Annotated in this window: 100 protein-coding genes and 4 tRNA genes; 82 read left to right on the top strand and 22 right to left on the bottom strand. The window is 59.8% G+C overall.

What is annotated here, in order from left to right; translation table 11 throughout:
• Positions 1-329: 329 nt before the first annotated feature.
• Positions 330-848, bottom strand: coding sequence for a DUF2062 domain-containing protein (locus KGA82_RS27110; RefSeq protein WP_008031552.1), 519 nt, complete (start codon positions 846-848; stop codon positions 330-332).
• A 135-nt stretch (positions 849-983) separates the two neighbouring features.
• On the opposite strand from KGA82_RS27110, the gene KGA82_RS27105 reads away from it, so the two are divergent.
• The 12 genes from KGA82_RS27105 (at position 984) to KGA82_RS27050 (ending at position 12,444) form a co-directional block, all read left to right on the top strand.
• Complete coding sequence (locus KGA82_RS27105; protein WP_223453164.1) at positions 984-3,206, top strand: DNA internalization-related competence protein ComEC/Rec2; 2,223 nt, start codon at positions 984-986, stop codon at positions 3,204-3,206.
• Positions 3,207-3,304: 98 nt separating this feature from the next.
• A complete protein-coding gene (locus KGA82_RS27100) occupies positions 3,305-3,943 on the top strand; it encodes a MotA/TolQ/ExbB proton channel family protein (protein WP_008045105.1) in 639 nt (212 codons plus the stop codon).
• Positions 3,940-4,371, top strand: a complete 432-nt coding sequence (locus KGA82_RS27095; RefSeq protein ID WP_008031559.1) for an ExbD/TolR family protein — start codon at positions 3,940-3,942, stop codon at positions 4,369-4,371. Before KGA82_RS27100 ends, KGA82_RS27095 begins: the two co-directional genes overlap by 4 nt.
• Positions 4,371-5,381: a tetraacyldisaccharide 4'-kinase gene (lpxK, locus tag KGA82_RS27090; protein WP_008031560.1), complete on the top strand. Its 1,011-nt coding sequence runs from the start codon at positions 4,371-4,373 to the stop codon at positions 5,379-5,381. The genes KGA82_RS27095 and lpxK overlap by 1 nt, the downstream gene beginning before the upstream one ends.
• Positions 5,382-5,405: 24 nt before the next feature.
• Entirely contained in the window at positions 5,406-5,591 is a 186-nt protein-coding gene (locus KGA82_RS27085; protein WP_007945752.1) for a Trm112 family protein, read from the top strand.
• Positions 5,588-6,352, top strand: a complete 765-nt coding sequence (gene kdsB, locus KGA82_RS27080) for a 3-deoxy-manno-octulosonate cytidylyltransferase (protein ID WP_192420260.1) — start codon at positions 5,588-5,590, stop codon at positions 6,350-6,352. The genes KGA82_RS27085 and kdsB overlap by 4 nt, the downstream gene beginning before the upstream one ends.
• A complete protein-coding gene (locus tag KGA82_RS27075) occupies positions 6,352-6,822 on the top strand; it encodes a low molecular weight protein-tyrosine-phosphatase (RefSeq protein ID WP_223453163.1) in 471 nt (156 codons plus the stop codon). The genes kdsB and KGA82_RS27075 overlap by 1 nt, the downstream gene beginning before the upstream one ends.
• Positions 6,819-7,838, top strand: a complete 1,020-nt coding sequence (gene murB, locus KGA82_RS27070; protein WP_192420256.1) for a UDP-N-acetylmuramate dehydrogenase — start codon at positions 6,819-6,821, stop codon at positions 7,836-7,838. The genes KGA82_RS27075 and murB overlap by 4 nt, the downstream gene beginning before the upstream one ends.
• Before the next feature lie 247 nt (positions 7,839-8,085).
• Positions 8,086-8,556, top strand: coding sequence for a (2Fe-2S)-binding protein (locus KGA82_RS27065; protein WP_223453162.1), 471 nt, complete (start codon positions 8,086-8,088; stop codon positions 8,554-8,556).
• Positions 8,553-10,874, top strand: coding sequence for a xanthine dehydrogenase family protein molybdopterin-binding subunit (locus KGA82_RS27060; RefSeq protein WP_223453161.1), 2,322 nt, complete (start codon positions 8,553-8,555; stop codon positions 10,872-10,874). The genes KGA82_RS27065 and KGA82_RS27060 overlap by 4 nt, the downstream gene beginning before the upstream one ends.
• Entirely contained in the window at positions 10,874-11,857 is a 984-nt protein-coding gene (locus KGA82_RS27055) for an XdhC family protein (protein WP_223453160.1), read from the top strand. Before KGA82_RS27060 ends, KGA82_RS27055 begins: the two co-directional genes overlap by 1 nt.
• Entirely contained in the window at positions 11,854-12,444 is a 591-nt protein-coding gene (locus tag KGA82_RS27050) for an NTP transferase domain-containing protein (protein ID WP_223453159.1), read from the top strand. The genes KGA82_RS27055 and KGA82_RS27050 overlap by 4 nt, the downstream gene beginning before the upstream one ends.
• Positions 12,445-12,623: 179 nt before the next feature.
• Here KGA82_RS27050 and rne read toward each other — a convergent pair whose 3' ends face one another.
• Entirely contained in the window at positions 12,624-15,839 is a 3,216-nt protein-coding gene (rne, locus tag KGA82_RS27045; protein ID WP_223453158.1) for a ribonuclease E, read from the bottom strand.
• 701 nt (positions 15,840-16,540) lie between these two features.
• On the opposite strand from rne, the gene rluC reads away from it, so the two are divergent.
• From rluC to sppA, 3 genes are read left to right on the top strand one after another with little or no spacing between them, the layout of a single operon-like run.
• The gene (rluC, locus tag KGA82_RS27040) at positions 16,541-17,503 is read left to right on the top strand and encodes a 23S rRNA pseudouridine(955/2504/2580) synthase RluC (protein WP_008031576.1); all 963 of its coding nucleotides are present in this window, start codon (positions 16,541-16,543) and stop codon (positions 17,501-17,503) included.
• Positions 17,490-18,152: an HAD-IA family hydrolase gene (locus tag KGA82_RS27035; RefSeq protein ID WP_008040896.1), complete on the top strand. Its 663-nt coding sequence runs from the start codon at positions 17,490-17,492 to the stop codon at positions 18,150-18,152. Before rluC ends, KGA82_RS27035 begins: the two co-directional genes overlap by 14 nt.
• Before the next feature lie 25 nt (positions 18,153-18,177).
• Positions 18,178-19,167, top strand: coding sequence for a signal peptide peptidase SppA (gene sppA, locus KGA82_RS27030; protein WP_008031583.1), 990 nt, complete (start codon positions 18,178-18,180; stop codon positions 19,165-19,167).
• A gap of 119 nt (positions 19,168-19,286) precedes the next feature.
• Here the strand turns inward: sppA and KGA82_RS27025 are convergent, their stop codons facing one another.
• Positions 19,287-19,865, bottom strand: coding sequence for a Maf family protein (locus KGA82_RS27025; RefSeq protein ID WP_223453157.1), 579 nt, complete (start codon positions 19,863-19,865; stop codon positions 19,287-19,289).
• A gap of 105 nt (positions 19,866-19,970) precedes the next feature.
• Here KGA82_RS27025 and KGA82_RS27020 point away from each other — a divergent pair, with 105 nt between their 5' ends.
• The 27 genes from KGA82_RS27020 to KGA82_RS26890 all read left to right on the top strand — a co-directional run bounded on the left by KGA82_RS27020 (position 19,971) and on the right by KGA82_RS26890 (position 44,830).
• Positions 19,971-20,498, top strand: a complete 528-nt coding sequence (locus KGA82_RS27020; protein ID WP_008031588.1) for a YceD family protein — start codon at positions 19,971-19,973, stop codon at positions 20,496-20,498.
• Between the two features lie 13 nt (positions 20,499-20,511).
• Positions 20,512-20,694: a 50S ribosomal protein L32 gene (rpmF, locus tag KGA82_RS27015; RefSeq protein ID WP_003179396.1), complete on the top strand. Its 183-nt coding sequence runs from the start codon at positions 20,512-20,514 to the stop codon at positions 20,692-20,694.
• A 4-nt stretch (positions 20,695-20,698) separates the two neighbouring features.
• Positions 20,699-21,709, top strand: a complete 1,011-nt coding sequence (gene plsX / locus KGA82_RS27010) for a phosphate acyltransferase PlsX (protein ID WP_081500214.1) — start codon at positions 20,699-20,701, stop codon at positions 21,707-21,709.
• 125 nt (positions 21,710-21,834) lie between these two features.
• Entirely contained in the window at positions 21,835-22,773 is a 939-nt protein-coding gene (gene fabD, locus KGA82_RS27005) for an ACP S-malonyltransferase (RefSeq protein ID WP_192227907.1), read from the top strand.
• A 16-nt stretch (positions 22,774-22,789) separates the two neighbouring features.
• Positions 22,790-23,533, top strand: a complete 744-nt coding sequence (gene fabG / locus KGA82_RS27000; protein WP_047526979.1) for a 3-oxoacyl-ACP reductase FabG — start codon at positions 22,790-22,792, stop codon at positions 23,531-23,533.
• A gap of 191 nt (positions 23,534-23,724) precedes the next feature.
• Positions 23,725-23,961, top strand: a complete 237-nt coding sequence (gene acpP, locus KGA82_RS26995; RefSeq protein ID WP_003175607.1) for an acyl carrier protein — start codon at positions 23,725-23,727, stop codon at positions 23,959-23,961.
• 108 nt (positions 23,962-24,069) lie between these two features.
• Positions 24,070-25,314: a beta-ketoacyl-ACP synthase II gene (fabF, locus tag KGA82_RS26990; RefSeq protein WP_008031595.1), complete on the top strand. Its 1,245-nt coding sequence runs from the start codon at positions 24,070-24,072 to the stop codon at positions 25,312-25,314.
• A complete protein-coding gene (pabC, locus tag KGA82_RS26985; protein ID WP_223453156.1) occupies positions 25,314-26,129 on the top strand; it encodes an aminodeoxychorismate lyase in 816 nt (271 codons plus the stop codon). The genes fabF and pabC overlap by 1 nt, the downstream gene beginning before the upstream one ends.
• 3 nt (positions 26,130-26,132) lie before the next feature.
• Positions 26,133-27,353 (top strand): endolytic transglycosylase MltG, encoded by a 1,221-nt coding sequence (gene mltG, locus KGA82_RS26980; protein WP_008040887.1) that lies wholly within the window; start codon positions 26,133-26,135, stop codon positions 27,351-27,353.
• Between the two features lie 19 nt (positions 27,354-27,372).
• The gene (gene tmk, locus KGA82_RS26975) at positions 27,373-28,005 is read left to right on the top strand and encodes a dTMP kinase (protein ID WP_008040886.1); all 633 of its coding nucleotides are present in this window, start codon (positions 27,373-27,375) and stop codon (positions 28,003-28,005) included.
• Positions 27,998-28,984, top strand: coding sequence for a DNA polymerase III subunit delta' (locus KGA82_RS26970; protein ID WP_008031605.1), 987 nt, complete (start codon positions 27,998-28,000; stop codon positions 28,982-28,984). The genes tmk and KGA82_RS26970 overlap by 8 nt, the downstream gene beginning before the upstream one ends.
• Positions 28,985-29,026: 42 nt before the next feature.
• Positions 29,027-29,383, top strand: a complete 357-nt coding sequence (locus KGA82_RS26965; protein ID WP_223453155.1) for a PilZ domain-containing protein — start codon at positions 29,027-29,029, stop codon at positions 29,381-29,383.
• A 15-nt stretch (positions 29,384-29,398) separates the two neighbouring features.
• On the top strand, positions 29,399-30,184 hold the full coding sequence (locus KGA82_RS26960; protein ID WP_008040884.1) for a TatD family hydrolase: 786 nt from the start codon (positions 29,399-29,401) through the stop codon (positions 30,182-30,184).
• A 342-nt stretch (positions 30,185-30,526) separates the two neighbouring features.
• Positions 30,527-31,165, top strand: coding sequence for a TetR/AcrR family transcriptional regulator (locus KGA82_RS26955; protein WP_008031613.1), 639 nt, complete (start codon positions 30,527-30,529; stop codon positions 31,163-31,165).
• 138 nt (positions 31,166-31,303) lie between these two features.
• The gene (locus KGA82_RS26950; protein ID WP_008031614.1) at positions 31,304-32,272 is read left to right on the top strand and encodes a GTP 3',8-cyclase MoaA; all 969 of its coding nucleotides are present in this window, start codon (positions 31,304-31,306) and stop codon (positions 32,270-32,272) included.
• A gap of 169 nt (positions 32,273-32,441) precedes the next feature.
• Complete coding sequence (locus KGA82_RS26945; RefSeq protein WP_223453154.1) at positions 32,442-33,050, top strand: DUF4823 domain-containing protein; 609 nt, start codon at positions 32,442-32,444, stop codon at positions 33,048-33,050.
• 16 nt (positions 33,051-33,066) lie between these two features.
• Entirely contained in the window at positions 33,067-33,627 is a 561-nt protein-coding gene (locus KGA82_RS26940; protein WP_223453153.1) for a DUF1285 domain-containing protein, read from the top strand.
• A gap of 200 nt (positions 33,628-33,827) precedes the next feature.
• Positions 33,828-34,544: a FadR/GntR family transcriptional regulator gene (locus KGA82_RS26935; protein ID WP_008031621.1), complete on the top strand. Its 717-nt coding sequence runs from the start codon at positions 33,828-33,830 to the stop codon at positions 34,542-34,544.
• A gap of 137 nt (positions 34,545-34,681) precedes the next feature.
• A complete protein-coding gene (locus KGA82_RS26930) occupies positions 34,682-35,557 on the top strand; it encodes an SMP-30/gluconolactonase/LRE family protein (protein WP_223453152.1) in 876 nt (291 codons plus the stop codon).
• Between the two features lie 199 nt (positions 35,558-35,756).
• A complete protein-coding gene (locus tag KGA82_RS26925; protein WP_008031626.1) occupies positions 35,757-36,575 on the top strand; it encodes an SDR family oxidoreductase in 819 nt (272 codons plus the stop codon).
• 125 nt (positions 36,576-36,700) lie between these two features.
• Entirely contained in the window at positions 36,701-37,705 is a 1,005-nt protein-coding gene (locus KGA82_RS26920) for a substrate-binding domain-containing protein (protein WP_008031628.1), read from the top strand.
• A 65-nt stretch (positions 37,706-37,770) separates the two neighbouring features.
• Positions 37,771-39,315, top strand: a complete 1,545-nt coding sequence (gene araG, locus KGA82_RS26915; RefSeq protein WP_223453151.1) for an L-arabinose ABC transporter ATP-binding protein AraG — start codon at positions 37,771-37,773, stop codon at positions 39,313-39,315.
• A gap of 12 nt (positions 39,316-39,327) precedes the next feature.
• Entirely contained in the window at positions 39,328-40,296 is a 969-nt protein-coding gene (araH, locus tag KGA82_RS26910; protein WP_032828927.1) for an L-arabinose ABC transporter permease AraH, read from the top strand.
• Positions 40,297-40,511: 215 nt separating this feature from the next.
• On the top strand, positions 40,512-41,225 hold the full coding sequence (locus KGA82_RS26905; protein ID WP_032828923.1) for a GntR family transcriptional regulator: 714 nt from the start codon (positions 40,512-40,514) through the stop codon (positions 41,223-41,225).
• Positions 41,222-42,220, top strand: a complete 999-nt coding sequence (locus tag KGA82_RS26900; protein WP_223453150.1) for an ADP-ribosylglycohydrolase family protein — start codon at positions 41,222-41,224, stop codon at positions 42,218-42,220. Before KGA82_RS26905 ends, KGA82_RS26900 begins: the two co-directional genes overlap by 4 nt.
• A 221-nt stretch (positions 42,221-42,441) precedes the next feature.
• Positions 42,442-43,908 carry a purine-cytosine permease family protein gene (locus KGA82_RS26895; protein ID WP_008031640.1) on the top strand — a complete coding sequence of 489 codons (1,467 nt, stop codon included), beginning with the start codon at positions 42,442-42,444 and terminating at the stop codon, positions 43,906-43,908.
• Positions 43,901-44,830 carry a PfkB family carbohydrate kinase gene (locus tag KGA82_RS26890; protein WP_223453149.1) on the top strand — a complete coding sequence of 310 codons (930 nt, stop codon included), beginning with the start codon at positions 43,901-43,903 and terminating at the stop codon, positions 44,828-44,830. Before KGA82_RS26895 ends, KGA82_RS26890 begins: the two co-directional genes overlap by 8 nt.
• Before the next feature lie 215 nt (positions 44,831-45,045).
• On the opposite strand, the gene KGA82_RS26885 is transcribed toward KGA82_RS26890, so the two are convergent.
• Positions 45,046-46,248, bottom strand: coding sequence for an MFS transporter (locus tag KGA82_RS26885; protein WP_223453148.1), 1,203 nt, complete (start codon positions 46,246-46,248; stop codon positions 45,046-45,048).
• A gap of 112 nt (positions 46,249-46,360) precedes the next feature.
• Positions 46,361-47,014: an HD domain-containing protein gene (locus KGA82_RS26880; RefSeq protein WP_223453147.1), complete on the bottom strand. Its 654-nt coding sequence runs from the start codon at positions 47,012-47,014 to the stop codon at positions 46,361-46,363.
• 133 nt (positions 47,015-47,147) lie between these two features.
• On the opposite strand from KGA82_RS26880, the gene KGA82_RS26875 reads away from it, so the two are divergent.
• The 6 genes from KGA82_RS26875 (at position 47,148) to KGA82_RS26850 (ending at position 53,021) form a co-directional block, all read left to right on the top strand.
• On the top strand, positions 47,148-47,630 hold the full coding sequence (locus KGA82_RS26875; protein WP_008034765.1) for a GNAT family N-acetyltransferase: 483 nt from the start codon (positions 47,148-47,150) through the stop codon (positions 47,628-47,630).
• A 191-nt stretch (positions 47,631-47,821) separates the two neighbouring features.
• The gene (locus KGA82_RS26870) at positions 47,822-48,814 is read left to right on the top strand and encodes a 2-dehydro-3-deoxygalactonokinase (RefSeq protein WP_008040869.1); all 993 of its coding nucleotides are present in this window, start codon (positions 47,822-47,824) and stop codon (positions 48,812-48,814) included.
• Positions 48,815-48,833: 19 nt separating this feature from the next.
• Complete coding sequence (locus KGA82_RS26865; protein ID WP_008032870.1) at positions 48,834-49,454, top strand: 2-dehydro-3-deoxy-6-phosphogalactonate aldolase; 621 nt, start codon at positions 48,834-48,836, stop codon at positions 49,452-49,454.
• A gap of 47 nt (positions 49,455-49,501) precedes the next feature.
• Positions 49,502-50,650, top strand: coding sequence for a galactonate dehydratase (dgoD, locus tag KGA82_RS26860; protein ID WP_223453146.1), 1,149 nt, complete (start codon positions 49,502-49,504; stop codon positions 50,648-50,650).
• Positions 50,651-50,846: 196 nt separating this feature from the next.
• On the top strand, positions 50,847-52,157 hold the full coding sequence (locus tag KGA82_RS26855) for an MFS transporter (protein WP_008032871.1): 1,311 nt from the start codon (positions 50,847-50,849) through the stop codon (positions 52,155-52,157).
• A gap of 60 nt (positions 52,158-52,217) precedes the next feature.
• Positions 52,218-53,021, top strand: a complete 804-nt coding sequence (locus KGA82_RS26850) for an IclR family transcriptional regulator (protein ID WP_008032872.1) — start codon at positions 52,218-52,220, stop codon at positions 53,019-53,021.
• 15 nt (positions 53,022-53,036) lie between these two features.
• On the opposite strand, the gene KGA82_RS26845 is transcribed toward KGA82_RS26850, so the two are convergent.
• Positions 53,037-54,089, bottom strand: a complete 1,053-nt coding sequence (locus KGA82_RS26845) for an NAD(P)-dependent alcohol dehydrogenase (protein ID WP_008032874.1) — start codon at positions 54,087-54,089, stop codon at positions 53,037-53,039.
• Between the two features lie 191 nt (positions 54,090-54,280).
• On the opposite strand from KGA82_RS26845, the gene KGA82_RS26840 reads away from it, so the two are divergent.
• Complete coding sequence (locus KGA82_RS26840; protein WP_207286294.1) at positions 54,281-55,171, top strand: AraC family transcriptional regulator; 891 nt, start codon at positions 54,281-54,283, stop codon at positions 55,169-55,171.
• Positions 55,172-55,259: 88 nt separating this feature from the next.
• Here KGA82_RS26840 and KGA82_RS26835 read toward each other — a convergent pair whose 3' ends face one another.
• On the bottom strand, positions 55,260-56,924 hold the full coding sequence (locus tag KGA82_RS26835) for an electron transfer flavoprotein-ubiquinone oxidoreductase (RefSeq protein ID WP_032829072.1): 1,665 nt from the start codon (positions 56,922-56,924) through the stop codon (positions 55,260-55,262).
• A gap of 547 nt (positions 56,925-57,471) precedes the next feature.
• On the opposite strand from KGA82_RS26835, the gene KGA82_RS26830 reads away from it, so the two are divergent.
• From KGA82_RS26830 to KGA82_RS26785, 10 genes are all read left to right on the top strand, one after another.
• Complete coding sequence (locus tag KGA82_RS26830; RefSeq protein WP_007942046.1) at positions 57,472-58,221, top strand: electron transfer flavoprotein subunit beta/FixA family protein; 750 nt, start codon at positions 57,472-57,474, stop codon at positions 58,219-58,221.
• Positions 58,222-59,151, top strand: a complete 930-nt coding sequence (locus KGA82_RS26825; RefSeq protein WP_223453145.1) for an electron transfer flavoprotein subunit alpha/FixB family protein — start codon at positions 58,222-58,224, stop codon at positions 59,149-59,151.
• A 115-nt stretch (positions 59,152-59,266) separates the two neighbouring features.
• Positions 59,267-60,103 (top strand): substrate-binding periplasmic protein, encoded by an 837-nt coding sequence (locus tag KGA82_RS26820; RefSeq protein ID WP_223415218.1) that lies wholly within the window; start codon positions 59,267-59,269, stop codon positions 60,101-60,103.
• Between the two features lie 9 nt (positions 60,104-60,112).
• Positions 60,113-60,469, top strand: coding sequence for a DUF4398 domain-containing protein (locus KGA82_RS26815; protein WP_008040864.1), 357 nt, complete (start codon positions 60,113-60,115; stop codon positions 60,467-60,469).
• Positions 60,466-61,278, top strand: a complete 813-nt coding sequence (locus KGA82_RS26810) for an OmpA family protein (protein ID WP_008040863.1) — start codon at positions 60,466-60,468, stop codon at positions 61,276-61,278. Before KGA82_RS26815 ends, KGA82_RS26810 begins: the two co-directional genes overlap by 4 nt.
• A 314-nt stretch (positions 61,279-61,592) precedes the next feature.
• A complete protein-coding gene (locus tag KGA82_RS26805; RefSeq protein WP_008040862.1) occupies positions 61,593-63,032 on the top strand; it encodes a PLP-dependent aminotransferase family protein in 1,440 nt (479 codons plus the stop codon).
• A gap of 95 nt (positions 63,033-63,127) precedes the next feature.
• A complete protein-coding gene (locus KGA82_RS26800; protein WP_008040861.1) occupies positions 63,128-63,601 on the top strand; it encodes a hypothetical protein in 474 nt (157 codons plus the stop codon).
• Between the two features lie 165 nt (positions 63,602-63,766).
• Positions 63,767-64,021 (top strand): YkgJ family cysteine cluster protein, encoded by a 255-nt coding sequence (locus tag KGA82_RS26795; protein ID WP_008032889.1) that lies wholly within the window; start codon positions 63,767-63,769, stop codon positions 64,019-64,021.
• Positions 64,022-64,061: 40 nt separating this feature from the next.
• Entirely contained in the window at positions 64,062-64,667 is a 606-nt protein-coding gene (locus KGA82_RS26790) for an START domain-containing protein (RefSeq protein WP_008040859.1), read from the top strand.
• 1,143 nt (positions 64,668-65,810) lie between these two features.
• Positions 65,811-67,904 carry an LTA synthase family protein gene (locus KGA82_RS26785; protein ID WP_223416131.1) on the top strand — a complete coding sequence of 698 codons (2,094 nt, stop codon included), beginning with the start codon at positions 65,811-65,813 and terminating at the stop codon, positions 67,902-67,904.
• Positions 67,905-67,963: 59 nt separating this feature from the next.
• On the opposite strand, the gene KGA82_RS26780 is transcribed toward KGA82_RS26785, so the two are convergent.
• Positions 67,964-68,122 carry a DUF3309 family protein gene (locus tag KGA82_RS26780; protein ID WP_174602692.1) on the bottom strand — a complete coding sequence of 53 codons (159 nt, stop codon included), beginning with the start codon at positions 68,120-68,122 and terminating at the stop codon, positions 67,964-67,966.
• Between the two features lie 278 nt (positions 68,123-68,400).
• On the opposite strand from KGA82_RS26780, the gene KGA82_RS26775 reads away from it, so the two are divergent.
• The 3 genes from KGA82_RS26775 to csrA all read left to right on the top strand — a co-directional run bounded on the left by KGA82_RS26775 (position 68,401) and on the right by csrA (position 69,941).
• Positions 68,401-69,216 carry an SDR family oxidoreductase gene (locus tag KGA82_RS26775; RefSeq protein ID WP_008034550.1) on the top strand — a complete coding sequence of 272 codons (816 nt, stop codon included), beginning with the start codon at positions 68,401-68,403 and terminating at the stop codon, positions 69,214-69,216.
• A gap of 64 nt (positions 69,217-69,280) precedes the next feature.
• A complete protein-coding gene (locus tag KGA82_RS26770) occupies positions 69,281-69,613 on the top strand; it encodes a YnfA family protein (protein ID WP_008034549.1) in 333 nt (110 codons plus the stop codon).
• A 142-nt stretch (positions 69,614-69,755) separates the two neighbouring features.
• Positions 69,756-69,941: a carbon storage regulator CsrA gene (gene csrA / locus KGA82_RS26765; protein ID WP_008034548.1), complete on the top strand. Its 186-nt coding sequence runs from the start codon at positions 69,756-69,758 to the stop codon at positions 69,939-69,941.
• Positions 69,942-69,946: 5 nt separating this feature from the next.
• Here csrA and KGA82_RS26760 read toward each other — a convergent pair whose 3' ends face one another.
• The 4 genes from KGA82_RS26760 to KGA82_RS26745 all read right to left on the bottom strand — a co-directional run bounded on the left by KGA82_RS26760 (position 69,947) and on the right by KGA82_RS26745 (position 75,257).
• Complete coding sequence (locus KGA82_RS26760; RefSeq protein WP_003199186.1) at positions 69,947-70,174, bottom strand: YheU family protein; 228 nt, start codon at positions 70,172-70,174, stop codon at positions 69,947-69,949.
• A 209-nt stretch (positions 70,175-70,383) separates the two neighbouring features.
• On the bottom strand, positions 70,384-71,574 hold the full coding sequence (locus KGA82_RS26755; protein WP_223453144.1) for an osmoprotectant NAGGN system M42 family peptidase: 1,191 nt from the start codon (positions 71,572-71,574) through the stop codon (positions 70,384-70,386).
• 158 nt (positions 71,575-71,732) lie between these two features.
• Positions 71,733-73,481: an N-acetylglutaminylglutamine synthetase gene (gene ngg / locus KGA82_RS26750; protein WP_223453143.1), complete on the bottom strand. Its 1,749-nt coding sequence runs from the start codon at positions 73,479-73,481 to the stop codon at positions 71,733-71,735.
• Positions 73,482-73,484: 3 nt separating this feature from the next.
• A complete protein-coding gene (locus KGA82_RS26745) occupies positions 73,485-75,257 on the bottom strand; it encodes an N-acetylglutaminylglutamine amidotransferase (RefSeq protein ID WP_223453142.1) in 1,773 nt (590 codons plus the stop codon).
• Between the two features lie 297 nt (positions 75,258-75,554).
• Here KGA82_RS26745 and KGA82_RS26740 point away from each other — a divergent pair, with 297 nt between their 5' ends.
• The gene (locus KGA82_RS26740) at positions 75,555-80,345 is read left to right on the top strand and encodes an NEL-type E3 ubiquitin ligase domain-containing protein (protein ID WP_223453141.1); all 4,791 of its coding nucleotides are present in this window, start codon (positions 75,555-75,557) and stop codon (positions 80,343-80,345) included.
• A gap of 6 nt (positions 80,346-80,351) precedes the next feature.
• On the opposite strand, the gene mnmC is transcribed toward KGA82_RS26740, so the two are convergent.
• Complete coding sequence (gene mnmC, locus KGA82_RS26735) at positions 80,352-82,331, bottom strand: bifunctional tRNA (5-methylaminomethyl-2-thiouridine)(34)-methyltransferase MnmD/FAD-dependent 5-carboxymethylaminomethyl-2-thiouridine(34) oxidoreductase MnmC (protein ID WP_223453140.1); 1,980 nt, start codon at positions 82,329-82,331, stop codon at positions 80,352-80,354.
• A 160-nt stretch (positions 82,332-82,491) separates the two neighbouring features.
• On the opposite strand from mnmC, the gene pap reads away from it, so the two are divergent.
• Positions 82,492-84,015: a polyphosphate:AMP phosphotransferase gene (pap, locus tag KGA82_RS26730; protein WP_223453139.1), complete on the top strand. Its 1,524-nt coding sequence runs from the start codon at positions 82,492-82,494 to the stop codon at positions 84,013-84,015.
• 101 nt (positions 84,016-84,116) lie between these two features.
• Complete coding sequence (locus KGA82_RS26725; RefSeq protein WP_223453138.1) at positions 84,117-85,301, top strand: thiolase family protein; 1,185 nt, start codon at positions 84,117-84,119, stop codon at positions 85,299-85,301.
• Between the two features lie 126 nt (positions 85,302-85,427).
• On the opposite strand, the gene KGA82_RS26720 is transcribed toward KGA82_RS26725, so the two are convergent.
• Positions 85,428-85,622, bottom strand: coding sequence for a DUF6316 family protein (locus KGA82_RS26720; protein ID WP_223453165.1), 195 nt, complete (start codon positions 85,620-85,622; stop codon positions 85,428-85,430).
• 210 nt (positions 85,623-85,832) lie between these two features.
• On the opposite strand from KGA82_RS26720, the gene KGA82_RS26715 reads away from it, so the two are divergent.
• Positions 85,833-86,792 (top strand): DMT family transporter, encoded by a 960-nt coding sequence (locus KGA82_RS26715; RefSeq protein WP_008035685.1) that lies wholly within the window; start codon positions 85,833-85,835, stop codon positions 86,790-86,792.
• A gap of 130 nt (positions 86,793-86,922) precedes the next feature.
• Here KGA82_RS26715 and KGA82_RS26710 read toward each other — a convergent pair whose 3' ends face one another.
• A complete protein-coding gene (locus tag KGA82_RS26710) occupies positions 86,923-88,317 on the bottom strand; it encodes a class II fumarate hydratase (protein ID WP_032829261.1) in 1,395 nt (464 codons plus the stop codon).
• Between the two features lie 192 nt (positions 88,318-88,509).
• On the opposite strand from KGA82_RS26710, the gene KGA82_RS26705 reads away from it, so the two are divergent.
• From KGA82_RS26705 to KGA82_RS26685, 5 genes are all read left to right on the top strand, one after another.
• Complete coding sequence (locus KGA82_RS26705; protein ID WP_008035681.1) at positions 88,510-89,040, top strand: DUF2059 domain-containing protein; 531 nt, start codon at positions 88,510-88,512, stop codon at positions 89,038-89,040.
• Between the two features lie 12 nt (positions 89,041-89,052).
• Positions 89,053-89,349, top strand: coding sequence for a BolA family protein (locus tag KGA82_RS26700; RefSeq protein ID WP_008035680.1), 297 nt, complete (start codon positions 89,053-89,055; stop codon positions 89,347-89,349).
• Between the two features lie 266 nt (positions 89,350-89,615).
• Positions 89,616-90,557 (top strand): rhodanese-related sulfurtransferase, encoded by a 942-nt coding sequence (locus tag KGA82_RS26695; RefSeq protein ID WP_017340054.1) that lies wholly within the window; start codon positions 89,616-89,618, stop codon positions 90,555-90,557.
• A gap of 3 nt (positions 90,558-90,560) precedes the next feature.
• Positions 90,561-91,199 carry a DsbA family protein gene (locus KGA82_RS26690; protein WP_008035678.1) on the top strand — a complete coding sequence of 213 codons (639 nt, stop codon included), beginning with the start codon at positions 90,561-90,563 and terminating at the stop codon, positions 91,197-91,199.
• Positions 91,192-93,009: an ABC transporter ATP-binding protein gene (locus tag KGA82_RS26685; RefSeq protein ID WP_008040921.1), complete on the top strand. Its 1,818-nt coding sequence runs from the start codon at positions 91,192-91,194 to the stop codon at positions 93,007-93,009. Before KGA82_RS26690 ends, KGA82_RS26685 begins: the two co-directional genes overlap by 8 nt.
• Positions 93,010-93,023: 14 nt before the next feature.
• Here KGA82_RS26685 and KGA82_RS26680 read toward each other — a convergent pair whose 3' ends face one another.
• The gene (locus KGA82_RS26680; protein WP_223453137.1) at positions 93,024-97,751 is read right to left on the bottom strand and encodes a deaminase domain-containing protein; all 4,728 of its coding nucleotides are present in this window, start codon (positions 97,749-97,751) and stop codon (positions 93,024-93,026) included.
• 289 nt (positions 97,752-98,040) lie between these two features.
• On the opposite strand from KGA82_RS26680, the gene KGA82_RS26675 reads away from it, so the two are divergent.
• Positions 98,041-100,500, top strand: coding sequence for an EAL domain-containing protein (locus KGA82_RS26675; RefSeq protein ID WP_223453136.1), 2,460 nt, complete (start codon positions 98,041-98,043; stop codon positions 100,498-100,500).
• A gap of 78 nt (positions 100,501-100,578) precedes the next feature.
• Positions 100,579-101,340, top strand: coding sequence for a TenA family transcriptional regulator (locus tag KGA82_RS26670; protein ID WP_008040915.1), 762 nt, complete (start codon positions 100,579-100,581; stop codon positions 101,338-101,340).
• Between the two features lie 78 nt (positions 101,341-101,418).
• Here the strand turns inward: KGA82_RS26670 and sugE are convergent, their stop codons facing one another.
• From sugE to rdgC, 3 genes are all read right to left on the bottom strand, one after another.
• On the bottom strand, positions 101,419-101,733 hold the full coding sequence (sugE, locus tag KGA82_RS26665; protein ID WP_008035664.1) for a quaternary ammonium compound efflux SMR transporter SugE: 315 nt from the start codon (positions 101,731-101,733) through the stop codon (positions 101,419-101,421).
• Between the two features lie 119 nt (positions 101,734-101,852).
• Complete coding sequence (locus tag KGA82_RS26660; protein ID WP_008035661.1) at positions 101,853-102,818, bottom strand: bile acid:sodium symporter family protein; 966 nt, start codon at positions 102,816-102,818, stop codon at positions 101,853-101,855.
• Positions 102,819-102,954: 136 nt separating this feature from the next.
• Positions 102,955-103,875, bottom strand: a complete 921-nt coding sequence (gene rdgC, locus KGA82_RS26655) for a recombination-associated protein RdgC (RefSeq protein WP_008035659.1) — start codon at positions 103,873-103,875, stop codon at positions 102,955-102,957.
• A gap of 160 nt (positions 103,876-104,035) precedes the next feature.
• Between rdgC and KGA82_RS26650 the strand changes: the two genes are divergently transcribed.
• From KGA82_RS26650 to KGA82_RS26635, 4 genes are all read left to right on the top strand, one after another.
• A tRNA-Val gene (locus tag KGA82_RS26650) sits at positions 104,036-104,111 on the top strand.
• 19 nt (positions 104,112-104,130) lie between these two features.
• Positions 104,131-104,207, top strand: a tRNA-Asp gene (locus tag KGA82_RS26645).
• A gap of 188 nt (positions 104,208-104,395) precedes the next feature.
• A tRNA-Val gene (locus KGA82_RS26640) sits at positions 104,396-104,471 on the top strand.
• Between the two features lie 19 nt (positions 104,472-104,490).
• A tRNA-Asp gene (locus KGA82_RS26635) sits at positions 104,491-104,567 on the top strand.
• A gap of 143 nt (positions 104,568-104,710) precedes the next feature.
• On the opposite strand, the gene KGA82_RS26630 is transcribed toward KGA82_RS26635, so the two are convergent.
• Both KGA82_RS26630 and KGA82_RS26625 read right to left on the bottom strand, forming a co-directional pair.
• The gene (locus KGA82_RS26630) at positions 104,711-105,880 is read right to left on the bottom strand and encodes a catalase family protein (protein ID WP_223453135.1); all 1,170 of its coding nucleotides are present in this window, start codon (positions 105,878-105,880) and stop codon (positions 104,711-104,713) included.
• On the bottom strand, positions 105,877-107,685 hold the full coding sequence (locus tag KGA82_RS26625; RefSeq protein ID WP_223453134.1) for a di-heme-cytochrome C peroxidase: 1,809 nt from the start codon (positions 107,683-107,685) through the stop codon (positions 105,877-105,879). Before KGA82_RS26625 ends, KGA82_RS26630 begins: the two co-directional genes overlap by 4 nt.
• A gap of 269 nt (positions 107,686-107,954) precedes the next feature.
• Here KGA82_RS26625 and KGA82_RS26620 point away from each other — a divergent pair, with 269 nt between their 5' ends.
• The 5 genes from KGA82_RS26620 (at position 107,955) to KGA82_RS26600 (ending at position 110,654) form a co-directional block, all read left to right on the top strand.
• Positions 107,955-108,671: an FKBP-type peptidyl-prolyl cis-trans isomerase gene (locus tag KGA82_RS26620; protein WP_223453133.1), complete on the top strand. Its 717-nt coding sequence runs from the start codon at positions 107,955-107,957 to the stop codon at positions 108,669-108,671.
• A 293-nt stretch (positions 108,672-108,964) separates the two neighbouring features.
• Positions 108,965-109,420: a YkvA family protein gene (locus KGA82_RS26615; RefSeq protein ID WP_008030397.1), complete on the top strand. Its 456-nt coding sequence runs from the start codon at positions 108,965-108,967 to the stop codon at positions 109,418-109,420.
• 113 nt (positions 109,421-109,533) lie between these two features.
• On the top strand, positions 109,534-109,875 hold the full coding sequence (locus tag KGA82_RS26610; protein WP_223453132.1) for a helix-turn-helix domain-containing protein: 342 nt from the start codon (positions 109,534-109,536) through the stop codon (positions 109,873-109,875).
• Complete coding sequence (locus tag KGA82_RS26605; protein ID WP_003223109.1) at positions 109,872-110,243, top strand: hypothetical protein; 372 nt, start codon at positions 109,872-109,874, stop codon at positions 110,241-110,243. The genes KGA82_RS26610 and KGA82_RS26605 overlap by 4 nt, the downstream gene beginning before the upstream one ends.
• Positions 110,244-110,654: a sel1 repeat family protein gene (locus tag KGA82_RS26600; RefSeq protein WP_223453131.1), complete on the top strand. Its 411-nt coding sequence runs from the start codon at positions 110,244-110,246 to the stop codon at positions 110,652-110,654.
• A gap of 103 nt (positions 110,655-110,757) precedes the next feature.
• Here KGA82_RS26600 and KGA82_RS26595 read toward each other — a convergent pair whose 3' ends face one another.
• The gene (locus KGA82_RS26595) at positions 110,758-112,548 is read right to left on the bottom strand and encodes a bifunctional diguanylate cyclase/phosphodiesterase (protein WP_192227875.1); all 1,791 of its coding nucleotides are present in this window, start codon (positions 112,546-112,548) and stop codon (positions 110,758-110,760) included.
• Positions 112,549-112,654 lie beyond the last annotated feature (106 nt).

The raw sequence follows: 112,654 nt of genomic DNA, 5'->3' as shown, positions 1-112,654 counted from the left end.
ACCACTCATCAGGCCGAGCGTTAGCTCGCCTTCCGCTTTTGATCTGAGCGCCCCCTCGAGAGGCCGAGTGGAGGTTCTGCGTAGTGGGCAACCCGGCATGGATGCCGGGTTAGCCGCCCCCGGCCATGGATGGCCGATGGCGGCGGGCCCACGGAGCAGGACCGGAGCGAGGGCATGGCGAGCCTTAGCGAGCCACCGAACGAAAGGGGCAAGAGCCCTTGGTTACTTGGGGCTCTTCCAAGTGACTCGCCGTAAGGGCGAAACCAATAGCCGCCGTCACCGCAGAAATGGATATGTACCCCCGATCCAATCCCGCCCAGCTACCGCATTCACAACATCCGCTTCTTCTTGCGTCGAGCCCACTGCCGACTCACCCACCACCGCCAATACATCATCACCAGGCAATAAGCGAGCGCCCCCAACACCAGCCCCACCACAACCGACCCCAGCAAAAACGGCTGCCACAGCGTAGACAGCTCCCCGCTGATCCACTCCCAGGTCAACTCATCCGGCAGATGACGAGCCGGGACATCCATCAACCACGCCCCGGTCTGGTACGTGCAAAAGAACACCGCAGGCATGGTGATCGGATTAGTCAGCCAGACCAGACTGACCGCAATCGGCATATTGCCGCGTACGACAATGGCCAGAACCGCCGCCACCAGCATCTGCAACGGAATCGGCAGGAACGCCGCAAACAAACCCACCGCCATCGCCCGTGCGACCGAGTGACGGTTGAGGTGCCAGAGGTTCGGGTCATGCAACAGCGTGCCGAGAAAGCGTAAGGATTTGTGTTCCCTGATGCTGATCGGGTCTGGCATGTAACGTTTGAATAAGCGCCGGGGCATAGGGCTTCTCGGTCGGTTAAGGCGGCAAGTATGTCTGGATTCTATGAGCCGCCCATTCAGACTTTGTGACAATTAATAACGATGCACGTGCCGCGAGCCGGCTATGCCTAGGAGGGGACTCTCAAGGACGGGCGTATGCGCACAGGGATGATGGCGCTGGCGTTGGGTCTGCTGGCCCTGCGTTTTTTGCCGGTATTACCGCCGGTCTGGTTATGGCTGGTGTTGCCCATAACGGGTTTGATGGCGCTGCCGTTTCGCACGTACCCATTGGCTTTTTTTCTGTTCGGCATCAGTTGGGCCGGCGCAAATGCGCAGTGGGCGCTGGATGATCGTTTGTCAGCGAATCTCGATGGCGAAACCCGTTGGGTCGAAGGGCGGGTGACCGGTTTGCCGCAGAACAATGACGGGGTTGTGCGTTTCGAACTGACAGACGTCCGGTCGCGACAGGCCAAGGTGCCGCAACGGATGCGCCTGGCCTGGTATGACGGACCGCCGGTCAACAGTGGTGAACGCTGGCGGCTCGCGGTGAAGTTGAAGCGTCCTGCCGGGCTGCTCAATCCTCATGCCTTCGATTACGACGCCTGGCTGCTGGCACAACGCATCGGCGCTACCGGAACGATCAAGGACGGTGATCGGCTCAGGGAAGCCCGATGGGCCTGGCGCGACAGCATCCGCCAGCGTTTGCAAACCGTGGATGCCCAAGGGCGAACCGGCGCGTTGATTGCGCTGGTGCTGGGGGATGGCGCCGGGCTGAGTCGTGAGGATTGGCGGGTGTTGCAAGACACCGGCACCGTGCATTTGCTGGTGATTTCCGGACAGCACATCGGTTTGCTGGCGGGGGTGGTTTACCTGCTGATTGCCGGACTCGCTCGTTATGGGGTGTGGCCGCACCGCTTGCCGTGGCTGCCATGGGCCTGCGCACTGGCATTCGCCGCCGCCCTTGGTTACGGACTGCTGGCAGGGTTCGAAGTACCGGTGCGACGGGCTTGCGTGATGATCGGCCTGGTGCTGTTGTGGCGCCTGCGATTTCGTCACCTCGGCGCCTGGTGGCCGCTGTTGCTGGCGCTCAACGCTGTTTTGTTGCTGGATCCGCTGGCGAGCCTGCAACCGGGTTTCTGGCTGTCCTTCGCCGCAGTGGCGGTGTTGATCTTCACCTTCGGCGGTCGCTTGGGGCCGTGGCGATGGTGGCAAACCTGGACCCGTGCTCAATGGCTGATCGCGATCGGACTGGGCCCGTTGCTCTTGGTGTTGGGATTGCCGATCAGTCTCAGCGGGCCGGTCGCCAATCTGCTGGCGGTGCCCTGGATCAGTTTGCTGGTATTGCCACCGGCTTTGCTGGGAACCCTGTTGTTGCCGCTGCCGTATGTGGGCGAGGGCTTGTTGTGGTTGGCGGGTGGGCTGATCGACTGGCTGTTCAAGGGCCTTGGGTTGATGGCCGGTCAATTGCCCGCGTGGGTGCCCACGGCGATTCCATTGTGGATATGGGCACTGGGCATGCTCGGCGCGTTTCTTCTGTTAATGCCTCGTGGTGTACCGCTGCGCCCGTTGGGTTGGCCGTTGTTGCTGTTGCTGGTTTTTCCACCACGGCCACTTTTGCCAGTGGGCATCGCCGAAGTCTGGCAACTGGATGTCGGCCAAGGGTTGGCGATTCTGGTGCGAACTCGCCATCACACGCTGCTGTATGACACCGGACCACGCTTCGGCGACTTCGATCTAGGCGAGCGAGTGGTCCTGCCAGCGATGCGCAAACTCGGCGTGAACGAACTCGACCTGATGTTGATCAGCCACGCCGACGCCGATCACGCTGGTGGTGCGCGAGCGGTTGCCAATGGTTTGCCGATAAAGCTGGTGCTCAGCGGTGATCCCTTGGCGCTGCCTGCCGAATTGCACGCCGATGCCTGCGAGAGTGGCCAGCAATGGACCTGGGACGGCGTGAGGTTTCAGCTCTGGCAATGGCCTTCGGCCACGGACCGCAATCAAAAATCCTGCGTGCTGCAAATCGAAGCCAATGGCGAGCGATTATTGCTGACCGGAGACATCGACAGCGCCGCCGAGCGCGCTCTGCTCGACAGCCCGCTCGCAGTGCCCACCGATTGGTTGCAGGCGCCGCACCACGGTAGCCGCAGCTCGTCGTCGATGGCGTTGCTCACTGCGTTGCAACCCAAAGCCGTGCTGATCTCTCGCGGCAACGGCAATTCGTTCGGTCACCCGCACCCCACGGTCATGGCCCGTTATAAAAAACGCGGTATGGAAATCCATGACAGCGCCGAGCTGGGCGCCATCCGTCTGCACCTCGGACGCTTCCATCCCCCGTGGACGATGCGTCAAGAACGGCGTTTCTGGCGTTCCACGCAATAACCGCGAGTTATGAAAGCCCGACCGGATGCGACATCACGGTCTTCGGTGCATCGACCCCCTATGTTAGAGTGGCGCACTTTTTCGAGGGGACTGTCACTGTGTGGGAATTGGTCAAATCCGGCGGCTGGATGATGCTGCCGATCATTCTGAGTTCCATCGCGGCCATGGCGATCGTCGCCGAGCGTCTCTGGACCCTTCGCGCCAGTCGTGTGACCCCGGAGCACTTGCTCGGGCAGGTCTGGGTGTGGATCAAGGACAAGCAACTCAATAAAGAAAAACTCAAGGAATTGCGCGCCAATTCGCCATTGGGCGAGATTCTGGCGGCAGGCCTGGCCAACTCCAGACATGGTCGCGAGATCATGAAAGAGTGCATCGAAGAAGCCGCCGCGCGGGTGATTCATGAGCTCGAGCGCTACATCAATGCGCTGGGCACCATCGCCGCCATGGCGCCGTTGCTGGGTTTGCTCGGCACCGTGCTGGGCATGATCGATATTTTCAGCGCGTTCATGGGGACGGGCATGGGCACCAATGCCGCCGTGCTGGCCGGTGGTATTTCGAAGGCCTTGATCACCACGGCTGCTGGTCTGATGGTCGGTATCCCGGCGGTATTTTTCCACCGTTTCCTGCAACGCCGCATCGATGAGCTGGTGGTGGGCATGGAGCAGGAAGCGATCAAGCTGGTCGAGGTGGTGCAGGGTGATCGTGACGTGGACCTGACCGAGGGCAAAAAAGCGTGAAATTCCGCCGCAAACCGCGGGAAACGGTCGACATCAACCTCGCGTCGCTGATCGACGTGGTGTTTATCCTGCTGCTGTTTTTCGTCGTGACCACTACCTTCACCCGTGAAACCCAGTTACGCGTCGATCTGCCCGAAGCGGTCAGCGGTTCGCCTGCCGAAGACCAGCAGGTCAAACACCTGGACGTGGCCATCAGCGCCGAAGGCGTGTTCTCGGTGAACAATCAGGTCTTGCAGAAGAACGATCTGACCGCGCTCATGGACGCGTTGCAAAAAGAATCCAACGGTGACACCAACCTGCCGCTGTCGATCAGTGCGGACGGCAAGACCCAGCATCAATCGGTCATCACCGCCATGGACGCCGCCGGTAAACTCGGCTTCAGTCACCTGCGCATGACCACTGTCGAGGCGGCGCAGCCCGCGCCCTGATGGCCATGTCCGATCGCTTGCTCGCCGCGTGGTACCAGGGTCATCCGGCCCTGAAGCTGTTGCAGCCGCTGGAGTGGCTGTACCGGCGCGTGGTGATGAACAAGCGCAAACGCTTTCTGGCGGGTGAGGGCGAGATTTATCAGCCACCGGTGCCGCTGATCGTCGTCGGCAACATCACCGTGGGCGGCACCGGCAAGACGCCGCTGATTCTGTGGATGATCCAGCATTGTCAGCGCAGCGGTTTGCGGGTCGGCGTGGTCAGCCGTGGTTATGGCGCCAAACCGCCGCAACTGCCATGGCGTGTCGAGGCCGATCAAAGCGCCGACATCGCTGGCGATGAACCGCTGCTGATCGTCCAGCGTACCGGTGTTCCGTTGATGATTGACCCGGACCGCAGCAGTGCGGTCAAAGCGCTGCTGGCGAGCGAACCACTGGACCTGATCCTCTCCGACGACGGCATGCAACATTACCGTTTGGCCCGCGACCTTGAACTGGTGCTGATTGACGCCGCCCGAGGCCTGGGCAACCAGCGCTGCCTGCCTGCGGGACCGTTGCGCGAACCGGTCGAACGCCTGCAAAGCGTTGACGCGGTGCTGTACAACGGCGCCACCGATGATCGCGACAACGGTTTTGCCTTCCAGCTGCAACCCACGGAACTGGTCAACCTGCACAGCGGCGAACGCCGTCCCCTCGACCATTTCCCAGCAGGCCAGGCGCTGCACGCCGTGGCCGGGATCGGCAATCCGCAGCGTTTCTTCACGACCCTCGAAACGCTACACTGGCAGCCAGTCCCGCATGCATTTGCCGACCACGCCGAGTACAGCGTGCAGGCCTTGAATTTCACACCGTCATTGCCTTTGGTGATGACCGAAAAGGACGCGGTGAAGTGCCGTGCCTTCGCCGCCGCCGATTGGTGGTACCTGGCGGTCGATGCTGCGCCATCGCCGGCCTTCGTGGCCTGGTTCGATACGCAGTTGATGCGCCTGTTGCCGGCTCGACTTTTGCCTTAAACCGTTTTTATCCAGGGAATGCTCATGGACACCAAATTGCTCGACATCCTCGCTTGCCCGGTCTGCAAAGGCCCGCTCAAGCTCAGCGCCGACAAAACCGAGCTGATCAGCAAGGGCGCCGGCCTGGCGTACCCGATTCGCGACGGCATCCCGGTGATGCTCGAAACCGAAGCTCGCACGCTGACCACCGACGAGCGTCTGGATAAATGACCACAGCCTTTACCGTTGTCATTCCATCGCGTTACGCCTCGACCCGCCTGCCGGGCAAACCGCTGCTGCTGATCGCCGGCAAGCCGATGATCCAGCACGTCTGGGAACAAGCGTGCAAAAGCAGCGCCGAGCGTGTGGTGGTTGCCACTGACGATGCGCGCATTGTCGAGGCGTGCATCGCGTTTGGTGCCGACGTGGTGCTGACCCGCGAAGACCACAATTCCGGCACGGACCGTTTGGCTGAAGTCGCTGCAAAACTCGGTCTGGCGTCCGACGCGATCGTGGTCAACGTGCAGGGTGACGAACCGCTGATCCCGCCAAGCGTGATCGATCAGGTCGCGGCCAACCTCGCAGCCCACACCGAAGCGCGCATGGCCACGCTGGCCGAGCCGATCGAAGATGTCGAAACCCTGTTCAACCCCAACGTGGTCAAGGTGGTCAGCGACCTCAATGGCCTGGCACTGACGTTCAGTCGTGCGACGTTGCCATGGGCTCGGGACGCGTTCGCGAAAAGTCGAGACGTGTTGCCGGAAGGCGTGCCGTATCGCCGCCACATTGGCATCTACGCCTACCGCGCCGGTTTCCTGCATGACTTCGTCAGCTGGGGACCGTGCTGGCTGGAAAACACCGAATCCCTGGAACAGCTGCGTGCGCTGTGGCACGGCGTGCGGATTCACGTCGCCGACGCGCTGATCGCACCGCCCACCGGCGTCGATACGGTTGAAGACCTCGAGCGCGTTCGTCGCCTGCTGGAGGCCTGATGCGGGTTTTGTTCGTTTGCCTGGGCAACATCTGCCGTTCACCCACGGCCGAAGGTGTGCTGCGGCACAAATTGCGCGAAGCGGGGCTGGCCGATCAAGTCGAAGTTGCCTCCGCCGGCACCGGTGACTGGCACGTCGGCAGGGCTCCGGACAAACGCAGCCAGGCCGTGGCCAAGCAGCGCGGCTACGACCTGTCGATGCAGCGCGCCCAGCAAGTGACCCGCGCCGATTTTTCCACGTACGACCTGATCCTGGCGATGGACAACAGCAACCTGAGTGACCTCATGGCGCTGCAACCTGCCAAGGGCAAGTCCAAGGCCGAATTGGACCTGTTTCTGCGCCGCTACCAGTCGCAAGTCGATGAAGTGCCGGACCCTTACTACGATGGCAACCAAGGTTTTGAGCAGGTGCTCGACTTGATCGAAAGCGCTTGTGATCGACTGGTGATCGAATTGAAGGGCCGGTTATGAGTTTGCAGGTTCAGCCACAGGTTTCGCTCAAGCCTTACAACAGCTTTGGCGTGGACGTTCAGGCCCGCTTGTTTGCCGAGGCTCACAGCGATGCCGACGTGCGCGAGGCGCTGGCCTATGCGGTGGAGCATGACGTGCCGCTGCTGGTGATCGGTGGTGGCAGCAACCTGCTGCTGACCGCCGACATCCAGTCGCTGGTGCTGCGCATGGCCACCCGCGGGATTCGCATTTTGAGCGACGACGGCAACAAGGTCGTGATCGAAGCCGAGGCCGGCGAGCCTTGGCATCCGTTCGTGCAACACACCCTGGCGCAGGGGTTGTCGGGTCTGGAAAACCTCAGCCTGATCCCCGGCACCGTCGGCGCGGCACCGATGCAGAACATTGGCGCCTATGGCGTGGAGATCAAGGACGTGTTCGCCGGCCTGACCGCGCTGGATCGCCAGACTGGCGAGCTGCGCGACTTCACGCTGGCCGAATGCAACTTCGCCTACCGCGACAGCCTGTTCAAACAGGAACCGGGGCGTTGGTTGATCCTGCGGGTTCGTTTCGCCCTGGACCGTGCCGAGCACTTGCATCTGGAGTACGGCCCGGTGCGTCAGCGTCTGACCGAGCAAGGCATCGATCACCCGACCGCCACCGACGTCAGCCAGGCGATTTGCAGCATCCGCAACGAAAAGCTTCCGGACCCGGCAGTGCTCGGTAACGCCGGCAGCTTCTTCAAAAACCCCTTGGTACCGGCTGCACTGGTCGCTCGGCTCAAAGGCGAATACCCGGACCTGGTGGCTTACGCGCAACCCGACGGGCAGATGAAACTGGCTGCGGGCTGGCTGATCGAGCGGGCAGGGTGGAAAGGTTTTCGCGAGGCCGACGCGGGCGTGCATAAGTTGCAGGCGCTGGTGCTGGTCAACTACGGGGCCGCGACTGGCCTGCAGTTGCTGAACCTGGCACAGCGCATCCAAAAGGACATTTCAGAACGCTTCCATGTCGATCTGGAAATGGAGCCCAATCAGTATTGAGGCTACGCTTTCAAGGCTGATCTCAAAGCCCTGCACATCTTCGATTGTGCAGGGCTTTTTTGTTAATGCTGGGTTAACTTAGCCCCCTAACGATGCAAGCATTTGCTCCATCAAGGGCCCGATGCAGACATCTCCGTCCGCATAAGAGAGCCTCATTAGCCTGAGTCGATCTGCGTGATGCCAACCGCTAATCCCCCAGCGGCAGATTGCTCGACCCCATAACCCATACCACTATGCGGGCGTGCCCATGATTACCCTGAAACTCAATGGTCAAGACCATCAACTCGATGTCACCGAGGACATGCCGCTGCTCTGGGCCATCCGCGACGTGGCCGGTTACAACGGCACCAAGTTCGGCTGCGGCATGGGCCTGTGCGGCGCCTGCACCATTCACATCGAAGGCGCCCCGGCGCGCAGTTGCATCACGCCGATCGGCTCGGTAGTCGGTCAGAACGTCAGCACCATCGACAACCTGCACGCCGACCCGGTCGGGAAAATCGTCCAGCAAGCCTGGCTCGACACCGCCGTCGCCCAGTGCGGTTACTGCCAGGGCGGGCAGATCATGTCCGCCACCGCACTGCTCAAGACCAACCCGAACCCGAGCGACGAACAGATCGAAGAGGCGATGGTCGGCAATATTTGCCGTTGCGGCACCTACAACCGCATCAAGACCGCCATCCGCCAGGCATCCACTCACCTGAAGGAAGCCAAGGCATGAGCCAGTTCCCGAATGATTTCGCCCTGAGTAACCTCAGCCGCCGCGGCTTCCTCAAAGGCGTCGGTGCCACCAGTGCGCTGGTGGTCGCCGCGAGTTGGGGCTGGCAGGACGCGTTCGCAGCCGAGAAGGAAAAGAAATTCGGCGCCGACGGCATGCCCAACGGCTGGATCGATGATCCGAAGGTGTACGTCAGCATCGCTGCGGATGGCACCGTGACCGTGGTTTGCAACCGTTCGGAAATGGGCCAAGGCGTACGCACCAGCCTGACCATGGTCGTGGCCGATGAACTTGAAGCCGACTGGGCGCAGGTGAAAGTGCAGCAGGCGCCGGGCGATGAAGTGCGCTTCGGCAACCAGGACACCGACGGTTCGCGCAGCATGCGCCACTGGTACGAGCCGATGCGCCGCTGCGGTGCTGCCGCGCGGACCATGCTCGAACAGGCGGCCGCCGAACAGTGGAAAGTCCCGGTCGGCGAGTGCCATGCGCAATTGCACAAAGTCATCCATAAACCGAGCGGTCGTGAACTGGGTTACGGCGCGCTCGCCGTCGCTGCCGGTGCGCTGGCGGTGCCGGCGCGTGACAGCCTGCGGCTCAAGGATCCGTCAGAATTCCGCTACATCGGCAAGGAAGGCACCAAGGCCATCGACGGTGCTGACATCGTCAACGGTCGCGCGATCTACGGTGCCGACGTGCATATCGACGGCATGCTTTACGCCGCAATTGCACGTCCGGCGGTGTACGGCGGCAAGGTCAAATCCGTGGATGACAGCGCGGCGCTGAAAGTCCCCGGGGTGGTCAAAGTCATCCAGATCGAAGGCCGTCCGCTGCCCTCGGAGTTTCAGCCGCTGGGCGGCGTGGCGGTGGTGGCCAGCAATACCTGGGCGGCAATCAAGGGCCGCGATGCACTGAAAATCGAATGGGACGACGGCCCCAACGCCAGCTACGACTCGATCGCCTATCGCAAGGAAATTGAAGCGGCGTCGCTCAAACCCGGCAAAGTGGTGCGCAATACCGGCAACATCGACCAGGCCATGAGCGGCGCCGACAGCACCCTCGAAGCCTCTTACTATCTGCCGCACCTGACGCAAGCGCCGATGGAACCGATGGTCGCCATCGCCCGTTTCAAGGATGGCGTGTGCGAAGCCTGGGCGCCAAGCCAGGCGCCGCAGGTCACCCGTGAACGAATCGGCGAACGCCTGGGCATTCCGTTCGATAACGTCACCTTCCACGTCACTCTGCTCGGCGGCGGTTTCGGCCGCAAGTCCAAGCCGGACTTCATCATCGAAGCGGCGATCCTCGCCAAGGAATTCCCCGGTAAGGCGGTGCGGGTGCAATGGACTCGTGAAGACGACATCCACTGTTCGTATTTCCACACCGTCTCGGCTGAATACTTGAAGGCCAGCCTGAACAAGGACGGCCTGCCGTCGGGTTGGTTGCACCGCACGGTAGCGCCGAGTATCACCGCGCTGTTCGCGCCGGGCATGAACCATGAGGCCGCTTTCGAGCTGGGCATGGGCTTCACCAACATGGCTTACGCGATCCCCAACGTGCGCCTGGAGAACCCGGAAGCGGCGATTCATACGCGGGTCGGCTGGTATCGCTCGGTGTCGAACATTCCTCACGGCTTCGCGATCCAGTGCTTTGTCGATGAGTTGGCGCACAAGGCCAAACAGGATCCGCTCAAGTATCAGATCAAATTGCTCGGCCCGGACCGTCAGATCGATCCGCGTACGTTGAGTGAAGAGTGGAACTACGGCGAGTCGCCCGAGCGCTATCCGATCGATACCGGGCGCATGCGCACCGTCCTTGAAACCGCCGCGAAAGCCGCGGGTTGGGGCCGAGAGTTGCCGAAGGGCCGAGGCCTGGGGCTGGCGGTGCATTACAGCTTCGTCACTTACGTGGCGGCGGTGATCGAGGTCGAAGTCAAAGATGACGGCACGTTGATCGTGCACAAGGCCGATATAGCGGTGGATTGCGGCCCGCAGATCAACCCGGAGCGGATTCGCTCGCAGTTCGAAGGTGCTTGTGTGATGGGGCTGGGCAACGCGGTGCTGGGCGAGATCAGTTTCAAGGACGGCAAGGTCCAGCAAGACAACTTCCATATGTACGAAGTGGCGCGCATGTCCCTGGCGCCGAAGGAAGTCGCCGTGCATCTGGTCACGCCGCCGGGCGTGGTGCCGTTGGGTGGTGTCGGTGAACCTGGCGTGCCGCCGATTGCGCCGGCGCTGTGCAATGCGATTTTCGCCGCCACCGGCAAACGCATCCGCAACTTGCCGGTTCGTTATCAATTGCAAGGTTGGCAGAAGGCCGAGGCTTGATGGACAGCGTCGATCTGAATGTCCTGCGCAGCGTGCTGGAATGGCGCCGCGCCGGTCAGCGAGTGGTGTTGTACAGCGTGGTCCAGACCTGGGGCACCGCGCCCCGGGCGCCTGGCGCGATGTTGGCCTTGCGCGAAGACGGGGTGGTGATCGGTTCGGTGTCTGGTGGTTGTGTCGAGGATGACTTGATCGCCCGGCTGCACGATGGCCGGATTCCGGCTGAGGGGCCGCCGGTGCAGTTGATCACTTACGGCGTCACTCGCGAGGAGGCCGCACGGTTTGGCTTGCCGTGCGGCGGCACGTTGCGCCTGACCGAGGAGCGAGTCGGCGACCCGGCTTGGGTTGCCGGGTTGCTGGCGAGTTGCGAGGCCCATGAAATCACGGCGCGCTCGCTGGATATCGCGAGCGGTGAAGTGACGTTGCAGCCGGCGACCAAGAACGATGCGCTGAGTTTTGACGGCACCACGCTGCGCGCCATTTACGGTCCGCGTTGGCGGTTGTTGCTGATCGGCGCGGGGCAATTGTCCCGTTATGTTGCCGAGATGGCACGGCTGCTGGATTTCGAAGTGCTGATCTGCGATCCACGCACCGAGTTCGTCTACGGCTGGGAAGAACAGCACGGGCGCTTCGTATCCGGTATGCCGGACGAAGCGGTGCTGAACATCCAGACCGACGAACGCACGGCCATCGTCGCGCTGACTCACGATCCGCGCCTGGATGACATGGCGTTGCTGACGGCGCTCGATTCCAGGGCGTTTTACGTCGGTGCGCTGGGTTCGCGGGTCAACAGCCTGAAGCGCCGGGAAAACCTCGCTCAGCTAGGCTTGTCCCAAGAGGCCATCGAGCGCTTGCACGGCCCGATCGGTCTGCACATCGGCAGCCATTCCCCGGCGGAAATCGCCTTGTCGCTGCTGGCGGAAATTGTCGCGATCAAGAACGGCGTCGAGCTGAAACAGAAGAAGCCGTTGCAGGAGGAGGCATGAGCGGGCCAGTCGGCGTCATCGTGTTGGCGGCGGGGCAGGGCACTCGGTTTCGACAGGTGGCGGGTGCCGACAGGGACAAGTTGCTGGCGGACTGTACGGGGCGCGATGGCGCCGTTCGTTCGGTGATCGAGCAGGTGTTGGTGAGTTTGCCGGCCACGCTGGCGAAACGCGTGCTGGTGACGACTGCAGATCGCCCCCAAGTGGCTCGTATGGCTCAGGCGTATGGTTTCGAGATTGTGCTGGTGGAATCCTCCGGCATGGGCGACAGCATTGCGGCTGGGGTGGCGGCGTGCCCGCAGCTCGGTGGCTGGTTGATTGTGTTGGGGGATATGCCGTTCATTCTGCCGTCGACGGTTGAGCAGGTGTTGGCGGGGATTGCTGAAGATGGGATCAGTGTTCCGGTGATCAATGGCGAATACGGGCATCCGGTTGGTTTCGGGCGAACGTTTGGACCGGGTTTGAAGGCGTTATCGGGTGATCGCGGGGCCAAGCCGTTGTTTGCGTCGGCAAGGGTGGTTGAGGTGGCGGTGGAGGATGCCGGGGTGTTGTGGGATGTGGATGTGCCTGAGGCGTTGGTTTTCGCCTGACACACCGCTTTCGCGGGCAAGTCGGATCGCCGCACCGCACGCTCCTACAGGTTTTGCGCCGATCACTGTAGGAGCGAGGCTTGCCCGCGAAGAACGATAACGCGGTCTAACTGTGGAACCGCCGGCATAAAAAAGCCCCGCCTGGGTTACCAGGCGGGGCTTTTTAGTGGCCGATGGAATCAGACGAGAGGTTTAGGCTCGTGCTCTTTTTCCTGGGCTTGCTCGTGTTGCTCTACCGCTTCCTGAACGGAGCGTGGAGCTTCGTCGATCACGGAGTCAGCGGGCTCGGCAGCCACTTCAGCAGCCGGGGCAGGAGCAGCCTCGACGACTTCAGCAACAACCGGTGCCACTTCGACAGCGACCGGAGCAGCAGCGGCAGCCAGTTCGGCTTCCTTCTGCAGACGCTCTTCTTCACGCTTGCGACGACGGACTTCACGCGGGTCGTTAGGTGCGCGGCCACTTGGTGTCAGGGCGCTGGCCGGGGCGGCTTCAACCACTGGTGCAGCCACTTCGGCGACAACAGGGGCTTCAACGACCGGAGCAGGCTCTGGTTCGGCAGCCACAACAACAGGCTCGACAACCGCAACTTCAGCGACTGGTGCTGGCGTTTCGACCGCTACCGGCTCGGCAACCCAGTTGAAAGCGGTTTGCTCTTCGCGAACTTCACGAACGGTTTCGGTCACGGTTTCAGCGACGGTTTCAACAACCGGCTCTGCAACCACGGCAGGCGTTTCAGCAACGACGGCAGGCTCGGCGGCAGCTTCGACTTCAGGCTGTGCTTCACGAACCGGAGCCACTTCGACTTCTGGAGCGGCAGTTACTTCTACAGGCGTGGTCGCTTCAACGACTGGCGCTTCGACTGGAGCAGTTTCCAGTGTGGCGGCAGTGGCGCGTTCGGCTTGCTCGTTGGCTTGTGCTTCAGCCGGAGCGCTGATCACGGTGCTGGCAACGGCTGCGGTAACAGCCAGGCCAGCGGCCAGATCGGCAGCGCTTGGTGCTTCGGCGCCTTCGTTACCTTCGGCGGACTCGGATTCTTCCGAACCTTCGATCACGTTGCCGTTGGCATCGCGTTGACGCTCGCGACGGTTGCTGCGACGACGCTGGCCACGGGAGCGGCGGCGTGGACGATCGCCTTCGGCGCCTTCCTGACCGTCTTCCTGCAGTTGCTCTTCGTTGCCGGTCAGCTCTTCTTCAGCAACGGCGGCAGCGGCTTGCTCGGCGCGTGGTTGACGCTCTTCACGCGGTGGACGTGGCGCACGCTCTTCGCGTGGCTGACGAGCTGGACGCTCTTCCGCAGTAGCGGTAGCGGCAGCAGCCGGAGCGGCGGCGTCCAGCGGTTCACGCAGTTCACGAACGCGTTCTTCACGCTCGCCACGTGGCTTGCGATCTTCACGAGGCGCGCGCGGAGCACGTTCTTCGCGAGGGGCGCGTGGTGCGCGCTCTTCACGTGGAGCGCGTTCTTCACGAGCGACTACCGGGGTTTCTTCACGGGCTTCGCGTGGCTCACGTGGTGCGCGTTCTTCACGCGGTGCACGTTCCTCGCGAGGCTTGCGTTCTTCATCGCGGCGACCGTTACGGTTGCGGCTCTGCTGACGGCCGTTGCGACGCTCTTCGTTGCGGGCCGGGCGCTCGGTGGTCGCTGGTTTTTCAACCACAACCGGAGCAGCAGGCTCTTCCTTGGTAGCGAACAGGCTGACCAGCGACTTCACCAGGCCTTTGAACAGGCTTGGCTCTGGCGCGGCGGCCGGTGCAGCAACCGGTGCGGCGACGACTTCGGTCGGAACCGGAGCGTTGGCGCGGGCCGGCGCAGTCTTGACCGCGGCTTCCTGGCGAACCAGGGTGCGGGTCGCAGCGGCTGGCTGGACTTCTTCGACTTCGGCAGCGGCAGCAGCGATTTCGTAGCTGGACTGGTTGATGCTGGCTTCCGGGCTGTCATCACGCAGGCGCTGAACTTCGAAGTGCGGCGTTTCGAGGTGATCGTTCGGCAGAATGACGATGCGGGCACGGGTGCGCAGTTCGATCTTGGTGATCGAGTTGCGTTTTTCGTTAAGCAGGAAGGCTGCGACCGGAATTGGCACTTGTGCGCGAACTTCGGCGGTGCGGTCTTTCAGGGCTTCTTCTTCGATCAGGCGCAGGATTGCCAGCGACAGCGATTCAACATCACGGATGATGCCGGTGCCGTTGCAACGCGGGCAAACGATGCCGCTGCTTTCGCCGAGCGATGGACGCAGGCGCTGACGGGACATTTCCAGCAGGCCGAAGCGCGAGATGCGGCCGACTTGTACACGAGCGCGGTCGGCTTCCAGGCATTCGCGGACTTTCTCTTCCACGGCGCGCTGGTTCTTGGCAGGGGTCATGTCGATGAAGTCGATGACGATCAGGCCGCCGATGTCGCGCAGGCGCAACTGACGGGCGATTTCTTCGGCGGCTTCAAGGTTGGTCTGCAGGGCGGTTTCTTCGATGTCGCTGCCTTTGGTGGCGCGCGCCGAGTTGATGTCGATGGACACCAGGGCTTCGGTCGGATCGATAACGATGGAACCACCGGAAGGCAGTTCGACGACGCGCTGGAAAGCGGTCTCGATCTGGCTTTCGATCTGGAAACGGTTGAACAGCGGAACGCTGTCTTCGTACAGCTTGATCTTGCTGGCGTACTGCGGCATCACCTGGCGGATGAAGGTCAGGGCTTCGTCCTGGGCTTCAACGCTGTCGATCAGCACTTCGCCGATGTCCTGGCGCAGGTAATCGCGGATGGCGCGGATGATCACGTTGCTTTCCTGGTAGATCAGGAATGGCGCGGAGCGATCCAGCGAGGCTTCTTTGATGGCGGTCCAGAGTTGCAGCAGGTAATCGAGGTCCCACTGCATTTCTTCGCTGCTGCGGCCCAGGCCGGCAGTGCGCACGATCAGACCCATGTCGGCCGGTGCAACCAGACCGTTCAGGGCTTCACGCAGTTCGTTGCGCTCTTCACCTTCGATGCGACGGGAGATACCGCCGGCACGCGGGTTGTTCGGCATCAGAACCAGGTAACGACCGGCCAGGCTGATGAAGGTGGTCAGGGCTGCGCCCTTGTTGCCACGTTCTTCTTTTTCAACCTGAACGATGACTTCCTGGCCTTCGCTCAGGACGTCCTTGATGTTGACGCGGCCTTCAGGGGCTTTCTTGAAGTATTCGCGGGAGATTTCTTTGAGGGGCAGGAAGCCGTGGCGCTCGGAGCCGAAATCGACAAAGGCAGCCTCAAGGCTTGGTTCGATGCGAGTAATCCGGCCTTTATAGATGTTGGCCTTCTTCTGCTCGCGTGCACCGGATTCGATGTCCAGGTCGTAGAGGCGTTGGCCATCTACCAGTGCAACACGCAACTCTTCGGGTTGAGTTGCGTTAATCAGCATTCTTTTCATGTAGTACCGTCGGTTTCCGGGCTGCCGGAAACGGCGTTCGGCACACACGACTTCTCATGGTCGGTGTCAGGTGCGTCGGGAGTGGTTGGCCATTCCCGTGTCTAGCGAAGTCCGGCCAATGTGGGCCTTCGTCGCGACGTACGCGTCCTGCTTGCTGTGGCTACTTAAGCACTCAGTCAGGAGGAGGAATCAACCGGCGGCTGTGGACGAGATGAAGCGTCTTGATAAAGCCTATTGCTACACAGTCCAGCGGTTGTGCATCTCCACCCTACACGTATCCCTGATAATTCGGGTGCTGCCGCGCGCAGAATCCGCAGCGGGTTGGCATTTACCGTGAGCTCCGAAAGGGGAGGTCACGCATCATGGCTAATTTAGGCGTTGTTTCCGAAGCGTTCGCTCGGGGTCATTCGCAGCTGACTGCACTTTGTGAACTGGCCGTGAATATGGGCTCGCGTAGCGAGTGAAAACTCTGCTTTGCGGCGTGATTCAGGCCTCATGTCACCTGCGCTCGTTACACCTGCAAACTCCACCGTTACGTAGCGAAAGCGCCGTAGGACGGCCTCGCGTCCTGGTGAATTGCATTGGTCAGGGCCGGTTTTTGACCGTTTGTCCGCTGTCCAGGCCGCTTTTGGCGGCGTTCGCGACTATAGCAGTAATGATTAAGTGCTTCAATTCCATAAAAAATTGATATCATCCGCGCCATGACGACTACTGCCCCCTCGACCCCAGGCGTACAACTGCTTGAGGTCTCGCCGGAATATGCCGGCCAACGTATTGATAACTTCCTTCTCGCTCGGCTCAAAGGCGTGCCCAAGACCTTGATTTACCGCATTTTGCGTAAAGGCGAAGTGCGAGTGAACAAAGGCCGGATCAAGCCCGAATACAAGCTGCAGGCGGGCGATATCGTGCGCGTGCCGCCGGTTCGCGTGCCTGAACGCGACGAACCCGTGCCGCTGGCCCAGGGCCTGCTGCAGCGACTTGAAGCCTCGATTGTCTACGAAGACAAAGCGCTGATCGTGATCAACAAGCCTTGCGGTATTGCGGTTCACGGCGGCAGCGGCCTGACTTACGGTGTGATCGAAGCCTTTCGTCAGTTGCGTCCGGATTGCAAGGAGCTCGAGCTGGTTCACCGCCTTGACCGTGACACCTCCGGCCTGCTGATGATCGCCAAGAAACGCAGCATGCTGCGTCACTTGCACACGGCTTTGCGCGGTGATGGCGTGGACAAGCGCTACATGGCGCTGGTTCGCGGCAACTGGGCGGCATCGATCAAGCAGGTCCGTGCATCGCTGGGCAAGAGCAATCTGCGTTCCGGCGAGCGGATGGTCGAGGTCGACGAGGAGGAGGGCAAGGAATCGGTGACCGTGTTCAAGGTCCTGCGTCGATTCGGCGACTTTGCCACCCTGATCGAGGCCAAGCCGATCACTGGCCGGACTCACCAGATTCGCGTTCACACTTTGCACGCCGGGCATTGCATTGCCGGCGACACCAAGTACGGCGATGACGATTTCAGCAAGGAAATCCGCGATCTGGGCGGCAAGCGCCTGTTCCTGCATGCGTACATGCTGACCGTGCCGCTGCCGGATGGCGGCGAACTGAAGTTGCAGGCGCCTGTCGACGAGATGTGGGCCAAGACTGTGGAGCGCCTGAGTGCACCCCTCTGATTACAAGCTGCTGATTTTCGATTGGGACGGCACGCTGGCTGATTCCATTGGTCGGATTGTCGAAGCAATGCACGTTGCGTCCGAGCGTTCCGGTTTTCAGTTGCGCGATGACTTTGCTGTCAAAGGCATCATCGGCCTGGGCCTGCCGGAGGCGATTCGCACGCTGTACCCCGAGATCAGCGATACCGAACTGGTGGCGTTTCGCGAGCATTATGCGGACCACTACATCGCCTCTGAAGCCGTGCCTTCGCCGTTGTTCGAAGGGGTCGTCGAGTCGATGGAGGCGTTCCGCGCCGAGGGTTATCATTTGGCCGTTGCCACCGGCAAGGCGCGTCGCGGGCTGGATCGGGTGCTGAAGGCGCACGGCTGGGAAGATTATTTCGACATCACCCGTGCCGCCGACGAAACCGCCAGCAAACCTCATCCGCTAATGCTTGAGCAGATTCTCGCCCATTGCGAAGTTCGTCCGGAGCAAGCGTTGATGGTTGGCGACTCGTCCTTCGACCTGCAGATGGCGCGCAACGCCGGCATGGATTCGGTGGCGGTCAGCTACGGCGCGCAATCGATTGAAGCGCTGAAGTTGTTCGAGCCGGCGCTGGCTATTGATCGTTTTTCAGAATTGCATGCCTGGCTGAGTCAGCGGGCTTAATTAGTTTTTGCCGGGGTAGATGGCCATGACCGACGAATGGAAAGCGCCCGCCAAGCCGAGCGCAGAGAGCGGTGACGAAAAAAGCTGGAAGCTGCTGGAAAAGACCCTGCTCGCCAGCGTGCAGGAGCAGCGTCGGTCGCGTCGCTGGGGGATTTTCTTCAAGTTGCTGACCTTTGTGTACCTGTTTGGCGCACTGGTGTTGTTTACGCCGTTGATGGACATGGAAAAAGCCGCCACTCGCAGCGCTAATTACACTGCGCTGATCGAAGTGACGGGCATGATCGCCGACAAGGAGCCCGCCAGCGCTGACAACATCGTCGGTAGCCTGCGTGCCGCCTTCGAAGATAAGAAGGTCAAAGGCGTCATCCTGCGCATCAACAGTCCGGGCGGCAGTCCGGTGCAGTCCGGCTACGTGTATGACGAGATTCGCCGGTTGCGCGGCTTGAACCCGGACACCAAGGTTTACGCGGTAATCTCCGATCTGGGGGCTTCCGGTGCTTATTACATCGCCAGCGCGGCGGATCAGATTTACGCCGACAAGGCGAGCCTGGTGGGTTCCATTGGTGTGACAGCGGCGGGTTACGGGTTTGTCGGCACCATGGAGAAGCTGGGTGTCGAGCGTCGGACCTATACGTCTGGCGAGCACAAGTCGTTCCTCGATCCGTTCCAGCCGCAGAAGCCTGAGGAGACTCGGTTCTGGCAGGGCGTGCTCGATACGACGCACCAGCAGTTCATCAACAGCGTCAAGACGGGTCGTGGCGACCGACTCAAGGATAAAGAGCATCCGGAGTTGTTCTCCGGGTTGGTCTGGTCCGGTGAGCAGGCGCTGCCGCTGGGGTTGATCGATGGTCTGGGTAATGCCAGTTCGGTAGCGCGTGATGTGATTGGCGAGAAAGAGCTGGTGGACTTCACCGTTCAGGAATCGCCGTTCGATCGCTTCTCGAAGAAACTGGGTGCCAGCGTGGCTGAGCAGTTGGCGATGTGGATGGGCTTCCAGGGTCCGTCGCTGCGCTGATCTTCCGGCTACATAAAAAAACCGGCCCAAGTGGCCGGTTTTTTGTTGGCGCCCACATCCTGTAGGAGCCGGCTTGCCGGCGATGGCGCCCTCAAGATCGGTGAAAGACTCGGCAGCCGTCAGGGGATCTGCACCCCTTCAGCCAACAGCATGTCGATCAGGCGAATCAGCGGCAAGCCGATCAGGCTGGTGGCGTCAGGGCCTTCGGTGCGCTGAAACAGGCTCACCCCCAATCCTTCCGCCTTGAAGCTGCCAGCGCAATCGTAGGGCTGTTCGGCGCGCAGGTAGCGTTCGATGCGTGCGGTATCGAGTGTGCGCATGTGCACGGTGAACGGAACGCAGTCGACCTGGCAGTGTCCCGTCTGGCTATTGAGCAGGGCCAGGCCGGTCAGAAAGGTTACGCTGGTGCCGCTTGAGGCCAGCAACTGCTCACGAGCCTTTTCGAAGGTGTGGGGTTTGCCGATAATGCGCTCGCCGAGCACTGCGACCTGATCGGAGCCGATAATCAGATGGGCGGGGTGGCTGCCGGCAAGGGCCCGGGCTTTTTCTTCGGCGAGGCGCTTGACCAGTTCGACGGCGGCCTCATTCGGCCGATGACTTTCGTCGATGTCCGGCGAGCTGCAGGTGAACGGCAGCTGCAAGCGGGCCAGCAATTCCCGGCGATACACTGAGCTTGAAGCGAGTAATAAAGGCAGCATGCGCATCTCCAGAAGACAGGCGCGAATTCTAGCGAGGCTTCCAGGTGACGGACAGGGCTGAATTTCCTTTGACATGGCTGGGTGCATCCCTATAATGCTGCGCCTATGTTGAATGACCCGATTCCACCTCACGTTGACCCGCGCAAATTGGCTGACCGTGGCACCACCCTTCAAGGTGAACTGCTGCTGGCCGATTTGGAGAGACTCTGCGACCCGCTTTCCGACAATGTCGGTACGGTGCAGGCTAAATTCGTTTTTGAACGAGATGAACGTAAGTCTGTGGTAATCCACAGCTTTATCGACACCGAAGTCAAAATGGTTTGCCAGCGTTGTCTTGAGCTGGTCACCCTGCCGATCCACAGCGAATGCAGTTATGCTGTGGTGAAGGAGGGTGCGAATACCCAGTCGTTGCCGAAAGGTTATGACGTGCTGGAACTGGGCGAAGATCCTTTGGATCTGCAGTCACTGATCGAGGAGGAGCTTCTGCTCGCCTTGCCCATTGTGCCTGCTCATCATCCGGAAGAATGCCAGCAGCCGGCGGGTCTCGATGAGCCCGAACCGAGCGAGGACGAGGTAACGCGGTCCAACCCGTTCAGTGTATTGGCGCAGTTAAAGCGTGACCCAAACGTTTAGGAGTTAATCAATTATGGCTGTTCAGCAGAACAAAAAATCCCGCTCCGCCCGTGACATGCGTCGTTCGCACGACGCTCTCGAGGCTAGCACCCTGTCTGTAGAAAAAACCACCGGTGAAGTTCACCTGCGTCACCACGTATCGCCAGAAGGCGTATACCGTGGCCGTAAAGTGATCGACAAGGGCGCTGACGAGTAATCACTTGTCCGCTCAAGTCATCGCGATTGACGCAATGGGCGGGGACTTCGGTCCCCGCAGCATTGTTCAGGCCAGCCTTGCTTGTCTGATTGCTACGCCCTCGCTGCACCTGACCCTTGTCGGTCAACCCTCCCTTCTTGAAGAATTGATCGCTGGCCAATCGGCTGTGGATCGCTCGCGCCTGTCGATTACCCCGGCATCCGAAGTGATCACCATGGACGAAAAGCCTGCCCAGGCCTTGCGCGGCAAGCCGGACTCGTCGATGCGCGTGGCGCTCGAGTTGTTGCGTGATGGCAAGGTTCAGGCCTGTGTCAGCGCCGGCAATACCGGCGCGCTGATGGCCTTGTCACGGTTCGTGCTCAAGACCTTGCCGGGCATTGACCGGCCGGCCATGGTCGCGGCGATTCCGACGCAGAAGGGCTACTGTCAGTTGCTCGACCTGGGCGCCAACGTCGATTGCAGCGCCGAGCATCTGCTGCAGTTTGCGGTGATGGGCTCGGTCGCGGCGCAAACCCTGGGCATCGTTCGTCCACGGGTCGCATTGCTGAACATCGGCACCGAAGACATCAAGGGCAATCAGCAGGTCAAGCTGGCGGCGACCTTGTTGCAGAGCGCTCGCGGCATCAACTACATCGGTTTTGTCGAAGGTGACGGTTTGTACCGTGGCGAGGCGGATGTGGTGGTGTGCGACGGTTTTGTCGGCAATATTTTGCTCAAGTCCAGTGAAGGTCTGGCGACCATGATTGCCGGGCGAATTGAAGCGCTTTTCAAAAAAAACCTCGCATCGAAAATGGTGGGGGCCCTGGCGCTGCCGCTGATGAAGCGTCTTCAGGCTGATTTGGCGCCTGCTCGGCATAACGGCGCAAGCTTCCTCGGGTTGCAGGGGATTGTGGTGAAAAGCCACGGTTCGGCAGGGGTTCAGGGCTTCCAGAGTGCGATTCAGCGAGCCTTGATCGAGATCCAGGAAAACCTGCCGGAACGCATTCACGGTCGTCTGGAGGATTTGTTGCTTTAGGCGTTTTCGTCGGACAATGCTTAAATGTGACCGCTCAGTTCAATTTGCCATCCAACTGTCAGTTTCTTGCGTCCCCCAAGCGGGACGTCAATTCTCCGACGACAAGATCATTAGGGGCTTGTTACATGTCTGCTTCCCTCGCATTCGTCTTTCCAGGACAGGGTTCGCAGTCCCTCGGCATGCTGGCCGAGTTGGGCGCGCAACATCCGGTGGTCCTCGAAACATTCAAAGAAGCATCCGACGCGCTCGGTTACGACCTGTGGGCACTGACCCAGCAAGGGCCGGAAGAGCAACTCAATCAAACCGATAAAACCCAACCGGCCATTCTGACCGCCTCGATCGCCTTGTGGCGTCTGTGGCTGGCGGAAGGCGGTGCGCGTCCGGCTTATGTTGCCGGTCACAGCCTGGGCGAGTACAGCGCCCTGGTCGCTGCGGGCAGCCTGAGCCTGGGTGACGCGGTGAAACTGGTGGAGCGTCGCGGTCAGTTGATGCAAGAAGCCGTTCCGGCCGGGCAGGGCGGTATGGCTGCCATTCTCGGCCTGGACGATGCTGACGTACTGGCAGCCTGTGCCGAAGCGGCGCAAGGCGAAGTGGTCAGCGCGGTCAATTTCAACTCTCCGGGTCAAGTCGTGATCGCCGGTGCCAAGGCGGCCGTCGAACGCGCCATCGAAGGCTGCAAGGCCCGTGGTGCCAAGCGCGCCATGCCGTTGCCAGTCAGCGTACCGTCCCATTGCGAGCTGATGCGTCCAGCCGCCGAGCGTTTCGCCGAGTCGATCGCTGCGATCAACTGGCAGGCACCACAGATTCCTGTGGTACAAAACGTCAGCGCGAACGTGCCGGCCGATCTCGAAACCCTCAAGCGCGATCTGCTTGAACAGCTCTACAAGCCTGTGCGCTGGGTCGAATCGGTCCAGGCGCTGGCCGCCAAGGGCGCGACCCAGTTGGTCGAATGCGGCCCTGGCAAAGTGCTGGCCGGCTTGAACAAACGCTGCGCCGAAGGCGTGTCGACATCCAACCTCAATACCCCAGACGCCTTCGCTGCCGCCCGTGCAGCGCTGGCCTGAATCAGGAGAAGCTTGCATGAGTCTGCAAGGTAAAGTTGCACTGGTCACCGGTGCGAGCCGCGGTATCGGCCAGGCCATCGCCCTGGAACTGGGTCGTCAGGGCGCCATTGTTGTGGGCACCGCGACATCCGCCTCGGGTGCCGAGCGCATCGCCGCTACCCTGAAAGAAAACGGTATTCAAGGCACTGGCCTGGAACTGAATGTCACCAGCGACGAATCCGTTGCCGCTGTGCTGGCGAGCATCCAGGAGCAGTTCGGTGCGCCGGCGATCCTGGTCAACAATGCCGGCATCACCCGCGATAACCTGATGATGCGCATGAAAGACGACGAGTGGCATGACGTCGTCGATACCAACCTGAACAGTCTGTTCCGCCTGTCCAAGGGCGTTCTGCGCGGTATGACCAAAGCCCGTTGGGGACGAATTATCAGTATTGGCTCGGTTGTGGGTGCCATGGGCAACGCAGGCCAAGTAAACTACGCTGCCGCCAAGGCAGGTCTGGAAGGTTTCAGTCGTGCCCTGGCGCGTGAAGTCGGTTCGCGTTCGATTACGGTAAACTCGGTGGCCCCTGGGTTCATCGACACCGATATGACCCGCGAACTGCCCGAGGCACAGCGTGAAGCCTTGCAGGCGCAAATTCCGCTGGGTCGTCTGGGGCAAGCTCAAGAGATCGCGTCTGTGGTCGCTTTTCTTGCATCCGACGGTGCGGCTTACGTTACTGGGGCTACAATCCCGGTGAACGGCGGGATGTACATGAGTTAAATGTGACGGGTTGCTTCAAAAAAATGTCATACGAGCTGTCTAAAATCCGTTATAAAGCTGCAATCTTTTTATAGGCAGAGGGTCACGGGGTTTGAGGAGTGAAGCTTTCAGTTGAAAAACTGAAAAGTCTTTCTATACACTTACCCACTGGCCAGCTGCCTGAATTTGTCCATTAGGAGTGAAAACAAGGTATGAGCACCATCGAAGAGCGCGTCAAGAAAATCGTTGCTGAGCAACTGGGCGTTAAAGAAGAAGAAGTGGTCAACACTGCTTCCTTCGTTGAAGACCTGGGTGCCGACTCCCTTGACACCGTTGAGCTGGTGATGGCTCTGGAAGAGGAATTCGAGACCGAAATCCCTGACGAAGAAGCTGAGAAGATCACTACTGTACAAGCTGCAATCGACTACGTTACTAGCCACCAGGCGTAATAGTTTGTAATCGTTGCTTGCTGTCATGGAAAAACCGCACTGCCATCATGGCGTGCGGTTTTTTCTTTAGGCCTGATGCAAAGTCGTCATTTGAAAAAGGAGAGTGCTGTGTCGCGTAGACGCGTCGTAGTCACCGGTATGGGTATGTTGTCGCCACTGGGCACGGATGTGCCGAGCAGTTGGCAGGGCATTCTGGCTGGCCGTAGTGGCATTGGTCTGATCGAACACACCGACCTTTCTGCCTATTCCACCCGTTTTGGCGGCTCGGTAAAGGGCTTCAATGTCGAGGAATACCTGTCGGTCAAGGAAGCTCGCAAGCTCGACCTGTTCATTCAGTACGGTCTGGCCGCAGGTTTTCAGGCGGTGCGTAACGCCGGTCTTGAAGTCACCGATGCCAACCGTGAGCGCATCGGCGTGGCCATGGGTTCGGGTATTGGCGGTCTGACCAATATCGAAGAAACCAGCCGCACGCTGCATGATTCCGGCCCACGACGGATCTCTCCGTTTTTCGTGCCTGGCTCGATCATCAATATGATTTCCGGTTTCCTGTCGATCCACCTGGGTGCACAGGGACCTAACTACGCCATCGCCACCGCGTGCACCACCGGTACGCACTGCATCGGCATGGCAGCCCGCAACATCATGTACGACGAAGCCGACGTGATGATTGCCGGCGGCGCCGAGATGGCGGCTTGCGGTCTGGGCATGGGTGGCTTCGGTGCCTCCCGCGCGCTGTCGACCCGCAACGACGAGCCGACCCGCGCCAGCCGTCCATGGGACAAGGGCCGTGACGGCTTCGTCCTGTCCGACGGTGCCGGTGCGCTGGTGCTTGAAGAGCTGGAACACGCCAAGGCTCGCGGCGCAACCATCTACGCCGAGCTGATCGGCTTTGGCACCAGTGGCGATGCCTACCACATGACGTCGCCGCCGGCTGACGGTGCGGGTGCTGCTCGTTGCATTTCCAACGCCCTGCGCGATGCGAAGATCAATAGCGATCAAGTCCAGTACATCAACGCCCACGGTACGTCGACTTCGGCCGGCGACCTTGCCGAAGCTTGCGCGATCAAGTCGGTGTTCGGCGATCACGCCTACAAGCTGGCGGTCAGCTCGACCAAGTCCATGACCGGTCACCTGTTGGGTGCGGCGGGCGCAGTCGAGGCGATCTTCAGTGTGCTGGCGATCAATAGCCAGGTGGCACCGCCGACCATCAACCTCGACGAGCCGGACGAAGGCTGCGACCTGGACTTCGTGCCGCACACCGCGCGCAACATGGACATCGATGTGGTCCTGTCCAACTCCTTCGGGTTTGGCGGTACCAACGGCTCGCTGGTGTTCCGCCGGTTCGCTGACTGATGGACAGCTGGGTCGACGGTCAGCCGGCTGACGCTCTGTCGCTGAAGGATCGCGGCCTGGCTTACGGTGATGGTCTGTTCGAGACCATTGCCGTGCGGAACGGGCAGCCGCTGTTGCTGGACCGGCATCTGTCGCGTCTGGCGCAAGGCTGTTCACGCCTGGCGATCACGGTCGATCACGTGCTGATCCGCAGCGAGCTGCTGGCCTACGCCGCAGCACTGGGCGAGGGCGTGCTCAAACTCATCCTCACCCGCGGCGACAGCCTGCGCGGTTACGCACCCGATCCTGCGGCCCAGGCCCGACGCATTCTTCAGGGCAACCCGCCTGCCGCTTATCCTGCTGTACATGCGGAGCAGGGCGTTCGCCTGTTTCCTTGCACCACACGACTGTCCAGGCAACCCTTGCTCGCCGGGCTCAAACACCTGAACCGTCTTGAGCAAGTCATCGCCCGTTCCGAATGGCAAGACACCGAGCATGCCGAAGGCTTGATGCTCGATCAGGCCGGGCGGGTGATCGAAGGTGTATTCAGCAATCTGTTCCTGGTCCGCGATGGCGTGTTGATCACTGCCGATCTCAAGCGCTGCGGCGTGGCCGGTGTGATGCGCGCCGAATTATTGTTTCAAGCCGAGTCGCTGGGGATTCCCACGCAAATCACCGACATCACCCTCGAACAGCTGCAATGGGCTGATGAGGTCTTTATCTGCAACAGCGTGTATGGCGTTTGGCCGGTGCGCGCCTATGCAGCTCTGAGCTGGCCGGTTGGGCCGCTCACCCGTAAACTCCAAACCATTGCCCGCGCGCTACTGGATGCTTGATACGTGAGACGTAAATTCTTGCTGCTGCTGGAAACCGGACTGGTTCTGGCAGGGCTGTGTCTGGGCGCTTCGGCCTGGAAGATTCATTCGGCGCTGGAACAGCCGCTGAACATTACCCAGGAACAACTCCTGGAAGTGCCCAAAGGCACGACACCCACCCGCACTTTCTATCGACTCGAAGCCGATGGCGTCATCAAGGACGCTTTCTGGTTGCGTGTGTACTGGCGCTTCAACCTGGCCGGGCAACCGTTGCACAAAGGTGAGTACCGCATGCAGCCCGGCATGACGGTGGAAAACCTGATCGACCTGTGGAAGCGCGGGGAAATGGTGCAGTACAGCCTGACGCTGGTCGAAGGCTGGAATTTCCATCAAGTGCGTGCTGCGCTGGCCAAGGATGAAAAACTTGAGCAGACGCTGAACGGCTTGAGTGATAGCGAAGTGATGGACAAGCTCGGTCACGCCGGGATCTTCCCGGAAGGACGATTCTTCCCGGACACCTACCGTTTCGTGCGTGGCATGACGGACGTCGAGCTGCTGAAAAAAGCCTACGACCGCCTCGACGAAGTCCTGGCCAAGGAATGGGGGCAGCGCGCGGCTGACGTGCCGTACACCGAACCCTACCAGGCGCTGATCATGGCCTCGCTGGTGGAAAAGGAAACCGGCGTACCGCAAGAGCGTGGCCAGATTGCTGGCGTGTTCGTGCGGCGCATGGAAATGGGCATGCTGTTGCAGACCGATCCAACTGTGATCTACGGCCTCGGTGATCGCTACAACGGCAAGTTGACCCGCGCCCATCTCAAGGAAGCGACCCCTTACAACACCTACGTGATTAGCGGCCTGCCGCCGACGCCGATTGCGATGGTCGGTCGCGAAGCGATCCATGCGGCACTCAACCCGGTGGCCGGCAACAGCCTGTATTTTGTCGCGCGCGGCGATGGCAGCCACGTGTTCTCCGATGATCTGGATGCTCACAACAGCGCAGTGCGTGAATTTCAGCTCAAGCGTCGCGCCGATTACCGCTCCAGCCCGGCGCCGGTCACCGCGCCAGAGGCGACGAATGAGCAGGCTCCGATCCCGGCGGCTTCGCCTGACCCGGCCCCGGAGGCGTTGGCGCCAGTGACGCCGCCAGAGCCGGCTCAAGAAACGACTCAAGAACCTGCTAAAGAGCCCGCTGCTGCACCCGCGCCCGAATCGGATGCAACCGCGCCGCAAAGCCCGCAATGATTCTGACTAAGGACTGCCTGTGACTGGCTTGTTTATTACCCTGGAAGGCCCCGAAGGCGCCGGCAAGAGTACCAATCGCGAATACCTCGCCGAGCGCCTGCGCGCCGCCGGTATCGAAGTGGTGCTGACCCGCGAGCCGGGCGGCACGCCTTTGGCCGAGAAGATCCGCGAGGTGCTGTTGGCGCCGGTCGAGGAGGCCATGGACCCCGACACCGAGCTGTTGCTGGTGTTTGCCGCGCGCGCCCAGCACCTGGCCGGCGTGATCCGCCCGGCGCTGGCCCGTGGCGCGGTGGTGTTGTGCGATCGTTTTACCGATTCGACCTACGCCTATCAGGGCGGCGGTCGCGGTTTGTCGCTGGAACGCATCGCTACGCTGGAAAGCTTCGTTCAGGGCGAGCTGCGCCCGGACCTGACGCTGATTTTCGATCTGCCGGTGGAAGTGGGTCTGGCCCGCGCCAGCGCTCGCGGTCGCCTGGATCGCTTCGAACTCGAAGGCCGGACGTTTTTCGATGCGGTGCGCAGTGCGTTCCTCAAGCGCGCTAAAGCCGACCCGGCACGATATGTGCTGGTCGACGCCGCCCAGCCGCTGGCGCAGGTTCAACAGTCGCTGGACGCCTTGTTGCCGCGTCTGCTGGAGTTGACCCGTGGCTGAAGCCTATCCGTGGCAGGACAGCCTCTGGCAGCAGTTGGCAGGTCGCAAACAACATGCGCACGCCTATCTGCTGCACGGCCCGGCCGGGATCGGCAAGCGAGCGCTGGCCGAGCGCCTGATGGCCAGCCTGCTGTGCCAGCGCCCGACCGCACAGGACGCTTGCGGCGAATGTAAATCCTGCCTGCTGCTCAAAGCGGGCAGCCACCCTGACAACTACATCCTCGAACCGGAAGAAGCCGACAAGGCGATCAAGGTCGATCAGGTCCGTGAGCTGGTCAGCTTCGTGGTCCAGACCGCGCAGATGGGCGGGCGCAAAGTAGTGTTGATCGAGCCGGTCGAGTCGATGAACATCAACGCCGCTAACGCCTTGCTCAAAAGCCTTGAAGAGCCGTCCGGCGATACGGTGCTGTTACTGGTCAGTCACCAGACCAGTCGACTGTTGCCCACCATCAAAAGCCGCTGCGTGCAGCAAGCCTGTCCACTGCCAAGCGAGGCCATGAGCCTTGCGTGGCTGGCCAAGGCGTTACCGGACAGCTCGGAAGAAGAGCGCGTCGAGCTGCTGACCCTGGCCGCCGGCTCACCGCTGGCGGCGGTGAATTTGCAGGCCCAGGGTGTGCGCGAACAGCGGGCGCTGGTGGTCGACGGTGTGAAGAAGTTGCTCAAGCAACAGCAATCGCCGACACAACTGGCCGAAGGCTGGAACGCGATTCCGCTGTTGTTGCTGTTTGACTGGTTCTGCGACTGGTCGAGCCTGATCCTGCGGTATCAGCTGACTCAGGATGAAGACGGGCTGGGATTGGCCGATATGCGCAAGGTGATTCAATATCTGGCGCAGAAAAGCGCTCAGGACAAAGTCCTGAACATTCAGGACTGGATCCTCGCCCAGCGCCAGAAAGTCATGAGCAAGGCCAACCTCAATCGGGTGCTGTTGCTTGAAGCGCTGCTGGTGCAATGGGCGTCATTGCCTACCCAGAAGTGACCGACTGGGCCTATCCTCTGAACATCAGCAGCGGAGGTCAGCATGAATGAAGTCGTCAATCCGGGGCCGCGCAACGGCATTTTGTCCCTGACCATCAAGGACAACTCCGTGCTCTACGCGGCCTACATGCCCTTCATCAAGAACGGTGGCCTGTTCATCCCGACCAACAAGAGCTACAAGTTGGGCGATGAGGTATTCATGCTGCTGAACCTGATGGACGAGCCGGAGAAAATTCCGGTCGCCGGCAAGGTTGCCTGGATCACCCCCAAAGGCGCGCAAGGCAACCGGGCCGCTGGCGTCGGCGTACAGTTCAACGACGGTGACGACACCGCGCGCAGTCGAATCGAAACCCACCTGGCCGGAGCCCTGAAGTCCGACCGTCCCACTCATACGATGTAAGTTGCAGCCCTTTTTATGCTCGTAGATTCCCATTGTCACCTTGATCGCCTTGACCTCGCCGCCCATGACGGCTCGCTGGATGCAGCACTCGACGCGGCTCGCCAGCGCGGGGTAGGGCACTTTCTGTGTATCGGCGTCAGCGTCGACAACGCCGCCGACGTCAAAGCCCTGGCCGAACGTTATGACGATGTCGACTGTTCGGTCGGCGTGCACCCGCTGGACGTGCAACCGGGCGCTGCGCCAGCACTGGACTGGCTACTGCAGGAGCTCAATCACCCGCGTGTGGTCGCGATTGGTGAAACCGGCCTGGATTATCACTACGAACCTGAAGCGGCGGAGTTGCAGCAGGAGTCGTTTCGCTTGCACCTGCAAGCCGCGCAGCAGACCGGCAAACCGGTGATCATTCACACGCGCGGTGCCCGGGCGGACACGCTGAACCTGCTGCGCGAAGCTGCTTTGCCCCAGGCCGGTGTTTTGCATTGCTTTACCGAAGATTGGGACATGGCCAAAGCGGCGCTGGACATGGGTTATTACATTTCCTTGTCTGGCATCGTCACTTTCCGCAACGCCGATGCGCTGCGTGACGTGGCCAGTAAAGTGCCTGCCGACCGATTGCTGGTGGAAACCGACTCGCCGTACCTGGCGCCGATCCCTTATCGCGGCAAGCCGAACCTGCCGCAATATGTGCGGGAAGTGGCAGAGTTTCTGGCAATGTTACGCGGTGAATCCTACGAGCGATTTGCCGCGCAGACGACCGAGAACTTCAAGCGACTGTTCCCGCTGGCGCATGTGAAAGGTTAAATCGCAGGCAAAAAAAACCCGGGTTCTGGGGGGTGAATCCGGGTTAAGACCATTAGGAGTAAAACAATGGTACGCGGTCCGTTGGTACCAATATCGACGCGGCACTTGGGGGAGATGCCCCGCCGACAGTTGAAGTATTGATCAGTATTGCGCTGAGTCCAGTTTACCGGCCCAGGTTTTTAAACAATTTTGGAATACAGGCGCTTCGGAAGAGTTCTCATTAAAAGCTGGTGCTGACAGAATTCATCTAGAAACACAGATATGGAAGGATGATCCGTGCATTTTGCCGCAAGTTAGGCATAATACGCGGCTTCGAATTTTGACCCCGACAGACCTTTTCTTATGCATAAAGAACCTCGTAAGGTCCGTGAATTTCGTCGCCGCGAGCAAGAAATTCTCGATACCGCGCTCAAGCTGTTCCTCGACCAAGGTGAAGACAGTGTCACCGTCGAGATGATTGCTGATGCCGTCGGTATCGGCAAAGGCACAATCTACAAGCACTTCAAATCCAAGGCGGAGATCTACCTGCGCCTGATGCTCGATTACGAGCGTGATTTGAACGAGCTGTTGCATTCGGCCGATGTCGACAAGGACAAGGAAGCGCTGTCCCGGGCCTACTTCGAATTCCGCATGCGCGATCCGCAACGTTACCGCTTGTTCGATCGCCTGGAAGAAAAGGTGGTCAAGGGCAATCAGGTGCCGGAGATGATCGAGGAGCTGCACAAGATTCGCGCCTCGAACTTCGAACGCCTGACCCTGCTGATCAAGGGCCGGATCAGCGAAGGCAAGCTCGAAGACGTGCCGCCTTACTTCCATTACTGCGCATCCTGGGCGCTGGTGCACGGCGCCGTGGCGCTGTATCACTCGCCGTTCTGGAGCAATGTGCTGGAAGATCAGGAAGGCTTCTTCCAGTTCCTGATGGACATCGGCGTGCGCATGGGCAACAAGCGCAAGCGCGACACCGACACGCCGAGTAGCTGAGTCATTCAGTTGCCTTATTGCGCCATGATTTCGCTATATGGCGCAGTACCTCAGTAATATACTCAGGCATGGGACTTGCTAAAACTTGATTTGTGAGTCAAGTTTTACGTCGTCCGAATTCCTTGTGCCGGAGTGACCATGATCGTTGACCGTCAAGGCAGGCGTTTTCGTAATCTGCGAATCAGCCTGACCTCCGCCTGCAATTACGCGTGTACCTATTGCGTGCCTAACGGCAAGCGGCTGGTTGCTGCGCAGGATGAACTGTCGGCCGAAGCCATGGCACGCGGCGTTGCCTACTTGATCGAGGCGGCGGGGATCGAACGGCTGCGCATCACCGGCGGTGAGCCGTTGGTCAGCCCCAAACTCGAAGCCTTCATGACCGCCGTCGGGCAGATGGGCCTGCAAGACATCAGCCTGACCACCAATGGTCAATTGCTGGCGAAAAAACTGCCCCTGCTGGTCGATGCCGGCATTCGTCGCATCAACGTTTCCCTCGATACCCTGGATGCCGGTGCATTCCGCAGCATTGCTCGCGGCGGCGATCTGGCGACTGTGCTCGATGGCATGGACCAGGCCAGCGCCGCTGGCATGAAGATCAAGGTCAACATGGTGCCGCTGCGCGGGCAGAACCTCGATCAAGTCATGCCGCTGCTCGATTATTGCCTGGAGCGTGGCTATGAACTGCGCTTCATCGAACTGATGCGCATGGGCCACCTGGCCAACGACAACAACGCATTCCTGCAACAATTCGTCAGCCTGCAACAGCTGTTGAGCCTGATCGGTGATCGCTATGAGTATCTCCAGGCCGATGCTCCGGTTGACGCCACGGCGGTGCGCTATGAAATTCCGGGGCAGGGCTATTTCGGGGTAATCGCCAACGAAAGTGTTCCGTTCTGCCGAACCTGTTCGCGGCTGCGCCTGTCTTCAACCGGGTGGCTGCATGGCTGCCTGTCGTCGAGCAATCGTCACTATGTCGGCGATCTGCTGGATAAACCTCGTCACCAGGCATTGCCGGCTTTGCAGCGACTCCTGGTGAAGGCCTTGGGTGACAAGCAGGAGGTGGCGTTTTCCGGTGGTGCGACCGTCATGAAGATTATCGGCGGCTGAACCGGCCTCTTCGCGGGCAAGCCTCGCTCCTACAAGATCGGCGTTAACCTGTAGGAGCGAGGCTTGCCCGCGAATGCGTTCGAACAGGCAACGACGTTCTGGAGCTGGCGCGGAAGCTGCATCCCATGGCCATTCGCCGGTTTTCCGTCACCGGCCTCTGGAGGGTAGGATGCGTAGCCTGGTTTTGCTGCTGGCCGTTTTGGCGCTTGGTGGCTGCATGAATGTCAGCGATATGGCTGAAGAAGCTCGCTACCACATGAGCGACGTGGGGCTGCTTGACCACAGCGACAGCCGCCGCGTGAACAACCTGCGCATTCAGCCGGATTCGTTCGTCTATATCGCCCAAGGCGCCTTTGTGCCGCCGGGCAGTGCGGTCTACCCGCGACCTAACGTGATTGCCGAAGTCGCCTTCGACGGTTTTATCGAATACTTCCCGATGGTCCGCCGCGCACACACGCCGGAAGGCCTCGAGCAGGCCATGGGCGAAGCCCGTGCGGTCGGTGCGCATTACCTGCTCTACACCCGTTTCGCCAAGTCTGACGACCGTATCGGCAACACGGACGAATGGCTCGACCAGGAAGCCGTGGATCGTCTGGGTATCGACTCCGGCGTGATTCAGATCATGTTGATCGAGACCAGCACCCAGTATTTGATTGATACTGCACGTATCAAGAGTCGTGGCGGTTTACTGACGTTCTACGACAAAAAGCCAGAAGACCTGATGGGCCCGCCGCTGCGGCAATACGCGCGCAGCCTGCTGGGGCTCGGCGACCAGTAATTCCAAGGAGAACGCCATGAGTGGCCCGCAAAAAGCCAACGACCTGTTGGGGCAAATCCCCAAGACCCAAGGCTTGCCACCGGTCCACTTGTGGAACCCCGACTTCTGCGGCGACATCGACATGCGCATCGCCCGCGACGGCACCTGGTATTACCTGGGCACGCCGATCGGGCGCAAGCCGATGGTCAAACTGTTCTCCACCATCATTCGCCGCGACGGCGATGATTATTTCCTCATCACCCCGGTCGAGAAAGTCGGCATCAAGGTTGACGATGCTCCGTTCGTGGCGATTGCCGTGGATGTTGAAGGCGAGGGTGAAGCCCAGGTCTTGCGCTTCACTACCCATGTGGATGAAACCGCCGAGGCCGGTGCCGACCATGCGATCCGCGTGGTGATTGATCCGGTGACACAAGAGCCTGCGCCTTACGTGCATGTGCGCTCCAATCTCGAAGCGCTGATTCATCGCAATGTGTTTTACCAATTGGTGGAGCTGGCGGTGACTCGTGAAATCGATGGGCAGCGTTGGCTCGGTGTATGGAGCGGCGGCATCTTCTTCCCCATCGGCCTCGAGCCTTGAGTCGTCAGTGCTGACGCCTTCGCGGGCAAGCCTCGCTCCTACAGAGTTCGCCGGCACCTGTAGGAGCGAGGCTTGCCCGCGAAGAACGATTACGCGATCTCGCTACTCAGCTTCAAAATCAAATTGACACCCAATCGTATGATGATTAGCGTGGGCAACCATCGCGAACGGCATTGTGCCGTCCCTGCATCGAGGTGCCCATGTCCAGCAGTTTTCACGCATCGACGGTCGATTGGCTGGGTTGCTGGATTGCGGCGGGCCAGGTAAAACCCGGCGAAACCCTAAAGGTTGAGGCCGACCTGGGCGAGCAGCTCGGCGTCAGTCGCACCGTCATCCGCGAAGCCATCAAAACCCTGGTCGCCAAAGGCATGCTCGAAGTCGGGCCGAAGGTTGGCACGCGGGTATTGCCGGTGCGGCGCTGGAACCTCTTCGATCCGCAAGTCGTCGGCTGGCTGTCCCGCAGCGGCCTGCCGGAAAACTTCGTCGACGACCTCCTCGATTTACGCCGCACCATCGAGCCGATGGCCGTGCGCTGGGCCTGCGAGCGAGCGACCGTCGAGCAGGTGCAGGCGGTGCTTCAGGCTTATAACGCGCTGGAGCGCGCGGTGCACAGCGGCATCGATTACAACCGCGCCGACCAGTTCTTCCACGAGTGCATCCTCGCGGCCAGCCACAATCAATTCATCGAACAAATGGTCCCGGCCCTCGGCGCGTTGCTGGCGGTGTCTTTTGAAGTCTCCGCCGCCGATCCGGACGAACTGCGCCGCACGCTGCCGATTCACAAAGACATGGCCGACGCCATCGCCGCCCGCGACGCGGCACGCGGTGTGTGGGCCTGCATGACCCTGATCGACAACGCCGACCTGGCCATCAAACGCTTCTACCCAAAAGTCATGGCCGACAAAAAAGCCGGCTAAAAACATAGAACCCTGTAGGAGCGAGCCTGCTCGCGAAAAACTTCAAGGCAGCGCGTTTATGCAGCGGACACGCGTTACCGTTGACGTCCATCGCGAGCAAGCTCGCTCCTACAAACAAGAACAACGCAGGAGGTTTCATGGAATGGACCGCAGTCACCGGACACCGGGCACGCCTCGGCGAAGGCCCGTTCTGGGATGCGCCGACGCAAGCCCTCTATTGGGTGGATATCGCCGGCAAACAAGTACTGCGCCTGATCGGTGCCAACGTGCAGATCTGGCAGATGCCCGAGCACGTGTCGGCTTTCATTCCCTGCGAAAGCGGCGATGCGCTGGTGACGTTGAGCAGTGGCGTGTATCGGCTCGATCTGGATTCGCCAGGCCTTGAGCCACGGCTGACCTTGTTCTGCGTCGCCGACCCGCAGCCGGGCAATCGCGGCAACGAAGCCCGTTGCGATGCCCAAGGGCGACTCTGGCTCGGCACCATGCAAAACAACATCGGCGAAAATGGCGAAGACCTGCCCGTTGTGCGGCGTTCCGGCGGCTTGTTTCGTATCGACCGGGATGCCCGGGTCACGCCGCTGCTGCGCGGTTTGGGCATTCCCAACACGTTGTTGTGGAGCGATGACGCCACCACGCTTTACTTCGCCGACAGCCTGGATGGCACGCTCTACCAGCATTTCATCCGCACCGACGGCGGCCTCGATCCCGCGCTGGTCTGGTTCGGCCCGCATCAACGTGGCGGCCCCGACGGCTCGGCGATGGATGCCAGAGGTTATATCTGGAACGCGCGCTGGGACGGCAGCTGCCTGATCCGGCTGACACCGGATGGGTATGTCGATCGCATCATCGAATTGCCAGTCAGTCGCCCGACCAGTTGTGTCTTCGGTGGCGCCGACCTGAAAACCCTCTACATCACCAGCGCTGCGAGCCCGCTCAACCATCCGCTGGACGGCGCGGTGTTGTCGATCCGAGTCGATATACCAGGAAAGGCCTGTACGAGATTTGCTGATTAAATCCCAGAATATGGGATGTAAAATTATATATTGAGATTATTTGGCGGTCGGGTTTATAGTCGGCTCCAATCAGTTACACGCACTCACACTTAAAAAAACAAAACAGGTGAAGTGATGCAGCGATTTTCCAACACGTTTTTTGGCCGGACATCGACTGATGCCCGGTTTTTGTCGTGCCCGCGAAAGGGAGTGCTGATCCATGGCTGAAGCGCTCTCCCTGCCTCCGGTGCCCGAACCGCCGAAGGGCGAGCGCCTGAAAAACAAGGTCGTGCTGCTGACCGGCGCCGCTCAGGGCATCGGCGAGGCGATTGTTGCGGCCTTCGCTTGCCAGCAAGCCAGGCTGATCATCAGTGACATCCAGGGCGAGAAAGTCGAAAGCGTCGCAGCGCATTGGCGCGCCCAAGGCTTCGATGTTCAGGCGATCAAGGTTGACGTATCCAATCAACAAGACCTGCACGCGATGGCAAAAAGGGCCGTCGAGTTGCACGGCCGCATCGACGTGCTGGTCAACTGCGCCGGTGTCAACGTGTTCCGCGATCCGTTGGAAATGACTGAAGAAGACTGGCGCCGCTGCTTTGCCATCGACCTCGATGGCGCCTGGTTCGGCTGCAAGGCGGTGTTGCCGCAAATGATCGAGCAGGGCATCGGCAGCATCATCAACATCGCCTCGACCCATTCCACGCACATCATTCCCGGCTGCTTCCCGTACCCGGTGGCCAAGCACGGTTTGCTCGGCCTGACCCGCGCACTGGGCATCGAATACGCGCCGAAAGGCATTCGCGTCAACGCCATTGCACCGGGCTACATCGAAACCCAATTGAACGTCGATTACTGGAACGGTTTTGCCGACCCGCAGGCCGAACGTCAGCGCGCTTTTGATCTGCATCCGCCGCGGCGCATTGGCCAGCCGATTGAAGTGGCGATGACGGCAGTCTTCCTGGCCAGCGATGAAGCACCGTTCATCAACGCCTCGTGCATCACCATCGATGGTGGGCGCTCGGTGATGTACCACGACTGAATAACCGGGGTTTCAGGCGCGGAATTACGCCTGAAATCCAATCATCATACGATATGACTATTTGCTACAACGTTTGCACCGGCTTTGAAAAATAACGCTCAAAAAAAATAACAAGGAGTCAGCTTATGAATCGTCGTCGTGGGATCCGTTCCCTGTGCTGTGCCGCTTTGGCGGTCACCGCGGTCAGCCTCAGCAGCAGCTTGCTGGCGGCCGAGGAAGTGAAGATCGGTTTTCTGGTCAAGCAGGCGGAAGAGCCCTGGTTCCAGACCGAATGGGCCTTCGCCGAAAAGGCCGGCAAAGAGAAAGGCTTCAAGGTCATCAAGATCGCCGTGCCGGACGGCGAGAAAACCCTGTCCGCCATCGACAGCCTGGCTGCCAACGGCGCCAAGGGCTTCGTGATTTGCCCGCCGGACGTGTCCCTCGGCCCGGCGATCATGGCCAAAGCCAAACTCAACGGTTTGAAAGTGATTGCCGTGGATGACCGTTTCGTCGATGCCAGCGGCAAGTTCATGGAAGACGTTCCGTACCTCGGCATGGCGGCGTTCGAAGTCGGCCAGAAGCAGGGCGCGGCGATGGCCGCCGAAGCGAAAAAACGCAACTGGGACTGGAAAGACACCTACGCGGTCATCAACACCTACAACGAACTCGACACCGGTAAGAAGCGCACCGACGGTTCGGTCAAAGCGCTGGAAGACGCCGGCATGCCAAAAGACCACATCCTGTTCTCGGCCCTGAAAACCCTCGACGTGCCGGGCAGCATGGACGCCACCAACTCGGCGCTGGTGAAACTGCCGGGCGCGGCGAAGAACCTGATCATCGGCGGCATGAACGACAACACCGTACTGGGCGGCGTACGCGCCACCGAGAGCGCCGGGTTTGCCGCCGCTAATGTGATCGGCATCGGCATCAACGGCACCGACGCCATCGGCGAACTGAAAAAGCCCAACAGCGGCTTCTTCGGCTCGATGCTGCCAAGCCCGCACATCGAGGGTTACAACACCGCCAGCATGATGTTCGAGTGGGTCACCACCGGCAAAGAGCCGGCGAAGTACACCGCCATGGACGACGTGACCCTGATCACGCGCGACAACTTCAAGCAGGAACTGGAAAAGATCGGCCTCTGGAACTGAGGCGCGGTTGATTTCATCGGCGGCCCTGGCGACGGGGCTGCCTGATCTGTGTGATGAGGTGTTTTATGCACGCGCAAGTACAGACACAACACGACAGCGTCGGCGGCAGCCTGCGCTTCAACGGGATCGGCAAGACCTTTCCCGGGGTGAGGGCGCTGGACGGCATCAGCTTCGTCGCCCATCCGGGTCAGGTTCATGCCTTGATGGGTGAGAACGGCGCCGGCAAATCGACCCTGCTGAAAATCCTCGGCGGCGCCTACACGCCGAACAGCGGCGACCTGCAGATCGGCGATCGGACGATGGCCTTCAAGTCCACCGCCGACAGCATTGGCAACAAGGTGGCGGTGATCCATCAGGAACTGCATCTGGTGCCGGAAATGACCGTGGCGGAAAACCTGTTCCTCGGTCATTTGCCCGCCAGTTTCGGCCTGATCAATCGCGGCGCACTGCGACAACAAGCGCTGGCCTGCCTCAAGGGCCTGGCCGATGAAATCGATCCGCAGGAGAAGGTCGGGCGCCTGTCCCTCGGGCAGCGGCAACTGGTGGAAATCGCCAAGGCGTTGTCCCGTGGCGCGCATGTGATCGCGTTCGACGAGCCGACCAGCAGCCTCTCGGCGCGGGAGATCGATCGCTTGATGGCGATCATCGGGCGCCTGCGCGACGAAGGCAAAGTGGTGCTTTACGTCTCCCATCGCATGGAAGAAGTGTTCCGCATCTGCGACGCGGTGACGGTGTTCAAGGACGGCCGCTACGTGCGCACCTTCGAGGACATGAGCGAGCTGACCCATGATCAATTGGTTACGTGCATGGTCGGGCGCGACATTCAGGACATCTACGATTACCGCCCGCGCAAGCGTGGCGCGGTGGCGTTGAGGGTCGACGGTCTGCTCGGGCCGGGCTTGCGTGAGCCGGTGAGTTTCGATGCGCACAAAGGCGAGATCCTCGGGCTGTTCGGTCTGGTGGGGGCAGGGCGAACCGAGCTGTTCCGCATGCTCAGCGGACTTGAGCGCAACACCGCCGGGCGCCTGGAATTGCGTGGTCATGAACTGAAACTGCGTTCACCCCGCGATGCGATTGCCGCCGGCATTCTGCTGTGTCCCGAGGACCGCAAGAAGGAGGGCATCATGCCGCTCTCCAGCGTTGCCGAGAACATCAACATCAGCGCGCGCGGCGCCCATTCCACCTTCGGTTGCCTGTTGCGCGGCCTGTGGGAGAAGGGCAACGCCGACAAGCAGATCAAGGCGCTGAAAGTGAAGACGCCCAGCGCGGAGCAGAAAATCATGTACCTGTCCGGCGGCAATCAGCAGAAGGCGATTCTCGGCCGCTGGCTGTCGATGCCGATGAAAGTGCTGCTTCTGGATGAACCGACTCGCGGCATCGACATCGGCGCCAAGGCCGAGATTTACCAGATCATCCATAACCTGGCTGAAAGCGGCATCGCGGTGATCGTGGTGTCCAGCGACCTGATGGAAGTGATGGGTATTTCCGACCGCATCCTGGTGCTCTGCGAAGGCGCGATGCGCGGCGAATTGTCCCGTGACGAGGCCAACGAATCCAACCTGCTGCAACTGGCTTTGCCGCGCCACCGTGCTGACGGCGTGGCGAACTGAGAGGTGACTATGATGACAACCCAAAACAACGCTCTGCCCACCCAGCGCAAACCTCTGGACCTGCGGCGCTTTCTCGATGACTGGGTGATGCTGCTCGCGGCCGTCGGGATCTTTGTGCTCTGCACCTTACTGATCGACAACTTCCTTTCGCCGCTGAACATGCGCGGTCTGGGCCTGGCGATTTCCACCACCGGGATTGCCGCATGCACCATGTTGTATTGCCTGGCGTCGGGGCATTTCGACTTGTCGGTGGGCTCGGTGATTGCCTGTGCCGGCGTGGTCGCGGCGGTGGTGATGCGCGACACCGACAGCGTGTTTCTCGGTGTGGTGGCGGCACTGTTCATGGGCTTGATCGTCGGGCTGATCAACGGGATCGTGATCGCCAAGCTGCGGGTCAATGCATTGATCACTACGTTGGCGACCATGCAGATCGTTCGCGGTCTGGCCTACATTTTTGCCAATGGCAAAGCGGTGGGCGTGTCGCAGGAGTCGTTCTTCGTCTTCGGTAACGGCCAGTTGTTTGGCGTGCCGGTGCCGATCCTGATCACCATAGCCTGCTTCCTGTTTTTCGGCTGGTTGCTGAATTACACCACCTACGGGCGCAACACCATGGCCATCGGCGGCAACCAGGAAGCGGCGCTGCTGGCCGGGGTCAACGTTGACCGGACCAAGATCATCATCTTCGCCGTGCACGGTGTGATCGGGGCGTTGGCCGGGGTGATTCTGGCGTCGCGGATGACTTCCGGCCAGCCGATGATCGGCCAGGGTTTCGAGCTGACGGTGATCTCGGCGTGTGTGCTTGGCGGGGTTTCGCTCAGTGGCGGGATCGGCATGATCCGGCATGTGATCGCCGGGGTGTTGATTCTGGCGATCATCGAGAATGCGATGAACCTGAAGAACATCGATACGTTTTATCAGTACGTGATTCGTGGTTCGATTTTGCTACTGGCTGTGGTTATCGACCGCCTGAAACAACGCTGAGATTTTTGTTGTCTGTGCTGGCCCCTTCGCGGGCAAGCCTCGCTCCTACAGGTCATGTGTCGGGCACGTATTACGCGACTGACATATAACCTGTAGGAGCGAGGCTTGCCCGCGAAGGCGATGTACCTGATTCACCTCGCGACCGCATCCTTCCGTCACCCCCCCCCCTAAATATGTCTTGCCTGTTACAAGTCGTTTCGGGTATCAATTTGTACATGATTAGACAGGTACGATTTGACAAGAAACAACGGGTGGTCGACGAGCTCATCCGGCGCATTGAAAGCGGCCTCATGGAGGACGGCTTTCAGTTGCCGGGCGAGCATCAGTTGGCTCAAGAATTCAAAGTCAGCCGAGGTACGCTGCGTGAAGCCCTGGCCGAATTGAAACGGCGCAACTACATCGCGACGCAAAGTGGTGTCGGTTCCATCGTCACGTTCGACGGGGTGGTGCTCGATCAGCGCAGCGGTTGGGCGCAGGCGCTGGCCGACAGCGGGGCGCTGATCAATACCGAAGTGCTGCGGCTTGAGGCGGTGACTCGCCCCGACCTGCTGCCGCGTTTCGGCACTGACCAATTCATCACCCTCGACCGCCGCCGTCGTTCCACCGACGGCAAGCTGGTTTCCCTCGAACGCTCATTGATGCCCGCCACCGGAGGCCTGGAAAGCCTGCCGCGTGTCGGCCTGATCGACAATTCCCTGACCATCACCCTGGCCGCGTACGGCTACATCGGCGAGCGCGGCGATCAATGGATCGGCGCCGAACCCTTGAACGCCGAGGACGCCGAGCTGCTCGGTCGTCCGGTCGGCACGGTGTTCCTCAAAGCCTTGCGCACCACCTACGACCGGCAGAACCGCTTCATGGAGCAGGTCGAAAGCCTGCTCGATCCCGTGCACTTTCGCCTGCACCTGCAATTTGGAAACCCACAATGACCGCGCTCAATCGTGCACTGGGCGCGTTTTACGGACTGGCCCTGGGCGATGCGCTGGGCATGCCGACGCAATCGCTGAGCCGCGCCGTCATCAAGGCGCGTTTCGGTGAAATCACCGATCTGCAAGACGCCGGCCCCAATCAGCCGATTGCGGCCAACATGCCTAAAGGCTCGATCACCGACGACACCGAACAGGCAATTCTGGTCGGTCAGTTGTTGATCGACGGCAAGGGCAGGATCGAGCCGTCGGTACTGGCGCAACGGCTGATCGAATGGGAAGCCGCGATGCAGGCCAAGGGCTCGCAGGATTTGCTCGGGCCGTCGACCAAACGGGCGATCGAGATGATCCTCGCCGGTCATTCGCCGGAAGAAGCGGGGCGCTACGGCACCACCAACGGCGCGGCGATGCGCATCACACCCGTCGGCATTTCGGCGGATGTCCGCAATCCCGAGCGTTTCATCAACGCCGTGGTGCAAGCCTGCCAGGTCACCCACAACACCACGCTGGGCATTTCCAGCGCGGCGGCGGTGGCGGCGGTGGTCTCGGCCGGCATCAACGGCATGGACCTTGGCGAGGCATTGAACCTCGGCCAGCAAATCGCCCAGCAAGCGGAAAGCCACGGTCACTGGGTCGCGGGCGGACGCATTGCCTCGCGCATCAGTTGGGCGCGGACGATCAGCGTCGACAGCGACAAGGCGATGCTGGCGGATTTGATGTACGACGTGATCGGCACGTCGGTGGCTTCGCAGGAGTCAGTGGTGGTTTCGTTTGCCTTGGCGCAGCAAGTGGCCATCGGTGAAATAAATGCCTTCGACGCGCTGTGCATGGCCGCAGGTCTGGGTGGCGACACCGACACCATCGCGGCGATTCTGGGGGCCATGCTCGGGGCTTGTCTGGGGCTTGAGAGTTGGCCGGTGGCGATGATCGATAAGGTCAAAGCCGTTAACTCGTTGGAGTTGGAGCCGTTGGTGCAGGGGCTTTTGGCTTTGCGTTGACTGGACTGGCCTCTTCGCGAGCAAGCCCGCTCCCACAGGTACAGCGTGTCCCGTGAGGTTTGCACGATCCCTGTGGGAGCGGGCTTGCTCGCGAAGGGCGCGCCGCATATTGAATATTTCACCCGCAATGGATCGCACTGACTTGGCCAGGACAGCCGGGATGTTGTTTTCGTCTTCCGTCATTGCCCATAACCACAACAAAGGCAACAGGAGCATTTCACATGAGTTCATCGAACGCCGGGCAAAGCGCCGGGCAACTGGAAACCCGAGGCATCGAGCCGGTGCCGGAAGCCGAATGCAACGGGCATCCGCTGCAGCTGTTCTGGGTCTGGTTCGCCGCTAACATTTCCATCCTCGGTCTGCCGCTCGGCGCTACGCTGGTGGCGTTTCGCGGGTTGGCGATCTGGCAGGCGATCATCGTCGCGATCCTCGGCGCTGCCGGTTCCTTTGCCGTCGTCGGGATCATTTCCATCGCCGGTCGCCGTGGCCGCGCACCGAGCCTGACGCTGTCGCGGGCAATCTTCGGCGTACGCGGCAACATCGGCCCGACCCTGGTTTCGCTGATGTCGCGGCTGGGTTGGGAAACCGTCAACACCACCACCGCCGCGTTCGTGTTGCTGTCGCTGTGCTCGATCCTGTTTGGCTCGCCGGTGGAAGCCAAAAGCGCGCCGGTGCTGACCCTGATCTTCATCGCGATTTTCGTGCTGCTGACCTTGTCGGTGTCCGGCCTCGGTCACGCGACGTTGCTGGTGATTCAGAAGTGGGCGACTTATGTGTTCGGCGCGCTGAACATTCTGGTCGGCGGTTTCCTCTGCGCCACCATCGACTGGAGCGCCGTGTTCAACGCCACGCCTGCACCGCTTAGCGCAATGATCATCGGCGTCGGCACCATGGCCGCCGGCACCGGGATCGGTTGGGCCAACGCCGGCGCGGACATGTCGCGTTATCAGCATCGCAGCGTCAAGGCGGCACGTCTGGTGGCTTCCGCCGCGTTTGGTGCGGGGATCCCGCTGGTGTTGCTGATCACCCTCGGCGGCCTGCTGTCGGTGGGCAACAACGACCTGGCGTCGGCCACTGACCCGATCATCGCAATCCGCGACATGCTGCCGACCTGGATGGCCGTGCCGTACCTGATCACCGCGTTCGGCGGCTTGCTGCTGTCGAACAACCTGTCGGTGTATTCCGCCGGCTTGACCACGCTGACCCTCGGCCTGAAGGTCAAGCGCGTCTACGCCGTGGTGGTCGACATCGTGGCGATTTTCGCCGGTTCGATTTACTTCATGCTGATCGCCGACAGTTTCTACGGCCCGTTCATCACCTTCATTTCGCTGCTGGCCGTGCCGATCACGGCGTGGGTCGGGATCTTCGTCGTTGACCTGATTCATCGTCATTACTACAGCCCCAAAGACCTGCTGGACGTCAGCCCGAGCAGCGCCTACTGGTATCGCGGCGGCGTCGAGTGGCGTGCTTTCGGCGCGTGGGCCCTAGCGATCGTGCTGGGTTTCAGCTTCACCACCATTGGCACCACCGAACAAACCGTCTGGTTCCGCGGGTTCCTCTCCGACTCGTGGCTGGGGCATAACGGCCTCGGCTGGATCGTGACGTTCCTGGTCGCCGGCGGGATTTATTTTGTACTCGGCGGGGCCAGGGATCGCCGCGCCGCGTCGCTCGAGAATGCTCATGCCTAAGATGTTGCACACCGGCCAGGTCATCATCGACCTGGTCATGGCCGTGGATAAACTGCCTCAACCCGGCGGCGACGTACTGGCGCAATCCGCCAGTTTCGAAGCGGGTGGCGGGTTCAATGTGATGGCCGCCGCTCAGCGTAATGGCTTGCCGGTGGTTTACCTGGGCCGTCACGGCAACGGTCGTTTCGGCGACCTGGCGCGTGAGGCGATGAAGGCTGAAGGCATTCGCATCGGCATTGCTCACAGTGCTGAACGAGACACGGGGTTGTGCGTGGCGATCACGGACGCCTCGGCTGAACGTAGCTTCGTTTCCTACATCGGCGCCGAAGGTGAAGTGTCCGCAGAGGATTTGAACAGCGTAGCGGCGCAGGCGGGCGACTATGTCTACGTCAGCGGCTACAGCCTGCTGCATGTCGGCAAGGCTCAGGCGCTGGTGGATTGGGTGTTGGATTTGCCGAGTGCGATCAACGTGGTGTTCGACCCGGGCCCGCTGGTGGAATCACCCGATGCGCCGTTGATGCAGGCGTTGTTGCCGCGCATCGATGTGTGGACCAGCAACAGCGTCGAGGCGCTGCGGTTTACCGGGGCGTCGGACATTGCCGAGGCGCTGGATCGACTGGCCGATCATCTGCCGTCGAAGGTGTTGATGGTGGTCCGCGACGGTCCGCAAGGGTGCTGGATTCATCAGCATGGCGAGCGTCAGCACGTGCCGGGTTTCAAGGTTGAGGCGGTGGACAGCAACGGCGCCGGGGATGCCCATGCCGGAGTGTTTGTGGCCGGGTTGGCGCGAGGGTTGTCTGCGGGTGAAGCGGCGCGGCGGGCGAATGCGGCAGCGGCGCTGGCGGTGACTCGGTGGGGGCCGGCGACTTCGCCTGGGACTGCCGAGGTGGATGCGTTGATCAGTAAAACGTTCGGCGCCTGATCTGACGTCTTCGCGGGCAAGTCGGGTCGCCGCATCGCTCGCTCCTACAGGAATCACGCGATCCCTGTAGGAGCGAGCGATGCGGCGACCCGACTTGCCCGCGAAGGGGCCCTCAAACGTTTACTCGTCCAGCTTGCGCGCCACCTCAACCCCAGCCGCACCAAGCTTGATCGGTTTTCATCGACGTTCATGGATACTGATGAACGACGAACGGTTCAGGCTTCTTGCAACGTTTTGACCGTGTAGCGGCGCCAGATCAGGCGGCCCACGGTGATCAGCCAGTTCAACAGCGCCACGGCGAGAACGGTGAGCAACAGTGTCGCCATCCCGTGTTCGACGATGATCTTCCCGGCCAGCAACGGAAAGCCGAACACACCAATGAAGTACGACAGGCTGAACAGCAGCAACGCTTGCGCGGTGGTGCCGTGCGGCGCTTCATTCGCGGCCAGGCCGTTGATCACCGAATACGTCAACCCGTAACCGACCCCGAGCATTATCGCCGCGAGCACGTAGCTCAAGCCGCTGTCGACCACGAAACCGAACATCACAATCGAAACCATCATCAGTCCCGACAACAGGCAAGACGCGCGGAACGGATCGCGCTTGACCACGAACCCGGCAATCACCATCCGGCTGCTGATCGCCGCGCCCATGAAGCCGAAAAAGAACAGCGAGTAATCCAGCGAACGAGACGCCGCGTAGCTGGTTTGGAAGCTCGACAGACCACCGAACACACAGCCGCCGAGGCCGACCATGAGGATCGGGAACACTGCGCGGGACGACAAAATCTGCCGGGTTGCGCGCCAGGAAATGCGTGCGACCGCAGCGGTAGGCGAAGGCGCTTTTTTCAGCTGCGCATCCAGGCGCCAGAACAGCAACACGCCAATCAGGCTGGCCAGCGCCGCGAGGTAAAACGCCGCCGTTACGGGATAGCCCAGCGCACTGGCCGCGCGGCCCAGCAACGGGCCGCTGCCGATCCCGGTCATCATGCTGCCCGACAGCAGCGCAAAATATCTGGCCCGTTGGGCAGGCGTCACAAGGCTCGCGACGATGATCGGCCCGAGCGTATAGAAAACGCCCCAGCCCAAACCCAGCAGCAAGCCGAAAAACAACAGCAGATGGCCGAAGCCCGGTGTCAGTGCAAAACCCAGGCTGGCCGCCACCAGCAGCACGCCGAACAGCGCAATCGAACGCGCCGCGCCAAGCCAGTCGGACAAGTGCCCGGAAACGATCACCGCCGCAAACGTACTGAGCATCGCCGCCGAAATCACGCTCCCGGCATCGTGTTCATTGCCGCCGCGCGAGCCGATCAACAGCGACAGCAAAAACGTCGAGCCATAGGACAGCGACAGCAAATAACTGGCGAGGCAAAACAGGCCGAACAGTTTGCTGGAGACCTGAGGTGGAGCAGTAGACATGACGCGCTTCCTTGACCCGATAACGGAGAGTGTCATCTATCTATCATGCAAGGCGCCGATGTTAGGTCTGAGGTTCTCGATTCCAGGATTAGTGGTGGGCGGAGTAATGCACTCAGCCGATGCCGATTTCTTCCTTGAACAGCTCCATGAAATTTTTCAAACGTTCATGCCGGATGCGGGCCAGGCGTTGCCCGGTGAGGGTCTGGAAGCCGTCTGCCAAGTGCAGCAGCTTGGTCTGGAAATGATCGAGGCAAAAGCGCTTGTCATCGTATTCCCGCGCATTCGCTTCCGGGTCTTGTGGGTCATACAGCGCGCTGCCCATGCGACCGGCGATGTAAAAGGTGCGCGCAACGCCGAGCATGCCAAGGGAATCGAGACGGTCGGCGTCCTGCATGATTTTCGCTTCGAGGGAACTTGGGGGGATGTTGGCAGAAAAGCTGTGGGCCTCGATGGCGTGTACAACGGCGCTGATTTTTGCGCTGGGCCAGTCCATGTCGGTCAACACTGCAGAGGCCTTCTCGGCTGCCAGCCGCGATGCTTGCGAACGCAACGGCGAGTTCTTCTCCACCGACACGCAATCATGCAAAAGCACCGCTGCCAGCAGCACTTCAATATCGCCACCTTCCTCGGCATGAAGAGTGCGCACGTTGTGCCAGACCCGATGCAGGTGCGACAGATCGTGAGCCCCATCTTCCGAGGGTTCCAGTGCGTGGGGCAGCAACCTGGCGGCGAGGATTGGCAGCGGCGCGAAAGCATCAGTCGTCATAAACGTCCTGTTAAGTGAAAACGGTTGGGGCAGCGGCTCCACATCCTCCATAGATCAGCTTTGAATTTCCAGTGTGACGAGCGTTGCGCGCCGACTTAGTATGGCGTTTTCCACTTTTGACGAAGGCACGTCCATGACGATCGAAATCCGCCCGGCGACCCCCAGCGATGCTCCGCAAATCCTCGCGTTCATCACTGAACTGGCCGATTACGAACGTGCCCGCCACGAAGTCATCGCCAGCGTCGCCGACATCGAGCGCAGCCTGTTCAGCGAAGGCGCCACCGCTCACGGCCTGATCTGCCTGCGCGACGGTTTGCCGATCGGCTTTGCGGTGTTCTTCTTCAGCTATTCCACCTGGCTGGGCAGCAACTGCCTGTACCTCGAAGACCTCTACATCACTCCCGAACAGCGCGGTGGCGGTGCCGGTAAAACCCTGCTGCGCCACTTGGCGAAAATCGCCTGCGCCAATGATTGCGGGCGTTTTGAGTGGAGCGTGCTGGACTGGAACAAGCCGGCTATCGAGTTCTATAAATCCTTGGGTGCGCAGCCACAGGAAGAGTGGGTTCGGTATCGGATGGATGGTGCGGTGCTAAGGGATTTTGCTGCGGGCAATTGATTGCTTAAAAGATCGCAGCCTTCGGCAGCTCCTACAGGGTGTAGATGACCCACTGTAGGAGCTGCCGAAGGCTGCGATCTTTTTTTGGGTTTATCCCAAAATATGGGATGTATATTTATATATTGAGATTTGATCGTGTCAGGGTTTATAGTCCAGCTCACTCACTGCCAATAAACAAAACAGGTGAAGCGATGCTGGCGCAATTGATCGCGCTCGATTGGGGGACAACCTCATTACGTGCTTACAAACTCGCCGCAGGTGGCCAGGTGCTCGAACAGCGTTCGCTGTCATCGGGAATCATGCAGCTGCCCCGGACGCCGCGAATCATTAACGGTCTGGCATGCACCGACGGTTTCGAACTGGCCTTTGACGAGGCCTGCGGTGACTGGCTCGATGAGCAACCCGGTTTGCCGGTGATTGCCTGCGGCATGGTTGGCAGCGCACAAGGCTGGCGCGAAGCGGCCTACCGTGACACGCCGGCAAACGTTGCCAATCTCGGAACTTCCCTACAAACCATTCGCAGTCTTCGCGGTGTCGATGTGCACATCGTGCCGGGCGTGATTCAGCGTTCGCGCCTGCCGAACGTGATGCGCGGTGAAGAAACCCAGGTCCTCGGCGTGCTGCAAAACCTGGCGGGCGGGGCGGGCAGCGATCTGTTGATCGGCCTGCCGGGCAGCCATTCGAAATGGGTGGAAGTGGCCGATGGCTGCATCGTGCATTTCGACACCTTCATGACCGGTGAAGTCTTCGCGGTGCTCAGCGAACACAGCATTCTGGGGCGCACCCAGCAACGCGGTGGGTCTTTCGATGGCGACGCGTTTGACCGTGGCGTGCAAGTGGCCCTGTCGGCGGACGGCGAAATCGGCCCGCTGTCGACGCTGTTCAGTGCCCGCAGCCTCGGGCTGACCGGCGAACTGAGCGGCAGTGCGCAACCGGATTATTTGTCCGGCCTGTTGATCGGCCATGAGCTGTCGGCGCTGGCCACGGTTCAGCGGCGTCGGCGCAACAGCGTTCATCTGCCGTCGATCATTCTCATCGGCAATTCCCAACTCTGTGCCCGTTACAGCCGGGCGCTCGACGCCTGCGGTTTTGCCCGAGTGACGCTGGCCGAACAGGCTACCGAACGCGGGTTGTGGCAACTGGCGCTCGCCGCCGGGCTGATCACTCCAAACCCATCCCGTTAAACCTGACTGGAGGTCTGACATGCTCAAACAAGCATTGGCGCAAAACGGTCTGATCGCAATCCTGCGTGGCCTGCGCCCGCAGGAAGCGGCAGCTATCGGAGAAGTCCTTTACGCAGCCGGATTTCGCGTCATCGAAGTGCCGCTCAATTCCCCCGAGCCGTACGAAAGTATCCGCATCCTGCGCAGTACCTTGCCTGCCGATTGCCTGATCGGCGCGGGCACGGTGCTGACTCCGGAGCAGGTCGAGCAAGTGAAAGCCGCCGGCGGGCAGGTCATCGTCATGCCCCACAGCGATCCCAAAGTGTTGCGCGCCGCGAAGGCCGCCGGGTTGTTCCTGTCGCCTGGCGTGGCGACGCCGACCGAAGCGTTCGCTGCACTGGCTGAAGGCGCGGACGTGCTGAAGATGTTCCCCGCCGAGCAAATGGGCCCGGCGGTTGTAAAAGCCTGGCTGGCGGTGTTGCCCGCCGGGACGATTCTGGCGCCGGTGGGCGGGATCACCCCGGAGAACATGCAGGTGTTTATCGATGCGGGCGTGAAGGGCTTCGGCCTCGGGTCCGGGTTGTTCAAACCGGGCATGACGGCGGCGCAAGTGGCGTCCAACGCCAAGGCGTATGTCGCTGCATGGAACGCTCTGCGTTAAGACTTTTTTGGCGCCGAGCGCGCTGCATCTAACAAGAGAGAGAAGAGATGAAAATCACCAAACTGACCACCTTCATCGTTCCGCCGCGCTGGTGCTTCCTGAAAGTGGAAACCGACGAGGGCGTGACCGGTTGGGGCGAACCCGTGGTCGAAGGCCGTGCCCACACGGTGGCGGCTGCCGTTGAAGAATTGTCCGACTACCTGATCGGCAAAGACCCACGCAACATCGAAGACATCTGGACCGTGCTGTATCGCGGCGGCTTCTACCGGGGCGGTGCGATCCACATGAGTGCGCTGGCCGGTATCGACCAGGCGTTGTGGGACATCAAGGGCAAGGCCTTGGGTGTGTCGGTCAGCGACCTGCTCGGTGGTCAGGTGCGCGACAAGATTCGTGTCTATTCGTGGATTGGCGGTGACCGTCCGGCAGACACCGCGCGCGCCGCGAAAGAAGCGTTCAGCCGTGGTTTCACCGCCGTGAAAATGAACGGCACCGAAGAGCTGCAATTCCTCGATTCCTTCGAGAAAGTCGACCTGGCCCTGGCCAACGTCGCCGCCGTGCGTGATGCGGTCGGCCCGAACGTCGGTATCGGTGTGGACTTCCATGGCCGGGTGCACAAGCCTATGGCCAAGGTGCTGATGAAGGAACTCGATCCGTACAAACTGATGTTCATCGAAGAGCCGGTGCTCAGCGAAAACTACGAAGCGCTGAAGGAGCTGGCACCGCTGACCAGCACACCGATTGCCCTCGGTGAGCGTCTGTTCTCGCGCTGGGATTTCAAGCGCGTGCTCAGCGAAGGTTATGTCGACATCATTCAGCCGGATGCCTCGCACGCCGGTGGCATCACCGAGACCCGCAAGATCGCCAACATGGCCGAAGCCTATGACGTAGCGCTGGCGCTGCATTGCCCGTTGGGGCCGATTGCACTGGCGGCGTGTCTGCAACTGGATGCGGTTTGCTACAACGCGTTCATTCAGGAACAGAGCCTGGGCATCCACTACAACGAGAGCAACGACCTGCTGGATTACGTCAAGGATCCGCGAGTGTTCGATTACGACAAAGGCTTCGTGAAGATTCCGAACGGCCCGGGCCTGGGGATCGAGATCAACGAGGAGTACGTGATCGAACGCGCGGCGGTCGGGCATCGCTGGCGCAACCCGATCTGGCGCCATGCCGATGGCAGTTTTGCCGAGTGGTGAGTGATCGCTGACCCACCGCAAATCCCTGTGGGAGCCAGCCTGCTGGCGATTTGGTCGGCACATCCAGCATTCATGGTGACTGACCCAACGCGATCGCCAGCAGGCTGGCTCCCACAGGTTGATCTCCATGGACAGGGAGATCGGCATCATTCCAGTTCCACATCGACCTCAATAAACATAAGAAGAGGCATTCCCCATGCAACCGCAAACCCTCACCGGGCAGGCGTCGTTGGTGGCGCCCAGCCGCAAGCGTTTTTTCATCATGGTCCTGCTGTTCATCACCGTGGTGATCAACTATCTGGACCGCAGCAACCTGTCCATCGCCGCCCCGGCGCTGACCAGTGACCTGGGCATCGACCCGATCCACGTCGGACTGATTTTCTCCGCGTTCGGCTGGACCTACGCCGCCATGCAGATCCCCGGCGGCTGGCTGGTGGATCGCGTTCCGCCGCGCATCCTTTATAGCCTCGCCTTGCTGCTGTGGTCGATCGCCACGGTGATGCTCGGTTTCGCCGCCAGCTTCATTGCGCTGTTCGTCTTGCGCATGGCGGTTGGTGCGCTGGAAGCTCCGGCCTATCCGATCAACAGCCGCGTAGTCACCACCTGGTTCCCGGAGCGCGAGCGCGCCACGGCCATTGGTTTCTACACCTCCGGCCAGTTCGTCGGATTGGCGTTCCTGACGCCGGTACTCGCCTGGTTGCAGCATGAATTTGGCTGGCACATGGTGTTCGTCAGCACCGGTGCGGTGGGCATTCTCTGGGCGGTGATCTGGTACGCGGTGTATCGCGAGCCACGGGATTTCAAAGGCGCCAATGACGCTGAAATCGACCTGATCCGCGAAGGCGGCGGGCTGGTGGATATTCAGGCCGAGCAAGCGAAGGTCAAGGCGAAATTCAGCTGGACCGACCTCGGCATCGTCCTGACCAAGCGCAAGTTGTGGGGCATTTACCTTGGCCAGTTCTGCCTCAACTCGACGTTGTGGTTTTTCCTGACGTGGTTCCCGACCTACCTGGTGAAGTACCGCGGCATGGATTTCATCAAGTCCGGCCTGCTGGCGTCGTTGCCGTTTCTCGCCGCTTTCGTCGGCGTACTCTGTTCCGGGTTCTTCTCCGACTTCCTGATCCGTCGCGGCTACACGGTGGGTTTCGCCCGCAAGTTGCCGATCATTGGCGGCTTGCTGATTTCCACCTCGATCATCGGCGCCAATTTCGTCGAGTCGACGCCGCTGGTGATAGCCTTCCTCGCCTTGGCGTTCTTCGGCAACGGTCTGGCTTCGATCACCTGGTCACTGGTTTCAACGCTGGCACCGGCACGCTTGTTGGGGCTGACCGGCGGCGTGTTTAACTTCATCGGTAACCTGTCGGCGATTGCCACGCCGATTGTCATCGGTTTCCTCGCCAGCGGTGATTCGTTCGCTCCGGCGATCACCTACATCTCGGTTCTCGCGTTGTTGGGGGCGCTTTCCTACATTCTGCTGGTCGGGAAGGTCGAGCGTATCAAGTTGTAGTCGTAGCCGTCGGGCGACCATAATGCCGCCCGTTCACTCGCTCAACGGTAAAGGCTGGATATGCAGGAAGACGCCCCAAAAATCGCCAAGGACGCCGCGCCGACCGGCACTCAGACCCTGCTTCGCGGTCTGGGTGTGGTTCAGGCCGTGGCCAGTGGCGCCCGCGATCTCAAGGAAATCGCCCGGCTGATCGGCACGACGCGCAGCACCACCCATCGTCTGGCCAGTTGCCTGGTGGACGAGCGTTATCTGCGCGTGGTGCCGCAAGTCGGGTACTTGTTGGGGCCGAAGCTGATCGAGCTGGGCTTTCAGGCGCGTGAGGAATTGCCGCTGGTCACGTTGGCCGGTCCGTATCTGGATGAGTTGTCGGCGTTGACCGGCGACACCATTCACCTGGCGATTCGCGAGGGCGACGAGGTGCTGTACCTGCACAAGAATCCGGGGCGCAATGGTCCGGAAATGCGTTCGCGGGTTGGCCACCGCATGCCGTTGGCGCGCACCGGGATCGGCAAGGCGCTGATGCTCGATGACACGCAGGAAGAATGGCAACGGCTGTACGAAGTCAGCCTGCCGGCGGGTGGGAAAAATCAGTTCTGGCCACAGCACCCGGAGCAATCCTGGGAGCAGTTTCAACAGCGCATGATTGAGTACGTGGCGGGCGGTTACGCCTTCGACCTGGAAGACAACGAACCGTCGATCCGCTGCGTAGCGGCGCCGATCCGTGATGCCAGCAAGCGCATCGTCGCCGGCATCAGCATCGCCAGCACCGTGCCGTACATGCCGCTGGAAAAAATGGCCGAGCTGATTCCCCTGATCAAAGGGGTCACGGCCCGGCTCTCGGCTGAGCTTGGCTTGAAGGTATAAACCGCTAAGGTCTGATCAGACTTTCAGCGTCGCCATGTCGATGACGAAGCGGTACTTCACGTCACCGGCGATCATGCGGGCGTAAGCCTCGTTGATCTGGCGGATGTCGAGCATTTCGATGTCGCAGGTGATGTTGTGCTCAGCGCAGAAATCCAGCACTTCCTGGGTTTCGGCGATGCCGCCGATCAGCGAGCCCGCCAGTACGCGGCGACCCAGCACCAATTTGGCCGCGTGGACCGGTGGATCAATCGGTTCAATCAACCCCACCAGAATGTGCACGCCGTCGAAACGCAGCGTGTCGAGGTAGGGATTGAGGTCGTGCTGCACCGGAATGGTGTCCAGCAGAAAGTCGAAATGGCCGGCAGCGGCTTTCATCTGCTCGGCATCGGTGGACACGATCACATGGTCCGCGCCCTGACGACGACCTTCTTCAGCCTTGCTTGCCGAACGGGTGAACAGCGTCACTTCCGCGCCCATAGCCTTGGCGAACTTGATGCCCATGTGACCGAGGCCGCCCATGCCGAGAATCCCGACCTTGTCGCCCGCTTTCACGCCGTAGTGCTTGAGCGGCGAGTAGGTGGTGATGCCGGCGCAGAGGATCGGCGCGGCGCTGGCCAGGTCGAGTTTTTCCGGGATGCGCACCACGAAGTGCTCGCTGACCACGATGCTGTCGGAGTAACCGCCCATGGTGTTGCTGCCATCGACCCGGTCGGGTGTGGCGTAGGTCATGGTCGGACCTTCGAGGCAATATTGTTCGAGGTTGGCCTGGCAAGCCTCGCAGCTGCGGCACGAATCGACCATGCAGCCGACGCCGACCAGATCGCCGACTTTATGTTGGGTGACATTCGCACCGATGGCGGTCACTTTGCCTACGATCTCGTGGCCAGGCATCAGCGGGTAAACGGCAATGCCCCACTCATTGCGCGCCTGATGGATGTCGGAATGGCAGACGCCGCAGTAGAGAATCTCGATCGCCACGTCGTCGGCACGCGGGCTGCGGCGTTCGAATTTCACGGGGGCAAGGGGAGTGGTGGCCGACTGGGCGGCGTATCCGATGGCGGTGTACATGGTGGACCTCGCAAAAAGCAGTGACAGGTGAGGCGGCGCATTCTGGGCGCCGTACCTTTGCGCGGCCATGGCGATTCCTCCGGGTGTCATGCCTATTCCTCCGGCATCTGCGTTCGTTGGGTCCAATGGGCAATCAGACCTGCGATGATGCTTTCATCCCTTTTTCCGTGATTATTTTGTGAAGAGCTCCCATGTTGTTGACCCGTCATCTCGATGCCAATGCCACGCTGGTTTCGCTGATTGAGCCACTGGCGACCCGCGACGGTTTCACCCAGACCGGGTTGCCCGGTGTGCAAGTTCTGCGCGCGAGTTGTGACGTCGCCCGTGGCCCGCATATTTATGAACCGAGCCTGATGATCATCGCCCAGGGCAGCAAACTGGCGTATCTGGGGCCGCGAACCCTGGAATACGGCGCCGGGCATTACTTGATTCAAGCGTTGCCGGTGCCGTTCGAGTGCGAAACCTTTGCCTTGCCGAATGCGCCGCTGCTCGGGGTTTCCGTGGCGATTGACCGGGTGCTGCTGGGGGAATTGGTGCTGGCCATGGGACTGGCGCCGGGGCGGCACATTGCGGCGCAGACGCCGGAGTCGATGACCTCGGTGGTGCTCGACGACGGCATGCGCGGATGTGTGGAGCGGTTGTTGCGTTGTCTGCACGATCCTCTGGAGGCGCGGATCATGGGGCCGTCACACCTGCGCGAGTTGTTGTTCGTCGCGTTGCGCGGGCCGCAGGCCGATGTGTTGCGTGCGCTGGTGGAACAGCAGGGGCAGTTCGCCCGTGTCGCGGCGTCGATCAGCCATTTGCATGCGCACTACGCCGAACCCTTGAACGTCGAGACCCTGGCCAGTTGCGCGAACATGAGTGCGTCGACCTTTCATGAGCATTTCAAGCGCAGCACGTTGTTGTCGCCGGTGCAGTATTTGAAGCGATTGCGCTTGCTCAAGGCGCAGACGTTGCTGGTGGCGGAGGGCTTGGGCGTGGCGCAGGTGGCGCATCGGGTCGGGTACCAGAGCACGTCGCAGTTCAGTCGGGAGTACAAGCGCTACTTTGAGCGTAATCCGGGAGATGAGCGAGCAGCCTGACAACCCCCTGTAGGAGCCGTGTTGGGGTATGAATTGCGGGCAACAAAAAGGCCCCCATTTAGGGAGCCTTGATGTTCAGCGATTCAACTTACATGTTCGGGTAAGTCGGGCCGCCAGCACCTTCCGGTGCCACCCAGGTGATGTTCTGTGCAGGGTCCTTGATGTCGCAGGTCTTGCAGTGAACGCAGTTCTGGGCGTTGATCTGGAAGCGCTTCTCGCCGTCTTCCTTGGTGACCACTTCGTACACGCCAGCCGGGCAGTAACGCTGGGCAGGTTCATCGTACATCGGCAGGTTCTTGGCGATCGGGATGCTCAGGTCGGCCAGCTTCAGGTGGCAAGGCTGTTCTTCTTCGTGGTTGGTACCGGAGATGAACACCGAGCTGAGTTTGTCGAAACTGATTTTGCCATCCGGTTTCGGGTAGTCGATCTTCTTGCAGTCGGCCGCGAGTTTCAGGCAAGCGTAATCCGGCTTGGTGTCGTGCAGGGTGAACGGCAGTTTGCCGCCGAAGATGTTCTGGTCCAGCCAGTTGAAACCACCGCCGACGATGGCGCCGAACTTGTGGATCGCCGGGCCGAAGTTGCGGCTGGCGAACAGCTCGTCGTAGAGCCAGCTCTTCTTGAACGCGTCGACGTAAGTGGTCAGTTCTTCGGTGCCGTCCTTTTCAGCGAACAGCGCCTCGGCCACGGATTCAGCGGCGAGCATGCCGGACTTCATCGCAGTGTGGCTGCCTTTGATCTTGGCGAAGTTCAGGGTGCCGAGGTCGCAACCGATCAGCGCGCCGCCCTTGAAGACCATTTTCGGCAGCGAGTTCAGGCCGCCCTTGCAGATGGCGCGCGCGCCGTAGCTGATGCGCTTGCCGCCTTCCAGGTACTGTTTGAGCACCGGGTGATGCTTGAGGCGCTGGAACTCGTCGAACGGCGACAGGTAGGTGTTGCTGTAGGACAGATCCACGATCAGGCCGACCACCACCTGGTTGTTTTCCAGGTGATAGAGGAACGAGCCGCCGGTGTTCTCGGTGCCCATGATGTCCAGCGGCCAGCCGGCGGTGTGCACCACCAGGCCTGGTTGATGCTTGGCCGGGTCGATTTCCCAGATTTCTTTCAGGCCGATGCCGTAGTGCTGGGCGTCGGCTTCGCTGTCGAGGTTGAAGCGCTTGATCAACTGCTTGCCGATGTGGCCACGGCAGCCTTCGGCGAACAGCGTGTACTTGCCGCGCAATTCCATGCCAGGGGTGTACAGGCCTTCTTTCGGGTTGCCTTCGCGGTCAACGCCCAGATCACCGGTGATGATCCCGCGCACCACGCCGTTCTCGTCGAACAGTGCTTCCTGCGCGGCGAAGCCCGGGTAGATTTCCACGCCCAGGTTCTCGGCCTGCTGAGCCAGCCAGCGGCACAGGTTGCCCAGGGAGATGATGTAGTTGCCTTCGTTGTGCATGGTCTTGGGCACAAAGAGGTCGGGAATCTTCTGCGCGCTGTCGGCGTTCTTGAGAACGAAGATGTCGTCGCGGGTGACCGGCGTGTTCAGCGGCGCGCCAAGTTCTTTCCAGTCCGGGAACAATTCGTTCAGGGCGCGTGGTTCGAACACGGCACCGGACAGGATGTGAGCACCCACTTCGGAGCCTTTTTCGACCACGCAGACGCTGATTTCCTTACCGGCTTCAGCAGCCTTCTGCTTCAAGCGGCAGGCGGCGGAAAGACCAGCGGGGCCGGCACCGACGATGACCACGTCGAATTCCATGTATTCGCGTTCCACAGGTTATCTCCTACTCAAGGCTCAACAGTTTTTTTTCTAATTGGAGGTTTGGTGTCGCATCCATGAATTCCTGCACGAGGCAGGAAGAGGACAATCGATGAACCACCTTTCTCTTTGGGTGGCGCATTATATCTACACCACTCTTAGCGTCCAATACAAACGTTTGTTTGAATCGGCTCAAAGCCAGAGAAATCAAAGTCACGCGGCTTATGACTGGCCATTTTGCCGTATTGACCGGAATAGGCGTTCCGGTCAAGATACGGTCGGTTTTGCGCTCGCCGTAGGCTGACTGTTGGTTTCAAGAGCACCTCTAAAGACAGGGCGATGGCAGTACAAGGTGATGTGCAGCGCAGTGTTGGCGCGCAGTTTACACGCCACGATATTTAATGACTTGTTGGTCACCACTGACGAACGGTCATCAACGTCATGAGCGATGGTCACTTGACACGTATGCCGGCGTTTTTAGAGGTGCCCTTGCGCCCGATGAGCATCAACCGCCAGGTTCGCCTAGGCGACTTTCTTTTCACCGGAGAGTAACGAGGAATCCATGAAGGTTCTTGTAGCTGTCAAACGCGTTGTGGATTACAACGTCAAGGTTCGCGTCAAGGCGGACAATTCCGGCGTCGACCTCGCCAACGTGAAGATGTCGATGAACCCGTTCTGCGAAATCGCAGTGGAAGAAGCCGTACGCCTGAAAGAGAAAGGCGTTGCGACTGAAATCGTCGTCGTCTCCATCGGCCCGTCCACCGCTCAAGAGCAACTGCGCACCGCGCTGGCTCTGGGTGCCGACCGCGCCATCCTCGTCGAATCCGCTGAAGATCTGACTTCCCTGGCCGTTGCCAAGCTGCTCAAAGCCGTTGTCGACAAGGAGCAGCCTCAGCTGGTGATCCTCGGCAAACAGGCCATCGACAGCGACAACAACCAGACTGGCCAGATGCTCGCTGCATTGAGCGGCTACGGTCAGGGCACCTTCGCGTCCAAAGTCGAAGTGTCCGGCGACAGCGTTGCCGTGACCCGCGAAATCGACGGCGGCGCGCAGACAGTTTCCCTGAAACTGCCGGCCATCGTCACCACCGACCTGCGTTTGAACGAGCCGCGCTACGCGTCCCTGCCAAACATCATGAAAGCCAAGAAGAAGCCTCTCGAAGTGCTGACTCCGGACGCTTTGGGCGTTTCCACCGCCTCCACCAACAAGACCGTGAAAGTCGAAGCGCCTGCTGCACGCAGCGCGGGTATCAAGGTCAAGTCGGTGGCTGAACTGGTCGAGAAACTGAAAAACGAAGCGAAGGTAATCTAAATGACTATCTTGGTTATTGCTGAACACGACAACAAAGTGCTGGCCCCGGCCACGCTGAACACTGTGGCCGCTGCTGCCAAAATCGGCGGCGACATCCACGTGCTGGTTGCAGGTCAGGGCGCTGGCGCCGTGGCTGAAGCCGCTGCGAAAATCGCTGGCGTGGCTAAAGTGCTGGTGGCCGATAACGCCGCCTACGCTCACCAACTGCCGGAAAACGTCGCGCCACTGGTTGCCGAGCTGGGCAAGGGCTACAGCCACATCCTGGCTGCCGCTACTTCCAACGGCAAAAACATCCTGCCGCGCGTTGCCGCTCAGCTGGACGTTGACCAGATCTCCGAGATCATCTCGGTTGAAAGCGCTGACACCTTCAAGCGCCCGATCTACGCCGGTAACGCCATCGCTACCGTTCAGTCGAACGCTGCGGTCAAAGTGATCACCGTGCGTGCCACCGGTTTCGACCCGGTTGCCGCTGAAGGCGGTTCGGCTGCCGTTGAAGCAGTTGCTGCTGCGCACAACGCCGGCACTTCGAGCTTCGTTGGTGAAGAACTGGCCAAGTCCGATCGTCCGGAACTGACCGCTGCCAAAATCGTCGTTTCCGGCGGTCGCGGCATGCAGAACGGCGACAACTTCAAACACCTGTACGCCCTGGCCGACAAGCTGGGCGCTGCCGTGGGTGCTTCCCGCGCCGCGGTCGACGCAGGTTTCGTACCCAACGACATGCAGGTCGGTCAGACCGGCAAGATCGTTGCTCCACAGCTGTACATCGCGGTCGGTATCTCCGGCGCGATCCAGCACCTGGCCGGCATGAAAGACTCCAAAGTGATCGTCGCGATCAACAAGGACGAAGAAGCGCCGATCTTCCAGGTGGCCGATTACGGCCTGGTGGCGGACCTGTTCGAAGCCATCCCTGAGTTCGAGAAGCTGGTCTAATCCAGCCGCTTGACCTATAAAGAGCCCGACCTTTTGGTCGGGCTTTTTTTTGCTCTTCCTGTAGGAGCCGTCCGCAGCCAGCCGGCTCCTACAGGGGATATAACGGGGTTTGAGTATGGATCTGCATCGAGTGTTCGGTTGGTCATTGCTGCTGGGTCTGACGCTGTTGCCGACGCTGTCCATCGCAGCGGGCAAGTGTGAGCGACTGGTGGTCACCGGCAGCCCGGATGCGCCGCCGTATCTGTGGCAAGACCCGCAAAACCCCAAGCACCTGATCGGTGCCAGTGCCGACCTGTTGCAACAAGTAGCAGGGCAGTTGGGCATCAAGGTCGAGATGCTCTATGCCGGCAAACGCGCCCAGGCGCTGGAGGAAGTGCGCAGTGGGCGCATGGACATGCTGGCCGACGCGCCGTTGACGGTCAGTGAGCTGGAAACCCTGGATTACATCCATCCGCCGTTGCTGGAAAACGATTACCTGGTCTGGACCCGAAAAGACTCGCCACTGGTCTACAACCAGGCGCAGGACCTTCACGGTCATCCCGGCGCGTTGTCGGAAAAGTCTCGAATGACCCCGGAATTCGGTACGTTTGCCGAGCAGCAATTGACCCTCGTACGCACCCCCAACCTGACCCAGGCCCTTCAGAAATTGCTGTTGGGGGAAGTGGAATTTGTCCTCGCCGGACGCTATTCGGGCATGGCAGCCGCACAGGCCCTGAGCATGGCCAATGACCTCGTCGCGCGCCCGCAGCCGGTCGACAAACCCGGCCTGTTCCTCGCGGTTTCCCATAACTCTGCCTGCAACGATCCGTGGTTGCGCGGACAGCTGGCCAAAAAGATGACAGAATTGCCCGCGTCCGGACTGACGGAAGCCGTGCTGCAACGCAATATCGAGCGCTGGAAAGCGCAGCAACAGCAGCCACAGCAACCCCCCGCCAGTACCCCAAAACAGTAGGGATTTTTAGTGAGTATTCGACCTCTTTTCGCTGCCCTGGCCGTTCTGGCTCTGGCGGGTTGTGCAGCCGATCCGGCGCCGAATGAACAAATACGCCTGACCGAACAGGTGCTCGTGCAAGCCAAAGCCGTGGGGGCCACCGCGGACGACGTGCCTGAAATGAAACTGGCCGAAGATAAATTCGCCCGTGCCCAAGGTGATATGGCCGATCAGTCTTACAAGCATGCACGCATGCGCGCCGAACAGGCCGAACTTGACGCGCGCCTGGCCGAAGCCAAGGTCCTGACGCTCAAAAGTGAAGAGAAGCTGGATCTTCTCAACACCCGCATCACTCGATTGCGCAAGCAAGTGGGGGATGCCCAATGAACCTCACGTCCAAAGCTATCGGCGGCTTGATCCTCGTGGGCTGTGCGAGTCTCTATGGCTGCGCCGGTCAGCACAGTGAAGCCGCGTTGCAAGAAGCGGGTGCCGACTTTCAGAAGGTGAAAGAAGATTCCAACGTGCTGCGAATCGCGCCGAAAGACGTGATCCGTGCCGGTGAATCCCTGGCCCGTGCCGATCGACTGTCCAGCTACTGGGGCAGCGGGTCCGACGTGCTGCATTACGCCTACCTGAGCCGGCGCTACAGCGAAATCGCTCGGGAGCACACCAATCAGGTACTCAACGAAGAGCGCGCGGCGAAGCTCGAACTGGAGCGCCAGCGCCTGCAACTGGCCCTGCGCGAATCCAAACTGCTGAGCGTGCAGCAGCAGGGCAAGTGGCTTGAAGAGCAGATTGTTGCGCTGGCCACGACCCAGACTGACCGTGGCCTGGTGATGACCCTCGGCGACGTGCTGTTCGACACCGGCGAAGCGGAGCTGAAAAACTCGGCGAACCGCGTGGTATTGAAGATCGTGCAATTCCTGCAACTTAATCCCAAGCGCGTCGTGCGCATCGAAGGCTACGCCGACAGCACCGGCGGCAAGCAGGAAAACCTCAAACTGTCCCGTGACCGTGCGCAATCGGTGGCGGACGTGTTGACGGATCTGGGCATCGACGAAAAACGCATTAAGGTCGAAGGTTATGGCGATGAATACCCGGTAGACGCGAACGCCTCGGAACGGGGCCGGGCGCAGAACCGTCGGGTGGAAATTGTGTTCTCCGACGAAAAAGGCCTGCTCGGCGCCGCCCGGTAATGGACGCTTCCTTGTGAAACCATGCAATCCGTAGGAGCCGGCTTGCTGGCGATGGCATCACTTCGGTTCGTCTGAAACACCGCAGTGATGCCATCGTCGGAACGCCGCCCGCAGCAAGCCGGCTCCTACAAACCCGGGCTGCCAGACAGCGCCGGGTTTTTTTGTGTCTGCGAATTGCCTAGCAAAGCAGTACAGATTTTGCTGACACTGCACTGTACCGTCGACTATTGTGGCAACTGTCCCCGTACACTTCTAAACTGTTCCGGTATTGTTTCACACAAGAATAAAATGCCCGTGAAATCGAGTGCTGCGTCATGACCAATCTCTTGCTCTACCAACGTATTGCTCAACAACTGGCCGAAGACATCCGTCGTGGGGTCTATCAGCCGGGGGAGCGCGTGCCTTCGGTGCGCAAGATGAGTTCGCAGCTCAATGTCAGCCATGCGACGGTGTTGCAGGCGTATGCCAATCTCGAAGATCAGGGGCTGATCCGTGCCCGGCCGCAGTCGGGTTACTACGTGCACCAGACGCCGGCCCTGACTGCGCCGACACCGGACATCGCCCGGGTCGAACGTCCTGGCCTGGTCACCCGCAGCAGCATCATTCAACAAGTGTTGGTCGAATCCCGTCGAGAGGGCGTGTTTCCCTTGGGCGCGGCGGTGCCGAGCGTCGATTACCTGCCAGTGCGGGCGCTGCATCAGCAGTTGGCCAAAGTCACCCGATTCCATAGCCCACGGGCATTCAGTTACATGTTCAGCCCCGGTTTTGAACCGTTGCGGCGGCAAGTGGCAATTCGCATGCGCGATGCCGGCGTGGTGGTCGATCCGTCGGAAGTGGTGATCACCCACGGCTGCGTCGATGCCTTGCAGATGTCCCTGCGCGTGCTGACCCGGCCGGGCGACTTGATCGCTGCCGAGTCGCCAACCTACTACGGGTTGCTGCAACTGGCCGATCTGCTGGGCCTGAAAGTCATCGAGATCCCCAGCGATCCGGCCACCGGCATGAGCCTGGAAGCTTTGCAACTGGCAGCGAATCAGTGGTCGATCAAAGCGCTGGTACTGACCACGCGCCTGAGCAATCCGCTGGGCGGCACCATGCCCGAAGAGCGGCAGAAACAACTGCTGCGCCTGGCCTCGGATTTCGATATTCAGGTGGTCGAAGACGATATCTACGGCGAACTGATGTTCGAGCAGGGCCGCACCAAGGCACTCAAGGCTTACGACCGGCTGGATCGAGTGATCTACTGCTCAAGCTTCTCCAAGACCCTGTCTCCGGGTGTGCGGATTGGCTGGATGATTGCCGGCAAGTACCAGCAGGAAATCCAGCGCTTGCAGACCTTCAGCACGCATTCGGCTTGCAGCGTTACGCAGATGGGGATCGCGGCGTATCTGGAAAATGGCGGTTACGACCGGCATTTGCGCTACATCCGTCAGGAGTACCGCAAAAATCTCAGCGCTTTCCAGCTCGCGGTGCAGCAGTATTTCCCGGAAGGCACACAGATGACCCGGCCGACCGGCGGCTTCATTCTGTGGGTGAGTCTGCCGGGGCGGGTCAATACACAAGAACTTCATGTGCGCGCGTTGCAGCAAGGCATCAGCATCGCACCGGGGCTGATTTTCAGTAACACCGAGCAGTTCAATCACTGCATTCGGCTCAACTGCGGCATTCCCTGGAATCGCGAAGCCGAGCGTGCGTTGATGACTCTGGGCATGCTGGCTACCCAGCTTTGCCAGGAGATGGCCGGCGGAATGTGACGGGCGGGCGGGTAATTCCTGCCCGAGCTTGTCATGTCGCGTCCAACAAGCGAGCATATGGCCCTCTGCCGATAGCGCCGTTCCCCGTTGGATCCATGAAACCGATTTTTCCTGCCGCCTGGTTGTCGATCTGCCTGTTGATAACCTTCAATTCGGAAGGCGTCCTGGCGGCTTCCGCTCAGGAAAAACCGGCCGCCAGCGCGACATCGAAAAAACCGGCACCGGCAAAAAAAGCCACACCGGTCAAAAAGAAAGCGGCTACGCAGAAAAAACGTTCACCCATTGCCTCCAAATCGAAACCGGCCAGTGAAGTGGTGAAAACCAAACTGCCTTCGGCTGACCTGGATTTGAGCTTGCCTGAGGAAATGGCCGAAGAGTTTAAGCCGGTCGGTACAGTTCCGTTGCCCCGGCACGACGCCGTGTTGCCGCAAATGTTCGGTGAGAAGGCTGGCAGCTCTCCGTTCCAGCTCAACGGACGACTGATCAGCAACGAAATGAAGTTGCAACTGCGTAACGAAGAGCGTCGGGAAGTCGAGGGCGCGGCGCTGGAATTGGAGTTCAAGCAGTAAATCCTTCCTCGGCGTGACCCGCAGGCCAGATGCTTTGTCGGAGACTGGTCAGTCACGCTGGTTTGAGCGTAAAAACCCGGCGACAGGTAATTTAAAACAACTGTTTTAGCGGTTACTCTGTGCCCCGTCCTTTAACACATCACCCGTCGCGAGGAGCTCGTCGTCATGAAATGCCGTGAAGGCTGTGGCGCCTGTTGCATTGCCCCTTCCATCAGTTCTCCGATTCCCGGTATGCCCAATGGCAAAGCCGCCGGAGAACGTTGCGTACAACTCTCTGCCGAAAACCTGTGCAGTATTTTCGGCCAACCGGAACGTCCGGCCGTGTGTTCGGCGTTTGAAGCCGACGTCGAAGTCTGCGGAAACAGCAGTGACGAAGCGATCAGATTGCTGGGCTGGTGGGAGCAGATGACGGCGGCGTGATGTGTCAACGAACGGAACTTCAACAATAAGGAATAAGATTATGGGTTCGCTGCATCGTATGGCTGTGCTGTGTGGTTTGACGGTTTTGCTGGCGACTGCCACCGCACAGGCCGAAGACTGGAAGGTGGCCAAGAATGAAGACGGCATCAAGGTGTCCTTGAGTGAAGTGGCCGGCTCTGACTACAAGGCTTATCAGGGCGTTACCCTGATGAAAACCACCATGGCCAAATTGCGCGCACTCCAGGAAGACGTGGCGGGCGCCTGCTCGTGGATTCACGAATGCAAGCAGCAGAAGCTGCTCAAGCATGAAGGCGATCAGAGCTGGACCTACACCCAGTTCAATACCCCATGGCCGGTGACCGCGCGTGATTCGGTGCTGCATATCACGACTACCGTAGGCGCCGATGGCAGTCTGACCCGTAAGCTTGAGGGTGTGCCGAAGTACATTCCTGAAGAAAAGGGTTTTGTGCGGGTTGCCAAGGTTGATGGGTTCTGGAAGTTCGTGCCCAAGGGTGACCAGATTGAAGTGACCTATCAGGTTCACACTGAGCCGGGTGGTAGCGTGCCTTCGATGATTGCCAACAAGTTTGTGGTTGATGCGCCGTTCAATACCTTGAAAGCCCTGAAAGAGCGTGCCGAGAAGTAATCGCTTTGTTTCTTTCTATAAAAAGCCCTGATTTGATCGGGGCTTTTTTTTGCGGGTTTGTTTGATTGGTGTGCATATCCGTTGCTGTGGTCATGGCGGCTTATGGTTTCGCTTTTACAGCGAGTCACTTGGAAAAGCCCCAAGTCACCAAGGGCTCTTGCCCCTTTCGTTCGGTGGCTCGCTAATGCTCGCCATACCCTCGCTCCGGTCCTGCTCCGTGGGCCCGCCGCCATCGGCCATCCCTGGCCGGGTTGCCCACTGCGCAGAACCTGCGCTCGGCCTGATGAGTGGTGAGAATCAAAAGCGTATGGGGTTCCCTGTAGGAGCCGGCTTGCCGGCGAAAAACGTCTAGGCGACGCGTTCATTCAGGCAGCACGCGTTATCGTTGACGTCCATCGCCGGCAAGCCAGCTCCTACAATTTCAAACCGTGTGAACCCAATCCCTTGTAGGAGCCGGCTTGCTGGCGATAGCGGTGGGTCAGTCGACACACCTATCGCCTGAAACGACGCCATCGCCAGCAAGCCGGCTCCTACAGGGGAGCGGTGCATATGTCCGGAATGAGTGAACACAGCAAAGAAGGACAACGCGGACAGCTGAAGAGCCAGGTCGGCTTTCAGGCCGCCTCGGCGGCTGTGGCGGTAGTCGCCCCCTCGAGAGGCCGAGTGGAGGTTCTGCGCAGTGGGCAACCCGGCATGGATGCCGGGTTAGCCGCCCCCGGCCATGGATGGCCGATGGCGGCGTGCCCACGGAGCAGGACCGGAGCGAGGGCATGCCGAGCCACAGCGAGGCACCGAACGAAAGGGGCAAGAGCCCTTTGGTTACTTTGGGGCTTTTCCAAAGTGACTCGCCGTAAGGGCGAAACCATAAGCCGCCGTTACCGCAGAAACGGATATGACCACACCCAACTTATGGACTCTGAAAGACTTTATTGTGTTTCCGAATATGCACTACACAAAATTTTCACAAAGCCTCCAAGACAATTCGCCCGCGCCAGCCGTGCAGATCAGTAATCAATGGCAATGCCGCGGTTGATCGTGCAACATTTGCGCACCGCGCAAACCCCGGGGCCGAGAACTGGCCAACAGAGGGCAGGGCGCAGCTGTAATTTTGAAACTTCAACTTCCAATGGGTCCTAAAACGACATGGCAATCCCGGACGCCCTGAGTCAGCAGCGAGCTTCTAGTCGCCTGCTGCAACCGACCGTCAAATCGCATCTGGCCTACACGCTGTTGTGTGCCCTGGTCATGATGGTCATGTTCAGCCTGCTGCGCGTCGCGCTGCTGGTCTACAACCGCGAGATGATCCTCGACACCCCGGCCTCGACCTTCTTCGAAGCGTTCGCCAACGGCCTGCGCTTCGACCTGCGCCTGGTGGTCTACCTCAGCATTCCGCTGTTGCTGGCGCTGTTCAGCTCCCGGGCCATGGCGGCCCGCGGGTTCTTCCGTTTCTGGTTGACCATCGCTTCGAGCATCGCGCTGTTCCTCGGCCTGATGGAAATGGACTTCTACCGTGAGTTCCACCAGCGCCTCAACGGCCTGGTCTTCCAGTACGTGAAGGAAGACCCGAAAACCGTAATGAGCATGCTTTGGTACGGATTCCCGGTGGTTCGCTACCTGCTGGCCTGGGCCGTGGGCACGTTGATCCTGACCCTGGCGTTCAAGGGCGCCGACCGCGCGACCCGTCCTCGCGGTCCATTCAGCGGCGGCAGCATCGGCACGCGCCAGATCGCCCCGTGGTACGCGCGCATTGTCGTGTTCGTGGTGTGCCTGCTGGTCTGCGTGGTCGCGGCTCGCGGCACTCTGCGCCAAGGCCCGCCACTGCGTTGGGGTGACGTCTACACCACCGACTCCAACTTCGCCAACCAGTTGGGCCTCAACGGCACATTGTCGCTGGTCGCGGCGGCCAAGAGCCGGATGTCCGAAGATCGCGACAACATCTGGAAAGCCACGCTGCCGCAGCCGCAAGCTCAGCAAATCGTGCGTGACATGCTGGTGATGCCGAACGACAAACTGGTGGATGCCGAGACCGCGGCAGTGCGTCGCGATTACACGCCGCCGGCCGACAAGACTCTGCCGATCAAGAACGTCGTCGTGATCCTGATGGAAAGCATGGCCGGTCACTCGGTCGGTGCCCTCGGTGCACCGGGCAACATCACGCCGTACCTCGACAAGCTGTCGAAGGAAGGCCTGCTGTTTGACCGCTTCTTCTCCAACGGCACCCACACCCACCAGGGTATGTTCGCCACCATGGCCTGCTTCCCGAACCTGCCGGGTTTCGAATACCTGATGCAGACCCCGGAAGGCAGCCACAAACTGTCCGGCCTCCCGCAATTGCTCAGCGCCCGCGACTATGACGACGTGTACGTCTACAACGGCGACTTCGCCTGGGATAACCAGTCGGGTTTCTTCAGCAGCCAGGGCATGACCAACTTCATTGGTCGTAACGACTTCGTCAACCCGGTGTTCTCCGATCCGACCTGGGGCGTGTCCGACCAGGACATGTTCGACCGTGGTCTGGTCGAGCTCAAGGCACGGGAAAACGGCAAGCCGTTCTATGCCTTGCTGCAGACCCTGTCCAACCACACGCCATACGCCTTGCCGACGCCATTGCCGGTCGAGCGCGTGACCGATCGTGGCAGCCTGAACGAGCATTTGACCGCCATGCGTTACGCGGACTGGGCGCTCGGTCAGTTCTTTGAAAAGGCCCGCAAGGAGCCTTACTTCAAGGAAACCCTGTTTGTCATCGTCGGTGACCACGGTTTTGGCAACGAGCGCCAGATCACCGAAATGGACCTGGGTCGTTTCAACGTGCCGATGCTGATGATCGCTCCCGGCATCCAGGACAAATTCGGCAAACTTGACCACACGGTAGGCACTCAAATCGACATCGTACCGACCATCATGGGTCGCATCGGTGGCGAAGTGCGTCATCAGTGCTGGGGGCGTGACCTGCTCGACCTGCCGGAAGGCGACACCGGTTTTGGCGTGATCAAACCGTCGGGCAGCGAACAGACCACGGCCATTGTCACGGCGGATCAGATTCTGGTCTTGCCGAAAGAAAAGGAAATGGAGCCGAAGATGTATCAGTACGAACTGGGCGCGACACCTCACGCCGAGATCGTACCGAATGCACCTCGCACTGCCGAGCTGAAACTCAAGCTCGAAGCGTTCCTGCAAACGGCGACCAAGAGCCTGATCGACAACACCGCCGGTGTCGTTGACGGCAAGCCGGACTGACTGTTGATGCAATAAAAAAGAGGCCCTTCAAGGGCCTCTTTTTTTTGCCTGTCAGATCTTTATATCTTGCCGAGTAACAGCAAAATCAACAGCACCACCAACACCACGCCGATGATACCCGACGGGCCATAACCCCAACTTCTGGAATGAGGGAAGACCGGCAGACCACCTACCAGCAGGAGGATCAGAATAATGATTAGTATTGTGCCCATGTCTATTTCCTTGTCGGAAGTGTTCTGAAATTGCCTGGTGTTAATTGTCAGCTGGACTGCAATAAACCCGAGCTGCTTGTAAATTCCGACTGGTGCACTTGAAAGAAAATTCCAAGTTTTTTTAATGTTTTTCGAAGAAAGGCTTATTTCGTTTTCAGGGGCCTGGTTGATACAGGCGCGCTCGCGGTTTGATTGCGCCATTCAGCAATCTGATGGAGCGTGGGTCGGGCAAGGTCCTTCGCTACACTCGACGCATCTTCCCCGGAACAACAAGGCTGTTTGCTATGCAAAATCGCATGATGATCACTGGCGCGGGCTCGGGCCTGGGTCGCGAAATCGCGCTGCGCTGGGCACGTGAAGGCTGGCAACTGGCTTTGTCGGATGTCAGCGAACCCGGTCTGCAGGAAACCCTGAAACTGGTTCGCGAAGCCGGCGGCGATGGCTTTATCCAGCGTTGCGATGTGCGCGATTACAGTCAGCTGACTGCGTTCGCCCAAGCCTGTGAAGTCAAGCTCGGCGGCATCGATGTCATCGTCAACAACGCCGGTGTTGCCTCGGGCGGGTTCTTCAGCGAACTGTCCCTGGAAGACTGGGACTGGCAGATCGCGATCAACCTGATGGGCGTGGTCAAGGGTTGCAAGGCGTTCTTACCGCTGCTGGAAAAAAGCAAAGGCAAGATCATCAACATCGCGTCGATGGCCGCCCTGATGCAAGGCCCGGCGATGAGTAACTACAACGTGGCCAAGGCCGGTGTGGTGGCGTTGTCCGAAAGCCTGCTGATCGAACTGGCGCACCAGGAAGTTGGCGTGCATGTGGTGTGCCCGTCGTTCTTCCAGACCAACCTGCTGGACTCTTTCCGTGGTCCGACACCCGCCATGAAAGCGCAGGTTGGCAAGTTGCTGGAAAGTTCGCCGATTAGTGCGGCCGACATTGCCGACTACATCTATCAGCACGTCGCCGCTGGCGAATTCATGATCCTGCCCCACGAACAGGGCCGTATGGCCTGGGCGCTGAAGCAGAAGAACCCGCAACTGCTCTACGACGAAATGACCCTCATGGCCGATAAAATGCGCGCCAAGGCCAAACAGACCGCAGGCTGAACTTGCCCGCACACAACGTCGCCGTTAGGGTGGCCGCCATCGGTCATCCTCGCGAGACGTTCGCATGCTCAATTACCTGTGGTTTTTTCTTGCCGCGCTGTTTGAAATCGCTGGCTGCTTTGCCTTCTGGATGTGGTTGCGCCAAGGCAAAAGCGTCTGGTGGGTGGTGCCGGCGCTGCTCAGCCTGACCTTGTTCGCGCTGCTGCTGACCCGTGTCGAGGCGAGCTACGCGGGGCGGGCTTATGCCGCCTACGGTGGCATCTACATCATTGCGTCGATTGGCTGGCTGGCCGTGGTCGAACGGATTCGCCCGCTCGGCTCTGACTGGATCGGCGTGGCGCTGTGTGTGATCGGCGCAAGCGTCATCCTGTTCGGCCCGCGTTTTTCCGCTGCCTGAAGCAAAGCCATAGTTTGTAAGACGTTTCCTTAAGAGGTGTTCGCCTGGCGCTGTAGGGCGGGACTGTTTTGCCCTCGTCGCATTGAAGGCCCGCCGTGTGCCGGGCATCTTCAGGGTTCGATAACCCTGAAGGACGAATGCCATGCTTGTACTCAGCCGCGTTGTAGGCGAAATGATTTCCATCGGTGACGACATTTCGGTGCGTATTGTCGCCGTCAACGGCAACACGGTGCGCTTCGGCGTCGACGCGCCGCAAAGCGTCAATGTGCACCGTGCCGAAGTCTACAAGCGCATCCAGGTCAAACTGGCAAAAACCAAAGGGCGATGAAGGCGTCAGTCGAACAGATGCTTGGGCACGTCGTGCTTGAGCATCAACTGGCATTGCTCGCTTTCCGGGTCGAAGACAATCAGCGCCTGACCTTTGGTCAGGGCCTGGCGAACACGCAATACGCGGGTTTCCAGCGGCGTGTCATCGCCGTTGTCGGTGCCGTCACGGGTCACGAAATCCTCGATCAGGCGGGTCAGGGTGTCGACTTCAAGTTGGTCGTGGGGAATCAGCATAGGCACCTCGGCTAAACAATGGCGCGATGCTACGGCGAATGATGGGTGGCGGCTAGTCTGGACCCGATGTGTTGCCTGGGCTGACGCTTTCGCGGGCAAGCCTCGCTCCTACAGACTTTGCGTCGATCCGAAGTAATGTGATCAACGCGAAACCTGTAGGAGCGAGGCTTGCCCGCGAAGACGTCAGCCCATGCAATGAAAATTCCGGATCAGCTATCCGCCCGCTGCCCCACCAGGCTATCCACCGAAGGCACCCGCGTATCGCTTTCCATCTGCGTGTCATGTTCAATCTGATGACTGAACCGGTCCAGCGAACCCTTGGCCGGTTGCGCATCGCTGGCGAACACCGGCGGGCTGAGGATGTAGGCGCCGAGCAGGCGACTGAGCGCCGCGAGGCTGTCGATGTGGGTGCGTTCGTAGCCGTGAGTCGCGTCGCATCCGAAGGCGAGCAGGGCGGTGCGAATGTCATGGCCGGCGGTGACCGCCGAATGTGCATCACTGAAATAGTAGCGAAACAAGTCGCGGCGCACCGGCAACTCGTTGTCGCTGGCCAGTCGCAGCAAGTGCCGCGACAAGTGATAGTCATAAGGCCCGCCGGAATCCTGCATCGCCACGCTGACCGCATGTTCGCTGGAGTGCTGGCCGGGCGCGACTGGTGCGATGTCGATACCGACGAATTCGCTGACGTCCCACGGTAACGCCGCCGCTGCACCGCTGCCGGTTTCCTCGGTGATGGTGAACAGCGGATGGCAGTCGATCATCAGTTCTTCGCCACTGTCGACAATCGCTTTGAGTGCCGCCAGCAGCGCGGCAACGCCGGCCTTGTCGTCGAGGTGACGGGCGCTGATGTGGCCGCTTTCGGTGAACTCCGGCAACGGGTCGAACGCGACGAAATCGCCGACACTGATCCCCAGGGAATCGCAATCGGCGCGGGTCGCGCAGTACGCGTCGAGGCGCAGTTCGATGTGATCCCAGCTGATCGGCATCTCGTCCACCGCCGTGTTGAACGCATGCCCGGACGCCATCAACGGCAACACGCTGCCACGGATAACGCCGTTGTCGGTAAACAGGCTGACGCGGCTGCCTTCGGCGAAACGGCTGGACCAGCAGCCGACTGGCGCCAGAGTCAGGCGACCGTTGTCTTTCACTGCGCGAACGGCGGCACCGATGGTGTCGAGGTGGGCGGAAACGGCGCGGTCGGGGCTGTTTTTCTTGCCTTTAAGCGTGGCGCGAATGGTGCCGCGGCGAGTCATCTCGAAAGGAATGCCCAGCTCTTCGAGCCGCTCGGCGACGTAACGCACGATGGTGTCGGTGAAACCGGTCGGGCTCGGAATGGCGAGCATTTCCAGGAGGACTTTTTGCAGGTAGTTGAGGTCGGGTTCCGGGATTTTATAGGTCATGGAAACTCCTGATGAGTTGAGCGCATCGATGGTTTCGATGAGGGTAATTTGCGGTGTCTGTGAGGCCGTCTTCGCGGGCAAGCCTCGCTCCTACAAAAGCACCCATTCCTGTAGGAGCGAGGCTTGCCCGCGAAGGGGCCGGTTCAGGCACCACATCACTAAGAGACCGCCGGCTGACTATGCGGAAACAACAGATCCACAAACCGCTCGGCTGTCGGCTGCGGCTCATGGTTGGCCAGGCCGGCGCGTTCATTGGCTTCGATAAACACGTAATGCGCCTGATCCGCCGCCGGCACCATCAGGTCGAGCCCGACCATCGGAATATCCAGCGCCCGCGCCGCGCGCACGGCGGCCTCCGCCAGCGTGGGATGCAGGATCGCCGTGACATCTTCAAGCACACCGCCGGTATGAAGATTCGCCGTACGCCGTACGAACAAATGTTCACCCGCCGGCAGAATGCTGCTGTAGTCGTAACCCGCTGCCTGCAACGTGCGTTCGGTCTCGTGGTCCAGCGGGATTTTGCTTTCACCGCTGGTAGCCGCTTGCCGACGCCGACTCTGGGCGTCAATCAGCGCACCGATGGAATGCTGCCCGTCGCCCACCACTTCGGCCGGCCGGCGAATCGCCGCCGCCACTACCTCAAACCCGATCACCAGAATCCGCAGGTCGAGGCCTTCGTGAAAGCTTTCCAGCAGCACGCGGCTGTCGAACTGACGGGCTGATTCGATGGCTTGCTGGACGTCTTCGATGGTCCGCAGATCCACCGCCACCCCTTGACCCTGTTCGCCATCCAGCGGCTTGACCACCACCCGCTCGTGTTCGTCGAGAAACGCCAGGTTGTCATCGGCGTTGCCCGCCAGTTGCTGGCTCGGCAGATTCAGACCGGCCGCCTTCAACACTTTGTGCGTCAGGCTTTTGTCCTGGCACAGGCTCATGCTGATGGCGCTAGTCAGGTCACTCAGCGACTCGCGGCAACGTACCCGCCGTCCGCCGTGGCTGAGGGTAAACATCCCGGCCTCGGCATCATCGACCTGCACATCAATGCCGCGACGATGGGCTTCCTCGACGATGATCCGCGCGTAGGGGTTGAACTCGGCTTCAGGACCGGGGCCGAGAAACAACGGTTGGTTAATGCCGTTCTTGCGCTTGATTGCAAAGGTCGACAGGTTGCGAAAACCGAGCTTGGCATAAAGACTTTTCGCCTGGCGATTGTCGTGCAGCACGGACAGGTCCAGGTAACTCAGGCCACGGCTCATGAAGTGTTCGATCAAATGCCGTACCAGCACTTCACCGACGCCGGGCCGCGAACAGTGCGGATCGACTGCCAGGCACCAGAGGCTGCTGCCGTTTTCCGGATCGTTGAACGCCTTGTGATGATTGAGGCCCATGACACTGCCGATCACCGCGCCGCTGTCCTCGTCTTCGGCCAGCCAGTACACCGGGCCGCCCAGATGACGCGGGGTCAGCAGACGGGCGTCGATCGGCAACATGCCACGCGCCTGATACAACTGATTGATCGCCTGCCAGTCGGCATCGCCTTGCGCACGACGAATGCGAAAGCCGCGAAACACACGGGTCGCCTGTCGGTAATCGCTGAACCACAAGCGCAAGGTGTCCGACGGATCGAGAAACAACTGGGCCGGCTCCAGCCCCAGCACTTGCTGGGGCGCGGCGACATAGAGGGCGATGTCCCGTTCGCCCGGTTGCTCATTGAGCAACTCTTGGGCGAGGCTTGCCGGGTCGGGGAACGTATGGCCGATCAACAACCGGCCCCAGCCGCAATGCACGGCAATCGGCGCGGTACCGAGTTCACTGCCGTCTTCAGCCAGACGTGCCTGCAAGCGTTCGTAGGAGGGCGCCTGACCGCGCAACAAGCGTTGGCTGTACGCCGTGGCGTGAGGTTTCATCGATCAGATTCCTTGTTCACTGAGCCACAGGTTCAGCGCCGCCAATTGCCACAGCTTGGAGCCGCGCAACGGGGTCAACTGGCCTTGTGGATCGGTCAGCAAACGGTCGAGCATCGCCGGGTTGAACAGGCCACGATCCTGACTCGGGTCCAGTAGCAATTCGCGCACCCAGTTCAGCGTGTCGCCCTGCAAATGCTTGAGACCCGGCACCGGGAAGTAACCCTTTTTACGGTCGATGACTTCGCTCGGAATCACCAGTCGTGCCGCTTCTTTCAGCACTTGTTTGCCGCCGTCCGGCAGTTTGAATTTGCCCGGCACCCGGGCTGACAATTCCACCAGGCGATAGTCGAGAAACGGCGTGCGTGCCTCCAGGCCCCAGGCCATGGTCATGTTGTCGACGCGTTTGACCGGGTCGTCCACCAGCATCACCGTGCTGTCCAGACGCAAGGCTTTGTCCACCGCCGCATCGGCACCGGGCTGTGCGAAATGTTCCTTCACGAAATCGCCGGCGGCGTCATTCGCGGTCAGCCATTTCGGCTGTACGGTGGCGGCGTAATCCTCGTAGCTGCGATCAAAGAACGCATCGCGGTACGCCGCGTACGGATCGGCCGCGCCATCGACCTGCGGATACCAGTGATAACCGGCGAACAATTCGTCCGCCCCCTGGCCGCTTTGCACCACTTTGCAATGCTTGGCCACTTCGCGGGACAACAGATAGAACGCGATGCAGTCATGGCTGACCATCGGCTCGCTCATCGCGCGGAAGGCGGCGGGCAGTTGCTCGATGATCTCTTTTTCGTCGATGCGCAGTTGATGATGTTGGGTGCCGTAATGCCTGGCGATCAGGTCCGAATACTGGAACTCGTCACCGCGCTCGCCGCCGGCATCCTGGAAACCGATGGAGAAGGTCGACAGGTTTTCTACGCCGACCTCCCGCAACAGACCGACGAGCATGCTCGAATCGACGCCGCCGGACAGCAGCACGCCGACGTCCACCGCTGCCCGTTGACGAATCGCCACCGCATCGCGGGTGCTGTCGAGTACGCGGTCGCGCCAGTCTTCGAGGGTCAGATTCTTCTCATCCTCGTGTGGGCCGTAGGGCAGGGTCCACCAGGTTTTCTGCTCGGTGGTGCCGTCTGTTTCGATGCGCATCCAGGTGGCGGGCGGCAGCTTTTCGATGCCGGCCAGCAAGGTGCGCGGCGCCGGGACCACCGCATGGAAGTTCAGGTAATGATTGAGCGCCACCGGATCGAGGATCGGGTTGATGTCGCCGCCCTTGAGCAACGCTGGCAATGCCGAGGCAAAGCGCAGGCGCTGGCCAGTGCGCGACAGGTACAGCGGCTTCACGCCGAGACGGTCACGGGCGATGAACAGGCGCTTGGCGTCGCGCTCCCAGATGGCAAAGGCAAACATGCCGTTGAGCTTGGGCAACAGTGCTTCGCCCCAGGCGTGGTAGCCCTTGAGCAGCACTTCGGTGTCGCCGCCGGAATAGAAGGCGTAACCGAGGGATTCAAGTTCGGTACGCAGTTCGGGGAAGTTGTAGATCGCGCCGTTGAAGGCCAGGGACAGGCCCAGTTGAGGGTCGACCATCGGCTGCGCCGAGCCGTCGGACAGGTCCATGATTTTCAGGCGACGATGACCAAGGGCAATCGGCCCCTGGCTGTGAAAGCCCCACGCGTCAGGGCCGCGAGGCGCCAGGTGATGAGTGATTCGTTCAATGGCTGCAAGGTCTGCAGGTTGATGATCAAAGCGTAACTCGCCAGCTAATCCGCACATAAAGTCCTTACCGGTTTTTCCGTTGGGGAGGGTCAATCGATACCGCGCCCAAAAGGCAGGTACTCAGAAACTGACCCGCATCGGTTATGGGAGTTTTAGATTGATAAGTTATAAGGCACTGTTTGAAACGGGGCGTCCGTACGCCGAAAAACGTAGCGGCGTGCGGTACATAGTTAGTGCAAACATTGATAATTCTGCTGCTTAAGTCGCTGAAAATACTGGAATTTTGCGTTATTAATCGATTGGCGAAGGCGGTAACGTCAGGGGCTCTCTTGTATGCAATAAGGAACGTTGCGTATGTCAGCGAAGGACCCCGTCACCCCGGCGATCAAGCCGTTTACACCCGCAGACCAGCTGTCCGCCCTCATGCAGATGACCGGCGATCTGGACACCGCTGAATCTCTGCAAAAGACCCTTCCCCCATGGCTCACCAATGCGACGCCGGAAAAAATTACCGCGTTGGCCGGCGCCATGCGCGAGCTCCAGGCCTGTCAGTTCAGCGTCCAACCGACGCTTGATCGGCTGAAGCCGTTGAATGAGTTCTGTCGCGTTGAACTGACCGAAGAACTGACGCGGCTCTACGGCGTGGCATTCGATGTTGAACGGGACGGCGTTGAGCTGCCCGGTTTTGACTGTAGTTGTCCCGACTCAACCTCGCCGGAAGACGTTGCCAAACAGAAAGTGATCGCCAGACGCAGCCTGTTGCAGGCGGCAATGCATAACTTCACCGAGGAAGAGACAGAGGACGATGGCTTTCCTGCGGGCAGCATTGTGCGTGTGGCTTCCGTGCCGGATGGCGTGCCCGGATTGACGCCCATGGCGTTTGCCAAAGTCTGCCGCGACCTGGATGTGGGCAAGCGTTACCAGACTCATTTCGAGGCCACTTTCAAACCTGCCGCGAATGATCTGGACATTGGCCGGCTCAAGTTGAGTGCGCTGAAGGTTGATGCGCACACCGCGTACTTGAAAGGACACATTGGCGAATCGGCGTTTCAAATGTTTCAGGGGTTGGCGCTGAACAGCGGCTCCGGTCAGGCATCCGGCATCAAGCCGATCCTCTACGAAACCGTCCCGGTTCAGTTGCAGGGATTGGAGTTGTTTGGCTCCTGCCTGTGGGGCGTGGTGATTTTTACAAAGCGTTCGCTCAAGGACCATCCCGCGGACGCGTGCGTGGTGTACATGCCGAACGAGCCCGACCGGCCGCTTTATGAGTACAGCACCTTCGTGTTGTTCCAGTGGTATTTGAACCAGCAATTGAAAGTCAGCACGTACGCGGAGTTTTTTGCGGCTTACCTCGATGAAGCCAACAGAACCGATTTTTTGACCTCTGCCGCCAAGCCACAGACCTGGGAGCTCAAGGCCCTGAGCATTCCTGCAACACTGTTCAGTTTCCTGTATCAAAGTCACGTCACAAAGTTGAAAAGCGATGCATTGGTATTAGCCGTGCCGACGGCGGAGGTGGATGCCGATGTTCGTCAGAAACGTCTGTTGGCATACGAAGAAACCGGCCTGCTGATCGCCAATATCGCCGGTCTGTTTGTTCCCGTGCTCGGGCAACTGATGATGGGCGTAGCGGTGGGGCAGCTGTTGGGTGAGGTTTACGATGGCATCGAAGACTGGCGCCATGATGACAAGGCCGGCGCGATGGCTCATCTGCTCAATGTGGCGGAAAACATGGCGATGATGGCGGCGTTTGCTGCCGGCACCAAAGTGGCCGGTTCACTGATCAAGCGGACTGTGGCGGCGCATCCGGATTTTTTTGGTCGTTTCGCTGCGGTCAAAAATGCGGCGGGTAAACCGCGCCTTTGGCAGTCTGATGTAGCGCCGTACCGGCGAGCTCCGGCAGCGGGGGGGATCGCCGATGCCAAGGGGGTATATCAGGTCAATGCACAACGATGGGTCAATATTGACGGCGCCAGCTATGAAATTGCATTCGATACCGACCTGAGCAAGTGGCGCGTCAGACACCCTGCCCGCAGCGATGCCTTTTCACCGGTGGTCGAGCACAACAACGAGGGCGGCTGGCGTTTTGCACATGAGCATCCGCAGGAATGGAGAAGCGGTCTCTACGCATTGAAACGCATTGATCCGCGCCTGGCCGCCCTACACGACGGACGCCTGGAAAACCTCCGTAAAATCACCGACAGCTCCGTCAGTCAATTGAATCGCCTGGGAGAAGAGAACAGGGTGCTGCCCGCCCGATTGAAGGATTGCATCGAGCGATTTCGCATCGAGCAGGAACTGAGTGATTTCATTGCGAGCATGGAAAGCGGCCATTGGCGAAGCGCCGATCATGCGCAAACGCAGCTGCACACATTACCCTCCTTGCCCGGTTGGCCTGCGGAGCGCTACATCGAGGTACTCGATGGTGAGCGCAAGGTCACGGCGATGTACCCGTCATCGACCTTGGTGGCCGATGAAGAATTGAGTGTCAAAGTCACGGAAGAGCAACTGCGCAAAGGAGAGTTGCTTGAAACCGTTGTGGCTGGCCTTTACCCAAGCGAAGTCGAGGCGCTGTCAGGTGCAAAGGTCGCCGGTAGCACGCAAAGCAGTGCATTGGCGAAAAAGCTCGGCGCCGCGATCAAGGCCGATCGCCGCTCGGCGTTCAAGGACCTTTATCAGCGCTACGATCAAAGCAGCAGCGGCGATGTACAAAAAATACGCGGTGTTTTTCCCGAGCTGCCTGCAGGCTTGGCACAGGAGTTGATCGCGGACGCCTCCAGCGTGGAACGTCTGCACCTGCGCACCAGTGGTCGTGTCGCCATGGGGTTGGCGCAAAGGGTCCGGCAGTCGCTGGCTGATGTGCGGCTGGACAGAGCATTGGCAGGCTTGTATTTGCCCGAGATCGCCGAGGCCGATACGCGAAAGCTCGCCGTGCAGTTGTTGCCCCGGTTGAATGGCTGGAGCGACAGCCTGCGCATTGAACTGCGTGAAGGTTCGCTGACCGGCCCGTTGTCGGCCAGTGCCGGCAAGGAAGACGCGGCGCTCAAGCGGATCATCGTCAACAAGGCAACCGGCCTTGAAGCATTTGGCAGCGACGGCAAATCCCTTGGCACTGCTGCCTCTGGACCAAACGGTCTGTATCTCGCCGTTCTGCGTGCGATTCCACCGGATCAGCGCACCACCATGGGCATTGCCACGTCAGGCGAAAGCGATGGCTTGCGCTTGCGTAGCGATTTGTTGGGCAAAGGTCTTGATGATCGGGCCAGTGCCGGGCGGGTGGTGTCTGGCGCGACGCTGGACGAGTCGGTTCATTGCCTGCAAGCCGATCCCCCCGCGCCTGGCTCGACCCATCCTCGGGCGCTAATGCGCAAGGTCAAAAAACTCTACCCATTGTTTTCCGATATCGAGGCTCAGACGTTTCTCGACGAACTGGGCAGTGAACCACTGGTGCGGGCGAGGGAAGTAAGAAGTCGGCAGCAGGCATTGAAGGCTCTGCGGGGCGCGCTCGACCTCTGGAGCAAAGATGAGGCAGGCCTGAGCGCGGCGGCAGAAAAAAGTGAACGCCGACAGAGTCGTCGACAAATGTCCGATCTGATCGAAAACGGTTGGCGGCGCTTGTCTTTCCTGGGCAATGAAAAGGGGATGTCGGTGCCGGGATTGAAGCTTGACGGGATGCGCGCAGGCAAGCTTCCAACGCTGCCAATTCAGGTGGATTTCGATCACGTCCAGGCGCTTTCACTCAAGAATATGGACCTGGACAACGATGCGGCCTATTTTCTCAAGGCGTTCAAAAACCTCGAATCGCTGGAGCTCAATGACAACAAGCTGACCCAGTTGCCGGAAGTGCTTTCGTTGATGCCCAAACTCAAACACCTGAGCCTGGCTAACAACGACCTACAACTCACCGAGCAGACCCTGAAAAAACTGTCCGGGATGCGCGCGCTGGAGAGTCTCAATTTGAGCGGTAATCGCCGCCTCGGCGCTACGCTGGACGTCGGCAAGCAATTTGATTTGCGCTACCTGTCGCTACGGGACACCCGCGCCACTGAGCTGCCCAAAAACCTGTCGTACCCGCCCAATCTTGACCGGGTCGATTTGCGCGATAACGAAATAAAGGTGCTGCCAGACTGGTTGTTCAGCACTCCCCGGCGATTCAGTGAAACCGTTAACCTGCGCAACAATCCGCTTGCCAATGTCAGTCGCACCCAACTAAAAAGCTATCGCGACCGGGTCGGAATCGGCATGGGTTTCCTCGAAGACGACCTTCAACGGTTGAATGAGCAGCGGGCACGCGAGCTCTGGTTACCGGACGAATGGGGGTTGCCGGCACGGACCGCATCCTGGACGGCGATCAAGGACGATCCTGCCTCCGATGGTCTGTTTCGATTGTTGGCCGAGTTGGGCGATACCGCCGACACTGAACATGTGCGCGAGGACATGACCCGGCGAGTCTGGCGCGTGCTGGAGGCTGCACAGGTCGATACGCCATTGCGCGAGCAAGTGTTCGAGTTGGCGGCCAACCCGATCAACTGCACCGATTCGGCGGCGCTGAATTTCAGCCACCTGGAGGTTGCGGTGGAAGTGGACAAAGTCATCAACCCGACCTCCGGGCGCTCCTCGGCGGCGCCGTTGTTGAAACTGGGGCGGGGTCTGTTTCGACTCGATCAACTGGAGCAGATTGCCCAGGCGCGGATTGCGCAGGACCCCAAGGCGGATCCGCTGGAGGTCAGCCTGGCGTTTCGCACCGGACTGGCAGAAACCCTTGAGTTACCGGGGCAACCCAGGCATATGCGTTATGCCCAGTTGAGCGGCGTGACGCCAGCCATGCTCAATGCTGCGGAGCAAAAAATCAAAGCTGCTGAACTGACACCGGCATTCATGAGGTTTTTGAATCGCCAGCCGTTCTGGACGGATTTTTTGAGTCGCAGCTACCCGCGACAATTTGATTCACTCAACCAGACTTACCCGGCAAAGCTGCAAGCGGTGTTCGAGAACGCCGAGAGTCTGACGACAGCGGAGTATCTCCGTCAGGTCTCGGTGATCAAGGCCGAAAAAGAAGCGGCGGAGAATACTGTTTTCGAGCACTTGACCCAGGAAGCCTTGAGAGTCACCGAGGGTGGAGTGTGCGGGCTTCCTGAGCGTTGAGTGGATTCATTTACCGCGAATCAATCGGCGCAAGGCGAAGCGGTTCGGATGACACGCCTCGGCCACGGCCCTTGGCAATGGCAGCGGTTCGTCATCCAGCCACGCGGCGAGCAACTCGCCTGACAACGGTGCGGTGATCAAACCTCGGGAACCGTGGCCGCTGTTGACATACAAACCGTCCAGCCATGGGCAAGGGATGTCCGGGGTTTGCCGGGCATCCTTGCTCAAGGCGCTGTAGGCATCGGCGAACGCCTGGCCGTCGGCCAGTGGGCCGACAATCGGCAAATAATCCGGGCTGGTGCAGCGAAACGCTGCACGGCCTTCAAGTGCTTCAGGCTGCAAAGCATTTGCGCCGAGCCGAGCGACCAGGTCTACCGAGATTTCTTCGAGCATTTGCAGATTGCCTGCATGTTCGGCGGCGGTCGGGGTCAGGTCATCGGAGTTGAAATCAAAACTGGCGCCCAGGGTGTGTTCACCCAAACGAGCTGGCGCGACATAACCTTCGGCGCAGACGACGGTGCCCAGTGCCTCGCTTTCAGAGGTCTGTGGCAGGCGAGTGATTTGTCCACGAATGCGTTTGAGCGGCAGCTCGCTGCTGTAAGTGAAACGCTTGATCTCGGCAGCGCCAGCCAGTACCACCACCGGGGCCTCGGCCAGCACGATTTCGCCATCCAGGGCTTGCCAGTGTCCGTGCGCTCGGCGCAACTCCAGCACATCGTGATGGGTCAGGATCTGTATGTTCGGGTGCGCCGCTTGCCATTGGCACAGGGCGGGCGGGTGCACCCAGCCGCCTTCGGGGTAGAACAGGCCGCCCGATTGCAGCGCGATGCCGGCGCGGATTTCGGCCTGCGCTTGATCGAGCGTGTGCAGCAAGTCCTCGGGAAACGCTGCGGCCAATTGCGCCTGACGCTCCGCTTCCTTGGCATTGAAGGCCAGTTGCAGTACGCCGCAATCGTCCCAGTCGAGACCTCGATGCAACTGCTCAAGCAAGCGACGGGTGTGGCCGAACCCGCTGACGATCAATTGTGACAACGCGGTGCCATGGGCGGAAAGCTTGAGGTACAAAACCCCTTGAGGATTGCCCGAGGCTTCCTGCGCCAGTGCGCCGTGACGCTCCAGCAGACTGACTTGCCAACCCCGCGCCGCGAGGCTGGCGGCTGTCGCGCAACCGGCGAGACCGGCACCAATCACCAAGGCCCGACGTTCGCCGGTCAGGGGGGCCGGACGCGCAAACCACGGTTTTGCCATGACGGGCTTCGTGACCTCCTCAGGCCAACCGAGAAACACCCCGCGCAGGATTTCCCATTTGTGGCCGATGCCGGGCGTGCGTTTCATCTTGAAGCCTGCGGCATTCAACAGACGACGTACCCAACCGGTGCTGGTGAAGGTGCTGATCGTCGAGCCGGGCGCCGCGAGTCGGGCCAGCTCGACAAACAGTTCGGCGGTCCACATGTCGGGGTTTTTCGCCGGGGCGAAACCGTCGAGAAACCAGGCATCGATCTGCGCGTCCAGCTGTGGCAACTGTTCCAGCGCATCGCCGATCAGCAGCGTCAGCGTGATGCGTCCGTGGTCCAGGATCAGGCGCTGGAAACCTTGATGGATCGCCACGTATTGCGCCAGCAGTTGATCGGCAAACGGCTTGAGCTCCGGCCACAAGGCGAGCGCCCGCTGCAGGTCGGGCAGGCTCAGCGGGTACTTTTCGACACTGACAAAATGCAACCGCGCACCGGCCACAGCGTGCTGCTCGAACAACTGCCAGGCGCACAGGAAATTCAACCCGGTACCAAAACCGGTCTCGCCAATCACCAGTTTCCCGTCCACCGGCAATGCCGCGAAACGCTCACGCAACGCGTTCTGTTCGAGGAAGACGTAACGGGTTTCGTCCAACCCGGACAGGTTGGAAAAATACACATCATCGAACACCCGCGAGCGCGGGAGACCTTGGTCGTCCCAGTCGAGCTGGGCGTGGGGCAGTACAGGTTTCATGGCAGGCTCGGCAACGGCAAGGCGACCATTCTAGCCGATCGCCGAGTCGCTGCTTGATCCATGGCAACGTCCGGATCTGGCCAGACAGTGAAAATGGGATTTCTCCCACGCAGGAGAGGTCAATCCGCTAGTCTTGTTCAATCCTGGAAGGAGCCGCCCCATGTTCGAATCTGCTGAAATCGGTCACGTCATCGACAAAGAAACCTATGAAGCCGAAGTGCCGGCGCTGCGTGAGGCACTGCTCGAAGCACAGTTCGAACTTCAGCAGCAAAAACGCTTTCCGGTGATCATTTTGATCAACGGCATCGAAGGCGCCGGCAAGGGCGAGACCGTGAAGCTGCTCAACGAGTGGATGGACCCGCGCCTGATCGAGGTCCGCACGTTCGATCAGCAGACCGACGAAGAACTGGCGCGACCACCGGCCTGGCGCTACTGGCGGATGCTTCCGGCCAAGGGCCGCATGGGCATCTTCTTTGGTAACTGGTACAGCCAGATGTTGCAGGCCCGGGTTCATGGCGTGATCAAGGAACCCCGGTTCGATCAGAGCATCAACGGTGCCGAACGCCTGGAAAAGATGTTGTGCGACGAAGGCGCGCTGATCTTCAAGTTCTGGTTTCACCTTTCCAAGAAGCAAATGAAGGACCGCCTCAAGGCCCTGGCCGACGACCCGCTGCACAGTTGGCGCATCAGCCCGCTGGACTGGCAGCAATCGGAGACTTACGACAGGTTCGTCAAGTATGGCGAACGCATTCTGCGCCGCACCAGCCGCGACTATGCGCCGTGGCATGTGATCGCCGGGATGGACCCGCGCTATCGGAGCCTGGCGGTCGGCAAGATTCTGCTTGAAGGCCTGCAAGGCGCGTTGAAACGGCCGAAGATTCACCCGGATAAAGTCAGCGCCGCACCACTGGCCAGCAGTGTCGATCTGGTGAACCTGCTCGACAGCCTTGACCTGAACCAGCACCTGGAAAAGGAAGACTACGAAGAGCAACTGATCACCGAGCAAGCGCGTTTTTCCGGTTTGATGCGTGACAAACGCATGCGCCGCCACGCCTTGATCGCCGTGTTCGAAGGCAACGACGCGGCCGGCAAGGGCGGGGCGATCCGCCGGGTGGCCGCCGCGCTCGATCCTCGGCAATACAGCATCGTGCCGATTGCTGCGCCCACCGAAGAGGAGCGGGCGCATCCGTACTTGTGGCGTTTCTGGCGACATATTCCGGCGCGGGCCAAATTCACCGTGTTCGACCGTTCCTGGTATGGCCGGGTGCTGGTGGAGCGTATCGAAGGCTTTTGCAGCCCGGCCGACTGGCTGCGCGCCTACGGTGAGATCAACGACTTCGAAGAGCAGATCGCCGATGCCGGAGTGATCGTGGTCAAGTTCTGGCTGGCCATCGACAAACAGACGCAACTGGAGCGCTTCGAAGAACGCGAACAGATCCCCTTCAAGCGCTTCAAAATCACCGAAGACGACTGGCGCAATCGGGATAAATGGGAGGCCTATCGCGGCGCGGTCGGCGACATGGTCGACCGTACCAGCACCGAAATTTCCCCCTGGACGCTGGTGGAAGCCAACGACAAGCGCTGGGCGCGGGTCAAGGTTTTGCGCACGCTCAACCAGGCGCTGGAAGCGGCGTTCGAAAAGTCCGACAAGCATGAAAAGAAACTGAAAAAGCCCAAGACTTGAGCCGATGGTGACGCATACGCGGGGTGAATGATTGTCGCGACCGGTCACGGCTGGACTTATGCTCGATCCACTCTCAACCGACAACAATAATGAGGTATGCCATGCGTGAAGTGGTGATCGTCGACAGCGTGCGGACCGGCCTGGCCAAGTCCTTTCGCGGCAAGTTCAACCAGACCCGTCCGGACGACATGGCGGCCCACTGCGTCAATGCACTGCTGGCGCGCTCGGGCATCGACCCGGCCAGCGTCGAGGATTGCATCGTCGGCGCCGGTTCCAACGAAGGCGCCCAGGGCTACAACATCGGTCGCAACGTTGCGGTGCTGTCGCGCCTGGGCACCGGCACCGCCGGCATGACCCTCAACCGTTTCTGCTCATCGGGCTTGCAGGCGATTGCCATCGCTGCCAACCAGATCGCTTCGGGCTGCAGCGACATCATCGTCGCCGGTGGTGTCGAATCCATCAGCCTGACCATGAAAAGCGTCAACACCGACAACCTGATCAACCCGCTACTGAAAGAGCAGGTGCCGGGCATCTACTTCCCCATGGGCCAGACCGCCGAAATCGTTGCGCGTCGTTACAACGTCAGCCGCGAAGAACAGGATCTGTACGCCCTGCAAAGTCAGCAGCGCACCGCTCAGGCGCAGGCCGCCGGGTTGTTCGACGACGAAATCGTGCCAATGGCGGTGAAGTATCGCGTTGAAGACAAGGCCACCGGGCAGGTGCAGATCCTCGATGGCGTCGTTGATCGCGATGACTGCAACCGTCCGGACACGACCCTGGAAAGTCTGGCGGGGTTGAAACCGGTGTTTGCCGAAGACGGTTCGGTGACGGCGGGCAACTCGTCGCAGCTGTCCGACGGTGCGTCCATGACCCTGGTGATGAGCCTGGAAAAAGCGCTGGAACTGGGGTTGAAGCCGAAGGCGTTCTTCCGTGGTTTCACCGTGGCGGGCTGCGAACCGGATGAAATGGGCATCGGCCCGGTGTTTTCGGTGCCGAAGCTGCTCAAGGCCAAGGGTTTGCAGGTGACCGACATTGACCTGTGGGAACTCAACGAAGCGTTCGCCTCGCAATGCCTGTACAGCCGCAACCGGCTGGGGATCGATAACGAGAAGTACAACGTCAATGGCGGCTCGATTTCCATTGGGCACCCGTTCGGCATGACCGGGTCGCGTCAGGTCGGGCATCTTGTGCGGGAATTGCAGCGACGTAAATTGCGCTACGGCATCGTCACCATGTGCGTGGGTGGCGGGATGGGCGCGACCGGGTTGTTTGAAGCGGTGCGGTAAACCTTAAAGTTTGTGGTGATTATTACATCGCCATCGCCGGCAAGCCGGTCTCGCTCCCACAGGGATCAGGTGTGCGACATTGATCCACTGTGGGAGCGAGCCTGCTCGCGATGAAAGCGACTCGATTTATAGTTTTGTGGTCAAACCCCGCATCCGCGCGATGTAAGCCGCAATCTCCCGCGCAGCCGCCTCCGGGTTTTCAAACGGCCCCTCCAGGGTGTTTTCCCGGGTACTGAAATACAACTCCCCATTCACCCGACACATCCGGTCACTGCGAAAGTGCACGGCGGGGGCGTTGTCCTGGGCGCGCATGCCGTACATGGCGGTATCCTGAAGGGGGCTGCTGTTGGCGGATCCAATGAGCTTATGCATGAACCACTTGCAACGCCTGGCCAGCCGATCAGCGGCACATCGCCAATTTATTGCTGCGACCCGCACAGTTTCATTTGCGTCCGGCAGCCAACTGTCCCTGTGTACCAGGCACCGCTGAGCCTAGAATGACGGCTCTTGCCATCTGGCTTTGAGGTACGCATGCACATTTCATCGGGTCGCTGGGTTTATGGTTTGTTCCTGGCCTTGTTGACTGCGTTTTTGTGGGGAATCCTGCCGATCAAGCTCAAGCAAGTGCTGCTGGTGATGGACCCGGTCACGGTGACCTGGTTTCGCCTGATGGTGTCCGGCGGCTGCCTGTTCATTTATCTGGCAGCGACCCGACGCCTGCCGAGCCGCAAAGTGCTCGGCCCGCGCGGTGGCTGGCTGGTGGTGATGGCGGTGCTCGGTCTGGTGGGCAACTACATCCTGTACTTGATGGGCTTGAATCTGCTCAGCCCTGGCACGGCGCAATTGGTGGTGCAGATGGGCCCGATCATGTTGCTGATCGCCAGCCTGTTTGTGTTCAAGGAGCGCTTCAGCGTGGGGCAGGGGATTGGCCTGCTGGTGTTGCTGATTGGTTTCGGACTGTTTTTCAACCAGCGTCTGGTTGAGTTGTTCACCTCGCTGAGCGACTACACGGCGGGTGTGCTGCTGGTGTTGTTGGCGTCCACGGTCTGGACGTTTTATGCCCTGGGGCAGAAGCAACTGCTGACGGTGTGGAATTCGTTGCAGGTGATGATGGTGATTTACCTGTTCTGCGGGTTGTTGCTGACACCGTGGGTGCACCCGCTGGAAGCGCTGCAACTGAATCCGCTGCAAGGCTGGCTGTTGCTGGCCTGCTGCATGAACACCCTGATTGCGTATGGCGCATTTGCCGAAGCGCTGGCGCACTGGGAAGCCTCGCGGGTGAGTGCGACGCTGGCGATCACGCCGTTGGTGACGTTCGCGGCGGTGGCCATGGCGGCCTGGTTATGGCCGGAGTATGTGCATGCCGAAACGATCAATGGCCTGGGGTATGGCGGGGCGGTGCTGGTGGTGCTGGGGTCGGCGCTGGTGGCGTTGGGGCCTTCGTTGATTGCGGGGCTCAAGGCGCGGAAGGTTCGGATGGCGGCCAGTTAGACCGCGTTATCGTTCTTCGCGGGCAAGCCTCGCTCCTACAGGGGATGTGTTGTTCGCAGATTTTGTGATCGACACAACCCCTGTAGGAGCGAGGCTTGCCCGCGAAGACTGACTAACAGTCACCGCATACTCAGCCCTTGGCCCCAGCCTCCAGCATATTCTCCGGCCTTACCCACGCATCAAACTGTTCATCGGTCAGATACCCCAACTGCAACGCCGCCTCCCGCAACGTCAGCCCTTCGGCATAGGCCTTCTTGGCAATTTCCGCCGATTTGTCGTAACCGATATGCGGGTTCAGCGCCGTCACCAGCATCAACCCACGCTCCAGATGCTCGGCCATTTTCTCGGCATCCGGTTCCAGGCCAGCGATGCAATGCTGCTGGAAGTTGCTGCAGCCATCGCCCAGCAAGCGGATCGATTGCAGCAGGTTGTGGATGATCACCGGTTTGAACACGTTCAGTTGCAGATGCCCCTGACTCGCGGCGAAGCCGATGGCCACGTCGTTGCCCAACACCTGGCACGCGAGCATCGACAGGGCTTCGCACTGAGTCGGGTTGACCTTGCCGGGCATGATCGAACTGCCGGGTTCGTTGGCCGGCAATTTCACTTCGGCGAAACCGGCACGTGGCCCGGAACCCAATAAGCGCAGGTCGTTGGCGATTTTCATCAGGGTCACGGCGAGGGTTTTCAGCGCGCCGGACAGCGTGGTCAGCGGCTCATGGCCCGCCAATGCGGCGAATTTGTTCGGTGCGGTGACAAACGGCAGGCCGGAGAGCGCAGCCAGCTCGGAGGCAATCGCTTCGCCAAAACCGTGCGGCGAATTCAGCCCGGTGCCGACGGCAGTGCCGCCCTGGGCCAGTTCACACACATCGGGCAGGGCGCTGCGGATCGCCCGTTCGGCGTAATCCAGTTGCGCGATGTACGCCGAGAGTTCCTGGCCGAAGGTGATCGGCGTCGCATCCATCATGTGGGTGCGGCCGGTCTTCACCAGCTTCATGTGTCGCGCGGACAGCTCGGCCAGACCGCCCGACAGTTCGCTGATCGCCGGCAGCAAATGGTTCTGCACTGCCTGCGCGGCGGCGATGTGCATCGCGGTGGGGAAGCAGTCGTTGGAGCTCTGCGAGCGGTTGACGTGATCGTTGGGGTGCACCGGCACCTTGCCGCCGCGCGGGTTGCCGGCCAGTTCGTTGGCGCGCCCGGCGATCACTTCGTTGACGTTCATGTTGCTCTGGGTGCCGCTGCCGGTCTGCCAGACCACCAGCGGGAACTGGTCGTCGTGTTTGCCGTCGAGCACTTCGTCGGCGGCCTGTTCGATCAGTCGGGCGATGTCGGCGGGCAGATCGCCGTTGCGGTCATTGACCCGCGCCGCGGCTTTCTTGATCAGCGCCAGCCCATGCAGCACCGCCAGCGGCATGCGCTCGTTGCCGATGGCGAAGTTAATCAGCGAGCGTTGCGTCTGAGCGCCCCAGTAGGCCTCATCCGGCACTTCCACCTGGCCAAGGCTGTCGGTTTCGATACGGCTCATCATGCACACTCCTGTCAGTCTGATAGCGCAGTTTAGGCCGTGATCGCCGGCCGTGGTTCCATCGGTCAGTATTTTGACCATTCAACCCCTCTAATTCAGGCACGACAAGGCTTGGGGTTGAGCGACACACTTTTTTAGGCGCAGAATGGACGCCCTTGGGGTTTTACCTCGCCTGCTAGAAAAGGAAACTCGATGACTCGTCTTCGTGCCATCTGTACCGCGGTTGCACTGGTTTGCGCCAGCGGCCCTGTTTTTGCCGATACCGCCAGCCACAACGCCAGTGCCGAAGCTTTCCTGACCCTGGCGCACGCTGACAAATTGGGCACTCCGGTGTACATGCAAGTGCAGCAAATGTTCGCTCAGCGCTTTGAACAGACCAAAGCCCCTGAATCGAAAAAAGCCTTGCTGGAAACCTACCAGGCCAAAGCCAACGCCGCTCTGGATCAAGCCATTGGCTGGAACAAGCTGAAGCCGGACATGGTCAAGCTGTACACCTCCAACTTCAGCGAATCCGAGCTGAAAGACCTGGTCGCGTTCTACCAGTCGCCACTGGGCAAGAAAGTCCTGGAAAAAATGCCGCAGCTGACCCAGCAATCGGCCCAGATGACCCAGGCCAAGCTCGAAAGCGCCGTGCCAGTGGTCAACAAGCTGTTGGCTGACATGACCAACGAGCTGGACCCTAAGGCTAACGCCGCTGCACCTGCTGCCAAGAAAAAGCCTTAAGCGGAGTTCGGTATGACCATGCAACAACGCATCGAATCGACGCTGGGGCTGTTACAGCCCGAGCACCTGCAAGTGCTGGATGAAAGCCATATGCACAGTCGTGGGTTGCAGACCCATTACAAGGCCGTGGTGGTCAGCCAGCAGTTCGAAGGGCTCAACCGCGTCAAGCGTCACCAGAAAGTCTACGGCACGCTCGGCGAGCTGATGGGCGAGTTCCATGCGTTGGCGCTGCATACCTACACGCCTGAGGAATGGGCACAGATCGACACGGCTCCGGCCTCGCCGACCTGTGCTGGCGGCTCGCACTAATCAAATGCGCCATCTTCGGCGCTGCCCTTTGTAGGAGCCGGCTTGCTGGCGATGACGGTGGATCAGTCGACATCTTTGCTGGCTGATCGGACGCTATCGTCGGAACGCCGCCCGCAGCAAGCCGGCTCCTACAGAGAGGTGTGGCTAGTCGACATTAAGCCGGCTCCCACAATTTTTGCTAGAATCCGCAACGCGCCGCTTACCCGGCGCGTTTTTTTTCGCATCCGGTTCACCCCTTACGAGGGTAGCCACCTGGAGAATCACCCATGACACAACAGATTGTCGTGGCGGCACTGTATAAGTTCGTCACCCTGGAAAACTACGTCGACCTGCGCGAGCCGCTGCTGCAGGCCATGGTCGACAACGGCATCAAAGGCACGCTGCTGATCGCCGAAGAAGGCATCAACGGCACCGTGTCCGGCAGCCGCGAAGGCATCGACGGGCTGATGGCCTGGCTCAAGAACGACCCGCGCATGGACGACATCGACCACAAAGAGTCGTACTGCGACGAGCAGCCGTTCTATCGCACTAAAGTCAAACTCAAGAAAGAAATCGTCACCCTCGGCGTCGAAGGTGTGGACCCGAACAAAAAGGTCGGCACCTACGTTGATCCAGAGAACTGGAACGCGCTGATCAGCGATCCGGAAGTACTGTTGATCGACACCCGCAACGACTACGAAGTCTCGATCGGCACCTTCGAAGGCGCCATCGATCCGAAAACCACCAGTTTTCGCGAATTTCCCGACTACATCAAAGCCAACTTCGACCCGGCCGTGCACAAGAAAGTCGCGATGTTCTGCACCGGCGGCATTCGTTGTGAAAAGGCTTCGAGCTACATGCTCAGCCAGGGTTTCGATGAGGTTTACCACCTCAAGGGCGGCATTCTGAAGTACCTCGAAGAGGTGCCGCAGGAAGAAACCAAATGGCAGGGCGACTGCTTCGTGTTCGATAACCGCGTGACCGTTCGTCATGACCTCAGTGAAGGTGACTACGATCAATGTCACGCCTGTCGTACACCGGTTAGTGTTGAAGACCGCGCGTCCGAGCACTATGTGGCGGGCATCAGCTGCCCGCATTGCTGGGATAAGCTGAGCGAGAAGACCCGTCGCAGTGCCATCGATCGGCAGAAGCAGATCGAACTGGCCAAGGCTCGCAACATGCCGCACCCGATCGGCTACAACTACAAGCAAACCCCTTCCGAGGCTTGAACCATGTCTGCACGCCGCCTGCTCTATGTGATGGACCCGATGTGTTCCTGGTGCTGGGGCTTTGCGCCGGTGGCCAATGCGTTGGTCGAGCAGGCGCAGGCGGCGGGTGTGGACGTGCATTTGATTGTGGGCGGCTTGCGCACCGGCAGTGGTTCGGCGCTGGAGCCGACCACCCGGCGCTACATTCTTGAACATTGGCAGGCGGTCACCGAGGCCACCGGTCAACCGTTCAAAATCGAAGGTGCATTGCCCGACGGCTTTGTGTACGACACCGAGCCGGCCTGTAGGGCGTTGGTGACGGCGCGCAGCCTGGCGCCGGATTGCGCGTGGAAACTGCTTGGCCTGATCCAGCATGCGTTTTACGCAGAAGGGCGCGATGTCACCCACGCCAGTGTGCTGGTGGAACTGGCGGAGCAAGCCGGTTTACCGCGCATCGAATTCGCTGCCGCGTTCGACCGCGCCGATCAACATGCCGCGACCGCGGCCGATTTCACTTGGGTGCAGGACCTCGGCATCGCCGGTTTCCCCACCTTGCTGGCAGAGCGTGATGGTCAATTGGCGTTGTTGACCAATGGCTATCAGCCTCTCAGCGTATTGTCACCGCTGCTCGGCCGCTGGCTGGAGCGCGCTGCCTGTGCATGACCTGCCTGACGACGCCCCCACCGCTGCACGTGTCGACCGTCTGAGCTGGGCGGAAATCCGCCGCCTGGCCCTGCATCACAAGAAATCCCTGTGGATCGCCAACGGCGTGGCCGTGCTGGCGACCTTGTGCAGTGTGCCGATTCCCTTGCTCTTGCCCTTGCTGGTGGACGAAGTGCTGCTGGGCCATGGCGACGCGGCGCTGAAAGTCATGAACCACGCACTGCCCGAAGGCTGGCAGAAAGCGGCGGGGTACATCGGCCTGATGCTGCTGGTGACCTTGTTGCTGCGCTGCGGTGCCTTGCTGTTCAACGTGGTGCAGGCCAAGTTGTTCGCGGCATTGGCCAAAGACATCGTGTACCGCATCCGCCTGCGGCTGATCGAGCGCCTCAAGCGCATCTCACTGGGCGAATACGAAAGCCTGGGCAGCGGCACGGTAACCACGCACCTGGTCACCGATCTGGACACGGTGGACAAATTCGTCGGCGAAACCCTCAGCCGTTTCCTCGTGGCCATGCTGACCCTGATCGGCACCGCGAGCATCCTGATCTGGATGCACTGGAAGCTGGCGCTGCTGATCATGCTGTTCAACCCGCTGGTGATCTATGCCACGGTGCTGCTGGGCAAGCGGGTCAAGCACCTGAAGAAACTCGAGAACGACAGCACCTCGCGCTTCACTCAAGCGTTGACCGAAACCCTCGATGCCATCCAGGAAGTGCGCGCCGGCAACCGTCAGGGCTTCTTCCTCGGGCGTCTCGGCCAACGTGCGCGGGAGGTGCGCGATTACGCGGTGAACTCCCAGTGGAAAACCGATGCCTCTAACCGGGCCAGCGGTTTGCTGTTCCAGTTCGGCATCGATATTTTCCGCGCCGCGGCGATGCTCACCGTATTGTTTTCCGACCTGTCCATCGGCCAGATGCTCGCGGTGTTCAGTTACCTGTGGTTCATGATCGGTCCGGTGGAACAACTGCTGAATCTGCAATACGCCTATTACGCCGCCGGTGGTGCGCTGTCCCGAATCAATGAGTTGTTGGCAAGGGCTGACGAGCCTGAATACCCAGGCGGTGTCGACCCGTTCAACGGTCGCGAAACCGTGGGTATCGAAGTCCAGGGATTGAGTTTCGGTTACGGTGACGAACTGGTGTTGAACCAGATGAACCTGTCCATCGCTCCCGGTGAAAAAGTCGCGATTGTCGGCGCCAGCGGCGGCGGCAAAAGTACGTTGGTGCAATTGCTGCTGGGCTTGTACACGCCACTGGCCGGGACGATCCGTTTCGGCGGTTCGACCCAGCAGGACATCGGCCTGGAAACGGTGCGTGAAAACGTAGCGGTGGTCCTGCAACACCCGGCGCTGTTCAACGACACCATCCGCGCCAACCTGACCATGGGGCGCGAGCGCAGCGACGAGGCCTGCTGGCAGGCGCTGGAAATTGCGCAACTGCACAACACGGTTCGGGAATTGCCCAACGGCCTGGATAGCATCGTCGGACGTTCCGGCGTGCGCTTGTCCGGCGGTCAGCGCCAGCGCCTGGCAATTGCACGGATGGTGCTGGCCGAACCGAAAGTGGTGATTCTCGACGAGGCCACTTCAGCGCTGGATGCCGCCACCGAATACAACCTGCACCAGGCACTGGCGCGGTTCTTGAGCCACCGCACCACGCTGATCATTGCGCACCGATTGTCCGCCGTGAAGCAGGCCGACCGGGTGCTGGTATTCGACGGCGGGCAAATTGCCGAGGATGGCGACCATCAGCAACTGATTGCCGAGGGTGGTTTGTACGCCAAGCTGTACGGGCATTTGCAGCAGCACTGATCAGTGCTGCGCGGCTACTTCCAGATCACGTTCAAGGCCTCCGGACTGCCGTCATAACCGAATTGCTTCATGACGATTGAACACGAATCGCAGGGGGCCATGGTGGTGGCGATGGTGATGGACTCAAGCTCTTGAGGATCCGGATATTTCTGGCGTATGACGCTGATGAGTTTGCTCTCGGTGTCCAGGGAAGTAGGGCGTTGGGTGAGTGCTGGGGTGTATGTCTCGATGTTGTCGATCGTGTGCGGAATCGCGAGTAGCTTGCCGGAGTCCGAGACGCTCAGTGACGACTCCGCGACGCGGGTTCCTTCATCGATATTGAAGTAACTCATTCCACCGATTTTTACCTCTTTCGCTCCAGGGTGCCTGGCAAACAGCGGTAAATATCGGGTGTCGTTGTGCGTGCCGGAAACGCTGACATACACCTCATGCTGTCCTGCCTTGGTTTTAATCTCTGCAAATGCAATGTTTCTGGGGGCGTGCGGGCGACGGCCTGTTTTTTTGCTGATGAGCTTTTGCAGCTTTTTCATCGTGTCATCGATATGCAATGCCCTGGGCCCCGCTGAAGTCGCTTGATAGCTGAAAGCGGTATCCTGAAACAGAGTGTTAAATTGCTTGGCGGTCGTTTGACGAACACTTTGCGGTGCCGTCCGGGACAGCGACCAGGTTGCTGCGCCATCGGTGGAGTGCCTGACGATCATCCTTGTCGAGTGATCGAACAGCACGGCCTCGCCGGGGCTGGTATCGACCTTGATCAACCTGAGCGTATCGGGTGGGTTGGCATGGCCACCGATAGGTATGGCGATTTCTTCCATCGCTTCCAGAGCGCGCTCAACGCGACCCACACCATAAATCCTCGCCGTGTTGTTGGCATTCAACGAGCCGGTGTACACCACCATCAACTCGCGCCGCAGTTCGGCCGGCAAGGTTGACGCTTGCCTGAAGGTCAGTGCGTTACGCAGGCTTTGCGCTTTTGCCAGTTCGGCAACGTAAAAATCCCCCGCATCAAGACGTGTGAAAACATACCGTTTCGAACCGTCTACGGAGTCCACGATGATGGCTCCGGAGTGGAAGGAATCGGTCACACCTTTTTCGGTCACGTTGACTTTGACACGCCCGTAAATGCCTTTGCGGAACTCCATCGTCGCGTCGAGTGTTGTGTGAGTGGCCAGCGAAGCCTTTGTCAGGGGGGCGCCGGCAGCGCCCGGCGTATAAATGCTGTCCCCGAACCAGGTAGCCCAACCCTTGGTTTCATCGAACGTGCCGACCGCGGGTACCGGGGCCAGGCCTCGCCACACATAACGGGTTGCGCACACGTCTGCTCCGGGGGCGCGTCGTGGTCGGCAAGGTATCGATTTCAGTGAGTCAGTGGATTCAATCAAGTCGGCACGGTGCAGCGTGTCCCCCTTCAGCCGGTACGGTACGTCATCGATGAACAGCGTGGTGCGGCCGTCCACTTCGAGCACGTCGTTTACGTGCGTATTCTCGGGTAGCTCGACTGTGACGTGCTGATGGGTATTTTCCAGCGTGCCGTAGCGGGATTTTCCCAACGAAAATTCGTTTGAATGAGGTAGCAATGCCGGGCCATAAGGCTGTGTCGATAATGGGTCGACAAAGCGGTAGTCGACCTTGCCTGCCGACGCAACGTTGCGCACCGGTACGTCGTGCGTCCCCCGCAAGCTTGCTAGCTGATCTCCCTCCACCAAAGGACGCCAGTGATCCGGGTTGTCCATGTACGTAAAGCCATCGATAAAGCTGTGGCTGCCGGTTCTGCCCAGCGCCGTCCGAATGCTTTTGTACGCAGGTCTGAGCACACTTTTCAGACCGGCATACACACCTTTTATTGAACCCCGTACGAGTCGAAAACCCAGTGTCGGCAGGCCGTAGAACGGAATTGTGTTTTGTACGAGTGAAACGGTCAGTTTTTGAAAAAGCGAACCGAACTCGGGAAGTGCAACACGTACGCCGGACCGGACTGCCGTGGAAACCAGTTTTATTGATCCGCAGACAAACTTTCCCAGTGGATAGGCGAACGAGACGACATCGACAATCAAGCCAAAAATGGCCCATACCCTTTTTTTCGGATCGCCTGACAGCAGGTCGCTGATACCGCCCCAGAACGGTATGAATCTCTTGGCCGAATCCAGCCAATGGGGATGGGCAGCGAGATGTTCAATCCCGGTTTCGCCTTTCGCTGCTTTCTTGAGCAATGCTTCGTCAAAAAAGAAAAAGTTGTTGGCGATGTACTGGGCAAGTTCGGAAGCGCGGGAAAACGATGCGGCGGGATACAAAGTTTGTTCGGGGTCAGGACTAATGGATGGGCTCGTAAACATTTTGCCAAACGGGTCAATGATGGCTGTGCACATCGCTTTTTCTTTTGGGGGGCTGCCCCTCTCATGGGCTTCCCAATCAAATGGAACATGTTTGCCGCGTATCACCTTGATGACATTGGCCTCTCCATAGATCGGCCCTGCGACCTGTTGAGCCTGATGAACGCCATTGAGCATGGCCGATGAGACATCCGTGCGCTTTCGAATGATCCCCGCTCGCGGTAAACATTCGTAGTAGGCAACGTTGGACTCATAGGTGATTTTCAGAATGAAGCCCATGCGAAGCCGCAGGGGTAGCGTGATGTCCGGCGTTTCCCCGTCAAACGCGATTTCATCGGTGGATTTTCTCAAGGTGTAGATCTTTACCTCTCCCAGTTCGATGCCTTGTCGATCGTCGTGGGGGAGTGAGGAAAACTGGCTTTTCAGCAGTGTTTGATAAGCTTTTTTACTCAGCTCAAGGTAGTTGTCGAATGCTGACTCAAATAATTTTCCTGCATCAGGCAAGGGTTTTTGCGTCACTGTTGCAGGAAGCCACGGGGCTGTGGTTTTTACCGAGCGTTCATTGTTGATGCTGATTCGGTAGGGTGACTTTTGTCTTCCGTCACTCATGGTTATGAACCAGGTTCTTTCTGGCGTCAGTCCCCCCGACATATAAACATCCAGGAAAGAGTAGACCTTGTCCTTTAGAGGCGGTGTTTGAAGGGCACCGCCTCCATCGATGTCTCCATAGTCCTCGATCAATTTTCGCCCGTCGGAGATGAATGCGGGGGATGCCGAGCCAAAGGGTTTTACCAATTTTCCTTCACGGTTTTTCTGCAACGCGTCCTTGAAGTAGTTTTTAATCTCTCGCTCGGCGATGACCTTTCTTTCGGGATAACTGACGTCCAATTGAATAATGGCCTTTTTCAAGGCGTCTATTTGCTCGTCGAGTGCTTTTATGGATTGGGCTTTCTCCTCAGACGAGTAATCCGAGTCGCTCCTCTCAGGAACCACGCCGTTGGTGATTGCCCATTCCAGAGCCGGGGGCACTCGAGCCAGCGCGATAAGCCCCAGCTCTTGCGAAGTCGCTTGCATCGACTGATGAAGCGGAAACTCTACGAGTTGCTGGAAGGACATGCGCTGGATCAAATCTGGTTCCATGGCATCTGCAAGCGTTACACCATGAACGAAGTTGACCCAGACCGCCGAGCTTCTATAGGGCAGGTCGGGCGGGATATCGGGAACCTGGAATTCTCTCGGAAATTCGGGTTGGAACAGACGAGCGAGCAAGATCGACTCCGTCACCGACGACGCTCGTTTGGAGTCCCTTAGATGTTGTTCGAATTCTGCCCGGATCGTCTGGTAACTCTTTCCCCAGTTCGAACGCTGGTGCCAGGGGTAACCGGCGATATCCTCAGGCTTGTTATCGCGTGACACGCCTGTCCATAAGCGAATGGCTCTGCTGACAAGTTTTATCCGGATTTCGGGCGAAGTGTTCTCGTCCGGGTCACCGCCGTACCATTTCAGACCTTTCAGTAACGCGTTACCCAGGCGCACGGACTCGGCAGAGCGCAAGATTTTTTCAAGAAACACCGTAGGTGTTGCTCGGGCTTGCTCGGTAGTGGTTCTGGGAAGTGCATTTTTTTCCAGGTGAGTGAACAGCGAAGTTTCCGTGGAAGGTAGGAATTGTTTGACGATGTCGTTGATGTCCCTGTTTGTCAGTCGGGTGATCAGAGCCTCCATGGTCATTGGTTGGGCCGGATTGCTTTGGCGCAGGGCTTTGAGGATTTTTCGGTCTTCATTGGTGGGGGCGCGATTCAACAGGTCGATATCTAGGCCACTGTCCAGTCGCAATGTATGTCGAGCGCGTTTCTCTTCCACTGCGTTGATCGTAGTGCGATGTTCGTCTGCGTTTCCCGCGTGCCAGGGGAGAATTCCGTAGTAAGTAGTCATCTGCACCAGATTGACGGCGCCGTCGGCACGAATAACCCCCCCGATCTTTTTCGCCTCTTGGTTGATGGCAGTTATCAGGCTGACCCATTTCGGAGCACTGGTAACAAGTACCGTATTCCCACTGTTGTCTTTCTCAAATTTTTGCTGGGCGGGGATATTCAGAATCGACTTTCGTTTTTTGTCCGTCGTGAAGATTTCATACTTCACTTCATCATCTTTTACCGTCAATTCCAGTGTGTCCGGGTCATTGCCTGATTTCAGGCAATGTGTGCGGTACCCTGGAGCCGTCAGGAGGGGTTGTAATAATGCGCGCCCCCGAGCGCTAAATTGTAAAAGTGGGGAGTGAGCGCCAGGGACTATTAATGTTTTTTCAAAATCGGCTGTCGAACTTTCTGTTTTTTTCAAATAGGCGAGAAGGGCGTTGTAGTCCGATAGAACGCCTTCGTATTGCATGGTTTCGGAATGTTCTGTTGTTTCCATTCGGGAGCTTCTCTTGAGTGTCAGTGGATTGGCGCATCGCGCAACGCGATGAAGCCGTGGTCCGATTTCAAGAGAAAAAGAGCAGGAGAGAGCGGTACATAGTTAGGTGATGGCGGTTTTTCTCCATGAACTGTGTCGCGCGGTATGTCCGCCTCTCACTGGAAACCGTTATTTACCGGCACTTGCCCATAGAAAGGGCTTCTCGCTTGCCGGGATCGAGAACGCACCCTAGTCTAGCTGTAGCGATCACGTTGGATGATGATCTGGCAGTGCTAAAACAAGGGACCTCATGAATCAAACGCGGACTCTCGGAACGCCACGGTTGCTGGGCATTGTCTGGCCATTTATCGCTGTCGTGCTATTTCAGGCGCTGTTGGGCGGTTTCAGCCTGTATGTTTTGTCGGCGGTGCGCGGCTATGTTGCCGGCGAAAGCCTCTGGTCCAAGGGCCAGAAAGACGCCATCTATTACCTGAATCTCTACGCGGACAGTCGCGACGAGACGATATTCCTCAAATACCAGAACGCCATCGCCGTGCCTCAAGGGGGCCACGAGTTACGTGTGGCGCTGGACAATCAACCACCGAACATTGAAGCGGCACGCCAGGCGATCCTCAAGGGGGGCAACCATCCGGATGACGTCTCCAGCCTGATCTGGCTGTACCTCAATTTCCGCCACTTCTCTTACCTTGAGAAAGCCATCGACCTCTGGACGGTAGGGGATGCGTATCTGCTGCGCCTGGGTGATGTTGCTCGGGAAATGCATCAGCGCATCACCTCCCGTCAGGCCACCAATGGCGATATCCAGCGCTGGAAAGATCAGATTTTTGCAATCAACGATGAAGTGACGCCGGCGGCGAAGGCCTTCAGCGATGCCCTGGGTGAAGGCTCGCGGGTGATTCTGCGCCTGCTGCTGTTGACGAACCTCGCCACCGCCCTGGGCTTGATTGTCCTGGCCCTGATGCGCACGCACAAATTGCTCAAGCAGCGCCATGCGTTCGCCGACGCCCTGCAGTTGGAGAAGGAGCGCGCGCAGATCACCCTGCAATCGATTGGCGATGCCGTGATCACCACCAATGTCGACGGCGCGATTGCCTACATGAACCCGGCCGCCGAGGCGTTGACGCACTGGAAGGCCGAGCAGGCGACGGGTTTGCCCTTGGCCGCGCTGTTCAATCTGCTGGACGAGAATGCCCAGGCCGACGGCTTTACGTTGATCGAGCACATCCTGAGCGGTCAGCTCAGCGGTGGCAGCGAGCATTCCAAATTGATTCAACGGCTGGATGGCAGCACGGTTTCGGTCACGCTGGTCGGTGCGCCGATCCGCAATGCCGGCAAGGTCAGCGGCACCGTGCTGGTGTTGCACGACATGACCCAGGAGCGGCAATACATTGCCAATTTGTCCTGGCAGGCGACCCATGACGCCCTGACCGGGCTGGCCAATCGCCGCGAATTCGAATATCGCCTGGAACAGGTGCTGCACAACCTGACGCGACATCCGGGGCGTCATGCCTTGATGTTTCTCGATCTGGACCAGTTCAAGCTGGTCAACGACACCTGTGGCCACGCGGCGGGGGACGAGTTGTTGCGGCACATCTGCGCGTTGCTGCAATCGGGCTTGCGCGAAGGCGATACCCTGGCCCGCCTGGGCGGCGACGAATTCGGCATCCTGCTGGAAAGTTGTGCGCCGGAAGCCGCGGAGAAAATCGCCGAGGGCCTGCGCCAGACCGTGCAGAACCTGCACTTCGTCTGGAAAGGCCGGCCGTTCGTGACCACCGTGAGCATCGGCCTGGTACACATCAATCAGCACCCGACCACCCTTGAAACATCGCTGCGCGCCGCCGATATGGCCTGTTACATGGCCAAGGAAAAGGGCCGCAACCGGGTTCAGGTCTATCACGCCGATGACTCGGAATTGTCCCTGCGCTTTGGCGAAATGGCTTGGGTGCAGCGCTTGCACATGGCGCTGGAAGAGGACCGCTTTTGTCTGTATGCCCAGGAAATCGCAGCCTTGGGTCATGTCGAAACAGGCGGCGGGCATATCGAAATCCTGTTGCGCCTGCATGACGAAGCCGGACGCATGATATTGCCCGACAGTTTTATTCCGGCTGCGGAACGTTATGGGTTGATGACTTCGCTTGATCGTTGGGTTGTACAGAATGTTTTCAAGATCATTGCCCAATGTATATCGGAGAAACACAAAGGGCCGTTGGCGATGTGTGCGATTAATCTGTCAGGCACAACTATAGGAGATGAGGCGTTCCTGGACTTCCTGCGTCAACAGTTCATTACTTATTCCATACCGCCTGAAATGATTTGTTTTGAAATTACTGAAACCAGTGCTATTTCCAATCTTGGAAGTGCAATTAGATTTATTAATGAACTCAAAGGCTTAGGTTGCCACTTTTCGTTGGATGACTTTTGCGCCGGTATGTCCTCATTCGCCTACTTGAAACATTTGCCTGTAGACTTCCTGAAGATCGACGGGAGTTTCGTAAAGGATATGCTGGACGACCCGATTAACCGCGCCATGGTCGAAGTGATCAATCACATCGGCCATGTAATGGGTAAGCGTACGATTGCCGAGTTTGTTGAAACACCCCAGATTGAGCAGGCATTGCTGGAAATCGGGGTGGATTACGCTCAAGGGTATGTGATTGAGCGCCCGCATTTGTTTACCTGCGATAGTTTACAAAGTCGTCCTGCCAGGCCTCAGCCGTTGTTGTTCAAGGCGCCTGGCACGTTCCGTTGAAATCTCTTGCTGATCCTTACAATCACAATCAAAAGGAACCCGACAGTGATCGATACATTCAACAGAACCGGACCCCTCATGGAAGCTGCAAGTTATCCCGCCTGGGCTCAGCAACTGATTCAGGACTGCAGCGAGAGTAAACGCCGGGTTGTCGAACACGAATTGTACAGGCGCATGCGAGATAACAAACTCAGTGCAAAGACCATGCGCAATTACCTTATTGGTGGTTGGCCCGTGGTTGAGCAATTCGCGTTGTATATGGCACAGAACCTCACCAAGACCCGTTTTGCCCGCCATCCCGGCGAGGACATGGCGCGACGATGGTTGATGCGCAACATTCGTGTGGAATTGAACCATGCCGATTACTGGGTGCACTGGAGCCGTGCTCACGGTGTCAGCCTGGAAGAACTGCAGGCGCAAAAGGTGGCCCCTGAACTTCACGCCTTGAGTCATTGGTGCTGGCACACCAGTTCGGCGGACTCGCTGATCGTTGCCATTGCCGCCACCAACTACGCCATTGAAGGCGCGACCGGCGAGTGGTCGGCGCTGGTCTGTTCCAATGGCGTCTACGCGGCATCGTTCCCCGAAGAGGATCGCAAGCGAGCCATGAAGTGGCTGAAGATGCATGCCCAGTACGATGACGCCCATCCGTGGGAAGCGCTGGAAATCATCTGCACGCTGGCGGGGCTGAACCCGAGCAAGTCACTGCAGGCCCAATTGCGCGAGGCCGTGTGCAAAAGCTACGACTACATGTACCTGTTCCTGGAGCGGTGCATCCAGCTTGAGCATGTGGAAAAGGCTCCGGTCGCGCGTGGGCGCATGGCATTGGCCGAAAGCTGATCGGTTGGACTCACCATTGAAAAAGCCCGCGCCCTCTATCGATAGAGGGGCGGGCTTTGTCGTATTGGCCGCAAGCTGTCAGGCGCTGACTTTCAGTCCGATCAGCCCGGCAATGATCAAGGTCACGCTGGCCAGCCTGAACAGCGCCATCGATTCACCAAACAGGATGATCCCGGCGATGACCGTGCCGACGGCACCCACGCCGGTCCAGATCGCATAGGCAGTGCCCAAGGGCAATTCCTTCATCGCCAGCCCAAGCAGGCCAAGGCTGATGGCCATCGCGGCAATCGTCAACGCAGTAGGGAGAGGACGGCTGAAACCGTCGGTGTATTTCAGGCCGACAGCCCAGCCCACTTCGAACAGGCCGGCGAAAAACAGAATGATCCAGGACATGAGAGACCTCCATCGATTGACGGGGTCGTCCCCAGATTAATGACTCGATCGAGCCGCGAGGTCGTCCTCGCGTTGCGCAGTATGGTGCCCATCATTAACCCGGGGATCAAGTTTTGCGCTTACTCGGTCACTTGCCGAGCCGCGGTTTCCCGATCTTCTTTCTCGCTCATCCGGCGGAAATACGTCGAGAGCAGCGCCCCGGAAATGTTGTGCCACACACTGAACAATGCGCTCGGCACCGCCGCCAGCGGCGAGAAATGCGCACTGGCCAGCGCGGCGCCCAAACCGGAGTTCTGCATGCCAACCTCCAACGCCAGGGATTTACGCTGGGCCAGTGGCAACTTGAACAGCCGTCCGGTGAAGTACCCCAGCAGATAGCCAAAGCTGTTGTGCAGCATCACCACGGCCATGATCAGCAGGCCGGACTCGGCGATCTTCGCCTGGCTGGCCGCGACGACAGCCGTGACGATGATCACGATGCTGACAACGGAAACCAGCGGCAATACGTCCACCGCGTGGCGAACCCGATCCCCGAGCACGCGCTGAGCGACCACGCCGAGCACGATCGGCAGCAGCACCACTTGCAGGATCGACCAGAACAATTCCATGAAGGACACCGGCAACCAGGCCGAGGCGAGCAGCCAGATCAGCGCGGGCGTCAGCAGTGGAGCGAGGAGGGTGGTGACGGCGGCAATGGCCACCGACAGCGCAAGGTCGCCACGGGCCAGCCAGGTCATGACGTTCGATGAGGTGCCGCTTGGGCAGCAACCGACCAGGATGACACCCACGGCGATTTCCGGCGGCAGATGGAACACCTGGCAGAGCAACCACGCCACACCGGGCATGATCACGAAATGTGCAACCACGCCCAGCGCCACGCGCCACGGATGGCGAGCGACTTCGGCGAAGTCTTCGAGCTTGAGGGTCAGGCCCATGCCGAACATCACCAGGCCCAGGAGCGGCACGATCGCGCCTTTCAGGCCGAGGAACCATGCCGGTTGCAGGAAAGCCACGACGGCGAAAATCAGAACCCAGTAAGCGAAGGTGTTGCCGACAAAGCGACTCAATGCAGCCAGTGCACGCATGGCCTGATCCTTATTTTAAGTAACACTGCAAAACCCCTGCAGGAGCGAGCCTGCTCGCGAGGGTGTGTCAGGCAAAGAGAGGCGACTGACACTCCATCGCGAGCAGGCTCGCTCCTACATTAGAGATCACCAGGCTTTAGATACCCTGCGGCGTCTCTTCACCGCCCAACGCTTCAACCAGCGCCGGGAGGAAGTCGCCGAACGTCAGCATCATCAGGGTGAAGCTGGCATCCAGCTGGCCGAGGGCTTCTTCGCCGCCGTCCTGTTCCGCCTGATCCTGCAGCAGGTCTTCGAACTTCAGGCGCTTGACCACCATCTTGTCGTCGAGGACGAAGGACAGTTTGTCCTGCCAGGCCAGCGACAGCTGAGTGACCACTTTGCCGGTGCTCAGGTGCAACTGGATTTCTTCGCTGGTCAGGTCCTGACGTTTGCAGCGCACGATGCCGCCGTCTTCGTGGGTGTCGCGCAGCTCGCACTCGTCCAGCACAAAGAAGTCATCCGCGGCTTTCTGGGTGGTGACCCATTCAGTCATGGTGGCGGTCGGGGACATTTTCACAGTCAGCGGACGTACCGGCAGGGTGCCGATCACTTCACGCAGGGTCGACAGCAGGTCTTCGGCACGTTTCGGGCTGGCCGAGTTGACCAGAATCAGGCCTTGCTTCGGTGCAATGGCCGCGAAGGTCGACGAACGACGGATAAAGGCACGCGGCAGGAAGGCCTGGATGATTTCATCCTTGATCTGATCGCGTTCCTTTTTGTAGACCTTGCGCATTTGTTCGGCTTCGATCTCTTCGACCTTTTCCTTAACGGCGTCACGCACGACGCTGCCCGGCAGGATGCGTTCTTCCTTACGGGCGGAGATCAGCAGGAAGTCGCCGCTGACGTGCACCAGTGGTGCATCTTCGCCCTTGCCGAAAGGCGCGACGAAACCGTAGGTGGTCAACTCCTGGCTTGCACATGAACGCGCCAGTTTGGTGGCCAGTGCAGTTTCCAACGCCTCGGCATCAAAAGGCAGATCTTGGGTCAGGCGATAGATAAGCAGGTTTTTGAACCACATGGGGCGAGTCTCTCCTTTATACAAAGTGGGGCATTATTCTCTTCGTGGCGCCATAGGCCAACCCTTCTCTAAGCCTTTGGAAGGCCTGAAAAAATTATTTAAAAAAGTGCTTGCCAGAGGTGAGGTCGCTCCGTAGAATGCGCGCCACACCGAAAGTGAAGGGTGATTAGCTCAGCTGGGAGAGCGTCTGCCTTACAAGCAGAATGTCGGCGGTTCGATCCCGTCATCACCCACCATTCGCTTCAAGTGTTACGCGCAGCGGTAGTTCAGTCGGTTAGAATACCGGCCTGTCACGCCGGGGGTCGCGGGTTCGAGTCCCGTCCGCTGCGCCATATTCGGTAACCTGGAACGCTGAACGCCAGGTCACCACGGAAAAGCCCGCTAACGCGGGTTTTTTTCTGCCTGAAGTTCCTGCTGGATGCGTCGTTTCACCGGTTTTCAGATTTTTTTGAATTATTTATCAATTAAATCAACACGTTATGAAAATCTGTGGCACAATGCGCCCCGCAACGAAGGTAAAGGGTGATTAGCTCAGCTGGGAGAGCGTCTGCCTTACAAGCAGAATGTCGGCGGTTCGATCCCGTCATCACCCACCATTTACTTTCAACGCTACGCGCAGCGGTAGTTCAGTCGGTTAGAATACCGGCCTGTCACGCCGGGGGTCGCGGGTTCGAGTCCCGTCCGCTGCGCCATATTCGGTAACCTGGAACACTGAACGCCAGGTCACCACGGAAAAAGCCCGCTTTAAGCGGGCTTTTTGCTGTCTGGAGTTTGGCTTTATGCCGACTTCCATTAAAAAAGCGACCTTCGGGTCGCTTTTTTCGTTTGTGCCTGCTTACTGTTCGGCGTTTCGGCTGTGTCGGTAATCGCTGACCGCCTCGTAAACAGCTTTGCGCAAGCGGTTGATGCCGCCAATCGGGCGATGGGCCTCAACACCAAACCATGGATTGAACGACTGGTTGTCGCATTGCAGGTTCAACGCTGGCGTGTCGAAGTCCTGGGCGGGCACGTTGATCCGCGCCACTGTCTGGAAAGGCGCGTCGCTTTCCTTCCATTCAACACTGGTGTCCTCGATCGGCATGTACTTGCCTGCATCCTGCCGCTGGATCTGCAGGACAAAACAGGCGGGCACCCGATCGGTCGACAGTTGCTGGTTCAGCGCATTGCGCAGAAAGTTCGGCAACTTCTGGTTTTGCGCGGGCAAAGCATAGGTCGGGCAGTTCGTTGGGTCGGGCATGACCCGAAACTTGGCATTGGCCTCACCGAATTTGTAGGGCGAAACCGAAAAATACGTCGTCTGGGTCGGGCTCGGTGGTGGCAGAGAAAGTGTCGCCAAGGCAATAAACAGATGACGGACCTGCCAGGTGCGCGGGTCCCAGCCCGGAAAGAACGCCATCACCTTCTTGCCGTCCGCCTGGGCGGCGACATTCTGACGATATTCGGCGACATCGCTGACAAAGAAGTTCGGATGGCTGAACATCACGAAGTCCTGTTCGCCGCGACGCTGTTGATCGCTGAGCAGTTGTTTGCCCGGCACATCGAGCAGTTTGATCGCCATGCCCCGCGCATCGCGGATGCTGTCGAATTGCGGGTAGGCATTGCCGTTGGACAGGCGCATCGTCGCTTGCCAGGTCTTGCCCGGCTCACTGAACACACCTTGACGCAACTCTGTCGCCAGATCCGGCAACACCTGCACCTCGGCCTTTACGCAGCCATGGGCCTTGGCATGGGCATCACGCAGATAACGGGTGCTTTCACGGTGTTGATCGACAATCCGCACGGCGGTCTGGATCACGTCCTGGGTCATGGCGGCTTCGCCATCCGGAATCTGCTCCAGTGCCGAGACCGGTCCGCGGTGCTGCCAGGCAAACCAGGCAGTGGCCAGCGCCCAGCCAAGCAAGCCGATGCACAGCAAAACCAGCAGGGTTTTGCCGAGCAGGCGGCCCAGCCACAACCAGAACCGGGCAAACAGCGGCAAATCCTTCTTGAAGGTGGTCATGATCATGGCAATTGCGCCTCCAGCGGGCCGCCCAGCACTTTCAGGTACTCCAGCAACGCAAAGCGTTCCTCGGGTTGCAGCAGTCGGCCAATCACCCCGTTGCCGCGTTTACCCGCGCGGAATTCATGGCCGCTGTTGTGGTTACCGGTAATGCGCGTATCGAACAGGAAGCCATTGGTGAAGGCTTCGGTGCGATAGCCCAGGTGTTTCGGGTCGTACTCGAACGTGCCTTTGTAGAAGGTGGCCGCGCGTTCGTCCTGAGGCGAGAGCAATTGATAAATGCTTGGTACCGAGCCGTTGTGCAGGAACGGAGCGGTCGCCCAGACGCCTGACAGCGGCCGAGCCTTGTAGGCGACTTTTTCACGAACGCCGATCGGCAGGCCGAAGCCATCGAGCCGAGGCTTTTCTGCCGCTGTGACCTTGGCCTCCCGGTAAGCCCGGTCCTCGACGAACGCCGTGACGTAGGCCAGCCCCTTGGCCACCGAAAGCTGGCTCAGGTCCAGCGGCTCCTCGGGGGTCGGGTGCAGCTTCACGTCCATCTGTGCCAGCTCCGTCGGGTCCCATTGCAGCGCAGTCAGGTCGAAACGGTGATTGGCGATGTTGTTCGCCGCTGTCGGATCAGTGCCGATGACGTCGACGGGCAGCATGTGCAACTGCTGCACCCAGCGCTCGCCTTCCTGGATCGTCCGCGGAACGTGGCAACCGGCGCAGTTCTCGGTGAACAGTGCGCGACCTTTGGCGGCCAAAGGCTTGTCGACAGCGCCCAGCAGCTCTTCCGGCCAGGCAGGCGGTTTGAGTCGTTGCAGGGTTTCTTCGATCAGGTGCAAATCGCGCACCCGCACGCTGGACGGATATCGGTAGTCGCCCTTGAGTGGCTGCCCGTTGCTGTCGAAGAAATTCAGCGTGGCGCCTACGCCCAACGCCTCGCCGATGTTGCGGGCCATCGGCTGCTGCGCCGAACCGTTCCACTGCACCCAGTCGAATGTCCACATGTCCCACAGTTGCGGGTAGTCGACCGGCGCATTGGCCACCCGGTAGTTGGCCGGTGAGATCGCGTCGCCGAAACTGGCGTTGGCAATACGCCCGAACGCGTCGGTGCGGCCAGGGCCTTCCTCGGTCGGGTAGAGCCCTCGATGGGTGTCGTTCCAGGCTACTTTCAGGAACGTATCGAGAGAGGTTTTGAAGTCTTTGCGCAGCTGTTGATGCCGGGCGTCGTATTCCTGGCCCAGCACGTTGCGAGCGAAACGTTCGAATTTCCATGGGTTGTAGTAAGTCGACGTCAGACTGGCGACCAGAGCTTGTCCGAAACTGCCACCGCGCAGTGTCGGAACGCTGGACGGCAAGACGTGTTGCGCCGAACCACCATCGATGCGGATGGCCTGACCGTTGAAACGCAATTCGCCGGTGTGGCAGGCGGCGCAGGTGATGTCCAGAAACTGATCCTGGCTGCCGGGGTTTTGATGGCGGGCGAAACCCACGGGCAGGTTGCCGGGGTTGTTCGGCGTGGCTTTCTGGCCGGGATCGACCAGGAAGCCGAAGCGCGCAAGGTACTCCGGGCTGGCGAATCGTTGTTGCGAAAAGGGCAGTTCGAGCGCATTGAACCACTCGTAGCGCAAGCCTTTGACCTGAGTGCCCTGGGGCGTGAAGTAGTAGGTCTGGCGGTCGGCCGCGCTCCACTGCTCCAGGTAATGCACTTGTTGTGCTGGCGACCAGTTCGGCAGTTTCGGGTTGGCGACGTAATACAGAATCACGGCGAGGGCGAGGCCCAGCAGTGCAACGATCAGAATCAGAAAGCGATAAAAGAGGCGCAAGTTAAACATCCTTGTCGAGTTGTCGCTCTCTTATGCCTCAGCTGCAATCGTGGGGCAAGTGGCCATTACTTCAGTTGTTGTGGGACGAAGCAGTCGTCCCTGTGGGGCGAAGATGACAGAAGCTTCATCATCCGATTCCGGAAATGCGTTAAAACACCTGAACTTATCAGAAGTTTCCTGCTCTCATGCCGGTAGCCATTGGTCGTGGCCGCCTGATAAGCTCGCGGCTTTACTCGATTGCCCTTTAGGCGCATGAACAAGGAAATAGCATGAAACAGCATCGGTTGGCGGCGGCGGTGGCCCTGGTTAGCCTGGTACTTGCGGGTTGCGACTCGCAGACCAGCGTAGAGCTGAAAACCCCGGCGCAAAAAGCTTCCTACGGGATTGGCCTGAACATGGGCAAGAGCCTGGCTCAGGAAGGCATGGATGATCTGGACTCCAAAGCCGTTGCCCAGGGCATTGAAGATGCCATCGGCAAGAAAGAACAGAAACTGAAGGATGACGAGTTGGTCGAAGCCTTCGCAGCACTGCAGAAGCGTGCTGAAGAACGTATGGCCAAAATGAGTGAAGAGTCGGCAGCCGCCGGCAAGAAATTCCTCGAAGACAACGCCAAGAAAGCCGGTATCACCACCACGGCTTCGGGCCTGCAGTACGAAGTGGTCAAGAAAGCTGATGGCGCACAGCCTAAGCCGACCGACGTGGTGACTGTTCACTACACCGGCACCCTGACCAACGGCACCGTGTTCGACAGCTCCGTGGAGCGTGGCAGCCCGATCGATCTGCCGGTCAGCGGCGTGATTCCGGGTTGGGTCGAAGGCCTGCAACTGATGCACGTTGGCGAGAAGTACAAACTGTTCATCCCTAGCGAGCTGGCTTACGGCGCCCAAAGCCCAAGCCCGGCGATTCCAGCCAACTCGGTGCTGGTATTCGACCTGGAACTGCTGGCGATCAAGGATCCGGCAAAACAAGACGACGCTGCCAAGTAATTAGCGTTTGTCCTGACAACAACGCCTCGCTTATGCGGGGCGTTGTTGCATCTGGCGTCCGGCAAGGGTAAACAAAGCGAACGGATGTTTCAGGCTGGAGTCATAGCCATTGAGAGCGCCTGCGCTAGCTGCGGCGGAGCGCCAAGTCAATGAAATCTTGGGTTTTTTTATGTGAGTAAAAAACGCCCGATCTGAGTTGAGCCCTTATGAAACGGGGCTTTCAGCCGTGAAATGCAGCTCTGTTCACAAGGTTATCCACAATTTGTGTGGATAACATTTCAGCGGGAGGAATGATGAAAGCACCCTGGAATTTCGCTCGTTTCCTGCCACTGGCCGGACGTCTGCTCGCTCGTGGGCGTTTGCCGACGTTACTGTTCGCGGTAGCCAGTAAAGGTGCCAGCCAGGGCAACCGTTTGGGCAAGCTCAAAGACGACCTGCGCTTGTTGCAGGCGTTGTGCCTGGCTTACTGGCGCGGTGAATACCGGGCCATCAGCCCTAAAGCGCTGATCTCGGTGGTGGCAGGCTTGATGTATTTCCTGAGCCCGGTGGATGCGATTCCGGATTTCATACCGGTGTTCGGCATGTTCGATGACATCGCCGTGCTCGCCTGGCTGATGAAGGTTCTCGACGACGAGCTCAACGCCTTCCGCGCCTGGCGCAATCGCCAGGCGCCAGAGAAGCTCGCGGTGGTAGAGCGTTTGCCCGATACCCCGGAACAACTTCAGCTGCAGGGCCCGAAAAAAACCTGAGTCGATTCAGGACTATCCCTATATTCATACCCCCGCGACCTTGGCCGCTGTTAGGATTACACTTCTAAGGAAAAGCGCCGACTCGCTAAGTGTCGTTGTCCTACGGGGAAGTCATGGATATTCAGATAATCACACGCGAAGGCGAGCCCGAGTATGCGGTTGTTCCGTGGGCTCAGTATCAGGCTCTACTCAAAGCAGCAGGCATCGATCAACAACCGCCGCGCGAGGCCCCTGTGCAACGCGCGGCCACGCCAGACCAGATTCTTCCGGGTCTGGATCAACTACGCAGTTTGCGCGAAGGGAAGGGCATCGCCATTGAGGCGCTGGCCCGCACGGTAGGCATCAGCCCGTCCTATCTGGCCTTGATCGAAAGTGGCGAGCGTCAACCCGACGCTGCAATTCGCCGCAGCCTGGCCTGGGAATTGACGGTGCCAGGGTGGAGGGAAGAATCGTGAGCGTACGCATCAGTCGTCAACATTGGGACGGATTGCTGGGCGAGCTGGATCAGGCGCGCCGCCAGCGTCATTTGCTGACCTACCGCGCGTTGCTTGAGCGCCTGCAATTGCCGACGCCAGCCATGCAAACCTTGACCGCAGCCCTTGAACACCTGGCCGCACTGGACGCCAAGGCCGAGCAGCCGCTGCGCAGCTCGCTGGTAATCAGCCAGGGCGCCAGTCGCCTGCCGCGCACCGGTTTCTTCGAATGCGTCGAGCGCCTGGGGCGTTTCTCCGGGCCGTCCGATGGTGTCGCCGCCGCCTCGTGGCATGCCTCGGAAGTGGTGCGAGTGTTCGAGTACGAGTACCCCGAATCGGCGGAAGCCTGAGTGTTTTTCAAGCTCAAGGCGCGGGCCGGTTACTGGCTGGCTCGCCAGTTGTTTCACTGGTCGTGGTTTGTGCGTCAGCCACGCGGCTGGAGTTGGCTTGAAGGCCAGCTTGCACGCATGGCGAACCTGGGCGATGTCGACGCTCAAAGCTTCTATGGCCACATTCTGGCCTTTCGCGGCGTGGGCCTTGGGGCTCGTGAGGAAGGTGTCCGCTTGCTGCGCCTGGCGGCGTTGGCGGGGGATGGCAAGGCGGCGTATCAGGTGGGGGTGATCAGTCTGGCCGGGACGGCGAGCAAGGCACCGGATCCGGATGAGGCTGCCCGGTTTTGGGCGATGGCTGCCAGGGCAGGGCATCCGTTGGCTGAGATCAAATTGAAAGAGTTGGCTGCTCGCGGTCCTTTGGATAATTAGTGGCTGATCCGACGCCTTCGCGGGCAAGCCTCGCTCCTACGGGATGTGTGAAACGACACAGATCCCGTAGGAGCGAGGCTTGCCCGCGAAGGCATCAGCCCCATCACCGCTGCCCAACCAGCAATTCATCCTCTCGCTTCGGTACCGTCAGACTATCAATCACATGCACGCTATACCCCGGCACATTCTTCGCGTGGTGTTTAGCCTGCGACGCCATCTCCGCCAACTGGCTCGCATCGAGTTGTCCACAGGCCTGTGGATGCAAATGCACCACGCCGATCGACAGCGATAACAACGGAAATTCCTGGCGCACGCCCTGGCGATTCGGGGCGATGAAGCAGCCGGCTTCCAGGTGTTCGCTGCGGTAGAAGCGTCGGCATTGGCTCTGGAAATCGTCGAGCAACTGGTTCAAACGTTTGCGCCAGTCTTCCGGCCCGAGCACCAGCAAAAAATCATCACCGCCGATATGGCCGACAAAGTCGCGGGACGGGTCGACGCGATCATTCAGACATTGCGCCAGGCACAGCAGGACTTCGTCCCCGCGTCCGTAGCCGTAGATGTCGTTGAAGGGTTTGAAACTGTCGATGTCCACGTAGCAGATCACTGATTCCCTTTGTTGTTGCAGCAGGCGCGTCAGGCATTGCTGGATCGGCACGTTGCCCGGCAACAGGGTCAGCGGGTTGGCGTAACGGGCTTGCTGGATCTTCAGTTCAGTAATCAGCTTCAGTACGTCGATGACCCGACCCAGTCCCAGGTAGCCGCCGTTGAGGGTGATGATGAAGTCTTCCTCGATGCGCTGCCGGGCGCGGCTGGTGATCAGGCGGCTGACCTGTTGCAGCGACTGGCTCATCTCGACGGCGAGAAAGTCGTCGTTCATCAACCGGCTGATGGGCTTGCGGGCGAACAGGTCGGTGGCAAACGGTTTGAGCAGGGCGTCCGACAGCGAATGCCGATGGACGATGCCGCAGGGGTGGCCTTGCTCATCGAGCACCGCCAGTGAGTTCAGGTTGGCCTGGCGGCGGAAGGCTTCCAGCACCGTGGCAGTCGGCGTACCCCGCGCGACCGCTGGTTGATCGATCAAAAGAGCACTGAGGTCACTGCCTTCGTCGTTCAGCGCCACCGCAGAGCTGTCCTGTTTGGGCATCAGGTTTCGCGCTTCCCTTGGCGGGTGTTCTTGAGGGCGGCAGAGCAAGTAACCCTGGACCAGATCGACACCCATATCGGTCAACACCGCGAGCTCCTCCGGCAGCTCGATCCCTTCAGCAATCACTTGTGCCCGAGAGGCTTTGGCTATTTGCATGATGGAACCGACAAATTCACGCTTGAGCGCATCCTGATGGATGCCATCGATGAAGTGCCGATCGATCTTCACATAGTCCGGCCGCAGCTCGGACCACAGGCGCAGGCTCGAATAACCGGCACCCAAATCATCCAGCGCAATGGAAAAGCCCATCGCCCGGTAGTGATGCAACGCGTTTTGCAGCAGCTGGAAATCGTCGGTCGGCGTCTGTTCCGTCAGTTCGATGACCACCTGGCTGGGCGGTATGCCGAAATCCTGCAGCAGTTGCAGGGTCCGACCCGGTTGGTGAGCCGCTTCGAGCAGCGATTCCGGCGACACGTTGAGAAAGAGTTTGCCCGGCAGTTGCTGCTCATTAAAGCGCCGGCAAGCGCTCTCGCGGCAGGCAATTTCCAGCTCGTTCAAACGACCGGCCTGGCGGGCGACGGCAAACAAGGCGATGGGCGAGTGCAGCGGGCTGTTGGAGGGGCCACGGCTGAGGGCTTCGTAACCGATGATCTGTCGTTCAGAGAGCGAAATGATTGGCTGGAACAGGCTGTGCAAACCGCTTTGAGTCAATATTGAACTCAACGCACTCAGCTGTTCGGTAGTGGTCATGGCGGTCTCTGGCGAAAAAAAAAGGACTGAGAGCCAAAGCTCTCAGTCCCGTATTTCACGACAGAATGATGACTGTTTGATGACGCTAAGGGGGCGTCAGCATTAA

This window comes from Pseudomonas sp. BF-RE-22, from assembly GCF_019956155.1.
Classification (GTDB): Bacteria; Pseudomonadota; Gammaproteobacteria; order Pseudomonadales; family Pseudomonadaceae; genus Aquipseudomonas; species Aquipseudomonas migulae.
The sequence above is the reverse complement of the archived record's forward strand: the minus strand, read 5'-3'. Positions and strand labels throughout refer to the sequence as shown.

What these genes read in the sequence shown, in the direction of transcription:
- KGA82_RS26725 (WP_223453138.1), top strand. Translation starts at nt 84,117, where the DNA reads ATGCGTGAAGTGGTGATCGTCGACAGCGTGCGGACCGGCCTGGCCAAG.
- KGA82_RS26900 (WP_223453150.1), top strand. Translation starts at nt 41,222, where the DNA reads ATGACCGCGCTCAATCGTGCACTGGGCGCGTTTTACGGACTGGCCCTG.
- araG (WP_223453151.1), top strand. Translation starts at nt 37,771, where the DNA reads ATGCACGCGCAAGTACAGACACAACACGACAGCGTCGGCGGCAGCCTG.
- KGA82_RS27060 (WP_223453161.1), top strand. Translation starts at nt 8,553, where the DNA reads ATGAGCCAGTTCCCGAATGATTTCGCCCTGAGTAACCTCAGCCGCCGC.
- KGA82_RS26845 (WP_008032874.1), bottom strand. Translation starts at nt 54,089, where the DNA reads ATGTACACCGCCATCGGATACGCCGCCCAGTCGGCCACCACTCCCCTT.
- rluC (WP_008031576.1), top strand. Translation starts at nt 16,541, where the DNA reads ATGACGACTACTGCCCCCTCGACCCCAGGCGTACAACTGCTTGAGGTC.
- dgoD (WP_223453146.1), top strand. Translation starts at nt 49,502, where the DNA reads ATGAAAATCACCAAACTGACCACCTTCATCGTTCCGCCGCGCTGGTGC.
- kdsB (WP_192420260.1), top strand. Translation starts at nt 5,588, where the DNA reads ATGACCACAGCCTTTACCGTTGTCATTCCATCGCGTTACGCCTCGACC.
- KGA82_RS26940 (WP_223453153.1), top strand. Translation starts at nt 33,067, where the DNA reads ATGAGTGGCCCGCAAAAAGCCAACGACCTGTTGGGGCAAATCCCCAAG.
- KGA82_RS26785 (WP_223416131.1), top strand. Translation starts at nt 65,811, where the DNA reads ATGGCAATCCCGGACGCCCTGAGTCAGCAGCGAGCTTCTAGTCGCCTG.
- KGA82_RS27110 (WP_008031552.1), bottom strand. Translation starts at nt 848, where the DNA reads ATGCCCCGGCGCTTATTCAAACGTTACATGCCAGACCCGATCAGCATC.
- pabC (WP_223453156.1), top strand. Translation starts at nt 25,314, where the DNA reads ATGGACAGCTGGGTCGACGGTCAGCCGGCTGACGCTCTGTCGCTGAAG.
- KGA82_RS26945 (WP_223453154.1), top strand. Translation starts at nt 32,442, where the DNA reads ATGCGTAGCCTGGTTTTGCTGCTGGCCGTTTTGGCGCTTGGTGGCTGC.
- KGA82_RS26840 (WP_207286294.1), top strand. Translation starts at nt 54,281, where the DNA reads ATGTTGTTGACCCGTCATCTCGATGCCAATGCCACGCTGGTTTCGCTG.
- KGA82_RS26795 (WP_008032889.1), top strand. Translation starts at nt 63,767, where the DNA reads ATGAAATGCCGTGAAGGCTGTGGCGCCTGTTGCATTGCCCCTTCCATC.
- KGA82_RS26935 (WP_008031621.1), top strand. Translation starts at nt 33,828, where the DNA reads ATGTCCAGCAGTTTTCACGCATCGACGGTCGATTGGCTGGGTTGCTGG.
- KGA82_RS26890 (WP_223453149.1), top strand. Translation starts at nt 43,901, where the DNA reads ATGCCTAAGATGTTGCACACCGGCCAGGTCATCATCGACCTGGTCATG.
- KGA82_RS26770 (WP_008034549.1), top strand. Translation starts at nt 69,281, where the DNA reads ATGCTCAATTACCTGTGGTTTTTTCTTGCCGCGCTGTTTGAAATCGCT.
- KGA82_RS26920 (WP_008031628.1), top strand. Translation starts at nt 36,701, where the DNA reads ATGAATCGTCGTCGTGGGATCCGTTCCCTGTGCTGTGCCGCTTTGGCG.
- KGA82_RS27025 (WP_223453157.1), bottom strand. Translation starts at nt 19,865, where the DNA reads ATGCTGCCTTTATTACTCGCTTCAAGCTCAGTGTATCGCCGGGAATTG.
- KGA82_RS26895 (WP_008031640.1), top strand. Translation starts at nt 42,442, where the DNA reads ATGAGTTCATCGAACGCCGGGCAAAGCGCCGGGCAACTGGAAACCCGA.
- KGA82_RS26800 (WP_008040861.1), top strand. Translation starts at nt 63,128, where the DNA reads ATGAAACCGATTTTTCCTGCCGCCTGGTTGTCGATCTGCCTGTTGATA.
- KGA82_RS26630 (WP_223453135.1), bottom strand. Translation starts at nt 105,880, where the DNA reads ATGATCATGACCACCTTCAAGAAGGATTTGCCGCTGTTTGCCCGGTTC.
- fabG (WP_047526979.1), top strand. Translation starts at nt 22,790, where the DNA reads ATGAGTCTGCAAGGTAAAGTTGCACTGGTCACCGGTGCGAGCCGCGGT.
- KGA82_RS26855 (WP_008032871.1), top strand. Translation starts at nt 50,847, where the DNA reads ATGCAACCGCAAACCCTCACCGGGCAGGCGTCGTTGGTGGCGCCCAGC.
- acpP (WP_003175607.1), top strand. Translation starts at nt 23,725, where the DNA reads ATGAGCACCATCGAAGAGCGCGTCAAGAAAATCGTTGCTGAGCAACTG.
- KGA82_RS26615 (WP_008030397.1), top strand. Translation starts at nt 108,965, where the DNA reads ATGAAAGCACCCTGGAATTTCGCTCGTTTCCTGCCACTGGCCGGACGT.
- KGA82_RS26720 (WP_223453165.1), bottom strand. Translation starts at nt 85,622, where the DNA reads ATGTACGGCATGCGCGCCCAGGACAACGCCCCCGCCGTGCACTTTCGC.
- KGA82_RS27105 (WP_223453164.1), top strand. Translation starts at nt 984, where the DNA reads ATGCGCACAGGGATGATGGCGCTGGCGTTGGGTCTGCTGGCCCTGCGT.
- rne (WP_223453158.1), bottom strand. Translation starts at nt 15,839, where the DNA reads ATGAAAAGAATGCTGATTAACGCAACTCAACCCGAAGAGTTGCGTGTT.
- KGA82_RS27020 (WP_008031588.1), top strand. Translation starts at nt 19,971, where the DNA reads ATGTTGAATGACCCGATTCCACCTCACGTTGACCCGCGCAAATTGGCT.
- pap (WP_223453139.1), top strand. Translation starts at nt 82,492, where the DNA reads ATGTTCGAATCTGCTGAAATCGGTCACGTCATCGACAAAGAAACCTAT.
- KGA82_RS26950 (WP_008031614.1), top strand. Translation starts at nt 31,304, where the DNA reads ATGATCGTTGACCGTCAAGGCAGGCGTTTTCGTAATCTGCGAATCAGC.
- lpxK (WP_008031560.1), top strand. Translation starts at nt 4,371, where the DNA reads ATGGCCATGTCCGATCGCTTGCTCGCCGCGTGGTACCAGGGTCATCCG.
- rdgC (WP_008035659.1), bottom strand. Translation starts at nt 103,875, where the DNA reads ATGTGGTTCAAAAACCTGCTTATCTATCGCCTGACCCAAGATCTGCCT.
- KGA82_RS26850 (WP_008032872.1), top strand. Translation starts at nt 52,218, where the DNA reads ATGCAGGAAGACGCCCCAAAAATCGCCAAGGACGCCGCGCCGACCGGC.
- KGA82_RS26695 (WP_017340054.1), top strand. Translation starts at nt 89,616, where the DNA reads ATGACACAACAGATTGTCGTGGCGGCACTGTATAAGTTCGTCACCCTG.
- KGA82_RS26755 (WP_223453144.1), bottom strand. Translation starts at nt 71,574, where the DNA reads ATGACCTATAAAATCCCGGAACCCGACCTCAACTACCTGCAAAAAGTC.
- araH (WP_032828927.1), top strand. Translation starts at nt 39,328, where the DNA reads ATGACAACCCAAAACAACGCTCTGCCCACCCAGCGCAAACCTCTGGAC.
- KGA82_RS27065 (WP_223453162.1), top strand. Translation starts at nt 8,086, where the DNA reads ATGATTACCCTGAAACTCAATGGTCAAGACCATCAACTCGATGTCACC.
- KGA82_RS26870 (WP_008040869.1), top strand. Translation starts at nt 47,822, where the DNA reads ATGCTGGCGCAATTGATCGCGCTCGATTGGGGGACAACCTCATTACGT.
- KGA82_RS26660 (WP_008035661.1), bottom strand. Translation starts at nt 102,818, where the DNA reads ATGCGTGCACTGGCTGCATTGAGTCGCTTTGTCGGCAACACCTTCGCT.
- KGA82_RS26805 (WP_008040862.1), top strand. Translation starts at nt 61,593, where the DNA reads ATGACCAATCTCTTGCTCTACCAACGTATTGCTCAACAACTGGCCGAA.
- KGA82_RS27085 (WP_007945752.1), top strand. Translation starts at nt 5,406, where the DNA reads ATGGACACCAAATTGCTCGACATCCTCGCTTGCCCGGTCTGCAAAGGC.
- KGA82_RS26715 (WP_008035685.1), top strand. Translation starts at nt 85,833, where the DNA reads ATGCACATTTCATCGGGTCGCTGGGTTTATGGTTTGTTCCTGGCCTTG.
- KGA82_RS26820 (WP_223415218.1), top strand. Translation starts at nt 59,267, where the DNA reads ATGGATCTGCATCGAGTGTTCGGTTGGTCATTGCTGCTGGGTCTGACG.
- KGA82_RS26675 (WP_223453136.1), top strand. Translation starts at nt 98,041, where the DNA reads ATGAATCAAACGCGGACTCTCGGAACGCCACGGTTGCTGGGCATTGTC.
- KGA82_RS27055 (WP_223453160.1), top strand. Translation starts at nt 10,874, where the DNA reads ATGGACAGCGTCGATCTGAATGTCCTGCGCAGCGTGCTGGAATGGCGC.
- KGA82_RS26880 (WP_223453147.1), bottom strand. Translation starts at nt 47,014, where the DNA reads ATGACGACTGATGCTTTCGCGCCGCTGCCAATCCTCGCCGCCAGGTTG.
- KGA82_RS26700 (WP_008035680.1), top strand. Translation starts at nt 89,053, where the DNA reads ATGACCATGCAACAACGCATCGAATCGACGCTGGGGCTGTTACAGCCC.
- KGA82_RS26595 (WP_192227875.1), bottom strand. Translation starts at nt 112,548, where the DNA reads ATGACCACTACCGAACAGCTGAGTGCGTTGAGTTCAATATTGACTCAA.
- KGA82_RS26905 (WP_032828923.1), top strand. Translation starts at nt 40,512, where the DNA reads ATGATTAGACAGGTACGATTTGACAAGAAACAACGGGTGGTCGACGAG.
- KGA82_RS26760 (WP_003199186.1), bottom strand. Translation starts at nt 70,174, where the DNA reads ATGCTGATTCCCCACGACCAACTTGAAGTCGACACCCTGACCCGCCTG.
- KGA82_RS26680 (WP_223453137.1), bottom strand. Translation starts at nt 97,751, where the DNA reads ATGGAAACAACAGAACATTCCGAAACCATGCAATACGAAGGCGTTCTA.
- KGA82_RS26885 (WP_223453148.1), bottom strand. Translation starts at nt 46,248, where the DNA reads ATGTCTACTGCTCCACCTCAGGTCTCCAGCAAACTGTTCGGCCTGTTT.
- KGA82_RS26930 (WP_223453152.1), top strand. Translation starts at nt 34,682, where the DNA reads ATGGAATGGACCGCAGTCACCGGACACCGGGCACGCCTCGGCGAAGGC.
- sugE (WP_008035664.1), bottom strand. Translation starts at nt 101,733, where the DNA reads ATGTCCTGGATCATTCTGTTTTTCGCCGGCCTGTTCGAAGTGGGCTGG.
- KGA82_RS26745 (WP_223453142.1), bottom strand. Translation starts at nt 75,257, where the DNA reads ATGTGCGGATTAGCTGGCGAGTTACGCTTTGATCATCAACCTGCAGAC.
- KGA82_RS26810 (WP_008040863.1), top strand. Translation starts at nt 60,466, where the DNA reads ATGAACCTCACGTCCAAAGCTATCGGCGGCTTGATCCTCGTGGGCTGT.
- KGA82_RS26955 (WP_008031613.1), top strand. Translation starts at nt 30,527, where the DNA reads ATGCATAAAGAACCTCGTAAGGTCCGTGAATTTCGTCGCCGCGAGCAA.
- KGA82_RS27075 (WP_223453163.1), top strand. Translation starts at nt 6,352, where the DNA reads ATGCGGGTTTTGTTCGTTTGCCTGGGCAACATCTGCCGTTCACCCACG.
- KGA82_RS26865 (WP_008032870.1), top strand. Translation starts at nt 48,834, where the DNA reads ATGCTCAAACAAGCATTGGCGCAAAACGGTCTGATCGCAATCCTGCGT.
- mnmC (WP_223453140.1), bottom strand. Translation starts at nt 82,331, where the DNA reads ATGAAACCTGTACTGCCCCACGCCCAGCTCGACTGGGACGACCAAGGT.
- KGA82_RS26690 (WP_008035678.1), top strand. Translation starts at nt 90,561, where the DNA reads ATGTCTGCACGCCGCCTGCTCTATGTGATGGACCCGATGTGTTCCTGG.
- KGA82_RS27050 (WP_223453159.1), top strand. Translation starts at nt 11,854, where the DNA reads ATGAGCGGGCCAGTCGGCGTCATCGTGTTGGCGGCGGGGCAGGGCACT.
- KGA82_RS26670 (WP_008040915.1), top strand. Translation starts at nt 100,579, where the DNA reads ATGGAAGCTGCAAGTTATCCCGCCTGGGCTCAGCAACTGATTCAGGAC.
- sppA (WP_008031583.1), top strand. Translation starts at nt 18,178, where the DNA reads ATGACCGACGAATGGAAAGCGCCCGCCAAGCCGAGCGCAGAGAGCGGT.
- KGA82_RS26830 (WP_007942046.1), top strand. Translation starts at nt 57,472, where the DNA reads ATGAAGGTTCTTGTAGCTGTCAAACGCGTTGTGGATTACAACGTCAAG.
- KGA82_RS26925 (WP_008031626.1), top strand. Translation starts at nt 35,757, where the DNA reads ATGGCTGAAGCGCTCTCCCTGCCTCCGGTGCCCGAACCGCCGAAGGGC.
- murB (WP_192420256.1), top strand. Translation starts at nt 6,819, where the DNA reads ATGAGTTTGCAGGTTCAGCCACAGGTTTCGCTCAAGCCTTACAACAGC.
- KGA82_RS26965 (WP_223453155.1), top strand. Translation starts at nt 29,027, where the DNA reads ATGAATGAAGTCGTCAATCCGGGGCCGCGCAACGGCATTTTGTCCCTG.
- csrA (WP_008034548.1), top strand. Translation starts at nt 69,756, where the DNA reads ATGCTTGTACTCAGCCGCGTTGTAGGCGAAATGATTTCCATCGGTGAC.
- KGA82_RS26705 (WP_008035681.1), top strand. Translation starts at nt 88,510, where the DNA reads ATGACTCGTCTTCGTGCCATCTGTACCGCGGTTGCACTGGTTTGCGCC.
- KGA82_RS26740 (WP_223453141.1), top strand. Translation starts at nt 75,555, where the DNA reads ATGTCAGCGAAGGACCCCGTCACCCCGGCGATCAAGCCGTTTACACCC.
- KGA82_RS26790 (WP_008040859.1), top strand. Translation starts at nt 64,062, where the DNA reads ATGGGTTCGCTGCATCGTATGGCTGTGCTGTGTGGTTTGACGGTTTTG.
- KGA82_RS26610 (WP_223453132.1), top strand. Translation starts at nt 109,534, where the DNA reads ATGGATATTCAGATAATCACACGCGAAGGCGAGCCCGAGTATGCGGTT.
- KGA82_RS26960 (WP_008040884.1), top strand. Translation starts at nt 29,399, where the DNA reads ATGCTCGTAGATTCCCATTGTCACCTTGATCGCCTTGACCTCGCCGCC.
- KGA82_RS26825 (WP_223453145.1), top strand. Translation starts at nt 58,222, where the DNA reads ATGACTATCTTGGTTATTGCTGAACACGACAACAAAGTGCTGGCCCCG.
- fabD (WP_192227907.1), top strand. Translation starts at nt 21,835, where the DNA reads ATGTCTGCTTCCCTCGCATTCGTCTTTCCAGGACAGGGTTCGCAGTCC.
- ngg (WP_223453143.1), bottom strand. Translation starts at nt 73,481, where the DNA reads ATGAAACCTCACGCCACGGCGTACAGCCAACGCTTGTTGCGCGGTCAG.
- rpmF (WP_003179396.1), top strand. Translation starts at nt 20,512, where the DNA reads ATGGCTGTTCAGCAGAACAAAAAATCCCGCTCCGCCCGTGACATGCGT.
- KGA82_RS26620 (WP_223453133.1), top strand. Translation starts at nt 107,955, where the DNA reads ATGAAACAGCATCGGTTGGCGGCGGCGGTGGCCCTGGTTAGCCTGGTA.
- KGA82_RS26875 (WP_008034765.1), top strand. Translation starts at nt 47,148, where the DNA reads ATGACGATCGAAATCCGCCCGGCGACCCCCAGCGATGCTCCGCAAATC.
- KGA82_RS26710 (WP_032829261.1), bottom strand. Translation starts at nt 88,317, where the DNA reads ATGAGCCGTATCGAAACCGACAGCCTTGGCCAGGTGGAAGTGCCGGAT.
- KGA82_RS26775 (WP_008034550.1), top strand. Translation starts at nt 68,401, where the DNA reads ATGCAAAATCGCATGATGATCACTGGCGCGGGCTCGGGCCTGGGTCGC.